This is a genomic window from Streptomyces sp. NPDC051561, from assembly GCF_044454195.1.
Lineage (GTDB): Bacteria > Actinomycetota > Actinomycetes > Streptomycetales > Streptomycetaceae > Streptomyces.
On sequence record NZ_JBITDM010000003.1, the window covers coordinates 1 to 114,796 of the forward strand.

Below are 114,796 nucleotides of genomic sequence, written 5' to 3' on the forward strand. Positions count from 1 at the left end.
ACGAAACGGCAGCCACTTCCTCGCCTTCCTCGGCCTCGCCGCCACCCTGACCTGCTACAAGAAACTCGCCAAACTCACCACGTGAGACATCCTCTTAGCTCGGCCACCGAATCCGCAATCTTGAGCAGATAGGAATCCCACCTGAAATCATCCTGAGATTCACCGGGATGATTTCTCTTTGAATAAAGGGCAGCCTTGTAGGACATGAAGGCTTGGGGGCTCACATCCAAAGCCGCTCCGAGCGCACTGAGCGCATTCTTCGAACCTTCACCTTCCCCGATCGAACTCATATCTTTGGATAGGTAATCTCCGTCAATAAACGTGGTCCCAATAAACTGAATATTATACTTTCCGGAGTTCAGATCGCCCTCAATCCTCTTTCCTATATTTTGCTCGAGGACCGCGCAAACAGGGCAGCGCGGATCTTCGTAAATCTTTAGCGTGTGTTTCGCATCCGGCCTTCCTATTGTGACAATGGTGCCATCTTCCCCCGAAGAATTCGACGGAGCTACCAGCGGCTTTTCTACAACACTTAGCCAGTAGCTTTCGAGTGCTTGAGTTCCACGCCCACCTCCATCTCTCATCAGATACCCAACACCCCCTATTACCATTAGAGATCCAGTAGCGATAACACCTACAATTATCCGACGCCTTCTTTTTTCGAACCTCATCCGCATGGCCCGCTCTGCTAGCCGGCGCGCACGTGCATCATCATGTTGGGGCTGCTCGTCGATGGTCTTCATTTCCGTATCCACCTCTCCTGGGCGGTTCCGCCGCCGCTCAATCCCGCGGGTTGGCATCACCATGCTGTCGTCAAGGGCCGGTACTGCACACCTCACGGGAGACGCCCCCCGTCAAGGCGATATTGAGCGCGTCTGCATCCGCATAGAGGTCTAACCCGACTCGGAGGAAACTGCGTCCCCCCGGGGCCCTCAAATATCCCATTAACGTGAATTGGCCGCCGCTTGCGCGACGGCCAATTCTGACTACCACAGGAAAGAATACAGCCAGTAGAAGCTAACCCCATTCTCGCCTCGTGCAACCCTGCGGCTAGGGGCTCGTGAGACAGTGAATTCCCTACACGCGTCGCTTGCAACCTGCGGTGTCAATTCCCTGGCCGACCACCTGTTCTCGCGCGAGGCCTAAGAGGCGGTCACCTTGGTGCTGTTAGCGTATTCCTGATTTCCGATGAAAATTCTGATAGTCAACTGCTCATTCTCCCAGACATTGCGACTACCCGTCTTGCAAACAGTTCCGCCAGTCGAATTGGCTTCAGTTGCGAGGCGCCAGCTGCCACCGGGATCGGACCACATTACTTCACCAACGGCCTTTTTGCCGTCGTTCCACAGGTCGCAAACTTTCCAGCTGTCACCGTTGGCGTACCAGTTCATGCTGGCAAAATGGAGGATGTTCCCCGTCCATTCGGTCTTCTGTGCGTAGATAAGAGCATTTCCGGCAGAGGCCGGACCGACCCCCATAACAGTAGCCATAGCAACTGTTCCTGCCCCAACGGCCACGCGAGAAAGAATCTTCTTCATTTCCCCCACCTGTTCAGTCAGTCGCGCCGTTGGGCACACCCTGTGCCCAACGGCGCTAAATTTATGCGACATTCGAACCTGCGTGGCACCTTTTCCGATAACCCATAGCGTGACCTACATCACATCTTCACACATTGCTCGAATCGGCCATTTCCCTTTCAATCAACCAAAAGAAATGCGAAGTATCTAAGCTAAGAGGGTTGCTGCGGCACAAGATCCCCAAGTCGCCCCACTCCCGGTTCCCTCTCCCGGGACGATTGCAAAGTCACGGTGTTGTCGTGAGTGGGCAGGTCACAACGGTGTGACGATGCCGAGAGTGTCCGCAACTGGACGCATCGAAGCTCCGTTGTGGAGGTGACCTTCCCAAGTCGCCGTCCCGCAACGGAGCTTCGGTGTGCCGTCTGTCTGGTCAAGTCGCCCACCCGTCAGCACCGTGCGATCGGCCCGTTGGCCGAGCGGCTACGGGCACTGGCTGATCCGCGGTGCCGGCGCGGGAAGCGTCACCCCTTCGTGGCAGTGCTGCTGATCTCCTGCTCCGTCGTGGTGGGTAGTGCGAGGAGTTTCGTGGCGATCGGCGAGTGGGCGGCCGAGGCCCCGCAGGATGTCCTGGCCCGGCTCGGTGCCCATACCGCGACCGCTCTGGCCGTACATGTCCCTCCCAGCGGTGCGACGATCCGCCGGGTCGTCAGGGACACCTGCCCCGGCGGGCTGGCCGACCTCCTCGGAACCGCCGCCGGACTCAACCTGATCCGCCTCGACAGCTGGTGGACCGACACCCCGTTCCCCCGGAACCCGCATCAGCTATTTTTTCCCGACTCAGCCTCGACCTGGCAGCCTGACCACCGAATCGGACAACAGAGTCCTTCAGCCGGGAGGTGAAACCGATCAATTGCCACGGAGGGGTCCGCAGACCAACCCGGCAAACGGGTCTCCGGTAGATCACACTGTGTCCCGCAACCGCTGCCTGATACAAGCAACGGCATTGGCCGGGAACGTCGAAGTGGAACAGAATCGAACACCGGCTGTTCTCGCACATCAGCATGAACTGGCGTGGGCGCCACCTGACCAGCTACGACGTCATCCTGCAGTGCATCGCGGCCACTACCACCCGCACGGGACTGCGCCTCGAGGCCCGGCGACGAACAGCTGGCCGCCCTGCCCCTTCGCTGGCATGACGTCCGCCCAGACGGGAACTACACCATGCTCCCTGTCTCGCCTTCAACAGCAGTCCAAACCATCCGTGACGACTCAAGTAATTAATTCGTTCTAGGCCCGAACCGGGACGCGAGACGAGTCAGGGTGGCAGAGGTTACGCGGTTTCACCGGATCGGATGATCCGGCGGGAAGATGTCTTCGGGTGGGGTGCGAGTGTCTACGCTCCGGTGTCATGCAGTTGCGGTACTCCTTCCGGCTCGAACCGACCCCGTTCCAGGAGCAGTTGCTGGCGCGGACCTTCGGCTGCGCGAGAGTGGTCTACAACGACGCCCTCGTCCTCCGCCGGGCCGCGTACGCGGCGAGACAGCCCTGGATCAAGGCAGGGGACCTGTCCAAGACGGTCCTGACCCAGGGCAAGAAGCGGGCGGAGCGGTCCTGGCTGGGAGAGGTATCCTCCGTCGTGCTCCAGCAGTCGCTGCGGGACCTGGAGTCCGCCTACCGTGCGTTCTTCGACTCTCACAGCGGCAAACGCAAGGGCCCGCCAGTCGGTCCCCCGTCGTTCAAATCACGGAAGGACCGCAGGCAGTCGGTGCGGTTCACCACCAACGCCCGCTGGAAGATCACCGAGGAGGGGCGGCTGCTCCTGCCGAAGATCGGCGAGATCCCGGTGCGCTGGTCCCGCCCGCTGCCCACCACCCCCTCCACGGTCACCGTGACCAAAGACCCGGCCGGACGGTACTTCGCGTCCTTCGTCGTGGAGACCGATCCGGACACCGACGCCCAGCGGTGGCCCATCGAGGACACCGCTGGCCGCGAGATCGGCCTGGACATGGGCCTGTCCCACTTCGTTGTGCTGTCCACCGGGGAGAAGATCGCCTCGCCGAGGTTCCTGCGCCGCGCGGAGAAGAAACTCAAGAAGCTCCAGCGCCGCCACTCCCGCAAGCAGAAAGGCTCGAAGAACAAGGAGAAGTCCCGCCGGATGCTGGCCCGCCAGCACGCCAAAGTCGCCGACGCCCGCCACCACTTCCACCACGAGCTGTCCTCAAAGCTGGTCCGCGAACACCAAGCGGTCTACGCCGAGACACTCAACGTGAAGGGCATGGCCCGCGGCAACCTCGCCAAATCCATCCACGACGCCGGCTGGTCGAGCTTCCTGGCCATGCTCGAATACAAAGCAAACCGTTACGGCAGAGTCTTCCAGCGAGTCGGGCGGACCTTTCCGTCCTCGCAGCGGTGCTCGGTCTGCCACCGCATCGACGGCCCCAAACCCCTCAAGGTCCGCACCTGGACCTGTGAAGGGTGCGGGACCGTCCACGACCGGGACACCAACGCGGCCGACAACACCCTCCAAGAGGGAAGACGCCTGCACACCCTGAACCCATAGCACCAGGTCGCCGAGGGATATCACAGGAGACCCAAAACGCCTGCGGAGCGACGATAAGACCAGGGACCCAGCGTCCCGGCACGACGTGATGAACCAGGAAGCCGAGGAATCCGGCCCCGACACCCGTGCCGCCTAGCGGCACAGCAACAGGACCGGAAGGCCAGAACCCCCTTCCTTCAAGAAGGGGTTGCATGTCAATTCTCCCCGTACCGCCATCTCGCGGCCCGCGCCGACCTGGACGCGATCCTGCACCTGGGCGACTACCTCTACGAGTACCGGACCGGCGGCTACCCGGAGCCGAAGTACGTCGTACGGCAGCACGAGCCGCAGCACGAGATCGTCACGCTCGCCGACTACCGCACCCGGCACGGCAAGTACAAGACCGACCCGGACCTCCAGGCGCTGCACCACAGACACCCGTTCGTCGCGATCTGGGACGACCACGAGTTCGCCGACAACGCGTGGTCGGGCGGCGCCACCAATCACACCCCGGACACCGAGGGCGACTGGACGGCCAGGATGGCCGCCGCCAAGCAGGCCTACTTCGAGTGGATGCCGGTCCGCACCTCCACCGAGGGCACCGTCTACCGCCGGCTGCGCTGGGGCAGGCTCGCCGACCTGCACCTCCTCGACCTGCGCTCGTTCCGCGACGAGCAGGCCCCGATCGGCAGCGGCAAGGCCGACGACCCCGACCGCACCCTGACCGGCCGCGCCCAACTGGACTGGCTGAAGGCGTCGCTCGCCTCCTCCGACGCCGCCTGGAAACTGGTCGGCACCTCGGTGATGATCTCGCCGGTCGCCTTCGGCTCGGTCCCCGCGCACCTCCTGGAGCCGATCGCCGAACTCGTCGGCCTCCCCAAGGAGGGCCTGGCGATCAACACCGACCAGTGGGACGGCTACACGGACGACCGCAAGGAACTCATCGGCCACCTCACCGGCAGGGGCATCTCCAACACCGTCTTCCTGACCGGTGACATCCACATGTCCTGGGCCAACGACGTGCCGGTGAAGGCCGCGACGTACCCCTCCTCGGGCTCCGCGGGCGTCGAGTTCGTGATCACCTCGGTGACCTCCGACAACCTGGACGACATGCTGCACGTCGCCCCCTACACCCTCTCGCTGGTCGCGGGTACGGCCGTGACGGCCGCCAACCGGCATGTGAAGTGGGTCGACATGGACGCTCACGGGTACGGCGTGCTGGACGTCACCGCCGAGCGCTCGCAGATGGACTACTACAAGGTGTCCGACAAGTCCCGCCGGGACGCGACGAGTTCGTGGTCGAGGTCCTACCGGACTCTTTCCGGAACTCAGCGGGTGGAGCGGGTGCACCAGCCCGTACGCTGACCCGCATGCACGGGGGCGACGGACAGGACGGGCAGGACAGCGGGCAGGGCGGCGGGCGGCGGGTCGTCGACGGGCGCTTCGAGCTCGTCGAGCGGCTCGGCAGCGGTGGCATGGGCACCGTCTGGCGGGCCCGTGACCTGGCACTGCACCGTGAGGTGGCCCTCAAGGAGGTGCGCCCGCCCGATCCCGCCCTGTCCGCCGCCGACCCGACGGCCTCGCGCACTCCGCGCGCCCGTGTGCTGCGCGAGGCACGGGCGCTGGCCCGGATCAGCCACCCGAATGTGGTGACGATCCACCACATCGTGGACGCCGAGGATCCGGCGGGCTCCGTCGGGGAGGCCGGCCCCTGGCTGGTGATGGAACTGCTGCCCGGCATCTCCCTCCAGCAGCGCCTGGACTCGGGCCCGCTGGACTTCCGGGAGGCCGCCCGCCTCGGCCGCCAGGTACTGGCCGGGCTGCGCGCCGCGCACGCCGCCGGGATCTGCCACCGGGACGTGAAACCGGCGAACATCATGCTCCGCCCCGACGGCACCGCCGTCCTCACCGACTTCGGCATCGCCGCACTCGCCGACGCCTCCCCGCTGACCCTGACGGGCGAGTTCATCGGCTCGCCCGAGTTCATCGCGCCGGAGCGCATCCGGGGCGCCACGGACGCGCCCGCCGCCGACCTCTGGTCGCTGGGCATGCTGCTGTACGTCGCCGTGGAGGGCCTCAGCCCGATGCGCCGGGGCAGCACGCTGGCCACCCTGGCGGCCGTACTCGACGATCCCGTGCCACCCCCGCGGCTGGCCGGGCCGCTGGGCCGCGCCCTTTCGGAACTCCTGGTCAGGGACCCGGCTGCGCGCCCGGACGAGACCCGTCTGGACGCACTGCTCGCGGAGGCGGAGGCGGGCCGCGAGCCGGCCCCCACCCGGCCGGCCGGGACGCTCCCGCCGTCGGCCCACCCCTCCGTACCCCCGCCCCCTCCCCCGCCCGCCGGGCAGTTCGGGCCCGCCGCGGCCACACCCGCGTACGCCCTGCCGACCGTCGGCCCGCAGTACGTCCCCGCACCCGGCCCGGGGCCCGCCGCCCGGCGTCGGCGCACCGCGCTGGTGGTGGCCGCCTCAGTGGTCGCCCTGGCCGTCCTGGGCACCGGGACATACCTACTGACCAGGGGTGATGCCGACAAACCCAGGGACCGGGCGACCGGTGTCACCACGTCCCCCGGCTCGCCGGGCACCCCCGGAAGCGGCGGCGCCCTTCCCTCCGGTTCCCCGCTGCCCACCGCCCCCGGCACCCGCCAGGTCCCTCCGCCGAGCGGCCCCACCACGGCTTCGCCGTCGGCCGACGCCCCGTCCCCGTCCCCCTCGCAGCCGGAGCCCCCGCCCCCGCCTGCCACCCCGTCCGGCCACTGGATCGCCCAGCTCCACTCCGAGCCGGGCACCTCCGGGAGAGCCACCGTGGACGCCAGGCTGGCGGCGGTCCGCCGCCAGGTTCCCCACGCGCGGGTGTTGCGCAGCGACGACTTCGCGGCGCTGCGCGCGGGATACTGGGTGATCTATGCACCGGGCCCGTTCGAGAGCGGGCGGGCGGCCCTCGCGTACTGCGCCCTGCACGGCCGTACGACCGCGAACCAGTGCGTCGGCCGCTGGCTCAGCGACACGGCCGCCGACCGCGTCTACCTGTGCGGCCCGCCCGCGAGCAAGCCGAAGGGCCGCTGCACCCGCCGGTGACCGGCGTCCCCGGCGCCGTCGGAGTCCTCCGGGTCCTCAGAGCGTGTCCAGCGGGTCCTCAGAGCGTGTCCAGGAACCCCAGCGCGACCCGCCACGTCTGCTCGGCCGCCTTCTCGTCGTAATCGGGCAGCTCGGCGTCGGTGTAGAGGTGCCCGGCACCCGGGTAGCGGTAGACCTCGACATCGGCGCCGGTGCGCTGCATCCGGAGGTACCAGACGTTCAGCCAGTCGTCCGACTCGAACGGGTCCGGGGAGGCGACGTGCAGCTGTACGGGCAGCTCGTCGACCGTCGCGCCCTCGGCGATGTCCGAGGTGCCGTGCAGCAGAAGCAGCCCGCGCGCCCTGTCGTCGCCGAGCGCGAGGGTCTGGGCGACGGAGCCGCCCAGTGAGAAGCCGGCGTAGACCAGCCCCTTGTCGGAGTGGGGTGCGGCGGCGAGCACGGCCCGCTTCAGGAGTTCGTCGCGGCCGATCTTTTCGAGGAGTTCCTGACCTTCCTCGGCGGTGTCGGCCGTTTGCCCCTCGTAGAGGTCGGGCACGTGCACCTGGTGCCCGGAAGCGCGCAGCCGATCCGCTGCGGCATTCACGGCCGGGCGCAGACCGTAGACGGAGTGGAAAAGAATGATGTCCATTCCGCAATCCTGCCAGTTAGCGTCGGAGTCATGGAGAACGTACTGCGCCCGTTGATCGTCCTGGGTGGCTCGGTCGTGCTCACGCTGTTCGTCGGCTGGGTAGTCGACGTCGTGCTGCGCCGGGCCGATGCCCGTCACCACGAGACCCCGCTGTGGGGGCTGCTGCGGCGTTGCCGGCCGCCCCTCATGGTGGTGCTGCTCGCCGCGCTCCTGCGAGGGGCTTACGACCAGACCAACCTGAAGATCGTCGAGGATCACGAGGCCGGTATCGGCCAGGTCCTCAGCCTCGTCCTGATCGCCGCGACCGCCTGGCTGATCGTGCGGGTCGTCGCGACCGTCCTGGAGGCCTCGTACGCGCGATACGCGTCCCAGCAGTCCAGGGACGCCGCCCGGGTCCGCCGGGTCCGTACCCAGGTCACGCTCATCATGCGGATCGTGACCGCCGTCGTCGGTGTGGTCGCGGTGGCCGCGATGCTGATGACCTTCCCCAATATGCAGGCCATCGGAAAGTCGATGCTGGCCTCGGCCGGAATCATCGGCATCGTCGCCGGTGTGGCCGCCCAGTCCACCCTCGGCAACCTCTTCGCGGGCTTCCAGATCGCGTTCGGCGACATGGTGCGGATAGGCGACACCGTGGTCGTGGACGGGGAGTGGGGTGTGGTCGAGGAGGTCACACTGACCTTCCTCGCGGTACGGACCTGGGACGAGCGCCGGATCACCATGCCGGTGTCGTACTTCACCAGCAAGCCGTTCGAGAACTGGTCGCGCGGCGGCGCCCAGATGACCGGCACCGTCTTCCTCCAGCTCGACCACCACGCCCCCGTCGCGGCGATGCGCGAGAAGCTCCGGGAGATCCTGGCGGCCACTCCTTCCTGGGACGGCCGCGACTGGAGCCTGGCGGTGACCGACACCACCCCCAACACCATCGAGGTGCGGGTGGTGGTCACCGCGAAGGACGCCGACGACATCTGGACCGTACGGTGCGCGGTGCGCGAGCAGCTCATCGGCTGGCTCTGCGAGAAGCACCCGTACGCCCTGCCCAAGGTCAGCACGGCCGAGGCGGTCCCGCTCCCGGGCGGCCAGTGGCCCACCCGTGCCTCCTCCAACGGCCGCGCCCCGCGCCCCGAGGAGCTGGGCACCAACAACGCGGACATCCGCACCGACGACGACGCCCCGCCCCCGGGCGCGGACCGTCAGCGGGCGGCCGCCGCTTCGCAGGACGGCTCCGTGCCGAACACGGGCCGCGGTTAGCCGCTCCGCCCCGGCACGCCCGGAGGCCGGACTCTCCCCCGTGGGAGTCCGGCCTCCGGTGTATGCGGGGCTGCTGCGGTTCGTGCGCCGGCTAGCGCCGCAACAGCTTCTTCTGTACGGATTCCAGCGGTCCCGTCCCGAAACGGCGCAGCCACAGGGTCGACGCCACCATCAGCAGCGCGCCCACGCCCGCCCAGACCCCCATCACCCACCAGGGGCCCAGGTGCGCCCAGCGGGCCGCGAGGCCGAGGCCGAATCCGTAGAAGAGGAACATGCACAGGACGTTCTGCAGGACGTAGCCGGAGAGCGCGCACCTGCCGACCGCGCCGAGCCCGGCGACCAGCCGTGAGCCGCCGCCGAACCGGTCGAGGAGGGCGCCGGCCAGGCCGATGAGGCCCAGCGCGACGACCGGGGCGGCGACGTACCGCTCGATCAGGAAGAAGTCGCCACCGCCGATTCCGGCGGCCACCGTGAGCGGCAGGCCGACGCCCAGGCCCCAGCGCAGCAGCCGGGACCGCAGTGCCCGGCCGCCCGGGTCGTCGGCGAAGGCACCCGCGCGGAAGAGGCGTACGCCGAGCAGGAAGAGGAACACCAGCAGGCCGAAGGTGAGCACCGGCTCGATGCGCAGCGGCAGAGCGTTCTGGAGGCGGAAGAGCACCTGGTCCGTCCAGCTGCCGTCCGCGTAGAGCGCGACCACGTCGGGGTCCACGCCCTTGCCGCCGCCTCCGTCGGCCCCGGCGAGCACCCAGGAGCCCACCAGCATGAGGGTGAGGTGCAGAGCCCCCTGGGTCCACATCAGGATCCGCTGGAAGCGCTCGCCGCGTGTCAGCGACCAGGCGACCAGGAGGGCGGTGACGGCGTACCCCATCAGCACGTCCCAGGCGAAGACCAGGGCGAAGTGCAGGGTGCCCTCGGCGAAGAGGAACAGTGCCCGCCACTTGTACGGCCCCGGCCACGGAGTGCCGCGCCGCTGCGCCGAGCCGAACTGGATGGCGAGCCCCACGCCGAACAGGATCGTCAGCAGCGACAGGAACTTGCCGTCCGCCAGCAGCCGGAAGACGCCCTCCGCCGCCCCGCCGACCGTCCCGTCGGTGAGCGTCTGCTCGAACCCGCCCAGGAGGATGCCCACCTCGGAGCCCGGCGCGGCGAAGATCCAGACGTTGGTCATCAGAGTGCCGAGGATGGCGGCCCCCCTCAGCACATCGAGCAACGGCAGCCGTCTGCCGCTGCTCGTGGGCTGCGGACGGGCACCTTCGACGGCAACGGTCGCTTCGGTCACGACGGGCTCAACTCCCCTGGCTGGACTGCCCTTTCATCGTCGCCGCCCGATCACCCCCACACCTCATGACCAAAAACGACCCCCACTCCACCCTTCGATGCAGCCATCCCCCACCCGGGTACACCTCACGTGCTACACCCCCGCCCCCGTACCCTCGCCCTACCTCATACTCCGCAGATCCAACTGATGCAGCACCCGATCCACCACCTCCGGATCCACCCCCACCTCATTGCGCGCCGCCAACACCTCATGCCTGGCCGCCGACATCATTTCCCGCTGGATCCGCATCACCGCCTTCACCCGCCCCACCCGCGACGCATACGCCTCCCGCCGCTCCTCGTCCACGATGTCCGGGCTGATCCGCGCCCCGATCTCGAACGCCCCCCGCTGCAACCTCTCGGACACCTCCTCCGGAAGCTCCTCGACCTCCTCGATCTCCCGCAGCCGCCGCCGCGCCGCCTTCGCCGCCCGCACCGCGAGCATGTGCTCCAGATCCCGCTCGACGTCGGTGTCCGCCCGTACGCCCAGCTTCCGCACCAGCCAGGGCAGGGTCAGCCCCTGGAACACCAGCGTCGCCATGATCACGCAGAAGGCGACGAAGAGGATCTCGTCGCGCGCCGGGAAGGCCTCCCCCGAATCCGTCTTCAGGGGGATGGCCAGCACCAGCGCGACCGAGGCCACGCCCCGCATCCCCGCCCACCACATGACGACGGTCTCCCGCCAGGTCATCGGAATGTCCTCGTCCACATCGCGCCGCTTGTGCAGTCGCTTGGCGAGCCAGGTCGCGGGCAACAACCACAGCAGCCGTACGCCGACCACCACGCCCACCACTACCGCACCCCAGCCCAGCATCTCGCCGAACCGCCCGTCCGCGAGCCCGAAGACGGAGTGCAGCTCAAGCCCGATCAGCCCGAAGGCGACCCCGGTGACCAGGGTGTCGACGATCTGCCAGAAGGTCTGCCCGGCCAGCCGGCCCATCACATCGTCGGCGTCGACGGCGTGCGAGGCGAGGTACAGCGCGGAGGTCAGCACCGCCAGCACGCCCGACCCGAGGAACTCCTCGGCCAGTACGTAGCTGATGAACGGGACCAGCAGCGTCAGCCCGATCTGGAGGGTGGCATCGCCGAGGTAGCCCATCAGCTTGTTGCTGAGCCAGCCGAGCCCGCCGCCGACCGCAACGGCGACCACCGCGGACAGCACCAGCTCACCCATCGCCCGCGGCCAGGAGAAGGTGCCGCTCACTGCGGCGCCGATCGCCACGTGGTAGAGCACGATCGCGGTCACGTCGTTGAAGAGCCCCTCGCCCTCCAGGATCGACACCAGCCGCCGGGGCAGCCCCAGTGAGCCCGCCACCGCGGTCGCCGCGACCGGGTCCGGCGGCGCGACCAGCGCCCCGAGCGCGACGGCGGCGGCGATCGGCAGTCCGGGCACCATGGCGTTGGCGACGGCGGCCACAGCAGCGGTGGTCACGAAGACGAGCGCCACCGCGAGCAGCAGGATCGGCCGGAAGTTGGCGGTGAACTGCCGCCAGGAGGTTCGCTGCACCGCCGCGTACAGCAGCGGCGGCAGCACCAGCGGAAGGATGTACTCCGGCGGGATGTCCGGATTCGGTACGAACGGGATGAGCGCCAGCACCACCCCGGCCAGCGTCATCAGCACCGGCGCGGGCAACCCCAGCCGCTCCCCGAGCGGCACCGAGACCACCGCACCGAGCAACAGCACGAACAACAGGGCCAATTGGTCCACGGGGTGCCCTCCGGGCCACTCGAAGCAAAGACGATCAAGGCTTCAAGCGTGCCACGAAGCGTGACAAAACGTCATGGAAGGGGTGCCGTACGAGCACGAAGGGGTGCCGTACGAGCACGAAGGCACCGCTCCACCCAACCGCCGTCAGAGAGTGCGGCGCATCGCCCGGTGGTCGATGTCCGCGTCCAGGAAGACGGGCCCGTACGCCTCGTACCCCAGCCGCTCGTAGAAACCCAGCGCATGGGTCTGCGCGTGCAGGTCGATCGCAGTCAGCCCGCGCGCCCGCGCCACGTCCTCGATACCACGCACCAGCGCCGCCCCGACGCCGAGACCGCGCGCTGCCCCGCTCACCGCGAGCCGCCCGAGCGAGCCGACCTCGGGGCCCGCCCCGGTCTTCCCGGCGGCGTCGGCCCCGTGCAGCAACCGCCCGGTGCCCAGCGCGGTGCCGTCCTCCGCGATCGCCAGGACATGCGCCGCCGTCGCGTCGTACTCGTCGTACTCAAGCTCCGCGGGCACCTCCTGCTCGACCACGAAGACCTCCTTGCGCACCGCGAAGCACGCCTCGCGGTCCCCGGGCCCTGCGGCCTCCCGCACCAGGTAGGCGGTGGTCACTCGCTCTCCGCCCGGATCACGTCCAGCGCGTGCTGGAGGTCGTCCGGGTACGGGCTCTCGAACTCGACCCAGTCGCCGGTGCCCGGGTGGGTGAACCCGAGCCGCATCGCGTGCAGCCACTGCCGGGTCAGGCCCAGACGCTTGGCCAGCGTCGGGTCAGCGCCGTAGGTCACGTCGCCGACGCAGGGGTGGCGGTGGGCGGACATGTGCACGCGGATCTGGTGGGTGCGCCCGGTCTCCAGCTTGATGTCGAGCAGGCTGGCCGCCCGGAACGCCTCGATGAGGTCGTAGTGGGTGACGGAGGGCTTGCCCTCGGCGACGACCGCCCACTTGTAGTCGTGGTTCGGGTGGCGGCCGACGGGGGCGTCGATGGTGCCGCTCATCGGGTCCGGGTGGCCCTGGACCAGTGCGTGGTAGCGCTTGTCCACGGTGCGCTCGCGGAACTGCGTCTTGAGCGAGGTGTAGGCGCGCTCCGACTTGGCGACGACCATCAGGCCCGACGTACCGACGTCGAGGCGGTGCACGATGCCCTGGCGCTCGGCGGCACCGGACGTCGAGATCCGGTAACCGGCGGCGGCGAGGCCACCGATCACGGTCGTCCCGGTCCAGCCGGGGCTCGGGTGCGCGGCGACGCCGACCGGCTTCACGATCACCAGGACGTCGTCGTCGTCATGGATGATCTCCATGCCCTCGACGTGCTCGGCGACGATCTGGATGGGTGCGGGGGGCGCCGGCATCTCGACCTCAAGCCAGGCCCCGCCGTGCACGCGTTCGGACTTCCCGACCACCGAGCCGTCGACCTGGACCTTTCCGGCAGCGGCGAGCTCGGCCGCCTTGGTCCGGGAAAACCCGAACATCCGGGAAATGGCGGCGTCGACGCGCTCGCCCTCAAGGCCATCGGGAACGGGCAGGGTGCGGATCTCGGGAATCGTACTCACCCGTCGAGTATGCAGGACCGCACCGACAAGCCCTTACCGAAAGCCCCTCCGCACCCTCCGCCGACCCTGTGACCTCAGTCCTTGTGGACGGTCCCGTCCGGGTCCAGACCCTTGAACGACAGGATCACGATCAGGATGCCGCCGCAGACGATCGCCGAGTCGGCGAGGTTGAAGACGGCGAAATTGGCCGGGGCGATGAAGTCGACGACCGCCCCCTCCAGGAATCCGGGGGTCCGGAAGATCCGGTCGGTGAGGTTGCCCAGCGCACCGCCGAGCAGCAGCCCGAGCGCGATCGCCCACGGCAGGCTGTACAGCTTGCGGGCCAGCCGGGCGATCACCACGATCACCGAGGCGGCGATACAGGTGAAGACGACCGTGAACGCCTCGCCCCAGCCGAAGGCGGCCCCCGCGTTGCGGATCGCCCGGAACTGCAGCAGTTCCCAGATCACGTTGATGGTCTCGCCGCTGGGCTCCAGCTTGGCGACCACGAGCAGCTTGGTGCCGAGGTCCAGGGCGTAGGCGAGCAGCGCGACCACGAAGAGGACCGCGAGCTTCCGCCCGCCCTTCGCGGCGGCAGGCGTCTCCTCGGCGCCTTCGACGTCCTCGGACGCACCCTCGCCGGTGCTCTCCCCCGAGGCCAGGCCCGCACTCTCCTCGGCAGCCGTACCCGCAGCGCCCTCGTCCTTCGAGGGCTGCTCCGGCCCGGCGCCCTCCACATCTGGCGTACCGATGATGCGCTCCGCCTCTGCCACGGTTAAGTCCCTCGCCCTCGTACCTGACTGCTGCGGCCTCCCGGGGAAGCCACAGTGAGCACGAGACTACGGCACACACGTACGGCCCCCGAGAGCTCCCACCCCCATCAACCCCCTTGGACGACGGGGCCGCGCCCCCTCCCCGCGCTACCCCAGCCCCCTTGGACGACGGGGCCGCGCCCCCTCCCCGCGCTACCCCAGCCCCCTTGGACGACGGGGCCGCGCCCCCTCACCGCGCTACCCCAGCCCCCTTGGACGACGGGGCCGCGCCCCCTCACCGCGCTACCCCAGCCCCCTTGGACGACGGGGCCGCGTCCCCTCCCCGCGCTACCCCAGCCCCCTTGGGCGGCGGGGCCGCCCCCGGGGGCGGAACGGGCGGGCAAGGGGGCGGCCCCCGACGGAGTCGCACCCCACCCACCCCGGCCCCGTACCCCCACCCCCTAGTACCGCCTCTCCTGCTTCTGCTTGCACTCCACACACAACGTCGCCCGCGGAAACGCCTGCACCCGCGCCTTCCCAATCGGGTTCCCGCAGTTCTCACAGATCCCGTACGTCCACGAGTCCAGCCGGTCCCGGGCCCGCTCCGTCTGCTCCAACATCTCCCGCGCGTTGGCCGCGAGCGACATCTCGTGCTCCCGCGTGATGTTCTTGCTGCCGGTGTCCGCGTCGTCGTCCCCCGCCCCGTTCCCGGAGTCCCGCATCAGCCCGGTCAGCGCCTCCTCCGAGGAGGCGATCTCGGCCCGCAGCCGCAGGATCTCGCTGTCCAGCTCGGCCCGCGCCTCGGCCACCTCCTCCGGGGTCCAGGGGTCCTCCCCCGGACGTACCGCGAGCTCACCGGGCACCACCGCCGTGGTCGCGCGGGCGGCCGGCACCGCCTTCTTCCTGGCCGTCGCGGCCCCGCCCGTACTCTTCTTCGCCACCACTGTCCCGACTCCCGTCTCCGCGGCCTCGGCCGTCCCCTCGGCCGCGGCTGCGGCCTGCTTCCCGGCCGCCTCGGCAGCAGCCCCGGAAGCCGTCTCACCGGCCACGGCCTTCTTGGCCGCCGCCTTCTTCGCAGATGCCTTCTTCACCGGCACCTCGCGCGCCGGCACCTCGCCCGGTGCCGTCTTCTTCCCCGCGGCCTTCCTCCCCACGGTCTTCTTGGCCGCGGTCTTCTTGGCCGCAGGCACCGCCTTCTTCGCCACCACCTTCTTCGCCACGGCCTTCTTGGCCGCGGGCACCGCCTTCTTCGCCACGGCCTTCTTCGCGGCCGTCTTCCCCGGCGCGGCCCGCTCGGCCGCGCCCACGCCCTGCTCCTCGTCGGCGGGCTGCGTTCCGGCCGCCGCTCCGGTGGTTCCCGTCGACGCCGATCTGTTCGTTCCGGCGGTCTTGTCAGCCACCATGGCCGCGGCCCCTTCACAATGTGTGATCTTGCACGCGAATCGTGCTGGGACGATAAGTCGACCCCAGGACCGCGGCAACGGGACGCACCGCCGGTTCAGCCCTCCCCACGTCGTCTCCAGACGAACCTGCATCCGTTGTGCCCAGCTCTCCGCCGGGTAACCGCCCCACGAGTGCGCGCCCGCACTCCGCCCGCCGCCGTATGGCCATTCGGGTCACCCCGGCCCGTGACCCGCCCCCGTACCGCCTCCGCCGCCGTACCCCCGGACCGCTCTCCGGGAAACCGGTCTGCCGTCCCGCACCCCGCCCCGTACACTGGGCCCAGCGAAAGGCATCGATGGGGCCGAGTAGCGCCGCACGCAGCGACGAGCGATCCGGGGACGGTGAGAGCCCGGAGGCGAGCACGGCGTGAAGCATCACCCCTGAGCCGCCGGAAGAAAGTCCTCCACCTCGTGGCGGGCGACTAGACCCGGCAGCGCGACCCCAATGAGGGGGCCACGGACGCGAGCCGTCCGGGGCCAAGGAGGGTGGTACCGCGGGAGCCGCAGGGTTCTCGTCCCTCCGACGGAAGCAGTTCAGTCCGCCGGAGGAAGAGCGCCCGATGTCATCGCCGATGCCGCAGTACAACCCGGTCCCCGCGCAGGTCGACCTGCCCGCGCTGGAACACGCCGTCCTCGACTTCTGGGCGGAGGCCAAGGTCTTCGCCAAGTCCCTCGAAGCGTCCGAGGGCCGCCCCGAGTGGGTCTTCTACGAGGGTCCGCCGACCGCCAACGGCATGCCCGGCGCCCACCACATCGAGGCCCGCGTCTTCAAGGACGTCTTCCCCCGCTTCCGCACGATGCAGGGCTACCACGTCGGCCGCCGTGCGGGCTGGGACTGCCACGGCCTCCCGGTGGAGCTCGCCGTCGAGAAGGAACTCGGCTTCAACGGCAAGAAGGACATCGAGAACTACGGCATCGCCGCGTTCAACGACAAGTGCCGCGCGTCCGTCACCCGTCACACCGACGCCTTCGCCGAGCTGACCGAGCGGATGGGTTACTGGCTCGACCTGGAGAACCCGTACCGCACGATGGACCCGGAGTACATCGAGTCCGTCTGGTGGTCCCTGAAGGAGATCTTCAACAAGGGCCTCCTCACCCAGGACTACCGGGTCGCCCCCTGGTGCCCCCGCTGCGGCACCGGCCTCTCCGACCACGAGCTGGCCCAGGGCTACGAGACGGTCGTCGACCCCTCGGTCTTCGTCCGCTTCCTCCTGACCGGCGGCCCCCTCGCGGGCAAGGCGGCCCTCCTGGTCTGGACGACGACCCCCTGGACCCTGGTGTCCAACACGGCCGTCGCCGCCCACCCCGAGGTCACCTATGTCGTCGCCACCGACGGCGAGGAGAAGCTCGTCGTCGCCGCGCCCCTCCTGGAGAAGGCCCTGGGCGAAGGCTGGGTGACCACCGGCGAGTCCTTCACCGGCGCCGAGATGGAGCGCTGGACCTACCAGCGCCCCTTCGAACTCGTCGAGTTCCCGGCCGAGGCGCACTACCTCGTCAACGCCGAGTACGTCACCACCGAGGACGGCACCGGCCTCGTCCACCAGTCCCCCGCCTTCGGCGCCGACGACCTCGTCGTCTGCAAGTCGTACGGTCTCCCGGTCGTGAACCCGGTCCGCCCCGACGGCACCTTCGAGGAGGAGGTCCCGCTCGTCGGCGGCGTCTTCTTCAAGAAGGCCGACGAGAAGCTCACCGAGGACCTGGCCGCCCGCGGCCTGCTCTTCCGCCACGTGCCGTACGAGCACAGCTACCCGCACTGCTGGCGCTGCCACACGGCGCTGCTCTACTACGCGCAGCCGTCCTGGTACGTCCGCACCACCGCCGTCAAGGACCGTCTCCTCGAAGAGAACGAGAAGACCAACTGGTACCCGGACACGGTCAAGCACGGCCGCTTCGGCGACTGGCTGAACAACAACATCGACTGGGCCCTGTCCCGCAACCGCTACTGGGGCACCCCGCTGCCCATCTGGCGCTGCGAGGACGACCACCTCACCTGCGTCGGCTCCCGCGCCGAGCTGACCGAGCTGACCGGCGAGGACCAGTCGTCCCTGGACCCGCACCGCCCGTTCATCGACGACGTCACCTTCGCCTGTACGCACGAGGGCTGCGCCCTTGACGCCACCCGCGTGCCCGAGGTCATCGACGCCTGGTACGACTCCGGCTCGATGCCCTTCGCGCAGTGGGGCTACCCGTACAAGAACAAGGACGTCTTCGAGAAGCGCTACCCGGCGCAGTTCATCTCGGAGGCCATCGACCAGACCCGCGGCTGGTTCTACACGCTGATGGCGATCGGCACCCTGGTCTTCGACAAGTCGAGTTACGAGAACGTCGTCTGCCTCGGCCACATCCTCGCCGAGGACGGCCGCAAGATGTCCAAGCACCTGGGCAACATCCTCCAGCCCATCCCGCTGATGGACCAGCACGGCGCGGACGCCGTGCGCTGGTTCATGGCGGCCGGTGGCTCCCCCTGGGCGGCCCGTCGCGTCGGCCACGGCACCATCCAGGAGGTCGTCCGCAAGACGCTCCTCACCTACTGGAACACGGTCGCCTTCCAGGCCCTGTACGCCCGTACGTCGAACTGGGCGCCCTCCGCCGCGGACCCGGCCCCCGCGGAGCGCACGGTCCTCGACCGCTGGCTGCTCTCCGAGCTGAACGCCCTCGTCGACCAGGTCACGCAGGCCCTGGAGTCGTACGACACCCAGCGTGCGGGCAAGCTCCTCTCGGCCTTCGTCGACGACCTCTCCAACTGGTACGTGCGCCGCTCGCGCCGCCGCTTCTGGCAGGGCGACAAGGCGGCCCTGCGCACCCTCCACGACGTCGTGGAGACCGTCACCCGCCTGATGGCCCCCCTGACCCCCTTCATCACGGAGCGGGTCTGGCAGGACATGGTCGTGCCGGTCACCCCCGACGCGCCCGAGTCCGTCCATCTCTCCAGCTGGCCGCAGCCCGACCTGGCGGCCATCGACCCGGCCCTCTCCACCCAGATGGCGCTGGTACGCCGCCTGGTCGAGCTGGGCCGTGCGACGCGCGCCGAATCGGGCGTCAAGACCCGCCAGCCCCTCTCGCGCGCCCTGGTCGCGGCCAACGGCTTCTCGGCACTCTCCCCCGAGCTCCAGGCCCAGATCACCGAGGAGTTGAACGTCTCCTCGCTGGCCTCCCTCTCCGAGGTCGGCGGTTCCCTCGTCGACACGACCGCCAAGGCCAACTTCCGGGCACTCGGCAAGCGTTTCGGCAAGGGCGTCCAGGACGTGGCGAAGGCCGTCGCCGCCACCGACGCAGCGGCTCTCTCCCTGGCCCTGCGCGAGGGCGAGGCCCCCCTCGTGGTGAACGGCGAGACGATCCTCCTCACTCCCGAGGAGGTCATCATCACCGAGACCCCCCGCGAAGGCTGGTCCGTCGCCTCGGACTCCGGCGCGACGGTCGCCCTGGACCTCGAAATCACCCCGGAACTCCGCAAGGCCGGCCTCGCTCGGGACGCGATCCGGCTGATCCAGGAGGCCCGCAAGAACTCCGGCCTCGACGTCGCCGACCGCATCGCCGTCCGCTGGACCTCCACCTCCCCGGAGACCACCGAGGCCCTCTCCGCCCACGCCCCCCTCATCTCCGACGAGGTCCTTGCCACGGACTACGCCGAGGGCACCCCGGACGCCACCTACGGCTCCCCCTTCACCGACGAGCCCCTCTCCCTCACCTTCCACCTCCGCAAGCTCTGACCCCCACACCCCCCAAGGGCCCGGAGGCACCCCCTCCGGGCCCTTCCCTTTCCCCACCCCCCACACAGAGCTCAACTCCCCCCGCCCCCGGCTCCCCCACCCCCAACGCAAAAAAGGGTGGGCCCCAGGACCGAAGTCCCGGGGCCCACCCCTCAGCCTGCCGACGGCTACACGCTAAACAAGCGTGCACGCCCCCGTCAGTTGTCGTCCTCGTCAATCAGGAACCCACGCATCGGCGAAGGCGCCTGCTGCATCGGCTGCGGCCCCTGCGGCCGCACCGGCGCCATCGGCTGGGTCATCGCCGGCGTCATCTGCTGCTGACCGCCGTACGACGGAGCACCGTTCTGCTGGCCACCCATGGACGGGCCGCCCATCGACGGGTTGCCACCCATCGAGTGCCCCATCGAGCCCGCACCGGCCGGTGCCATCGTGCTGCTCATCTGCGGGGCCGGCGGCAGGGATGCCGTCGCCGGGGTGCGCGGCGGAGCGAGCGAGTCGTCGGCCTGGGTCTCCAGCTGACGCAGCTGCGACTCCAGGTACGACTTCAGACGCGTCCGGTACTCGCGCTCGAAGCCGCGCAGGTCCTCGACCTTGCGCTCCAGCGTGGCGCGGGCGGACTCCAGCGAGCCCATCGCGACGCGGTGCTTCTCCTGCGCGTCCCGCTCCAGTGCGTCGGCCTTGGCACGGGCGTCCCGCTCCAGACCCTCGGCACGCGAACGGGCCTCGCCGACAATCTTGTTGGCCTCGGAACGGGCCTCCGCGATCGCCTGGTCAGCGGTCTGCTGCGCCAGCGAGAGCACACGGGCGGCGCTGTCGCCACCCGGCTGCGGCATCTGCTGCTGCGGCGGCTGCTGCATCGGCTGCTGCTGCATGGGGCCGCCCATCGGGCCCTGACCCATGCCGCCCTGCATCGGACCCTGACCCATGGGGCCGGGACCGTGCTGGCCCTGCATCGGACCCTGACCCATCGGGCCGGGACCGTGCTGGCCCTGCATCGGACCGGGGCCCTGCTGGCCGCCGGGGCCTGCCGGGAGCTGGAGCTGGCCGCCCTGCTGCTGCATCTGCTGCTGCTGCGGGGGCTGCTGCTGCTGGGGCGGTCCGGATATGGCCGCGGGGACGGGCGCGCCCGGGCCACCGGGCCGGTTGTCCTGCGGCTCGGGCTTGCGCATGCCCTGCTGCTGCTGGTTCTGCGCTGCTGCACGGGTCGCCGCGGCCAGCTTGGCGCGCAGGTCCTCGTTCTCTCGGAGCAGACGGGTCAGCTCGGACTCGACCTCGTCGAGGAACGCATCAACCTCGTCCTCGTCATAGCCTTCTCGAAGGCGGACGGTCGTGAACTGCTTGTTCCGCACGTCCTCGGGGGTCAGCGGCATCTCTTCTTCACCTCTACGTAGTCGTCGGCAGTCGGCAAGACCGTATCGCTCACATCCCGCGCCCAATGCTGCTCACAACACTGATCAGGATGTAGACGATGATCATCAGAACGAAGAAGGACAGGTCGAGTGCCACGCCCCCGAGACGCAGCGGCGGAATGAACCGCCGCAGAAGCTTGAGCGGTGGATCGGTGACAGTGTAGGTGGCCTCAAGAACGACCACCATCGCCTTGCCGGGTTGCCATGAACGCGCGAACTGAAAGACGTAATCCATGACGAGCCGGAAAATCAGCACGACCAGGAAGCACATCAGCGCGATGTAGATCACGTCCAGTGCGATGCCCATTCCTGCGCGTCCCTCTCCCCTGGCTCTCGCCTCAGTCCGGCCTCACGGCCGGTTGTTCCGGTGTCCTGCTCTCGGCTCCGTCAGCTCTGGTTGAAGAAGCCGCCCTCTGCGATACGGGCCTTGTCCTCCGCCGTGACATCGACGTTAGCAGGCGACAACAGGAACACCTTCTGCGTCACTCGCTCAATGCTGCCATGCAGACCGAAGACCAGTCCCGCGGCAAAGTCGACAAGTCGCTTCGCGTCCGTGTCGTCCATCTCCGTGAGGTTCATGATCACCGGAGTGCCCTCGCGGAAGTGTTCCCCGATGGTACGGGCCTCGTTGTACGTCCTGGGGTGCAATGTGGTGATGCGGTACGGCTCCCGCTCGGACACGACCTTGGGCATGATCACCGGTGCGTTCTTCTCCAGGCTCGGACGTTCAGGTGTGATGGACGCCACGGGGGCGATTCGTGCAGGTCGTCCGCTTTCCGCCGGAAGCTGAACGGGCTCACGGGGGGCCGGCGGCTGTGCCACTCGTACCGGTTCGTCCCGTTCCCGCTCGACCTGGTGCGGGGGCTGGTGCCGACGGTGGTCGCGCTCCGGCTCCGGCTCGGGCTCGAAGTCGTCGTCGGGGTCAAAGCCCCGGCCGTCGTACCCATCGTCCTCCACGAGGCCGAGGTAGACCGCCATCTTGCGCATAGCGCCGGCCATTTCCTGAGTCCTCCGCTCTGTGGTGGATCGGCCTCGTCACCAAGTACCCGCGATCCACTGGGCCTGCCCACTGAATAGTGGGGATGACCATATTTTCTGCATGTGGTCCGACTTGCTTCGCGACGTTACCCGAGGCGAGGACGGACGCCGAGTACCGCAGTGCCGACGCGTACATGTGTCGCACCCGCCGCCACCGCCTCTTCGAGGTCCGCGCTCATTCCCGCGGACACCATGGTGGCAGCCGGATGTGCGGCGCGCAGGCCGGACGAGATTTCCATCAGCCGCGCGAAGGCGGCCTGTTGGCGGCCGGCGTACTCCCCGGAGAGGGGGGCCACCGTCATCAGGCCGTCCAGCCGCAGCCCCGGGGCGTTGGCCACCGCGGCGGCCAACGCCTCGACGCCGTCCGGCGACACACCGCCCCTTTCGCCCCGTTCGCCGGATTCGGCGTCCAGGGCCACCTGGAGCAGGCAGCCCACCTCGCGCTCCGCCCGCACCGCCGCCGAGGACAGCGAGCCCACCAGCTTGAGCCGGTCGACCGACTGCACCTCATCGGCGTAAGAGACCACCGAGCGCACCTTATTGGTCTGCAACTGCCCCACGAAGTGCCAGGTCAGCGGCAGGTCGGCACAATCGGCGGCCTTGGGGGCCGCGTCCTGGTCGCGGTTCTCCGCGACATGACGCACCCCCAGCCCTGCGAGCAGCCGGACGTCACTCGCCGGGTAGGTCTTGGTGACCACGATCAGGGTCACCTCTTCACGCGCGCGCCCGACAGCTGCACAAGCGGAAGAGATACGTTCCTCCACCTGTGCCAGGTTCGAGGCGAGTTGGTCCTTGCGCGCGGGCAGCCCCGAAAGGTCCGCGCTCTGCGTACGGTCCGTCATGTCCTACCCGTCCAGCCAGACATATCCGGCGAGCCGCCCCGTGGTGCGGTCCCTCCGGTACGAGAAGTGGTCGCCCGACTCGCGGGTGCAGACCGGGGACTGCGCCCTGGCGGACACCCCGAGCGCCGCCAGCTGGGCGTGCACGGCGGCGGTCACGTCGACCGCCGGGGTCCCCCAGCTGGTCTCGGCCCAGGCCGCCGGTTCGGACGCGGCCACCTCGGCCCGCATCTCCCGGGGAACCTCGTAACAGCGCCCGCAGACCGCGGGCCCCGTCCGTGCCGTGATGCGGGAGGGATCCGCGCCGAGCCCGGTCATCGCCCCGACCGCGGCGGGCACCACCCCGGCCAGCATTCCCGGCCGTCCCGCGTGCACCGCCGCGACGACCCCGGCGACGGGGTCGGCGAGCAGTACCGGGGTGCAGTCGGCGGTGAGCACCGCGAGGGCGAGCCCGCGACGGGCGGTCACCAGCGCGTCGACCGCCGGGACTTCGGAGCCGGCGGGCCAGGGGCCTTCGACGACCGCGACCTCCCGGCCGTGCACCTGGTTCATCCAGACCACCTGCGCCGGATCGAGCCCCAGGGACTCGGCGGCCAGGCGGCGGTTCTCCCGTACGGCCGAGGGGTCGTCCCCCACCGCGCCGCCGAGATTGAGCTGCTCGTACGGAACGGCGCTCACCCCGCCCCACCTGTCGGTGAAGGCGAAGTGCGCGCCGCTCTCGTCGTCGTAACGCTGTATCACTTAAGGCGTCCGGGTCACTTCAGGAAGTCCGGTACGTCCAGCTCTTCGGCGCTGTCCGCGTAGGACGGACGGGCCGGCGGGACGTGCGGAGCCTGCGGGGCCGGGGCCTCGCTGACCGGGGCGGGCTGCTCGACCGGAGCCGGGGCTTCCTCGCGCACGGGTACGGAGCCGATGCCGGACTGGCGCACGGGCTCGGGCGCCGGGCGCGAAGCCGGGGCGCTCTCCTCGCGCTTGCCCGCACCGGCACCCAGGACGTTCTCGCGCCGGGCCGGCGGCTGTCCGCCGTCGAATCCGGCGGCGATGACGGTGACCCGTACCTCGTCGCCCAGGGCGTCGTCGATGACGGCGCCGAAGATGATGTTGGCCTCCGGGTGGGCGGCCTCGCTGACCAGCTGGGCGGCCTCGTTGATCTCGAAGAGACCGAGGTCGGAGCCACCGGAGATGGAGAGCAGCACGCCGCGGGCGCCGTCGATGGAGGCTTCCAGGAGCGGCGAGGAGATCGCCATTTCCGCTGCCGCCACCGCGCGGTCGTCGCCACGCGCCGAGCCGATGCCCATGAGCGCCGAACCGGCCTCGGACATGACCGACTTGACGTCGGCGAAGTCGAGGTTGATCAGACCGGGGGTGGTGATGAGGTCCGTGATGCCCTGGACACCGGACAGCAGGACCTGGTCGGCCGACTTGAAGGCGTCGAGGACAGAGACCTGACGGTCGCTGATCGACAGCAGTCGGTCGTTGGGAATGACGATGAGGGTGTCAACCTCTTCGCGGAGCTGGGCGATGCCGTCCTCCGCCTGGTTCGCGCGCCGCCGGCCCTCGAAGGTGAACGGGCGGGTGACCACACCGATCGTCAGGGCGCCCAGCGAGCGGGCGATGTTGGCGACGACGGGTGCGCCACCGGTTCCGGTGCCACCACCCTCGCCTGCCGTCACGAAGACCATGTCGGCCCCCTTGAGGACCTCCTCGATCTCTTCGCGGTGGTCCTCTGCCGCCTTCCGGCCGACGTCGGGGTTGGCGCCGGCGCCGAGGCCCCGGGTGAGTTCACGGCCGACGTCCAGCTTGACGTCGGCGTCGCTCATCAACAGCGCTTGCGCGTCGGTGTTGATGGCGATGAACTCGACGCCCTTGAGACCGACCTCGATCATCCGGTTGATGGCATTGACACCACCGCCGCCGACACCGATGACCTTGATGACTGCGAGGTAGTTCTGCGGTGCTGCCACGTCGAAGGCCTCTCGCCTCGATTTACGTGCCGCCACGGAGTTTGCAGCGCCGCGACGACTGATGCCGATTTGGGACGGTCCGATACGCCGACCCGAACCCTAACGCTGAAGTTTAGGGTTACCAGTGTGTCTGTTCCTTGGACTCTTCCGAACAGGACACTAAGTCGACAAGTGGTGCGCGTTCAACGAACACGCCGAACCTCCCGTTTTTCTTTTCACCCTATGTGATCACCCATATCGCTGACCAACCAGGGGCCCGACCTGCTGAACGTGCCGTCAACTCGCCCTGGCGGCAGGTGCGCCGGGCGCGCTGACATCGAAGTGTCCGGCGTCCGGCACGGCCTTCATCAGGGCGAGGAGCGCCCGGGACTTGGCCGCGTTGTCCTCACCACTGCCCCAGAAGACGCTCCGGTCACGGGTCAGTTCCAGCGTGATCGAGTCGAACGAAGTCACTTTCACCGCCGCCAGGTTACGGGCCAGGGCCGAGGGAAGTTCACCTGCGACGCGCACCGCCTCGTCGAGAAGACGCTGTTCGCCGAAGCGGCGCAGACTAGGTGAACGCTGTGCGGCCAATTCCAGTCGGGGTACCCCCGCAGGAGCCTTTGTCACCGTGGCGAACCGCACACCCTGGTGGTCCACTTCGATGAACTTTGCGCCCTTTTCGATGAGCAGTACGGGCTTTCGCTCCGTCACTTTCAGACCGATTCCGTTCGGCCACGAACGGACCACGTCGATCGTGTCGATCCGGGGCAATTCCTTGCGCAACCGGTCCTCCAGGGCACCGGTGTCGACGGAAATCATCGGCACTCCGGTCGGCACGTGCGCCGCGGCGAGCACCTCTTCGGCGGTCAGAACCCGGGTGCCGGTGGTACTCACATGCTCCACGCGCAGCCAGTTGGAGCCGTAGAGCGCCCAGACCCCGCCACCCGCGAGCAGGATCGCGAGGGCGAGCAGGAGAACGACCGGGCGGCCGACGGGAATTCGCGGGAAGCGTCCCGGGCGCCCCGTGCGGGGCGCCCGGTCGGTGGCCGGACCGCTCTGTTCTTTCGTGCCGCGTTCGCGGGTGGTCGGTCCGGCCACGTGCTTGTCGCCTCCTGCGTGAAGGGGGCCGGTCAGCCGGCCCGGCGTGCTGCGATCGCCTGGTGGACCATGCCGACGAGGAGCTCGTCGGCGTCCCGGCGGCCGAACTCCGCGGCCGCGCGCGACATCTCGTAGAGACGGTGCGGGTCGGAGAGGACGGGCAGGACGTTGGCCTGGACCCACTCGGGGGTCAGGACCGCGTCGTCCACCAGGAGTCCACCGCCGGCGTTGACCACCGGCTGGGCGTTCAACCGCTGTTCGCCGTTGCCGATGGGCAGCGGGACGTAGGCGGCGGGAAGCCCGACGGCGGAGAGTTCGGCGACGGTCATGGCACCCGCGCGGCAGAGCATCATGTCGGCCGCGGCGTATGCCAGGTCCATCCGGTCCACGTACGGTACCGGGATGTAGGGCGGCATACCGGGCATGTTGTCCACGCGCGGCATCTCGTTCTTGGGACCGACCGCGTGCAGGATCTGGATTCCGGCCCGCTGGAGGTACGGGGCGGCCTGCTGGACCACCTCGTTGAGGCGCCGGGCGCCCTGCGAGCCGCCGGAGACCAGCAGCGTCGGCAGGTTCGGGTCGAGCCCGAACGCGGCACGCGCCTCGGGGCGGACGGCCCCGCGGTCCAGGGTGGCGATGGTGCGGCGCAGCGGGATGCCGATGTAGCGGGCACCCCTCAGCTTGCTGTCGGGCGTGGAGACCGCGACGGCGGCCGCGTACCGCGAACCGATCTTGTTGGCCAGGCCCGGGCGGGCGTTGGCCTCGTGGACGATGATCGGCACCCCGAGGCGCTTGGCCGCGAGGTAGCCGGGCAGGGCGACGTAGCCGCCGAAGCCGACGACGCAGTCCGCCTTGGTGCGCTCCAGGATCTGCTCGGCGGCCTTGATGGTCCCGCGCAGCCGCCCGGGGACGGTGATCAGTTCAGGGGTGGGCTTGCGGGGCAGCGGCACCGCGGGGATCAGCCCGAGTTCGTAACCGCGTTCCGGAACCAGCCTGGTCTCCAGGCCCCGTTCCGTGCCGAGGGCCGTGATCCCCACGGTGGGGTCCTGCCTGCGCAGGGCGTCCGCGAGGGCGAGCGCGGGCTCGATGTGGCCGGCGGTCCCCCCACCGGCGAGTACGACATGCACCGAAATTCACCGCTCTCCGGACGGACGCTTCGTGACGCGCCGTCTCATCGTTTTCCATCTCGTCCCGGGCCGCCTCATGGCCAGTGCGCCCCGCGCCGCCGGGTCCTGTCTCGCGAAGGCGATCAGCAACCCCACGGCGAACATGGTCGGCAGCAGGGCCGAGCCCCCGTACGAGAACAGCGGGAGCGGGACACCGGCGATCGGCAACAGACCGAGCACCGCACCGATGTTGATCGTGGCCTGCGCCATGATCCAGGTGATCACACCTCCCGCGGCGTACCTCACGAAGGGGTCCTCCGTGCGTCCGGCCACGCGGATACCCGCATAGCCTAGGGCCGCGAACAGGGCGAGTACCGACAGCGTCCCCGCCAGACCCAGTTCCTCGCCGGTGATGGCGAAGATGAAGTCGTTGTGGGGCTCGGGAAGTTGGCCCCATTTTTCCACGCTCGCACCGAGTCCGGATCCGAACCAGCCACCGGACGCGAGGGCGTAGATTCCGTGCACCGCCTGCTGGCACTGGCCCTCGGGGCCCATCTCCGTACGCAGGATGCATTCCAGCCGGGCCATCCGGTTGTCACTTGTCTTGATCAGGGCGAAACCGAGGAGTCCCGCGAAGCCCAGGACTCCCGCGAACAGCCGGGTGGGGGCGCCGGCCAGCCACAACAGGCCGAAAAGGATCGCGGTGAGGATCATCGCGGTGCCCATGTCGCCGCCGAGCATGATCAGCCCGAGCAGCATGAAGGTCACCGGAACGAGCGGCACCAGCATGTGCTTCCACTGCGCCAGGAGGTGCTTGTCCTGTTTGCGGGCGAGCAGGTCGGCGCCCCACAGGATCAGCGCGAGCTTGCCGAACTCGCTGGGCTGGAGCTGGAAGGGGCCGCCGATGGAGATCCAGTTCTGGTTGCCCTTGACCGCGTGCCCTATCCCGGGGATCTGCACCAGCGCCATCAGGAAGACGGTGCCCGCGAGCAGCGGGTAGGAGAGTGCGCGGTGCAGCTTGACCGGCATCCGGGAGGCGATCAGCAGCAGTACGCCGCCGAGGGTCGCGGCCAGCAGCTGCTTGCGGAAGAAGTACGAGCCGGGCAGGTCGAAGCGGAGTGCCTGGATCATCGAGGCGGAGTAGACCATCACCAGGCCGAGGCCGGTGATCAGCAGGGCGCTGCCGAGGATGACGTAGTACGCCGTCAGGGGGCGGTCCCAGGCCCTGCGGAGCTGCTCGTGGAGCCGCTGGGGGGCGCTCGGCCCACGGGGGCGGCGTGGCGCCGCAGCGCCGCGCAGGGCGGCGGTACGGACCCGTGGCGTCTTTCTGGCCGTGGCCGGCATCTCGAAGGTCCCCTCCAACAACTCGTGCGCCGATGAGCAGGGCCGGGAGGCCGGGGGTGCGTGAGCCTACCGGCCGGTGTCGTCGGCCAGTTCGCGTACGGCATCGGCGAAGGCCTCGCCGCGCTCGTTGTAGTTGGCGAACATGTCCATCGAGGCGCAGGCCGGGGCCATCAGCACCGTGTCCCCCGGCTTCGCGAGTGCAGCCGCTTCGCGGACCGCCGCCGACATCGCCCCAGTGTCGGTCCGGTCGAGGTCGACCACCGGCACCTCGGGGGCGTGTCGCGCCAGGGCTTCGGCGATCAGCGCACGGTCGGCGCCGATCAGCACCACACCGCGCAGGTGCTTCGCCGACCTCGTCACGAGCGCGTCGAAGGTGGCGCCCTTGGCGAGGCCGCCTGCGATCCAGACGATGGACTCGTACGCCGCCAGGGAGGCCTCGGTGGCGTGGGTGTTGGTCGCCTTGGAGTCGTCGATGTACGTCACACCCGCGACGTCCGCGACGTGCTCGATGCGGTGCGCGTCCGGGCGGAAGGCGCGCAGGCCCTCCCGTACGGAAGCGGGCTTGACGCCGTACGCACGGGCCAGCGCGGCGGCCGCGAGGGCGTTGGCGAGGTTGTGCGGGGCGGCCGGGGTGACGTCGGAGACCTCGGCCAGCTCCTGGGCGTTCTTCTGACGGTTCGTGACGAAGGCGCGGTCGACGAGGATGCCGTCGACGATGCCGAGCTGGGAGGGGCCCGGGGCGCCCAGGGTGAAGCCGATGGCGCGGCAGCCCTCCTCGACGTCGGCCTCGCGGACCAGGTGCTCGGTGGCCTCGTCGGCGACGTTGTAGACGCAGGCGGTCTGGTTGCCCTCGTAGATACGGCCCTTGTCGGCGGCGTAGGCGTCCATCGAGCCGTGCCAGTCGAGGTGGTCCGGCGCCAGGTTGAGCACGGCGGCGGAGTGGGCGCGCAGCGAGGGGGCCCAGTGCAGCTGGTAGCTGGAGAGCTCGACGGCCAGCACGTCGTACGCCTCGCCCTGGAGCACCACGTCGATGATCGGCGTACCGATGTTGCCGACGGCCGCGGTGCGCAGGCCCTCGGCGGTGAGGATCGAGGCCAGCATCTGGGTGGTCGTGGTCTTGCCGTTGGTGCCGGTGATCGCCAGCCAGGGGGCGGCGCCGGGGCCGCGCAGCTGCCAGGCGATCTCGACGTCGCCGACCACGTCCACGCCCGCCTTCGCGGCCTGCGCGAAGAGTGGGCTGTCCGGCTTCCAGCCGGGGGAGGTGACCACGAGCTCGGTGCCCTCGGGGAGGGTGTCCGGGTCCGCCAGACGTACGGCGATGCCTTCGCTTTCGAGCTCCGCCGCGCGGGCCCGGTGCGTGGCGCTGTCGCCGCCGTCGACGACGGTGATGCGGGCGCCGAGGCCGGCCAGGGCGCGGGCGGCACTGATGCCGCTCACGCCGAGACCGGCGACGGTGATGCTGCGGTCCTGCCAGGTCGTCACTTTCCGGCTGCCCATCCCGCGTAGAAGAGTCCGAGGCCGACGATGACGCACATGCCCTGGATGATCCAGAAGCGGACCACCACAAGAACTTCGGACCACCCCTTGAGTTCGAAGTGGTGCTGGAGCGGCGCCATCCGGAAGACCCGCTTGCCGGTCATCTTGAAGGAGCCGACCTGGATGACCACCGACATGGTGATGAGGACGAAGAGTCCGCCGAGGATGGCCATCAGCAGCTCGGTGCGGGAGCAGATCGCCAGACCGGCGAGCGCGCCGCCGAGGGCGAGCGAACCGGTGTCACCCATGAAGATCTTGGCCGGCGAGGTGTTCCACCACAGGAAGCCGAAGCAGGAGCCCATCAGCGCCGAGGCGACGACCGCGAGGTCGAGCGGGTCGCGGACCTCGAAGCAGGCGTTGGGGTTGGTCAGGCCGGGAGCGTTGGCGCAGGACTCCTGGAACTGCCACAGACCGATGAAGGTGTACGCGCCGAAGACCATCACGGAGGCGCCGGTGGCCAGTCCGTCGAGGCCGTCGGTGAGGTTCACGCCGTTCGACATCGCCAGGATCATGAACAGCGCCCACACCACGAACAGCACCGGTGTGATCGACCAGCCGAAGTCGGTGACGAAGGAGAGCCGGTCGGAGGCCGGGGTCTGGCCGCGGCTGTCGGCGAAGTTGAGCGAGAGCACCGCGAAGGCGGTGCCGACGATCAGCTGGCCGAGCATCTTCGCCTTGGCCCGCAGACCCAGCGAACGCTGCTTGACGATCTTGATGTAGTCGTCGAGGAAGCCGACCAGGCCCATGCCGGCCATCAGGAAGAGCACCAGCACACCGGAGAGGGTGGGCTGGCTGGAGGTGAGCACCTTCGTCAGGGCGTACGCGATGAGCGTGGCCATGATGAAGGCGATGCCGCCCATGGTCGGCGTGCCGCGCTTGCCGTGGTGGCCGCGGGGGCCGTCGTCACGGATGAACTGCCCGTACCCCTTGCGGGCGAGCAGCTTGATCAGCAGCGGGGTGCCGATGAGCGTCAGGAAGAGGCCGATGGCCCCTGCGAAGAGGATCTGGCTCATGCGCCTTGGACCTCACCCTCGGTGGCGGGATCGAGCAGCGCCTGGGCGACGGCTTCGAGGCCGACCGACCTGGATGCCTTCACCAGCACGACGTCTCCCGGCCGCAGTTCCCCGCGCAACAGGTCGATCGCCGCCTGCGTGTCGGACACGTGCACCGACTCCTCACCCCACGAACCCTCGTTATAGGCGCCCAGTTGCAGCCAGGAAGCCTCCCGGCCCCCGACTGCAAGAAGCTTGCTGACGTTGAGTCGGACGGCGAGCCGTCCGATCGCGTCGTGCTCGACGAGCGAGGTGTCCCCCAGCTCGGCCATGTGACCGAGCACCGCCCAGGTCCGCCGCCCCTTGCCCATGGACGCGAGCGCGCGCAGGGCGGCTCGCATGGATTCGGGGTTCGCGTTGTAGGCGTCGTTGACAACCGTCACGCCGTCGGGACGCTCGGTGACCTCCATGCGCCAGCGGGAGAGGGTCCCCGCCTCGGAGAGCGCCACGGCGATCTCGTCGACGGACAGGCCCAGCTCATGGGCGACGGCGGCCGCGGCGAGCGCGTTCGACACGTGGTGCTCACCGTACAGCCGCATGGTCACGTCACTGCACCCGGAGGGTGTGCAGAGCGTGAAGGCAGGCTGCCCCTGGTCGGTCAGCCGGACGTTCTCGGCCCGTACGTCCGCGGTGTCCGACTCGCCGAAGTACAGCACCCGCGCCTTGGTGCGCGAGGCCATCTCCCGTACGAGGTGGTCGTCCGCGTTCAGTACGGCGACCCCGCCCGCCCGTCTCCCGCCCCCGCCCTTCTGAGGAAGCCCTTCGGGCCCTTCGTCTGCTGCCGGCAGCGACTCGACCAGCTCGCCCTTGGCCTGGGCGATCTTCTCGCGGCTGCCGAACTCGCCGACGTGCGCGGTCCCGACGTTGAGGACGAGGCCGATGCGCGGCGGGACGAGCCCGGTGAGGTAGCGGATGTCGCCGACGTAGCGGGCGCCCATTTCGAGGACCAGGTGCTGGGTGTCCTCGGCGACGCGCAGTGCCGTCAGCGGCAGGCCGATCTCGTTGTTGAGGTTGCCCGCCGGGTAGACGGTGGGGGCCTTGCGCTCCAGGAGCTGGGCGATCAGGTCCTTGGTGGAGGTCTTGCCCGCCGATCCGGTGAGGGCGACGACGTCGGTGCCCAGGCGCGCGACGACGCTGCGGGCCAGCGCGCCCAGTGCCTCGGTCACGTCGGGGACGACGATCGCGGGCACGCCGACGGGGCGGGTGGCGAGGACCGCCACCGCGCCCGCGCCGATGGCGCGCTCGGCGTAGTCGTGGCCGTCGACGTGCTCACCGGCGTACGCGGCGAAGAGCGAACCGGGCCGTACCTGGCGGGAGTCGATGACGACCGGACCCGTGACCTCAAGGCCGGTGTCCGGTATGTCGTGCGTCTGTCCGCTGACGAGGTCGGCGATCTCGGCGAGGGAGAGGGCGATCACTGCTTCATCCCATCTCGTGCCGGCGGCGCTCGATGGCGTCGCGCAGCACCGTGCGGTCGTCGAAGGGGCGGATCACTCCGGCGATGTCCTGGCCCTGTTCGTGGCCCTTGCCCGCCACGAGGACGGTGTCGCCGGTCTTCGCGCGGGCGACTGCCTCGGCGACGGCGGCGGCCCGGTCCTCGAACACGGCGACATCGCCGCGCTCGTGCGCGGGCACTTCGGCCGCGCCCGCGAGCATGGTCGCGAGGATCGCGAGAGGGTCCTCGGAGCGGGGGTTGTCGGAGGTCAGTACGGCGGTGTCGGCGAGCCTGGCGGCCGCCGCGCCCATCGGGCCGCGCTTCTGCTTGTCGCGGTCGCCGCCGCAGCCGAGCACGATGTGCAGCTGCCCCTCGGTGACCTTGCGCAGGGCGCGCAGCACCGATTCGACGGCATCCGTCTTGTGGGCGTAGTCGACGACGGCGAGGTAGTCCTGTCCGGCGTCGACGCGCTCCAGACGGCCCGGGACGCCGGGGACGGCGGCGACGCCGTCGGCGGCGGTCTGCGGGTCGTACCCGGCGGCGGCCAGGGTGACGATCGCGGCGAGGGTGTTGGCGACGTTGAAGGTGCCCGGCAGCGGGGCGGTCGCACTGATGTGCTCACCCTTGGGCCCGAGCACGGTGAAGGTGCTGGACTGCGGTCCGACCTCCACCTTGTCGGCGCGCCAGTCCGCGTCGGGGTGGCCCTCGGCGGAGAACGTGATCACCGGCACACCGGACTCGGTGACCAGACGGCGGCCGTACTCGTCGTCGAAGTTGAGGACTCCGAGGCGGGAGCGCTCCGGGGTGAAGAGCTGCGCCTTCGCCCGGAAGTAGTCCTCCATGTCGGAGTGGAACTCCATGTGCTCGGGGCTCAGGTTGTTGAAGACGGCGACGTCGAAGACGCAGGCGTCGACCCGGCCGAGCACCAGGGCGTGGCTGGATACCTCCATGGCGACCGACTTGACGCCGCGTTCGCGCATGACGGCGAAGAGCGCCTGGAGGTCGGTGGCCTCGGGGGTGGTCCGCTCGGACTTGATGCGCGTCTCGCCGATCCGCATCTCGACCGTGCCGATGAGGCCCGGGAGATCGCCGGCCGCCTTGAGACCGCCCTCGACGAGGTACGCCGTGGTGGTCTTGCCGGAGGTTCCGGTGATGCCGATCTGGAGCAGGTCGCGGCCGGGGTTGCCGTAGATGTCGGCGGCGAGCTGGCCCATCCTGGAGCGGGGGTTCTCGACGGCGAGCACCGGCAGCCCGGTGGCGGCGGCGCGCTCCGCCCCCGACGGGTCGGTGAGGACGGCCGCGGCGCCCAGTTCGGCGGCCTGCGAGGCGAAGTCGGCGCCGTGCAGGCGGGCGCCGGGCAGTGCGGCGTAGACGTCGCCGGGGCGCACGGCGCGGGAGTCGTGGGTGATGCCCGTGACTTCGACGCCCGCCGTGGCGGCGGTGACTGCGCCGTCGGTGACTGGGGTGGTTCCTGTGGTCTCTCCAGGTCCTGGGGACTCGATGCCCAGCCGTTCGGCCAGCTCCCCGAGGGTCGTCGGGCGGACCCGGTCCGGCCTGGGCGCTCCGGGGTAGTTCACCGGAGCGTCCTTCTGGGTGGTTTGGGACTGATCAGCGTGTGGCACGGCGGTGAGCGTACCCGGCGTGATGGGTTCCGGGCGAAAGCAGGGGGCCTGCGCAACCCGATTTCGGGGGTCGTTGGTGAGGGTTGTCACTGAGGGTTTCCGGTTCACAGCGAGGGGTTCGGGTGAGGGGGTCGGGTTCTGGCCAGCAGGCGGCCGGTTCGCGCCGGCCGGCCGGCCGGCGCGGGCCGGTCAGCTTCCCGGGGTGAAGGTGACCGGGAGGTGCGGGGGCTTGCCGCCGGTGGGGGCGACCTGGCGGGTCTTCAGGGCGAACTCCATGACCTGCTTGTAGATGGGGCCGCAGATCTGGCCGCCGAAGTAGCTGCCCCTGGTGGGGTTCTGGATGGCGCAGTAGACGGTGATGCGGGGTTCGTCGGCGGGCGCGAAGCCGGCGAAGGAGGCGGTGTAGCCCTTGTAGCGGCCCGTCATGGGGTCCACCCGGTTGGAGGTGCCGGTCTTGCCGCCGACCCGGTAGCCGGGGATACGGGCCTTGGTGCCGGTGCCCTCCTCGTCGTCGACGACGGACTCCAGCATCTGGGAGAGGGTCCCCGCGGTCCGCTCGCTGACCACCCGGGTCTTCTTCGGTGCGGGTGCGGGGGTGAAGCGCCCGTCCGGGCCCTTCGTGCCTCGTACCAGGGTCGGCTCGATCCGCACTCCTCCGTTGGCGATCGTGGAGTAGACGGAGGCCGCCTGCATCGCGTTCAGGGACAGGCCCTGGCCGAAGGGGATCGTGTACTGCTGCGAGGTGGACCACTTGTCCGGCGGGGCCAGGATGCCGGGCGTTTCGCCGGGGAAGCCGAGGCCGCTGCGGCGGCCGATGCCGAACTTGGTGAGATAGGAGTGGAGGACCTTGTTGGCCTCCGGCTGGGTGTCGCCGAGTTCGCCGGTGGCCAGGATGGTGCCGATGTTGGAGGACTTGGCGAGCACCCCGTTGAGGGTGAGGTACCAGGTGGGGTGGTCGATGTCGTCCTTGAAGTTGCGGTCGCCGCGCTTGAGCCGGTTGGGGACCACGACATGGGTGGCGGGGGTGGCCGCCTTCTCCTCCAGTACGGCCGCCATCGACATGATCTTCGAGGTGGAGCCGGGCTCGTAGGCGTCCTGGAGGGCGGCGTTGCCCATCGCCGCGGAGTTCGCCTGCGAAAGGTCATTGGGGTCAAAGCCCGGGGCGTTCGCCATCGCCAGCACCTCGCCGGTGCGGGTGTCCTGCACTATGACGTACCCGCGGTCCGCCTTGGACTTCTCGACCTGGTCCTCGATGGCGTTCTGGGCCGCCCACTGGATGTCGCGATCGATAGTCAGTTCGATGTCCGAGCCGGGCACGGCGGGGGTCTCGTTGGCGCCCGCGGTGGGCACCCGGCGGCCGCCCGCCTGGGCGAAGGTGATCTCACCGTCCTGGCCCGCGAGTTCCTTGTCGAGCTTGACCTCCAGACCGCCGGCGCCCCGGCCTGCGGCGTTCACGTAACCCAGTATTCCGGCGGCCAGGTCCCCGTTGGGGTAGACGCGGGTGCTGCTGGGCTCCTGGAGGATGCCGCCGAGCAGGTTGGTGGCGGAGTTGGGCTTCTTCCGGTTCGCGGCCTCGGCCCGGTCCGCGTACACGCTCTTCAGGTCCTTGAGCTGCTTCCAGACCTGCGGGGTCTGGCGGCGGGCGAGGACCACGTACCGCGTCTTGGGGGTGGCGAGCTTCTTGGCGAGCTCCGCCGGGGTCCTGCCGAGGATCGGGGCGAGCAGGGCGGCGGCCCGCTGGGGTGCGTCGCGCAGCTTGCTCTGCCCGGGGGTGAAGAGGAAGGGGTCGGCGGTGATGTCGTGCGCGTCCACGCTCGCGGCCAGCGCGATGCCGCTGCGGTCGGTGATCTCGCCGCGCTCGGCGGTCAGCGTGTGCCTGGTCTGCCGCTGGGCCTCGGCCTTGTCGGTGTACGTCGCCGCGTCCACCGCCTGGACCTGGAACAGCCGTACGACGAAGGCCACCATCACCAGCGTCAGGCCCAGACCGACCAGCCGCAGCCGGGGCTTGGGGCTGCCGAGCCGCAGCTGCTTGGCCTTGGCGGCGGGCTTGCGGGGTGCGGCCTTGCGGGGTGCGGTGCTGCGCGTGGGCGGCCGGCCTGGGGCCGGGACCCGTCGGCGCGGTTCGTCTCTCGGGGCCTTCGGGGGCACTGCGTCACCTGCCGGAGGTCGTCGGTGTCTGCTGTGTCGGTGTCTGTGGTGCCGGGGACGGCTGCGCGGGCGGCGGGCTCGCGGAAGCGGGAGGAGCGGAGGCCGGTGGAGCGGAGGCCGGGGCACTCGCGGTGGTGCTTGCGGAGGGAGTGGGTCCGGCCGGTGGGGCCAGGGGCGCCCGCTGTTGTCGTACGGGTTCGGGGGCGGGCTCCGGGGGCTCGGTGGCTTCCGTCGGCGTACCCCTGACCTTGCCGTCGGGGTCCAGGAAGGCGGGTGAGCCGCCGGGGACCATGCTCAGCTCGCGGGCCCGGCGCTCCAGGGCGCCGGGGGCCGAGCGGTCGTCGACGTCGCGCTGGAGCTGCTGTTCCTCGTCGGTCAGCTCGGTGGTCTGCTTCTTGAGGTCGTTCAGCCGGAACGAGCCCTCGTTGAGAGCCGAGTTGAGCATCAGCAGACAGATCAGGCCGCCGCCGAGGAGGACCACGACCAGCAGCACGAAGGGAGTGCGGGCCGCCTGGCTGGGGCCCGGCGGCAACAGCTGGGACAGCCGTGCGGCCCTCCCCCTCAACTGCTTGGCCGGCTTGGTCACTCGCTCTCGTCCTCCCGGATGCGCTGGGCGCCGCGCAGCCGGGCGGGTGCGGCCCGGCGGTTCTCGGCGACCTCTTCCTCGGTGGGCAGTTCGGCGCCCCGGGTGAGCAGCTTGAGCCGGGGCTGGTAGCGCTCGGGGACCACCGGCAGTCCCGGCGGTGCGGTGTTGGCCGCGCCCGCCGCGAAGACCTGCTTGACGATCCGGTCCTCCAGGGACTGGTACGACATCACGACGACCCGGCCGCCGACCGAGACGGACCGCACGGCGGCCGGAATGGCGGCCTGGACGCTGTCCAGTTCGCCGTTGACCTCGATACGGAGCGCCTGGAAGGTCCGCTTGGAGGGGTTGCCCCCGGTCCGCTTGGCGGCCTGCGGGAGCGAGTCGCGGATCAGCTCCACCAGCCGGGCGCTGTTGCTGAAGGGCTCCTTGGCGCGCTCGCGGACCACGGCGGAGACGATCCGCTTGGCCTGCTTCTCCTCGCCGTACTGGCGCAGGATGCGCACCAGTTCGCCGGGCGCGTAGGTGTTGAGAACCTCGGCGGCGCTGACCCCGGTGGACTGGTCCATGCGCATGTCGAGCGGGGCGTCCTGGGCGTACGCGAAGCCGCGGTCGGCCTCGTCGAGCTGCATGGAGGAGACGCCGAGGTCGAAGAGGACGCCCTGGACGCGCGGGATGCCGAGCCTCTCCGTGACGTCGGGAAGCTCGTCGTAGACCGCGTGCACCAGCGTCGCCCGGTCGCCGAAGGGCGCGAGCCGCTCGCCGGAGAGCCGCAGGGCCTCCTTGTCGCGGTCCAGGCCGATCAGCCGCACGCCGGGGAACTGGGTGAGCAGGGCCTCGCTGTGACCGCCGAGCCCCAGGGTGCAGTCGACGACGACCGCCCCGGGCTCGGAAATGGCCGGGGCCAACATGTCCAGGCATCGCTGGAGCATCACCGGGACGTGTCGGGACTGGCTCATGCGCCCTCTCGAAGCAGGGGCGCGCGGCTGGGGATCCGTACCGAATGACCGGGATCCCGCATACGTACGGCCCGGTCCCCACCCGCTCGGGAAGGGGAGCCGACCGCAGGGGCCGACCGACGAGCGGGCGGAGGCCGGGCCGTACGTAACTGCCGCGCGCGGGGGGAACAACTGGATTCGCGTCACTTTAGTCCACTCGTCCTCGCGGTCAATCAACGGGCAGCGCACCGCGTGCCGTGCCCCACGACAGACCCTTCGACCAGATATTCACTCGTACGAGGTAAGGGTCGAGCACCTCTTCCCACCCTTGTGGATTAGCTCACAACCCGCCTGGTTGACCTTCTTTTTCCCTCTCCCGCGCAGGAGGGGACCCAGCCTGACCAGTACCGTCATACTCATGTCGACTTCCGTATCCCTTCCCGAAGGCCCCGACGGGCGAGACGGCTCCGACGAGGCCACGGTCATCGACCGTCTCGTCACGGCCAATCAGCGGTACGCCGATGACTTCACCGACCCGGGGATGGACGCCCGGCCGGTGCTGCACGTCGCCGTCGTCGCCTGCATGGACGCCCGCCTCGACCTGCACGACGCGCTCGGCCTCGAACTCGGCGACTGCCACACCATCCGCAACGCCGGCGGCGTGGTGACCGACGACGTGATCCGCTCGCTCACCATCAGCCAGCGGGCGCTGGGCACCTCCAGCGTCATACTCATCCACCACACCAACTGCGGTCTGGAGTCCCTCACCGAGGACTTCCGGCACGAGCTGGAGGACGAGGTCGGCCAGCGCCCCTCCTGGGCCGTCGAGGCGTTCCGCGACGTGGACAAGGACGTGCGGCAGTCGATGCAGCGCGTGCGGACCTCGCCGTTCCTGCTGCACAAGGGGGACGTGCGCGGGTTCGTGTTCGACGTGACGTCGGGGCTGCTGCGGGAGATCGACCCGGCCTGACGATCTCGTCCGACCGGCCGATCCGCAGGCGAAGATCTGGCGCAAAAAAGCACCAACTCCGGCATTTCGCATTCACTTGTCCGCAGGCGAGTGACACGAAGCGGTAACGGCAACAAGAATGCGTACGAGACATCCGGCCGGGAACCTTCCGGCCGGGCTGTCCGTGTTTCGGGGTGGGCCGCTCGCGTCGTCGTGACGCCGGCCCGAAAGGGCCGAGGAGGGCCGGGGTGACGACCTATGACGATCGAGCGAGCCTCACAGATCTGACCACCACAGCGGAGCGGATCCGCAGGTCGGTGGAGGCTGTGATCGAGGGCAAGCCGGAGGTCGTACGGCTTTCGCTGACCGTGCTCCTCGCCGAGGGGCATCTGCTCATCGAGGACGTGCCGGGCGTCGGCAAGACGATGCTGGCGAAGGCCTTGGCGAGATCCATCGACTGTTCGGTGCGGCGTATCCAGTTCACACCGGACCTGCTGCCGTCCGACATCACCGGTGTGTCGATCTACGACCAGCAGCAGCGCGACTTCGAGTTCAAGCCGGGGGCGATCTTCGCGCAGATCGTGATCGGCGACGAGATCAACCGTGCGTCGCCCAAGACCCAGTCCGCACTCCTGGAGTCCATGGAGGAGCGGCAGGTCACCATCGACGGGCAGACCTACGAACTGCCCAACCCGTTCATGGTGGTGGCCACCCAGAACCCGGTCGAGATGGAGGGCACCTACCCGCTGCCCGAGGCACAGCGCGACCGCTTCATGGCGCGGGTGTCCATCGGATACCCGTCGCCGGACGCCGAGTTGCAGATGCTGGACGTGCACGGCGGGATCTCCCCGCTGGACGACCTCCAGCCGGTGGCGCACGCGCACGACATCGTGAAGCTGATCGACGCGGTGCGCAAGGTGCATGTCGCGGACGCAGTGCGCAGGTACGCCGTCGAGCTGGTCGGGGCCACCCGCAACCACCCCGACCTGCGCCTCGGCGCCTCCCCGCGCGCCACCCTGCACCTGCTGCGGGCGGCCAGGTCGTCGGCCGCCCTCAGCGGGCGGGACTACGCCCTGCCCGACGACGTACAGGCGCTGGCGGTCGCGGTGCTCGCGCACCGGCTGCTGCCGACCGCGCAGGCGCAGCTGAACCGGCGGACCGCCGAGCAGGTCGTGCTGGAGATCCTCCAGCGGATCCCGGTGCCGACCGGGAACACCCCGGCACCGCCGCCGTACGGCACGCCCGGCGTCCGGCCGCTGTGATGTCCGCCGGGGGGCCCGAGGCCGAGCCCGGGGAGAAGGGCGGCATCCGGGCGGCCCTGTCCGGGCTGACCACGCGCGGCCGGTCGTTCCTGGCGGCCGGGCTCGCGGCCGCGGTGTGCGCGTACGTGCTGGGACAGGGCGATCTGCTGCGGGTGGGGATGCTTCTGGCGGTGCTGCCGCTGATGTGTGTGCTGGTGCTGTACCGCACCCGCTACCGGGTCGCGGGCAGCCGCCGGCTGACCCCGGCGCGGGTGCCTGCCGGGTCCGAGGCGCGGGTGCACCTGCGGATGGACAACGTGTCCCGGCTGCCCACCGGGCTGCTGATGCTCCAGGACCGGGTGCCGTACGTGCTGGGGCCGCGCCCCCGCTTCGTCCTGGACAAGGTGGAGGCGGGCGGGCGGCGCGAGGTGTCCTACCGGGTGCGCTCGGATTTGCGCGGACGGTATCCGCTGGGGCCGTTGCAGCTGCGGCTGACCGACCCGTTCGGGATGTGCGAGCTGAGCCGTTCCTTCAGCGCGTACGACACCCTGACGGTCATCCCCCGGGTGGAGGCGCTGCCTCCGGTACGTCTGACGGGTGAGGCCAACGGGTACGGCGACGGGCGGCTGCGGTCGCTCGCGCTGGCCGGCGAGGACGACATCATTCCGCGCGGCTACCGGCACGGCGACGACCTGCGCCGGGTGCACTGGCGCTCCACCGCCCGGTACGGCGAGCTGATGGTGCGCCGCGAGGAGCAGCCGCAGCGGGCCCGCTGCACGGTGCTGCTCGACACCAGGCGGGACGCCTACGCCGGCGCCGGACCCGACTCGGCCTTCGAGTGGGCGGTGTCCGGGGCGGCCTCCGTGCTGGTGCACATGCTCGAACGGGGCTTCTCGGTAAGGCTGTTGACCGATACCGGCAATGCGGTGCCTGGTGACGGCGCGGGCGGATTCACCGGTTCCACCCAGGAGTCGGCGGACTCGGCGGGGCTGATGATGGACACCCTGGCCGTCGTCGGGCACTCCGAGGGCGGTGGGCTCTCGCCGTCGTACGACGTGCTGCGCGGCGGCAACGAAGGACTTCTGGTCGCCTTCTTCGGTGACCTCGACGCGACCCAGTCGGCGATCGCGGCGCAGATGCGCCAGCGGACCGGCGGGGCGGTCGCGTTCGTCACGGACAGTGCGGTGTGGACCTGTGAGCAGGATGCCGCGGTGGCGGTGCGCGAGCAGGCCGAGGAGCGGATGCGGGGGCTGCGCGAGGCGGGCTGGACGGTCGTCTGCGTACCTCCGGGCAGGCCGCTGCCCGAGCTGTGGCGGCAGGCCGAGGCGCAGCGGGGCGGCGGGGCGGGCAACAAGAGCATGAAGACGGGGACTTCGGGGATGTCGGGGATTTCTGGGGGCTGGTCATGAGCGGGCGCGGGCGGATGACGCTCTGCGCGCTGGCCGCCACCCTGCTGGCGGCGGCCGCGCTGATTCCGCTGGTGACGGATGCGGGCTGGTTCCTCCAGGCGGTGTTCCTGGTCGCCGTGCAGGCGGGGGTCGGGGCGCTGGCGCGGCGGGTGCCGCTGGCCAAGGCGCTGACCGTGGCGGTCCAACTGGTCGTCTCCCTGGTGCTGTTGACGCTGCTGTTCGCCAGGGGCCAGGCGGTGCTCGGGTTCCTGCCGGGGCCCGACGCGGTCGAGGAGTTCGGGCGGCTGCTGAGCACCGGTGCCGCGGACGTCAACCGGTACGCGATCCCGGCGCCGGCGTCCGAGGGGATCCGGCTGATGCTGATCTCCGGGGTGCTGCTGATCGGCCTCGCGGTGGACGCGCTCGCGGTGACGTTCCGCAGCGCGGCCCCGGCCGGACTGCCGCTGCTCGCCCTGTACTCGGTGGCCGCGGGCCTCTCCGGGGGCGGTGCGAGCTGGCTGTACTTCCTGCTCGCGGCCTCCGGTTTCCTGCTGCTGCTGCTCGCGGAGGGCCGGGACCGGCTCTCGCAGTGGGGGCGGGTGTTCGGCGGCGCGGCCCCGAACCGGTCCCGGCAGAGCGTCGGCGGGATGGAGCCCGGCAGCGGCTCGCCGCTCGCCCCGATCCGTACCGGACGGCGCATCGGCGCCCTCACTCTGGGCGTCGCCCTGCTGATCCCGGCCCTGCTGCCCACCCTGAACGGCGGGCTGCTCGGCGGCAGTGGTCCCGGGCGCGGCTCGGGCGGGGGCGGCACCATCTCCGCGGTGAACCCCCTGGTCTCGCTCCAGGAGAGCCTCAACCAGCCGATCGACCGCGAGGTGCTGCGCTACCGCACCACCTCCCAGCAGCCCCAGGACATGTATCTGCGGATCGTGGCGCTGGACCGGTTCGACGGTACGGCGTGGAAGTCCTCCGAGCGCGAGATCGGCGACGTACCCGCTCCGCTGCCCCGGCCCGCGGGCCTGAGCACCGAGGTCGGCACCGTCGAGATCAACACCAACATCTCGGCCGCCGACTCCTACGAGCAGAACTGGCTGCCGCTGCCGTTCCCCGCGACCAAGGTCGAGATCGGCGGACGCTGGCGGTTCGAGCCGGAGGGCCGCACCCTGGTCGGCGACCGGGGGCAGACCACCAAGGGCGTGCGGTACAGCGTGACCAGCCTGGCCGTCCAGCCGACGAAGGAACAGCTGGCCCAGGCCCCGGAGGCACCGGCCGCGCTCCGCAAGGAGTACACCCAGGTGCCCACCGGGCTGCCGCCGGTGGTCAAGCAGACGGCGCTCCAGGTCGTCAAGAACGCCACGAACGACTACGAGCGGGCGGTCGCGCTGCAGAACTGGTTCGCCTCCGAGGGCGGATTCACCTATGACACCCAGGTCCAGTCCGGCACCGGCTCCGCCGCCATCGCGCGCTTCCTGAAGCAGAAGGAGGGCTTCTGCGTCCACTTCTCCTTCTCGATGGCGGCGATGGCTCGCACGCTGGGCATCCCGGCGCGGGTCGCGGTGGGCTTCACCCCCGGTACGGCACGCTCCGACCAGAGCATGTCGGTCGGGCTGCGCGACGCCCACGCCTGGCCCGAGCTGTACTTCGAGGGCCTGGGCTGGACCCGCTTCGAGCCGACCCCGACCCGGGGCAGCGCGCCCGAGTACACCCGGCAGGACGCCCCTTCGCAGAACCCGACCGACCCGGCGCAGCCGACCGCCGGTGCGTCGAACGTGCCGGCCAACACCCCCAAGCCCTCCAACAGCTGCCCGGAGGCCGACCGCAAGCTCGGCGAGTGCGGGCAGAACCCGCAGGCCGGTCCGGTCGATCCGACCGACACGGGCACCCCTGCCGGGACGGTCGCCGCGATCGCCGCGGGTGTGCTGGTGGTCCTGGGGCTGCCGTTGCTGCCACTGCTGTGGCGGACCAGGGTGCGGGCACGACGGCTGGGCTCCGGCGGTCGTACGCCGGCGGATGCGGCGGCCAGGACACTGGCCGCCTGGCGGGAGATCACCGACTCGGCGTGGGACGTGGGGGTGACTCCCGACGAGTCGCAGACCCCGCGCAAGACGGCGGCCAGGATCGTCCGGCTGGGCTCGCTGGACGAGCCGTCGGCCCAGGCGGTGCACCGGGCGGCGGGCGCGGTGGAGCAGGTGCTGTACGCACCGGTGCCGCAGGCCGGGAGCGGCCTGGTGGACGACGTGCACCGGGTACGCGAGGGCCTGCGGGCGGCGGCGGGCCGCGGCACCCGGCTCCGTGCCCTCCTGCTGCCGCGATCGGCGGTGCGGGTGGTGTGGACGGTGTCCGCACGGGGTTCCGCGGTGCTGGGACGGGCCGGCGAGATGTGGGGGCGGTGGGCCGGGGGGTTGAGAAGGGTATCCCGCCAGCGGGGGTAACCGGCCTACGGGTGGGGGCCCGTGCCCCTGGAAGGCGCGCGGGCCCCCTCCCAGGGGCACGAGGCCCCGCGCCACAGGAGTGGCCGTCCGTGCGACGGGCGTGGTCGGGGAGCGTTGGAGGGTGGGGAGAGACGTGTGAGGGGCGGCCACCTTGCGGTGGTCGCCCCTCACACGTCGTTGTCAGGCGTGCTGTCGGCCCGGGTGCAGGCCGTCTCGGCGGTGTCAGCCGCCCTGTTGATCGTCGCGGCGGCGCTGCCAGCGCTGCTCTATGCGGTTCATGACCGAGCGGCGCTGCCTCGGCTGGCGGCGCCCTGCGGGCGCCATGCCGGGAACGGGCTGTTCGCCCGGTTTGGGAGCCTTGCGCCATCCGGTGACCGCGAGGACGGCACAACCGAGCATGACAAGGAATCCGACCACGCTCACCCAGATTTCCTGGGCGACCATGCCGGCCATGAGGAGCGCGATACCCACAAGAAAGCCTGCGACCGCTTGGTAGACCCGTCGCCGGGTGTACGTACGCAGCCCGCTTCCCTCAAGCGCTGTCGCGAATTTGGGATCTTCGGCGTACAGCGCTCGCTCCATTTGCTCGAGCATTCGCTGCTCGTGCTCCGAGAGCGGCACGGAGTCCTCCTACTCGTCGGTCGCGGGGGGCGACCGGATGCGGCCCTTTCAGAATAGGCAGGGAATCGCCCCCGTGAAACCCGCCCTCTACGCCAATTCGCCAATCCGGGCCGCCGTGCCGGCTTGGCTGTTGAAGCGTGCATTCCCCAACGGCCGACCCGTCATGCCGACGGTGTCCCCCGATCATACGGGGCCCGGAGGCTGATCGGGGGGCCTGTGGCGGACTCCGTACCCCACACCTACCCGCTCCCGCCCCTGATCAGCCGCCCCGGCGGGGCTGTTGGGGCAGTCCCGGGCCATTGCTCCGGACGGGCTGCGGGGGAAGTAAGGGAGGAGTTACGCCGGTGCGCGCTTCTCGCCCAGGACGTGCAGCTGGGTGGCGACCGCGTGGAAGGCGGGAAGTTCGGCGGCGGCTGCCTCCAGCTTGAGGAGGGCCTCCATGGCGCCGGGTTCGGTGTCCACCAGGACGCCGGGGACCAGGTCGGCGAAGACCCGCACGCCGTGTATGGCACCGACCTGGACGCCCGCCCCGTCGGCCAGCTCGGTGAGCTGCCCGGCGGTGAAGCGGCGGGGCACCGGGTCGCCCTCGCCCCAGCGGCCCGCCGGGTCGGTGAGGGCCTGGCGGGCCTCGGTGAAGTGCCCGGCCAGGGCGCGGGCCAGTACGGCGCCGCCGCTGCCGGCCGCGAGCAGGCTGAGGGTGCCGGCCGGGCGCAGCGCGGCCACCACGTTGGCCAGGCCCTCGGCCGGGTCGTCGACGTACTCCAGGACGCCGTGGCACAGCACCGCGTCGTACCCCTCGCGCTCGACCACGTCGAAGAGGCCCAGCGCGTCGCCCTGGACTCCCTTGACCCGGTCGGCGACGCCTGCCTCGGCGGCCCGGCGCTCCAGGGCGAAGAGGGCGTTGGGGCTGGGGTCGACCACGGTGACACGGTGGCCCAGCCTGGCCACCGGTACCGCGAAGTTTCCGGTGCCGCCCCCGGTGTCGAGGATGTCCAGGGTGTCCCGGCCGGTCTCCTTGGCGCGGTGGTCGAGAGCGTCCTTGAGGACCTCCCAGACGACGGCGGTACGGAGGGAGGCGCGGGGGCGCATCGGTTCCGACACGGCATTGACTCCTCGGTGAACGGTGCGGGCGAACCCGCTGACAAGGCACCCTCCGGCCGGGGCGGAGCGCCCACCGGCAAGGCTCCGCCCAGCCTAATGGCCCCGGCCACCACCCAGGTCCTGGCGCCCGGACCATGACGCCCGGGTCAGCCGCTCCCCCGCGACTCCGGTCCGCCCGGGTCAGCCGCTCCCCCGCGACTCCGGTCCGGCAGGCCGTGCGTCCTCCGCCCTGGCCCTGGGCAGCACGGGCTGGAGTACCAGCATCCGCTCGACCAGCCGGAGGAACATCGCCGCGTCGCGCACCAGGTCGTCGGCGTCCCGGGCGCTGGCGGCGCCGCGGATCCCCGCCTCGGCGCGGGCCCTGCGCTCGGCGCCCGACGCGAACAGGGCGCTCCACTCGGTCAGTTCGGGGGCAGTCTCCGGCAGCACCTCCCAGGCGCTGCGTATCCGCTGCCTGCGGCGCGGGGTGGATTCGGGGCGGCCCCGGGCGGCCAGGACGGCCGCGGCGGTGCGCAGGGCTGCCAGGTGGGCCGTGGCGTACCGCTCGTTGGCGGCCTCGGTGACGGCGGCCTCCTCCAGGCCGGAGCGGGCCTGGGCGAGCAGGTCGAGGGCGGCGGGCGGCGCCGTGGAGCGGCGCAGTACCGGGTGGACGTCTGCATGGACACCAGCGCGAGTCATGACGAACCTCCTGATCGTCCGGTTTGAGACACAGGCCCTGCACGGCTTTGAGGCCGTCTGAGCCCACTGTGAGGGACGCCACTGACAATCGGCCCTGAGCTGGGCCTTTGCGCCCCGCCCCCGAGGGCATACTTTTGGACTGACCGGTCAGTTCAAAAACGGGGAGGGTGCGTGGACAGCCCGCACACGGGGACAGCAACTGCCGCGGGGGCCGCGGTGAATGCCGTGGACTTCGGGCTCAAGGGCCCGCGCGGCTGGGCCTTCCGGGGGGTGGATCTCGCTGCCCCGGCCGGTTCGTTCGTGGCGATCGAGGGTCCCTCCGGTTCCGGCCGGACCTGTCTGCTGCTCGCCCTGACCGGACGGATGCGCGCCACCGAGGGGCATGCCGAGGTGGGCGGGCTGCGGCTGCCGAAGAAGCCGGCGGGGGTGCGCCGGATCAGCGCACTGGGCCCGGTGACCGGGGTCAACGAGCTGGACCCGGCCTTCACCGTGGCCGAGCACCTGCGCGAACGCGCCCTGCTGCAGCGCCGGTTCGACGGTGCGCTGCGCTCGCTGTTCCAGCGGCCCTCGGTACGCCGGGCGGCGGCCCGGGCCCGGATCGACGCCGCGCTGGCGGCCGCCGGGCTCGACCTGGCCACGCTCCCCAAGGGCGAGCGGACCTCCGTGCGGGACCTGGAACGCCTGGAGGGGCTGCGGCTGTCGGTGGGGCTGGCGTTGATGGGTTCGCCCCGGCTGCTGGCCGTGGACGACGCCGACCTCAAGCTGTCGGACGCCGAGCGCGAGCAGGCCTGGGAACTGCTGCGTTCGGTCGCGGCGGCCGGTACGACCGTGCTCGCCGTGTGCAGCGAGCCGCCCGAGGACGCACTGCGGGTCCGCGTACGGAACGAGAAGACGAAGGAATCGACCGAGGAGGGGGCGGCCGATGCGCTCGCCGAAACTGGCCGCGCTTGAGCTCAAGCGGTTCGGCAGGGGGAAGCTGCCGCGCGCAGCGCTGGTGGCACTGCTGTTGCTGCCGCTGCTCTACGGCGCCCTGTACCTGTGGTCCTTCTGGGATCCGTACGGGCGGCTGGACAAGATCCCCGTGGCGCTGGTCAACGAGGACCAGGGGGCGAACGCCGCCGGAAAGAAGATCACCGCCGGTGACGAGATCACCAGGAAGCTGACCGACAGCAAGGTCTTCGACTGGCAGGAGGTGAGCGCGAAGGACGCCAAGGACGGTGTCGAGAGCGGCGCGTACTACCTGTCGTTGACCATGCCGTCCGACTTCAGCCGGCGGATCGCCTCCAGTTCCGGCGACTCCCCGGAGACCGGCGCGCTCCAGGTCGCGACCAACGACTCCAACAACTACATCGTCGGGCAGATTTCCCGGACGGTGTTCTCCGAGGTGCGTACCGCGGCCTCCACCAACGCCTCGCGCGGGTTCCTCGACAAGATCTTCATCTCGTTCTCCGACATCCACGACGCGACCGAGAAGGCCGCGAAGGGCGCCAACGACCTCAAGGGCGGGATCGGGAAGGCGAAGAAGGGGTCCAAGGAGCTTTCCGACGGGCTGAAGGACGCCAAGAAGGGCAGTGGGGACCTCTCCGGCGGGATCAAGAAGCTGGACACCGGTGCGGCCGAGCTGGCGTCCGGGTCGAAGCAGGTCGCGGACGGTACGAAGCTGCTGGCCCAGAAGGTCAACGGGGTGGCGAACCGGGTCCAGCCGTATCTGAAGGACGACGGCAGGTCGATCGCCAAGGCCGCCCAGCTGGTCGCGGACTCCTCCAAGGTGACGCGCAACCACCTCAAGACCCTGGTGAAGCACGCCCCGGGGGCCGCGGCGGACGCCCGCAAGGGCGCCACCGATCTGGCCGCCGTGCACAAGGAACTCTGCGAGAACCCGGCCGGGAAGGACGCGCTCGACCCGACCGCCGTCACCTTCAGGGCCCGCGCCTGCCCCGTGCTGGAGAAGGGGGTGACGGCCGCCGGGGAAGCCGCGGTGATCGCCGGGGACGTCAACGCGATGGTCAAGGACAGCAAGGGCGACCTGGCCACCCTGGACGCCCGTCTCGCGGACGTCCAGACCAAGTCGCAGGCCCTGGCCAACGACGCCCCGCACCTGGACGACGACCTCAAGACCGCCGTCGCCAAGGTCAACGCCCTCAACTCCGGCGCCCAGAAGGTCTCCCGGGGTGCCACCAAGCTGCACACCGGCCTGACCTCCGCCCGCACCGGCGCCACCAGCCTCGACTCCGGCGTCGGCAAGCTCAAGACCGGCGCCCACGACCTGGACGGCGGCCTCTTCAAGCTCGCCGACGGCAGCGGCAAGCTGGCCGGCGGCCTCAACGACGGCGTCGGCAAGATCCCCGACTACGACAAGGACTCCCGCGACCAGCGCACCGAGGTGATGGCCGACCCGGTCAAGCTGGCCTCGCAGTCGATGCACAAGGCGCCCAATTACGGCACCGGTTTCGCCCCGTACTTCATCCCGCTCTCCCTCTGGGTCGGCTCGATGGTGGCGTACATGCTGATCCAGCCGCTCAACCGGCGGGCACTCGCCGCGGGCGCCTCCGCCTGGCGGATCGCCTTCGCGGGCTGGCTGCCGGTCGCCGCCCTCGGGCTCCTCCAGATCGCGGCACTGATGTCCGTACTGCACTTCGCGCTGGGCCTCCAGATGGACCGGGCCGTCGGCACGATCGCCTTCCTCGCCCTGGTGACCTGCTGCTTCTCGGCCATCGTGCAATGGCTCAACGCCCGCTTCGGGGCGGCGGGCAGGATCCTGGTGCTGGCGGTGCTGATGCTTCAGCTGACGTCGGCGGGCGGTACGTATCCGGTGCAGACCTCACCGCCGTTCTTCAACGCGATCCACCCGTTCCTGCCCATGACGTACGTCGTCGAGGGCCTGCGCAGGCTGATCTCGGGCGGCGGTCTGGAGCCGGTCTGGACGGGCAGCGCCGTACTGGCCGCCTTCACGGCGGGCGCGCTCGCGCTCACCGCGCTCTCGGCGCGCCGCAAGCAGGTCTGGACGCTGGACAGACTCCACCCGGAGCTCAGCCTGTGAGCCCGGCCGCCTCCGTGCGCCCGACCGGGCCCGGCACAACGGCCGGACCTGTGAGAATCGACGCCATGGACAGCAGCAGCACGCGTCGCCGCAACACCCGGCAGAAGCTCTACGAGGCGGCCGTGACCCTCATCGCGGAGCAGGGCTTCTCCTCCACCACGGTGGAGGAGATCGCCGAGCGGGCCGGTGTCGCCAAGGGCACCGTCTACTACAACTTCAAGAGCAAGAGCGAGCTCTTCGAGGAGCTGCTGCGGTACGGCGTCGGGCTGCTGACCGCCTCCCTCCAGGAGGCGGCCGACGCCACCAGGGCCTCCGGCGGCACCAAGGTGGAGTCGCTCGACGCGATGATCAGGGCGGGCCTGGAGTTCATCCACCGCTATCCGGCCTTCACCCAGCTGTACGTCGCCGAACTGTGGCGCACCAACCGGGCCTGGCAGTCGACGCTCCTGGTGGTGCGTCAGCAGGCGGTCGCGGTCGTCGAGACGGTCCTCGCGGAGGGCGTCGCCAACGGTGAGCTGAGCGAGGAGATCGACGTCCCGCTGACGGCGGCGGCGCTGGTGGGGATGGTGCTGGTGGCGGCACTGGACTGGCAGGCGTTCCAGAGCGAGCGCTCGCTGGACGACGTCCACGCGGCGCTGTCGCGGCTGCTGCACGGGCGGGTGCGGGGCAGCCTGGCCTGAGGTCACACGGCACGCTGGACGAAAAGCGACGCCGCACGAAAGCCCCGCCACACGAAAGCCACGCCGCACGAAAAACACCGGTCCGGTGAGGCTCGATCCCCCCGAGCCTCGCCGGACCGGTGCGTTTCCCCCGTGTCCCCGTTGTTCCCCGTTGCGTCCGGGGTGCCGCGCCGCTTCCGCCGCCCCGTGTCGGCGGTCTCGGCGCGGTGCCCCTTCCGTGTGCTCCACTCTGTCGTCTTCGCAGGTGGGAGCCCATCCGCACACCTACTCATCTCTGGTACTAGGTACGGATACTCAGGCCTGCGCGTTCAACCTCATCCGTCCGTTTCCAGGACTGGTTACGATCGCGTCCGTGTCCGTACTCCCCCTCGTATTCACCAGCGGCTGGGCCAGCGGGATCAATTCCTATGCGGTGGTCCTGCTCCTCGGCATCTTCGGCGCGACCGGGCTGAGCGACGAAGTGCCGGCCTCGTTGCAGCGCACCGACGTCATGGTGGTCGCCGGGATCCTTTTCCTGATCGAGGCGGTGAACGACAAGATCCCGTATCTGGACTCGCTCTGGGACAGCGTCCACACCGTCGTCCGGCCGCTCGCGGGCGCCGTGGTCGGGGCGCTGCTCGCCGGGCAGAGCGGGTCGCTGCCGGAGCTCGCGGCGGGGGCGGTGGGCGGTTCGACCGCGCTGGTCAGCCATCTGGTCAAGGCCGGGACGCGGATGGCGGTGAACACCTCGCCGGAGCCGTTCAGCAATATCGCGGTGAGCACGGCGGAGGACCTGGGGGTCGCCGGGATCATCACCTTCGCCATGTTCCATCCGGTGGCGGCGGCCGTGATCGCGGCGGTCCTGCTGGTGGCGGGGGTGGTGATACTGCTCTTCCTGGCCAACCGGATCCGCCGGTTCCGGCGGCGCAGGGCGGAACGGCGGGAGCGGAAGCGGCCGGCCGGACAGGGGATGCGGCCGCCGGACTGACGGGCGCGTTCCGCGGGGGCGGCCGGCGGGACGGATTGTCAGTGGTGGCCGATAAAGTCGCAGGCATGGCACGGATTGTGGTGATCGGCGCCGGGCTCGGCGCGATGGCGACCGCCGCCCGGCTGGCCGTTGCGGGCCACCGGGTGACGGTGTACGAGCGGGGGCGGACGTACGGCGGCTCGGCGGGCCGCTTCGAGCGGGACGGCTTCGCCTTCGATACGGGGCCGGGGCTGCTGCACCTCCCCGCCGTCTACCGCGACGTGTTCGTGAAGACCGGCAAGGAACCCCTCGAAGCCTGCGTCGGGATGACCCAGGTGGACCCGGCGGTCCGGCACTTCTTCGCCGACGGCAGCACGGTCTTGCTGCCCAATGCCTCGCGCGGCGGCGTGGTCTCCGCACTGGAGGAGGCGCTGGGGGCCGGACTGGGCGAGCGCTGGGGCGAGTTCATGAACCGGGCGCGGGACACCTGGGACCGCACCCGCCGCCCCCTCCTCGAAGAACCGCTGCGCGCCGACTGGCAGGTGCTCGGCCGCGACCCGTACCCCTCGGTGCGGATCAAGCGGCGGCTGCGCCGGGACCGGCAGGCGGACACGCTGGCCGAGGTGGCCGCCTGGGAGCTGGCCGATCCCCGGCTGGCCGCGCTGCTGGAGAGTCACGCGCTGTCGTACGGGCTGGACCCGCGCGACGCCCCGGCCTCGGCTGCCGTACTGCCCTACCTGGAGCAGACCTTCGGCAGCTGGTACGTCGCCGGGGGCACCCGTGAGCTCGCGCGGGCGCTGTACGAGCGGTGCCTGGCGCGGCGGGTGGAGTTCGTGTTCGGGAGCGAGGTGGCCGCTGTCGTGGAGAAGGACGGCCGGGCGGCAGGCGTGGAACTGGCCGACGGGACCCGCGTCGACGCCGACTCGGTGGTCGCGGCCCTGCCGCCGGAGCGGCTGGCCGCACTGCTGGGCGGGCGGGCGGTGCGCAGGGCCGAGGACGCGCCGGCACAGGGCCCCGAGCCGGTGGTGGTGGCGGGGCGGGTGCAGGTGTTCCTGGCGCTCGACGGGGCGCGGGAGGCGGGGGCCGTGCACCGGAGCGTGGTGCACTCGGCGTACCGCGAGGGTGAACTGCAGGAGGTCTTCGACGAGTTGGGGATGGTGGAGTCGCTCGGCGACGAGATCGCTCCGACGGTGTGGGTGTCGCGGCCGGACGATCCGGCGCTGCGTCCGCAGGGGGAGCACGAGGCGGTGGTGCTGACTGCGGTGGCTCCGGTGCACGAGGGGTACGACTGGGCGGCCATGGCGGGTACGTGGGCGGACCGGATGGCGGCCGCGGCGGCCACCGCGGTGCCGGGGCTCGCCGCGCGGGTGCGGTGGCGCGAGGTCCGTACGCCCTCGGACACCGCGAGGGTGACGGGGTCGGCGGGGGGCGCCGTGGCGGCGCCGGCGCTGGCCGGACGGGACGGACGCTTCCTCGCCCCGTCGAACGTGACGGCGCTGCGCGGGTTGTACGCCGCCGGGGGGTGGGCGCACCCGGGGGGCGGGCCGGCGCATGCGGGGATGTCAGGGGCGCTGGTCGCCGGACTGATCGTCGAAGGGGACGGCTTCCGGGGCTCCCGGTGAGAGGGGAGCGGAAGCCGTCCCCCTCGGGAGGCGGTGCGCGGACGGGGCGTCAGTAGCGGTACTGGCCGCTCGCGCCCGGATCGTACCCGTCCGGGTAACCCGCGGGCTGCTGCGGCGCTTCGCCCAGGGGCTGTTCGCCGTCGCGCTGGTGGGGGACCCAGACGCCGCCGGGCGGGGTTTCGGCCGGGTAGTTGTCGGCGTACTGGCCGGGGTACATCTGCTGCTGGCCACCGTACGAGTCGTACTCGCCGCCGTAGGACTGGGTGCCGATGTACGGGTCGGAGTAGGCGGCGTAACTCTGCTGACCGGTGTCGTACGTGCTGTACGCCCCGGTGTCCTGGAGCTGGTCGCCCTGGCCGTACGCCGGGTAGGCGCCGGAACCGAAGTCGTCGTAGCCGTGCCCCTGGGCCGGGACCGTGGCCGGGTTGTCGTAGATCCCGTACTGGCCGGTCTCGTCCGGCATCGGCTGCGGCGCATAGGACGGGGCGCCCTGCCCCTGCCCCTGCGGGTCGTAGCCCTGCATGCCGTCGAAGCCGGCGGCGGTCTGCTGCCCCTGCTCGCCGTACTCCAGGTCCGAGACCTGGAGCGACGGCTGCTGGACGGCGGCTGCCTCGCCACCACCCCTGCGGCGCTTGCTGGCGCCCGGGCTGCCGCCGATCGCCCAGCCGGTGGAGAAACCGCGGCGGAAGGAGAGCGTGACGTACGTCTGGCCGACGGCGAAGGCGATGGCGCCCGCCCCGATCACCACCACGGACGGCAGCAGCACCCCGACCACGACGACGGCGAAGCCCGCGAAGGCGAGCACCCGCCAGCGCAGCCGCGCCTTGTACTGCAACAGCACTTCACCGAGCAGCCACAGTGCGACCACTCCGAACGCGATGTAGAGGACCGTCCAGCCCATGTACGCCCCTCTCCTGCGGCCGCGGTTCCCCTGGTGGAACCCGACGGCGCGAGTACAGCTGTGTGATGCCAGCCGTGTGATGACAGCTGTGTGACAACCGCTGTGCGATGACTGATTCGGCTGTTACGACTGCGTCGGCAGTGACGTCTGGTCGTGCAGTCCGAGATTCTCGTAGATTTCGAGGGTCGCCGTCGAGTTGTTCAGCGTGATGAAGTGCATTCCCGGTACACCTTCGGCAAGCAGCGTCGCGCAGAACTCGGTGGCGAACTCGATGCCAATGGAGCGTACAGCGGCCGGATCGTCCTTGACCGCGAGGATCCGCTCTTTCACCGCGTCAGGAAAACGCGCGTTGCTGAGCTGCGGAAGGATGGCCAGCTGCTTGACCAGCGTGACAGGCATCACCTCGGGGATGATGGGGGTGTCGCAGCCGGCCGCCTGAACCTTGTCGCGCATCCGCAGATAGCTCTCCGGATCGAAGAACATCTGCGTGATGGCGTAATCGGCACCGGCCCGGCACTTCTCCACGAAGTGGCGGATGTCGGAATCCCAGTTCTCCGAGCGCGGGTGCATCTCGGGGAATGCGGCGACGCCGACACAGAAGTCGCCGGACTCCTTGATGAGCGAGACGAGTTCGGAGGCGTACGTCACACCCTTGGGATGCTTCACCCACTCCCCCATCGGGTCGCCCGGCGGGTCACCGCGCACCGCGAGGATGTTCCGGATTCCGGCATCCGCGTACTGGCCGACCATGTTGCGCAGTTCGGCGATCGAGTGGTCGACCGCGGTGAGGTGCGCGACGGGGGTGAGCGTGGAGTCGGAGGCGATCTTCTGGGTGGCCTTGACCGTGCCTTCGCGGGTCGAACCGCCCGCCCCGTAGGTCACGGAGACGAAGCTGGGAGCCACCGCCTCGACCCGGCGCAGGGCGTTCCAGAGGTTCTGCTCACCCTTCTCGGTCCGGCGGGCCGAGAATTCGAAGGAAATCGACGTCTTTCCGGTCTCCAGCAGCTCACGGACCGTAAGTGCGCGATCTGATCTGGTGGAAGCTGTGCCAAGGGCCATGCTGAGAGGTTAGCCAGCGGGGCGGCGGACCCCCAACCAAGTGAGCGACAAAGGTCCGTAATGCCGGATTCTTGTCCACCCTTCGGACAGTTTTCCAGCCTCGCGCGACCGGTCGCCCACCGGACCCTTCAGCGTCCGTACGACCTGATCCGCCCGGCCAGCGCGGCGGTGGCGGCGGCCGGGTCGGCCGCCTCGGTGATCGCCCGGACCACCACGACCCGGCGGGCGCCCGCCGCGAGCACCTCGTCGAGGTTGCCCGCGTCGATGCCGCCGATGGCGAACCAGGGGCGGTCCTGGCCGAGCGAGGCGGCGTAGCGCACCAGGTCCAGGCCGGGGGCGTACCGGCCGGGCTTGGTGGGGGTGGGCCAGCAGGGGCCGGTGCAGAAGTAGTCGACGCCGGGCTCGGCGACGGCGGCGTCCACCTCGGACTCACCGTGCGTGGAGCGGCCGATCAGGACGTCGTCGGGGGTGGCTCCGAGCAGGGCGCGGGCGGCGGGCACCGGGAGGTCGCCCTGGCCGAGGTGGAGCACGTCGCTGCCGATGGCGTGGGCCACGTCGGCGCGGTCGTTCACGGCCAGCAGCTTGCCGTGCCGTCGGCAGGCGTCGGCGAAGACGGAGAGGTGTTCCAGCTCCTCGCCCGCCTCCATGCCCTTGTCGCGGAGCTGGACGATGTCGACTCCGGAAGAGAGCACCGCGTCGAGGAAACCGGGGAGGTCCCCCTGCGCCTTGCGGGCGTCGGTGCAGAGGTAGAGCCGGGCGTCGGCGAGCTGCTCGCGAGCAGGCGTGGGCATGGTGCGGTGTCCCCCCGTGTCATGAACCGTCGTCGTCTTGCGTGGCGGCGACGTACGTGTCGACGACATGCGTGTCGTCATGGCGGCGGTGGGTACGGGCCCCGGTCGCCCCGGGCCCGTACCTCCGCCGTACTCGTGCTTCCGTGCTGGTGTCGCGTCAGAGGGCGAGCGCCTGGGCGCGTCGCTTCACCTCCGTGCCGCGATTCTCGCTCAGGGCCTGCGCGGGCGTGCCGGGCAGGGTCGGGTCGGCGGTGAAGAGCCACTCCAGCATCTCCGTGTCGGAGAAGCCGTCGTCCTTCAGGACCGTCAGCAGGCCGGGCAGGCCCTTGACGATCTGGTTGCCGTCGATGAAGGAGGCGGGCACCTGGAGCGCACGGTTCTCACCGCGTCGTACGGCGATGAGCTGGCCGTCCTTCACCAGCTGCCGCACCTTCGTCACCTCCAGGTCGAGCATCTCCGCGATGTCGGGGAGGTGGAGCCAGGCGGGGACGAGGGCTTCGATCTTTGCGTCAATCTCGGTCACAGGACAAGCGTGCCATCCAGGACTGACAGCCGGTAATCGGGAGCGGCGGAAAGTACCGCCGCCCAGGCTCTCACGGCCTGCGTACCGCCGACTTCAGCGGTACGCAGGGGTCGGCGGCCGGCCCCGGGTCCAGTACCGCCCCCGCCTCGACCAGCTTGCGCCCCTGCGCCAGGTCGCGCGGGCGACCCACCGCGAGCAGCGCCACCAGCACCCCGTCCCGCAGCCAGCACACCGACCAGGCGGGGCTCGCGGGGTCGCCGCGCCAGACCATGCGGTCGGCGTCCGCGTGATGACCGACGTACTGGACGAAGCGCCCGAACTGCTCGGACCAGAAGTACGGCACCGGGTCGTAGACCAGCGGGGTGCCGCCCAGGATGTTGGCGGCGACCGTGCGGGGGCCCTGGAGGGCGTTGTCCCAGTGGTGGACCAGCAGCCGCCGCCCGTAGCGGCGGGAGGGGAAGGAGGCGCAGTCCCCTACGGCGTACACCTCGGGGACGCTGGTGCGCAGGTACGCGTCCGCGGTGACCGAGCCGTCCGGGCCCAGCTCGATGCCGGAGCCCTCCAGCCAGGCGGTGGCGGGTCTGGCGCCGATGCCGACGACGACCGCGCCTGCCGGGATGCGGCGGCCGCCGGTGAGGACGACGGCGCCCGGTTCGACGGAGGCGACCCGGGCGTGGGTGAGGAGTTCGGCTCCGCCCTCGGCGTACCAGGCGGCCATCGGGGCGGCGATCTGCGCGGGCATCGTCCCGGCGAGCGGCCGGTCGGCGGCCTCCACCACGGTCACCTTGCAGCCGGCCTCGCGGGCGGCGGTGGTGAACTCGGCGCCGATCCAGCCCGCCCCGACCACCACCACCTCGCTCTGCGCGTCCAGCACCGGCCGCAGCCGCTGCGCGTCGTCCAGGGTGCGCAGCAGATGGACGCCGGGGACGCCGACGGTGCCGGGCAGGGTGAGGGGGTCCGCGCCGGTGGCCAGCACCAGGGTGTCGTACGGCAGCGGGCCGGTCAGGGTGTCGATCTCGCGGTCGGCGGGACGTACCCCCGTCACCTCGCAGCCGAGGCGCAGCTCCACGCCGAGCGCCGCGAAGTCGACCTCGAAGGCCGAGCCCTCGGCCTTGCCGAGCAGTACCGCCTTGGACAGCGGCGGCCGGTCGTACGGCTGGTGCGGTTCGGCCCCGATCAGTACCAGGGACCCCGCGAAGCCCTGCTCGCGCAGGGCGACAGCGGTCTGCACCCCGGCCATGCCCGCGCCGACGACGACGATTCGCTTCTGCTCGCTCACCCGACCACCTTACGTATCTGACAGACCGTCAGGGACAGGCCCCCTCGGCCGGGGCCTCACCCGGCGGGCACTTCCTCGACCGTGCTGGTGCCGCTGCCCTCCTGGGACTCCCATGCCCAGCGCTCCTCCAGCCGCACTCGACCGTCCGCGAGGAGCGTGACCGTGGACAGACAATGCCCAGAAGACGTCGTTCCATCCTGCTTCAGCTGTACGTAGCGGAAGTCGAGCCGGTCCCCCGCGCGCGTGCCCACCAGGTGCCCGCGTACGACGTCACCGCCCGTGTACTCGGCCCAGATCCGGCCGTCCTGCTCGTGATAGTGGAACCGGGTACGGGTACCGACCTGCCCCGGCGCCTGGTCGGCGACCGGTGCGAGGACGAGTCCGTCCAGTGAACGAGGCACAGCGACCGCTCCCTCAGAGCCTGTTGAGGCCAACCACTAGGGTGGCGACCGGAAACCATTCCCGGGGGACGCCCCCGAACTCCCAGAACAATAGAAGACCGCACTCACGGGAGCCCGGCCGACCGGGCTGAGAGGGAGGCTGACCAGGCCTCCGACCGTACGAACCTGATCCGGGTCATGCCGGCGAAGGGAGGGGCTGGACGCCCATGCACACATATCCGAGAAAGCCTTACGACGTCCTGGTCGTCGGGGGCGGAATCATCGGCCTCGTCACGGCCTGGCGGGCCGCCGGGCGCGGTCTGCGCACCGCGCTCATCGACCCCGAACCGGGTGGCGGCGCCGCCCGGGTGGCGGCCGGAATGCTCGCCGCCGTCACCGAACTCCACTACGGCGAGCAGACTCTGCTCGGCCTCAACCTGGCCTCCGCCCGCCGCTATCCGGACTTCGTCGCGGAGCTGGAGGAGGCGACCGGCCTGGGCACCGGCTACCGCGCGTGCGGCACGCTGGCCGTCGCCCTGGACGCCGACGACCGCGCCCACCTGCGCGACCTGCACGCCCTGCAACGGCAGTCCGGCCTGGAGTCGGAGTGGCTGAGCGGGCGCGAGTGCCGCCGGCTGGAGCCGATGCTGGCGCCGGGCGTGCGCGGCGGGCTGCGGGTGGACGGCGACCACCAGATCGACCCCCGCCGGCTGGCCGCCGCCCTGCTGACGGCCTGCGAGCGGGCCGGGGTGACCGTGCACCGTACGACCGTCACCGCACTTCGTGTCGTGCGGGACCGGGCGGCCGGCGCACTGCTCGCGGACGGCACCGAGCTGGTCGCCGACCAGGTGGTGCTCGCCGCCGGGAGCCTCAGCGGGCAGCTCGCCGGGGTGCCGGACGAGGTGCTCGTGCCGGTACGTCCGGTGAAGGGGCAGGTGCTGCGGCTGACGGTGCCGCCCGCGTACGCCCCGTTCCTGAGCCGGACGGTTCGGGCGGTGGTGCGCGGCAGCCACGTCTACCTGGTTCCGCGCGAGAACGGCGAACTCGTCGTCGGCGCCACCACCGAGGAGCTCGGCTGGGACACCACGGTCACCGCGGGCGGCGTCTACGAGCTGCTGCGCGACGCCCATGAACTGGTCCCCGGCATCACCGAACTCCCGCTCACCGAGACCCGCGCGGGCCTGCGCCCCGCCTCCCCCGACAACGCCCCGCTGCTGGGCCCCACCGCCCTGCCCGGCCTGCACCTGGCCACCGGGCACTACCGCAACGGGGTGCTGCTGACCCCGATCACCGGGGAGGTGATGGCGGAGGTGCTGACCACGGGTGAACTCATCCACGAGGCGCGGCCGTTCACGCCGCGACGGTTCACTTCCCTGCCTGCCGATGTACGTGAGGAGCAGCCCGCATGAGCCCCGAGACCGTACTGACCGTGTCCGTGAACGGCGAGCGGCGCGAGCTGCCCACCGGCACGACCCTCTCCGCTCTCGTCGCCTCCCTCACCCGCGCCCGGGCGGGCGTGGCGGCGGCACTCAACGAAACCGTGGTCCCGCGCGGGCGGTGGACGGACACCGCCCTGACCGACGGCGACCGCGTCGAAGTACTCACCGCAGTCCAGGGAGGCTGATCCTTGATGGCCGACGACCTTTTCGAACTGGGCGGGGTCCCCTTCTCCTCCCGGCTGATCATGGGAACGGGCGGGGCGCCCAGCCTGGACGTCCTGGAACGCTCCCTGATCGCCTCCGGCACCGAGCTGACAACGGTCGCGATGCGGCGGCTGGACCCTTCCGTGCAGGGGTCCGTCCTCTCCGTTCTTGAGCGGCTCGGGATCCGGGTGCTGCCCAATACGGCGGGCTGCTTCACGTCCGGCGAGGCGGTGCTGACCGCCCGGCTGGCCCGCGAGGCGCTCGGCACCCACTGGGTGAAGCTGGAGGTGATCGCCGACGAGCGGACCCTGCTGCCGGACCCCGTCGAGCTGCTGGACGCGGCGGAGGTGCTGGTCGACGACGGCTTCACGGTCCTGCCCTACACCAACGACGATCCGGTGCTGGCGCGGAAGCTGGAGGACGTGGGGTGTGCGGCGGTGATGCCGCTGGGCTCACCGATCGGGTCGGGTCTCGGCATCCGCAACCCCCACAACTTCGAACTGATCGTGGAGCGGGCGGGGGTGCCGGTGATCCTCGACGCGGGCGCGGGTACGGCGTCGGACGCGACGCTGGCGATGGAGCTGGGCTGCGCGGGTGTGATGCTCGCCTCGGCGGTGACCCGCGCCCAGGAGCCGGTGCTGATGGCGGAGGCCATGCGCCGCGGTGTCGAGGCGGGCCGCCTCGCGTACCGCGCCGGCCGCATCCCCCGCCGGCACTTCGCGCTGGCGTCGTCGCCGGGCGCGGGGGTCGCGGCCTTCGATCCGGAGCGGCCGGCGTTCTGAGCCGGGCGGCCGGGCGCGCAGGGGGGGGAGGGGCGGCGGGGACTGTGGCACCGCCGCCCCTCCCCTGTTACAGCTCGGCTTCAGTCCGGCACCTGGGACCGCACCCCGTCCGCCCCTCCCCCCACCCCTCGTAGACTCCCTTCGTGGATACGACCCTTCAGGACCCCCTCGTCGGGCAGCTGCTCGACAGCCGCTATCGCGTCGAGGCACGGATCGCCGTCGGCGGGATGGCCACGGTCTACCGGGCCGTCGACACCCGCCTCGACCGCGTGCTCGCCCTCAAGGTGATGCACCTGGCGCTCGCCGAGGACGCGTCCTTCGTCGACCGGTTCATCCGGGAGGCGAAGTCCATCGCGCACCTCGCGCACCCGAATGTGGTCGCGGTCTTCGACCAGGGCACCGACGGAAGCTACGTCTACCTCGCGATGGAGTACATCGCGGGCTGCACCCTGCGCGACGTCCTGCGCGAGCGCGGTGCCCTCCAGCCCCGAGCCGCCCTCGACATCCTGGAGCCCGTGCTCGCCGCCCTCGGCGCCGCGCACCGGGCCGGGTTCGTCCACCGCGACATGAAGCCGGAGAACGTCCTGATAGGGGACGACGGCCGGGTGAAGGTCGCCGACTTCGGTCTCGTACGTTCCGTGGACACGGTCACCAGCACCACCGGGTCCGTCCTGGGCACGGTCTCCTATCTGGCGCCCGAACAGATCGAGCACGGCACCACCGACACCCGCGCCGACGTCTACGCCTGCGGCGTGGTCCTCTACGAGATGCTGACCGGCGCCAAGCCGCACTCCGGCGGCACCCCCGCCCAGGTCCTCTACAAGCACCTCAACGAGGACGTCCCGCCGCCCTCAGCCGTGGTACCCGGGCTGGCCCTCGAACTCGACGAGCTGGTGGCCAGTGCCACCACCCGCAATCCGGCGGCCCGCCCGTTCGACGCGGTCGAGCTGCTCGGGCAGGCCAGGGAGGCGCGGGCCGCCCTGAGCGACGAGCAGCTGGACGTCGTACCTCCGCGGGCGAAGCCCGAGACTCCCGCCGGACCGACGGATCCGGAGGAGCGCACCAGCGTGATCCCGCGTGCGCTGCCCACCGCGCAGCACACCAGCAGGCTGCGGATGCCGCTGCCCGACGAGCCCGCGCCGCCCCGTCGGCGGACCGGTCGTCCGGCGCCGTCCCGCCGGCAGCTGCTCACCCTGGTCACCGCCGTACTGCTGCTCCTGGGGGTGGGCACCGGCGTCTGGTACATCAACTCGGGCCAGTTCACCCAGGTCCCGGCACTGCTCAGCCAGACCGAGAGCAACGCGCGCAAGAAGCTGGACGATGCCGGTCTCGACGTGAAGGACGTGGAGCGGAAGTTCAGCGACACCGTCACCCGCGGCACCGTCATGGACAGCGACCCGGCCCCTGGCGACCGCATCCGCAGCAACGGCTCGGTGACGCTGGTCCTCTCGCGCGGCCCGGAGATCGTGAAGGTTCCCGACCTCAAGCGGATGCCGCTGAACAGGGCGCGGAGCACCCTCAAGGACGCGGGTCTCGCGCCGGGGGTCGTCACCAGGGCGTTCAGCGAGGACATTCCGCTGGGCACGGTCATCAGTACGGAGCCGAGCGCCGGCACCGGCCGCGCCCCGGACACCGCGGTCGCGCTCCTGGTCAGCAAGGGGTCCCCGGTGGACGTCCCCGAGGTCACCGGAGAGTCCGTCGAGGACGCCACCCGCACCCTCGAAGACCTCGGCCTCAAGGTCGACGTCGCCCCCGGGCAGATCAACTCCCCTGCCGAGGCGGGCAAGGTGGGCCGCCAGTCGGTGCCCTCCGGCACGCGCCTCGGCGAGGGCGAGCGCGTCACGCTCACCGTCTCCAAGGGCCCCCGGATGGTTCCGGTGCCCGACGTCCTGGGCCGGCACGCCGACGAGGCGACCCGGCTGCTCAAGGCGGCGGGCTTCGAGGTGGAGGTGGAGCGTCCGATCTTCTCCTTCAGCAAGGTGATCGAGAAGCAGTCGGTCCAGGGCGGCGAGCAGGCCGCCGAGGGCAGCAAGATCGTCATCACCACGAAGATCCTCTAGCGGTACGGGGCCATGGCCGGGAGCCGTACCGCGCCGGGGCTGCGAGCCGTACGGGGCCGGGGCCCGGGGCTGCGTGCCGTACGGCATCCTGGACAGCGATGAGCAGCACAGAATTCGCCACCCGGTTCCCGGCCGATTTCCCGGCCTCCCGCAACCCCGTCGGCGGTCACGTCCCCGTCGCCGGAGGGCTCGATTCCGTCGGGCTGACGTACGCCCGCGAGATGGGCGCCGAGGCCGTCCAGGTCTTCGTCGCCAATCCGCGCGGATGGGCGAGCCCGGTCGGAAATCCGGCGCAGGACGAGGCGTTCCGCGCCGCCTGCGCCGCCGAACGCATCCCGGCGTACGTCCACGCCCCGTATCTGATCAACTTCGGTTCGCACACCGAGGCCACCGTCGAGAAGTCCGTGGAGTCCCTGCGCCACTCGCTGCGCCGGGCCCGCGCGATCGGCGCCCTCGGGGTCGTCGTACACACCGGCTCGGCGACCGGCGGACGGCCGCGCTCGGAGGCATACGCGCAGGTCAGGGAGCACATGCTCCCGCTGCTCGACGAGCTGACGCACGACGACGACCCGTACCTCCTGCTGGAGTCGACGGCCGGTCAGGGCTCCTCGCTCTGCTCGCGGACCTGGGACTTCGGCCCGTACTTCGAGGCGCTGGACGCCCATCCCAAGCTGGGCATCTGCCTGGACACCTGCCACATCTTCGCCGCCGGGCACGACCTGGCGGGCCCCGGCGGCATGAAGCAGACCCTCGACCTGCTGGTGGACACCGTCGGCGAGGGCCGCCTCAAGCTGATCCACGCCAACGACTCCAAGGACGTCACCGGCGCCCACAAGGACCGCCACGAGAACATCGGCGCGGGTCACATCGGCAGCGAGCCCTTCCGCGAACTGTTCTCGCACCCGGCGACGGACGGGGTCCCGCTGGTGATCGAGACACCCGGCGGCAAGGAGGGGCACGCGGCGGACGTGGCCCGGCTGAAGGAGCTGCGCGAGGGTCCCTGACCACTGCGGCCCCTCCGCGCCTCCCTTGAGGAATACCCCCAGGGGGTATACGGTTCCTGTCATCGACGGGAACCGCCATCCGAGTGGGGAGCACACCATGAAGCACCACGAGGCGCATGTGCACGAGGGACACGGCGAGCACCGGGGCCACGGGGAGCAGCACGCCGGCCACGCGCACCAGATGCACGGCACCACCGGCGGCAAGGTCTCGTGGCGCACGGCCTCCCAGGCGACCCTCCACTGCCTCACCGGGTGCGCCATCGGCGAGGTGCTCGGCATGGTGATCGGCACCGCGCTCGGCTGGGGCAACGTGCCGACGATGATCCTGGCGATCGTGCTCGCCTTCGTCTTCGGTTACGCGCTGACCCTGCGCGGCATCCTCAAGGCCGGCGTCGACTTCAGGACCGCGTTCAAGGTCGCGCTCGCCGCCGACACGCTGTCGATCGCCGTGATGGAGCTGATCGACAACGGGGTGATCGCCTTCTGGCCGGGCGCGATGGACGCCCACCTCTCGGACGGAATGTTCTGGGGCGTACTCGCGGCGGCCCTCGCCCTCGCGTTCGTGATCACCACACCGGTCAACAAGTGGATGATCGGCCGCGGCAAGGGCCACGCGGTGGTCCACCAGTACCACCACTGATCAGCCGGTACCGCCACTGATCAGCTGGTACCGCCACCGACCGGACGCCACCACCACCGACCGGACCCCCAGGGGGTATCGGGCCGGGCAGGACTCAGAGCTCGGGGCCGTCCCCGGGCTCCTCCTGGTACGAGTAGCGCTGCTCCCGCCAGGGGTCACCGAGGTTGTGGTAGCCGCGCTCCTCCCAGAAGCCGCGGCGGTCCGCCGTCATGTACTCGATGCCGCGGACCCACTTGGGGCCCTTCCAGGCGTACAGATGCGGGACCACCAGACGCAGCGGGAAGCCGTGTTCGGCGGTGAGCAGGTCGTCGCCCTTGTGCGTGGCGAGGATGGTCCGCTCGGAGGTGAAGTCCTCGATGCGGACGTTGGCGCTGTAGCCGTACTCGGCCCAGACCATGACGTGGGTGACGTTCGGGGCGGGCGGGGCCAGTTCGAGGATCGTCCGGGCGGCCACCCCACCCCATTCGGCCCCGACCATGCTGAATTTCGTCACGCAGTGCAGATCGGCGACCACCGTGTCGAAGGGCAGTGCGGAGAAGGCCTCGTGGTTCCAGCAGTGTTTGTCGCCGTCCGCGGTGGCGCCGAAGACCCGGAACTCCCAGCGGTCGGGCTTGAACTTGGGGACGGGCCCGTAGTGGGTGACCGGCCAGCCACGCTGCAGCCGCTGTCCCGGCGGAAGCTCGGAGTGCTCGATTTCGCGGTATTCCCGGCTTTCCGGCTGACCCATGCCTCCCATGGTGACAGACCGCGCGGGGTGGTCATGACCGGGTCTGGGCTGATTCGGGCAACTCCTACTAAGCATGCACTTACTGGACGGCCTCCGAGATGCGGTGCAAAGATGCGCGCAATCTGCCCGCCACACCCCTGGAAGGAACCCCGCGATGCAGGGCGACCCCGAGGTCATTGAATTTCTCAACGAGCAGCTGACCGCCGAACTGACGGCGATCAACCAGTACTTCCTCCACGCGAAGATGCAGGACAACTTCGGCTGGACCAAGCTCGCGAAGTACACGCGCGCCGAGTCCTTCGACGAGATGAAGCACGCGGAGATCCTTACCGACCGGATTCTGTTCCTGGAGGGCCTGCCCAACTACCAAAGGCTCTTCCACGTGCGGATCGGTCAGACGGTGACCGAGATGTTCCAGGCGGACCGGCAGATCGAGGTCGAGGCGATCGACCGCCTCAAGCGCGGCGCCGAGGTCATGCGCGGCAAGGGCGACATCACCTCGGCCAAGCTCTTCGAGGACATCCTGGCGGACGAGGAGCACCACATCGACTACCTCGACACCCAGCTGGAGCTGGTCGAGAAGCTCGGTGAGCCGCTCTACATCGCCCAGCTCATCGAGCAGCCGAGCGAGGCGTAGGCAGCCTCTTCCGGGAGGACTCCTCCTGGATGCTCCGGTGGGTTCAGGCGGCTTCGCCGAGGACCTGGTCCGCGCCGATTTCGGCGGCCACGATCTCGCGCTGCGCGATCTGCTCCCGTCGCGGGCAGGCGCCCCGGCCGAGCAGGCCCTGGATCGTGCGGACGCAGTTCCCGCAGTCCGTGCCGGCCTTGGTGACGGAGGCTATCTGGCGCGGAGTGCATGCTCCGTCGGCGGCGTGGGACTTGATCTGCTGGTCGGTCACGCCGAAGCAGGAGCAGACGAACACGCGGACACCTCGATCCCACAGCCACGACGCCACAACCGGGAAACCCCACGGTCAGGTAAACCTAACCTTACCCGTGGCGCCGTGCACGGGAAACCCCCGGAACGCCTGTGGGGCACGGATCACAAGGATCCGTGCCCCACAGTCATGCGTGAGCCACTCGTGCGTACGGCAGGTGCTTACTGGTCGCGGTACATCTCCGCCACCAGGAACGCCAGGTCCAGCGACTGGCTGCGGTTGAGACGCGGGTCGCAGGCCGTCTCGTAGCGCTGGTGCAGGTCGTCGACGAAGATCTCGTCGCCGCCGCCCACGCACTCGGTGACGTCGTCACCGGTGAGCTCGACGTGGATGCCGCCCGGGTGGGTGCCCAGGCCCTTGTGGACCTCGAAGAAGCCCTTGACCTCGTCGAGCACGTCGTCGAAGCGCCGGGTCTTGTGGCCGGAGGCCGCCTCGTAGGTGTTGCCGTGCATCGGGTCGGTGATCCAGGCGACGGTGGCACCGGACGCGGTGACCTTCTCGACCAGCTCGGGCAGCTTGTCGCGGACCTTGTCCGCGCCCATCCGCACGATGAAGGTCAGCCGGCCGGGCTCGCGCTCGGGGTCCAGCTTGTCGATGTAGCCGAGCGCCTCGTCGACCGTGGTCGTCGGGCCGAGCTTGATGCCGATCGGGTTGCGGATCCGGGAGGCGAACTCGATGTGCGCGCCGTCCATCTGGCGGGTGCGCTCACCGATCCAGACCATGTGGCCCGAGGTGTCGTAGAGGGTGCCGGTGCGGGAGTCCACGCGGGTCAGCGCGGCTTCGTAGTCCAGCAGCAGTGCCTCGTGGGAGGCGTAGAACTCCACCGTGCGGAACTCGGCCGGGTCGGTCCCGGCGGCCTTCATGAAGTTCAGCGCGTTGTCGATCTCGCGGGCGAGCTGCTCGTAACGCTGGCCGGACGGCGAGGACTTCACGAAGTCCTGGTTCCAGGCGTGCACCTGGCGCAGGTCGGCGTAGCCACCGGTGGTGAAGGCACGCACCAGGTTGAGCGTCGAGGCGGAGGCGTTGTACATCCGCTTCAGGCGCTCGGGGTCCGGGATGCGGGCCTCTTCGGTGAAGGCGAAACCATTCACCGAGTCGCCCCGGTACGTCGGCAGGGTCACGCCGTCGCGGGTCTCGGTGCCCTTGGAGCGGGGCTTGCTGTACTGCCCGGCAATGCGGCCCACCTTGACGACGGGCACCGATGCGGCGTACGTCAGCACCGCGCCCATCTGCAGGAGGGTCTTCAGCTTGTTGCGGATGTGGTCGGCAGAAACGGCGTCGAAGGCCTCGGCGCAGTCGCCGCCCTGGAGCAGGAACGCCTCGCCCTTGGCGACGGCTCCCAGTCGGGCGCGCAGCTGGTCGCACTCACCCGCAAAGACGAGCGGCGGATACGATTCGAGGTCCGCGACAACCTCGCGCAGCGCCTCGGCATCGGGGTACTCGGGCTGCTGCGCCGCAGGAAGGTCGCGCCAGGTGTTGCCACCCTCAGGGGTGGTCTTCGCGTTCACGGTCACTCGGCCAGCCTACGGGGTGACCAGGTGTGCTCCGTGCCGCGCTCACAAGATGAGACGCCGGATCCCCGGACGGGGCCGACCGCCGGTGTGCCTCCGCACGCCGCGTGTTTCGGGTAGGGTCCGCCTCATGTTCGCGCAGACCCGTACGACCCAGATCCAGAACTGGTGGTGGACCGCTCATCCGGCGGCCCACTGATCGCGCGTACATCCACTTCACGCCGAGGCCGCCCCAGGAGGGCGGCCTTTCTGTATCTCCCGGCCGTTCCTCCCCGGATGTCGCCCGACTCCCGGAAGGAACCACCCGATGCACCCCGCGACCCTGATCAGCAGGCTGCTCGACGCCGACTGCCCGCCCTTCGCCCTGCTCCGCCGCCGCACCCCGGGCCGGGACCACGACACCGTCGAGGTGCTGATCGGGGCGGTGCACGAGGCGGAGCGGCTGGCCGACCTCCCCGACGGCGGGGACGGGCGGCCGGTCCTCGCGCTCGTACCGTTCCGGCAGATCAGGGAGCGCGGCTTCCAGGTGCGCGACGACGGGACGCCGCTGAGCGTGCTGGTCGCGGACGAGACGTACGAGCTGGCTCTGGACGAGGTGCTGGCGGCGCTGCCGGCGCACCAGGTGCGGGTGGAGGGCGGCTCCTTCGACGTCGAGGACGAGGAGTACGCGGGGATCGTTCAACGTGTGATCGATTCTGAGATCGGACGGGGGGAAGGCGCGAACTTCGTCATCAGGCGTACGTACACGGGCGAGATCCCTGGCTTCGGCAGGGCCGACGCCCTCGCCCTGTTCCGGCGGCTGCTGGCCGGTGAGCGGGGTGCGTACTGGACGTACGTCGTGCACACCGGGGATCAGCGCGGGACCGAAGGGACCGCCCCGCAGGGGCGGGAGACGGGCGGCCGGGTGCTCGTCGGCGCCAGCCCCGAGGTGCACGTCCGGATGTCCGGCGGGACGGTCGTGATGAACCCCATCAGCGGCACCTACCGCTACCCGGCCGAGGGGCCGACCCCCGAGAGCCTGCTCGGCTTCCTCGACGACCCCAAGGAGACCGAGGAGCTCTCGATGGTGGTCGACGAGGAGCTCAAGATGATGTGCACGGTCGGCGACATGGGCGGGGTGGTGGTCGGGCCCCGGCTCAAGGAGATGGCCCATCTGGCGCACACCGAGTACGAGTTGCGGGGGCGCAGCTCGCTGGATGTGCGGGAGGTGCTGCGGGAGACCATGTTCGCGGCGACGGTCACCGGGTCGCCGGTGCAGAACGCCTGCCGGGTCATCGAGCGCCACGAGGCCGGCGGGCGGGGCTACTACGCGGGCGCGCTGGCCCTGATCGGCCGGGACGCGGCCGGCGGTCAGACCCTGGATTCGCCGATCCTGATCCGTACCGCCGACATCTCCCCCGCCGGCCGGCTCCGGGTGCCGGTCGGTGCCACCCTCGTACGGCACTCGGATCCCGCGTCCGAGGTGGCCGAGACGCATGCGAAGGCGGCGGGGGTGCTGGCCGCGCTGGGGGTACGTCCGGGGCGCCCCCGGCAGGAGTCGGCGCGGGCCCCGCTGGCCGACGACGCCCGGGTGCGGGCAGCGCTGGACGGGCGGCGGGCGGCGCTGGCGCCGTTCTGGCTGCGGATGCAGGAGCGGGTGGGGGTGCTGTCCGGGCATGCGCTGGTGGTGGACGCGGAGGACACGTTCACGGCGATGCTGGCGCATGTGCTGCGGGCGTCGGGGCTTGAGGTGACGGTGCGGCGGTACGACGCTCCCGGGACCGCTGAGGCGGCGCTGGCGCACGCAGGACCGGTGGTGCTGGGGCCGGGTCCTGGCAATCCGGCGGATGCGGACGATCCGAAGATGCGGGCGCTGCGCGCGCTGACCGAGGAGTTGCTGCGGGAGCACCGGCACGGGGTGCTGGGGGTGTGCCTGGGGCACGAGTTGATCGCGGCGGAACTGGGGCTGGGGATCGTGCGCAAGGCCGTGCCGTATCAGGGGGCGCAGGAGCGGATCGAGCTGTTCGGGGCGGAGCGGACGGTCGGGTTCTACAACAGTTTCACCGCCGTGTGCGGTCAGGCGGAGGCGGTGGAGCTGGCCGCGCACGGCATAGAGGTGGCGCGGGACGGTGTGACGGGTGAGGTGCACGGGCTGCGTGGCCCCGGTTTCGCCTCCGTGCAGTTCCATCCGGAGTCGGTGCTGAGCCTGGAGGGCGTGGAGGTGGTGCGGGAACTGCTGGCGGGGTTGCGCAGTGGGGTGCGGGGGTGACCGGCGGTTATCCCGCCGAGGGGACCAGCACGTTCGGTCCCTGCCGTCCCGCTCCGTAGTCCGCCACGTTCTGCACGGTGGTCGCCACGATCTGGCCCACGGCGTCCACCGTGTAGTACGCCTGGTGCGAGGTCACCAGCACATTGGGGAAGGTGACCAGCCGGGCCAGGGTGTCGTCCTCGACGACCTCCAGGGACTTGTCGAGGAAGAAGAGGCCCGCCTCCGCCTCGTACACATCCAGCCCCACACCCGCGAAGCGACCGGCCCGCAACTCGTCGACCAGGGCGTCGGTGTCGATCAGGCCGCCCCGGCTGGAGTTGACGAGGATCGCGTCGTCCTTCATCAGGCGCAGGGTTGCCGCGTCGATCAGGTGGTGGGTGGAGGGCAGCAGGGGGACGTGCAGGCTGATCACGTCGGAGGAGGCGAAGAGCTCGGGCTTGTCGACGTAGCGCATGCCCAGCGCGGTGCAGGCGGGGTTCTCGGCGACGTCCCAGCCGAGCAGGTTCATGCCGAAGCCGTGCGCGATCCGGGTGAACGCCTCGCCGATCTTCCCGGTGCCCAGGACGCCCACCGTGCGGCCCCGCATGTCGCGTCCCATCAGGCCGTCCAGGCGGAAGTCGAAGTCCCGGGTGCGCCAGGCGGCGCGGACGACCCTGCGGTTGACCGCCATGGCCAGGGTCCAGGCGAATTCGGCGACGGAGTACGGGGAGTAGGAGGAGACCCGGGCGACGGTCAGCCCCAGCTCCCTTGCCACCTCCAGGTCGATGTTGTTGAAGCCGGTGGAGCGCTGGGCGATCATGCGTGTCCCACCGGCGGCGAGCGCGCGCAGCACCCCTTCGCCCAGGTCCGCGTTGACGCTGGTGCTGATGATCTCGTGGCCGGCCGCGATGGGCACGGTGTCCTCGGAGAGGAAGACGCTCAGGCAGCGGACGCCGTACGAGCCCTCCTGGGCGAAGGCCTCCTCGATCAGCGGCTGCTCGTCCGCCTGCACGCCGAATGCCAGGACATCCACGGGGTTCACCTCGTACCGAAGGAGCGATTTGCCGGATTGTGCCCGAATATACGGGCGCCTCCGCGACCCCGCCCCTCCGCCTCGTCCCCTCCGCCTCGGCCCCTCCCCTCACCCCCTCGGCTTCGCCCCTTCCGCCCCGTCCCTCCGCCCGGGTCCTACCCGAAGAAGTTCTCCGCCTCCTCGTACAGCGCGTCCGGCACCGTTTTCAGCGTCGCCGTCGCCTCCCCGATCGGCACCCGCACGATGTCCGTGCCGCGCAGCGCGACCATGGTCCCGAAGTCCCGCTCGTGCACCGCGTCGATCGCGTGCAGCCCGAAGCGGGTGGCCAGCCAGCGGTCGAAGGCACTGGGCGTACCGCCACGCTGGATGTGTCCGAGGACGGTCGTCCTGGCCTCCTTGCCCGTCCGCTTCTCGATCTCCTTCGCCAGCCACTCCCCCACGCCCGACAGCCGTACGTGCCCGAAGGAATCCAGCGTTCCGTCCTTCAGCACCATGTCGCCGTCCCGGGGCATGGCCCCCTCAGCGACCACCACTATCGGCGCGTACGAGGACCGGAAGCGGGAGGTGATCCAGCCGCAGACCTGCTCGATGTCGATGCGCCGCTCGGGGATCAGGATGACGTTGGCGCCGCCCGCGAGCCCGGAGTGCAGGGCGATCCAGCCGGAGTGCCGTCCCATCACCTCCACCACCAGGACCCGCATGTGGGACTCGGCGGTGGTGTGCAGCCGGTCGATGGCCTCGGTGGCGATGGAGACGGCGGTGTCGAAGCCGAAGGTGTAGTCGGTGGCGGAGAGGTCGTTGTCGATGGTTTTCGGTACGCCGACGCAGTTGATCCCGTACTCGCCCGAGAGCCGGGCGGCGACGCCGAGGGTGTCCTCGCCGCCGATCACGATGAGCGCCCCGACGTCGTGGCGGGCCATGGTCGCCTCGATCAGGCGTACCCCGTCCTCGCCCTCGGTGAGGGGGTTGGTGCGGGACGAGCCGAGGACGGTGCCGCCCCGGGGCAGGATGCCGCGGACGGTCTCGATGTTCAGGTTGACGGTGCGGTGGTCGTCCATCGCCCCGCGCCAGCCGTCCCGGAATCCGACGAATTCGTACCCGTAGTTCCGCACCCCGCGGCGGACCACGGCGCGGATGACCGCGTTGAGTCCCGGGCAGTCGCCGCCCCCGGTCAGTACTCCGACTCGCATGGCAGTGGTGGAAGTCAACTGAACTGTCCCTTCGCCGCACCGAGCTACTGGGACCCACCAAGCTAGGGCGCGCGCGGACGCGTCGTCGAGACCGCGTCCGCGCCTCGGCCCGGACGGCGCGGAGAGGGTTCTCAGGCGTCGTCGAGCCCGCGCTCTATCGCGTAGCGCACCAGCTCGACCCGGTTGTGCAGCTGGAGCTTGCCCAGGGTGTTCTGCACGTGGTTCTGCACGGTGCGGTGCGAGATGACCAGCCGTTCGGCGATCTGCTTGTACGAGAGCCCCTTGGCGACCAGTCGCAGCACCTCGGTCTCCCGGTCGGTGAGCTGCGGCGCCTTCGGCTCGTCGGAGGCCGCGGGCGCCGGGTCGGAGGCCAGCCTGCGGTACTCGCCGAGCACCAGCCCCGCCAGTCCCGGCGTGAAGACCGGGTCGCCCACGGCGGTGCGCCGCACCGCGTCGCACAGCTCCTCGGTGGACGCCGACTTCAGCAGATAGCCCGTCGCCCCGGACTTCACCGCCTCCAGTACGTCCACGTGCTCACCACTCGCCGACAGCACCAGCACCCGCAGCCTGGGATCGGCCCCCACCAGCTCCTTGCAGACCTGCACCCCCGGCATGCCCGGCAGATTGAGGTCGAGGACCAGCACGTCGGGTACGACGGCCTGGGCGCGGCGCACCGCCTGCGGCCCGTCCCCCGCGGTGGCGACCACGTCGAACCCGGCGGCGGCCAGGTCGCGGGCGACCGCGTCGCGCCACATCGGGTGGTCGTCGACCACCATCACCCTCGTCGCCGAGTCCCGCTGCGCACCGGTCACTTCCGGGGCCGTTTCCGAGGTCACCGCTGTTGTCCCCGCCGTCGTCACTTCTGCCGCCGCTTCACTCATCGCTTCACTTTCCCCCGTGGAACCTTCAGTTCAACTTCCGTGCCCTGCCCCGGGACCGAGAGGAGTTCGGCGCTCCCGCCCAGTTCTCGCAGCCGCCCGCGGATCGAGAGGGCGACACCCATCCGGCCCTCCCCCTCGGCCTGCGCCAGCCTGCCCTCGGGGATGCCGGGGCCGTCGTCCCGGACCGTCACGATCACTTCGTTCGGCTCGTCCTCGACCAGGATCCAGGCCTGGGCGCCCTCTCCCGCGTGCTTGCGGACATTGTCCAACGCGGCACTGACAGCGGCCGCGAGCTCCAGGGCCGCCGCCGGTTCGAGGGGCACCGGAGCGCCCGGTTCCGCGAAGGAGACCCGGGCACCGGCATGCGGGGCGAGCAGCGAGCGCAGGTCGACCGGACCGGTGTGCTCCACGCGCTCGTCCACCTCCACGCTCCGTACCACCGCACCCAGCAGGGCGTCCTCGGACGCCCTGCTGGTGGGCACCAGACCGCTGGAGACCAGGGTGCGCAGCGCGACCTCCTGCTCCCCCGCCATCCGGCCCAGCTCCGCCGCCTCGCCGCCGATCGCGGTGCCCCGGCGCTGCACCATGGCGAGCACCTGAAGGACGCTGTCGTGGATGTCGCGGGCCAGGCGTTCGCGCTCCCGGGTGGCGGCCTCGATCTCCAGGGCGCGGGCGAGGGTCCGCTCGGAGGCGCGGGCGACCTCGACGACGTATCCGATGGCGATGGAGGCGATCCAGACCAGCAGCACGTTGTGCAGGGTGTCCCGGCTGGGGGTGCCGCGCTCGACCAGGTTGGCGGCGGCGACCAGCGAGGAGGCGAAGGCCGCCCAGCGCCAGCCGCCCTTGATGGCGTACGCGAGGACGGAGCCGGCGGCCCAGATGGTCGGCAGGGTCGGCCCGTCGATCAGCTGCGCCTGGAAGTTGGCGAGCGGGGTCAGCAGGATGCCGACCAGGGCGACGGTGAGATCGATGCCGAGGAAGCGCTTGGTGCAGTTGGCCGCGTTCGCCACCTTGGGCAGCGTGACCAGCGTCCAGAGCGCCATCACCGACAGATAGGAGACGGCCACCCAGGGACGTTCGAACTCGTCCCTGGTGACCACGAAGAGCCCCACGGCGTACAGCATCGTGAGCACCCGGTAGCCGGTCAGCGCACGCCACAGCGGCTGCTCCACCGACATCCGTACGACCCGCTCGCGCTGGGCCTTGGCCATGTTTCCCCACCCCTGGACGGACGACACCACATCACCTTCGGGCCGAACGACGCGGCCCGCCCCCGGATCCGTTCCGTCCGCCCCCGATTTACCGGCCCCTTCGGGCCCGGAACTACTCCGCCTTCTCGGCCTCCGCCCTGGCCGCCTCGGCCTTGGCGGACTTCTCCAGCTCGGCGTGCGCGGCCTTCTCGGCCTTCTCCAGTTCGGCCTTCTCCGCCTTGGCCGCCTTCTCCGCGTCCGCGATCTGCCGCTTGGCGGCGGTGGCGTAGACGTCGACGTACTCCTGACCGGAGAGTTTCATGATCTCGTACATGACCTCGTCGGTCACCGAGCGCAGGATGAAGCGGTCGCCGTCCATGCCGTGGTAACGGCTGAAGTCGAGCGGCTTGCCGATCCGGATGCCCGGGCGCATCAGCTTGGGGACGACCTTGCCGGGCGGCTGGATCTTCTCCGTGTCGATCATCGCGACCGGGATCACCGGGGCACCGGTGGCCAGCGCGACGCGCGCCAGCCCGCCGGGCTTGCCGCGGTAGAGGCGGCCGTCCGGGGAGCGGGTGCCCTCCGGGTAGATGCCGAACAGGCCGCCGTTCTCGACGACCTCGATGCCCGCCTTGATCGCCGCCTCTCCGGCGCCGCGGGCGCCCGAGCGGTCGACCGGGAGCTGGCCGACGCCCTTGAAGAAGGCGGCGGTGAGCTTGCCCTTCACACCCGGCGAGGTGAAGTACTCCGCCTTGGCGATGAAGGTGACCTTCCGGTCCAGCACGGCCGGCAGGAAGAAGGAGTCCGAGAAGGACAGATGGTTGCTCGCGAGGATCGCCGGCCCGTCCGCGGGGATGTTTTCGAGGCCCTCCACCCAGGGCCTGAAGGCGAGCTTCAGGGACCCTCCGATGGAGAACTTCATTGCGCCGTAGATCAACGTGTGCCTTCCCTTGTCCGTCGAAAAGACCTTAACCCGTGGGCGGCCTGCGCTCTCGCCCACGTATCGGGCCGTTGCGCCGCGGTCGCGGCCCTCTCGCGGGAGGCCCTGCGGACCTGGTCGGTGTCGGTCCGGTCGCGTACGGTGAAGGCATCCTTGAGGCCTGTCCCGAGGCCGCCTTTTCCGCGAGCACAGCGTGCCCTCATGGGCCCCCGCCCTTGAGTACCGCCCTTGAGCCCCGCCTTCACGAACAGGAGACCCAGGTGCCGGTCCTCCCCGGAGCCGAGCCGTTCCGCCACGAGGGCGGAGAGGTCGGCGTCCTTCTCTGTCACGGTTTCACCGGTTCCCCGCAGTCGCTGCGCCCCTGGGCCGACTATCTGGCCGAGCGGGGGCTGACGGTGTCGCTGCCGCTGCTGCCCGGCCACGGCACCCGGTGGCAGGACATGCAGCTCACCGGCTGGCAGGACTGGTACGCGGAGGTGGACCGCGAACTGCGCGCCCTGCTCGCGCGGTGCAGCCAGGTTTTCGTCTTCGGCCTCTCCATGGGCGGCGCGCTCACCCTGCGGCTGGCCGCCAAGCACGGTGACGCGGTCAGCGGCATCGTGCTGGTGAACCCGGGGAACAAGGTCCACGGCCTGGCCGCGCACGCGCTGCCGGTCCTGCGTCATCTCGTACCCACGACCAGGGGAGTGTCCGACGACATCGCCCTGGAGGGGTCCCACGAGGTGGGCTACACCCGGGTGCCGCTGCACGCGGCGCACTCCCTGCGCAACTTCTTCCGGCAGGTCGACGGCGAACTGCCACAGGTGACCCAGCCGGTGCTGCTGCTGCACAGCCCGCAGGACCATGTGGTCCCGCCGGCCGACTCGGCGCGGATCCTGGGCCGGGTCTCCTCGACGGACGTCACCGAGATCCTGCTGGAACAGAGCTACCACGTGGCGACGTTGGACCATGACGCGAAGCGGATTTTCGACGAGAGTTACGCGTTCATCGGCCGCCTCGCTCCGAGCGTCGGGAAGAAGGGGAGCACCACTGGTGGCTGAGCACAACGCGGAGCGCGCGGACCGCGAGGAGGAGCGGGAGCCGGAGACCACTCCCGCATCCCTCTCCCCCTCCTCGTCCTCCGGGGAGTCCCCGGAGGAGGGCGGCGGCACACCCCTGGACGAGAGCGCCGTCTGGGCGGCGATCGTGGCGGGGTACGGGGACGAGCCCCCGGACCCGCCCGGGGCGAAGCCGTTCAAGTCGGTGGAGGACCTGGCTCGGATGGAGGGCGAGGTCAACGGGGACGGACCGGCCAAGTCCGGTTCCCAGGAGCCCTCCTCGAAGGAGCCCTCGGACGAGCGGCCGCTGGGCAGTTCGGTGGTGTTCGCCCCGGGGGTCGGTACGGGCGGCGGCGCCTCCGGGCCCCGGGACTACCAGCCCACCGAGGCCAAGGACGACGACCTCGACGCCTCCGACGAGGGCCACTTCGTCCCCCCGGACCCCGACCTCCCGGAAGCCGACGTGACCTCCAAGTTCGCCTGGCTGGCGGTGGTCGGCGGCCCGCTGCTGATGCTGCTCGCGGTCGTCCTCGGCTGGGACATGACCTGGTGGATCCAGGTCCTGGGCATCGGCGGCTTCCTGGGCGGCTTCGGCACTCTGGTGGCCCGTATGGCCCACGGCGGGGACGAGGACGAGGAGGACCCGGGACGGGGGGCGGTGGTCTGAGGGTGCGGGGGCGCGGCGGGAACCTTCAGGGGCTTGGTGGTTGCTCGCTCAGTGCCCCGCGCCCCTGAAGGGGGCGCGGGGCACTGTCCCGGTTCCGGGAAGGGGAATCAGTCCGCCGCCGGCACCCGCACCGCCGCCAGCACCGGCAGATGATCCGTGGCCGCCCGCACATCCGCCTTCCCCAGCCCCTGCGGCACCCCGCACCCCAGCACCTCCACACCCCCCGTCGCGAACACCGCGTCGATCCGCTGGAACGGCCGCTCCGGCACGGACGTGAACTCACCGCCCCACGGCCGCACCGCCCAGCAGTCCTGAAGCTCCCCGGCCAGTAGCCGGAACGCCCGCCCGTCCGGACGGTCATTGAGGTCCCCGCCCGCGACGACGTGCCGCACCCCCGCCGCCCGCATCACCTCCACCTGCTCCAGCAACAGCTCCGCCTGCGCGTACCGTTCCTTGGCCTGCAGACTCAAGTGGCAGCTCAGCACCCCGAGTCGGGCACCCCCGATCCGCACCACCGCCGTCGCGAACCCCCGCTGATGCAGCCCCGGCGTGCGAGGCAGCAGCACGTCCTCGGTCCGCTCGACGGTCGCCCGCAGCGAGCACAGCAGCATCGGCCCCGCCGCCGTCGCACCCCCGCCGAGCACCACCAGATCACTGTGCGCGGCCAGCCAGGCGGCCTTCTTGCGCCAGCGGAAGAAGCGCGGCGCCTCCTGGATCAGCACCAGATCGGGCTCGCAGGCCCGGATCACCCGGGCCAGCGCCTCGCGGTCGTCGCGCAGGGAACGGATGTTGTACGAGAGGACGCGGACCACGGCCGAGCCGTCGGGTTCCGTGAGGGAAGAGGGCAGGGGATCGGTCGCCATGCGGCCCAACATAGACCGGTGCCCGCCGCCTCCCCAGTGGGACGCGACGGGCACCGTACGACCAGCGGGCCGAACTCGGCCCCGGCGGACCAGGTCTCGGCCACAGCTGACCAGGTCTCAGCCCCGGCGGACCAGCTCTCGGCCCCCGGCGGATGCGGCCTCAGCCCTGGCGGGCCAGGTCCGCCGCGCCGACCAGTCCGGCCTTGCCGCCCAGCTGGGCGGCCAGCACCTGCGCGTGCGGCCGCCACTGGCCGCCGATCAGCCAGCGGCGGAAGGACTTGCGGATCGGGTCGAGCACCAGCTCGCCCTCGTCCGAGACGCCGCCGCCGACGATGAAGGCGGACGGGTCGAAGAGCGAGGCGAGGTCGGCGAGACCGGCACCGGCCCAGCGGGCCAGCTCGCGGAAGGAGTCGACCGCGACCGGGTCGCCCTGCCGGGCGGCGGCGCTGACGTGCTTGCCCTCGATGCCTTCGACCGTGCCGTCGCCGAGGGCGAGCAGGATCTCGGCGTTCTCGGGGGTGGCGTTGGCGCGCTGGCGGGCGTACCGGACGAGCGCGCGCCCCGAGGCGTACTGCTCCCAGCAGCCCTGACTGCCGCAGCCGCACAGCAGACCGTCCGGGACGACCCGGATGTGGCCGAACTCGGCGGCCACGCCGAAGCGTCCGCGACGCAGCTTGTTGCCGATGATGATGCCGCCGCCGAGGCCGGTGCCGAGCGTGATGCAGATGACGTCCTCGTGGCCCTTGCCGGCCCCGAACTTGTACTCGCCCCAGGCTGCCGCGTTGGCGTCGTTCTCGACGACGACCGGCAGGCCGACGCGCTGCTCGACCTTGTCCTTGAGCGGCTCGTGACGCCAGTTGATGTTCGGGGCGAAGAGCACGGTGGCGCGCTTGTCGTCGACGTAACCCGCCGCGCCGATGCCGACAGCCTCGATGGTGTGGCCGGTGCTCACCTCGGAGACCGCCGCGGAGATCGCGTCGACCATCTCCTCGGGAGTCTGCGGTGTCTTCACCTTGTACGTCTCAAGGATCTGTCCGTCTTCGTCGACCACTCCGGCCGCGATCTTCGTGCCGCCGATGTCGACGCCGATGGTGAGTCCCATGAGTCCCTCAGTTTTAGGTCGAGCCCCGCTCGGAGCCGGAGACAGGCTCCGAGGGCCACCGTACCCGAGGAGGGCCCTCAGTCGAGGTCGATGTGTTCACCTTTTGAACGGTCATCGGGGTCATCCGGGCCGCCTTGCGATGACTTGGGCGCTTTGTCCGTACGATCTGCGCTCTGTGCAGGATCAGCGGAATCCCGCGTCCAGCGCTGTTCGTGTCCGGCGACCACCGACCGGTATGCCGCAAGAAGCTCATTTCCTGCGGCCGCGAGGTGGTCGAAGACCTGAGGGTTGCGTTCCACCACCGGCTCGACGACCGCCTTCGCCTGCTGAACGAACTGCTTGGCGACCCCCTGTGCCGCCATCCCGAGCAGCGGCGACTGGAGCGAGGACACCTTGTCGGCGACGGCGTCCATCAGCCGGCGCAGTTCCTCGGCGGCGGAGCCGGGCTGCGGTCCGTACTGGGAGCGACGCCGGGCCCGTTCGGCGGCGAGGTCCTCCTCGCAGGCGGCCGACCAGGCGTCGGGGTCGTGGTCGTGACCGGCGAAGTCACCGCCGGTGGAGTCACGGCCGGTCGAGTCACGGCCGGTCGAGTCGTCGACCCGGGAGTCGTTGGCCTCGGGGTCGTGGGCCTTGGAGTCGTGGGCCGCGGACTCGTCGGGGCGGTCGGTGGCTTCGCTCATGGCGCACTCCTGCGACGCGGGGTGAGGGTTCGGGGACGTACCCCCTCGACGTTACCCGAACAGTGGTACGTGGTTCATGGCCTCGCCACCTTGTCCCGCACGCCGCGAACCCCGTGCCCGGTGCGCCGCGAACCCGAGTCGCGCACACCGCGGACCCCGTGTCCCGCACCGCCCTCAGCACCCCTGCGGCCACAGCCCCGGGTCCGGTGCGAAGCGCACCCGCAGCACCCCGTCGTTGAGCGCCGCCCCGGAGACCGTGCAGCGGCGCAGCGCGGAGGGCAGCGGCAGAATCCGGCGGAACTCCCCCGCGGTCAGGACGAGTTCGTCCCCGCGCCGGACCAGGCCCAGCTCGCTCTTGACCGCGCCCGGCAGCGGCAGGTGCCACACCAGCACCCCGTCCTCGGCGAGCCGGTCCTCGACCGTCCGCTCCGGGAGGCCCACGCCCCCTCCCCCGTACGGCAGTTCCCGGGCGAGCAGCCCCAACTCCTCTACGCCACGCGGCTCGTGCCCCAGATGCGGCACCTCCCGGACCGTGCCGGAGCCCTCCCGGAGTTCCTTGAGGTGGGTCTGCTGGCGGCCGGAGAGGCCCGCGAGCCAGGGGTCCTGGGAGGCGGTCGGCAGCACCCGGTTGGCGACCACCGACTCCAGTGCGATGCCGTGCAGGGCCAGGCCGAGCCGGGCGGTGCGTACGGCGTCGGCGGCGGCCGGTCCCGGCTCGACGACCAGCCGCACCGAGAGCGCGGGGCTCTCCACCACGGCCTGGGTGGCGGCCAGTTCGGCCTCCCAGCGAGCGGTCGTCCCGTACAGCCACTGCGCGGGCATCGGCACCCCGGCCAGCTGCGCCAGCATCGGCCGCAGCGAACGGGCCGCCTGCCGCTCCGGCGGCAGCAGCCGCCGCAGATAGCGGCGCAGCTGCCCCGGCAGGGCGAGCGTGGAGAGCGCGGTGTGCGTGGGCGGCATGTCAACGACGACCAGGTCGTACGCCGTGGTGGCGGTCGGCACCCCGGCCGCGGTCCGCAGGGCCCGCAGCAGCGCCAGGGGCTCGCTGCCCGGCAGTTCGGTGAGTTCGTCGGCGTTCAGGGAACTGGCGCCGAGCAGGTCCAGGGCGGTGGCGGCACGCTCCTGGAGGGCGAGCAGTTCGGTGCGGAAGTCCGCGGCGGAGTCGATGCGCGCGACCAGGAGTCCGGGCGCCGCCTCCTGGGGTCCGGGGCCGACGGATATCCCGAGGGCCGCGCCGAGGGTGTCCCCCCGGTCGGTGCCGAGGAGCAGCACCCGCGCGCCCGCACGGGCGGCGGCCAGCGCGGTCGCCGCGGCGACCGTGCTGCGGCCCGCGCCTCCGGGGCCCGTGACGAGGATCGTCCGTACCGCACTCACCACGAGACCCCCGGCCCCTGACCCGTCCGCCCGTCCCCGGTCCTAGCCCTTGGGCCCGGACTCGACGCGCTTCTTGAGCCCGGCCAGCGCACGGTCGATGATGACCTTCTCGGCCTTGCGCTTGATCATGCCGAGCATCGGGATCTTGACGTCGACGGTGAGCTGGTAGGTGACCTCGGTCGCCCCGCCGGCCGCGTGCTCCAGGCGGTACGAACCGTCCAGGGAGCGCAGCATCTGGGACTTCACCAGGGTCCAGCTGACCTCGTTGTCGCCCTTCCAGGTGTAGGCGAGGGTGTGGTCGTCCTTGATCGCACCGGCGTCGAGCACCAGGCGGACCTTCTCGGCACGGCCCTGGGCGTCGGTGGCGAGCACCTCGGCCTCCTTCACCTCGCCGGTCCAGTCCGGGTAGCGGGCGAAGTCCGCGATGACGGCCATGACGTCGGCCGGTGCAGCCTCGATGGTGATGCTAGAGCTGGTGTGTTCCGCCATCGCGATGGCTCCTCACGTCCGGACTAAAGGCTGCTGACTCGGCTCGCGGGCCGGCATGCGGATCCGGCGGGGATCCGGTGGGCCTGGCAGGTGCGCGCCGCGTGAAGGCTATCGTGACCGCCCCGCTCACCACTCCAGGGCCCATGGTCGGCCGGTGGAGGCGAAGTGCCCGACATTCACGCACTCGGTGGCGCCGACGCGCATCCGGCGGGCCAGCGGCTGGTGGACGTGGCCGAAGAGGGAGTAGCGCGGGCGGGTGCGGTGGATGGCGTCCAGCAGGGCGCGGCTGCCGCGCTCGAAGCGGCGCGCCACCGTGTCGTACACCAGCTCGGGCACCTCCGGCGGGATGTGCGTGCAGAGCACGTCGACCTCACCGAGCGCCTCGACCTTGGCCGCGTACTCCTCGTCGCTGATCTCGAAGGGCGTGTTCATGGGGGTCCTGAGCCCGCCGCCGACGAAGCCGAAGACCAGCCCGCCGATCTCCACCCGCTCCCCGTCCAGGACCTGGGTGCCGGGGCTCACCGTGCCCGGACCCGCGAAGTCCGGCCAGAGTGTGGGCATGTCGACATTCCCGTACGTCGCGTACGTCGGTGTGGGGAAGGCCGCGAACATCTCCCCGTACTGCTTGCGCACCGCCGCGTCGGTGGCCGCCCTGCGGTCCAGTCCCGCCCAGAGGCTGCGGCTCAGGTCGCGGGCCTCCTCGAAGCGGCGCTGGGTGCGCAGCTCGACGATCAGGTCGGCGTTCTCGGTGCCGAAGAGGTCGGGGAAGATGCCGCGCGAGTGGTCGGCGTAGTCCAGGAAGAGCACCAGGTCACCGAGGCAGATCAGGGCGTCGGCACCGTCGCCCGCACGGGCGAGGTCCGCCGCGTTCCCGTGCACGTCACTCACCACATGAACTCGCATGGTGATCAGCCTAGGACGCCGCCGGATCCCCCGGTAGGGGCGGTCACGGGCCAGGGGGCGGCCGGACCTGCGGTTACTTCCGAGTCGCCCGAAGTGTCGACTACTGTGCGGCGTGCACCGCCCGAGCAGTGTGACGCAGCGTACATCTGACCGGGACCCCCTATCGGGAACCTGGTACTGGTGGGTAACGTCCGGGCAGTCCAGTCGTGCTCATCCCCCACTGAGCACCTGCCCGACTTGGAGCCTGGGTCTCCACCCCGGCCGGCACACGCTGACGTGGCGACCGGTGCCTGATGAGGAGCAGCAGTCTTGCGCGAGTTCAGCCTTCCGGCTCTGTACGAGGTCCCTTCGGACGGCAATCTGACGGATCTCATCCGCCGCAATGCCGCTCAGCACCCCCACACCGCGGTCATGGGCCGCAAGGTCGCCGGGGCATGGACCGATGTCACCGCAACCCAGTTCCTGGCCGAGGTGCGAGCCGCCGCCAAGGGCCTGATCGCCGCCGGTATCGAGCCGGGCGACCGGGTCGCCCTGATGTCGCGCACCCGCTACGAGTGGGTGCTGCTCGACTTCGCGATCTGGAGCGCGGGCGCGGTGACCGTGCCGGTGTACGAGACCAGCTCCGCCGAGCAGGTCCAGTGGATCCTCGGCGACTCCGGCGCCAGGCTCGTGCTGGTGGAGTCCGACGCCCACCACGCCGCGGTCGCCTCGGTGCGGGCGAACCTGCCGGAGCTCACCGGTATCCGGCAGATCGACGCGGACGCGGTCGCCCTGCTGACGGCCGAGGGCGCGTCGGTCACCGACGAGCTCCTCGACCAGCGGATGTCCTCGGCCAACGCCGACGACCCCGCCACCATCGTCTACACCTCGGGCACCACCGGGCGCCCCAAGGGCTGTGTGCTCAGCCACCGCAGCTTCTTCGCGGAGTGCGGCAATGTGGTGGAGCGGCTGAAGCCGCTGTTCCGCACCGGTGAGTGCTCGGTGCTGCTGTTCCTCCCGGCGGCGCACGTCTTCGGCCGTCTGGTCGAGGTCGCCTCGGTGATGGCGCCGATCAAACTCGGCTGCGTACCGGACATCAAGAACCTCACCGATGAGCTGGCGTCCTTCAAGCCGACGCTGATCCTCGGCGTCCCCCGCGTCTTCGAGAAGGTCTACAACTCGGCGCGGGCCAAGGCGCAGGCCGACGGCAAGGGCAAGATCTTCGACAAGGCCGCCGACACGGCGATCGCCTACTCCCGCGCGCTCGGCACCCCGGAGGGTCCGGCGCTGGGCCTCAAGCTCAAGCACAAGGTCTTCGACAAGCTGGTCTTCTCCAAGCTGCGCGCGGTGCTCGGCGGCCGCGGCGAGTTCGCGATCTCCGGCGGCGCCCCGCTCGGCGAGCGCCTGGGCCACTTCTTCCGCGGTATCGGCTTCACGGTCCTGGAGGGCTACGGCCTTACGGAGTCCTGTGCGGCGACGGCCTTCAACCCGTGGGACCGCCAGAAGATCGGCACCGTCGGCCAGCCGCTCCCCGGCTCGGTCGTGCGCATCGCCGACGACGGCGAGGTGCTGCTGCACGGCGAGCACATCTTCACCGGCTACTGGAACAACCCGGCCGCCACCGCCGAGGCGCTGACCGACGGCTGGTTCCACACCGGTGACATCGGCACCCTCGACGAGGACGGCTACCTCGCGATCACCGGCCGCAAGAAAGAGATCATCGTCACGGCCGGCGGCAAGAACGTCGCCCCCGCCGTCATCGAGGACCGCATCCGGGCGCACGCCCTGGTCGCCGAGTGCATGGTGGTCGGCGACGGCCGCCCCTTCGTCGGCGCGCTGATCACCATCGACGAGGAGTTCCTGGGCCGCTGGGCCGATGACCACGGCAAGCCGGCCGGCTCCACGGCGGTCTCGCTGCGCGACGACGCGGACCTGCTGGCCACCGTGCAGAGTGCGGTGGACGACGGCAACGCGGCGGTCTCCAAGGCCGAGTCGGTACGCAAGTTCCGCATCCTGCCCACCCAGTTCACCGAGGAGGCGGGCCACATCACCCCGTCGCTGAAGCTGAAGCGCACCGTGGTGGCGAAGGACTTCGCGGACGAGATCGAGGCGATCTACGGGGCCTGAGCGGCCTGCCTGCCGTACGGCGTGACACCTGCCGTACGGACGTGAATCCCACGGTACGGACGTGAATCCCGCGGTACGGACGCGAAGGGGCGGCCTCCACCAGGAGGCCGCCCCTTCACCCGTACCACCCGCTAGAGCAGCTCCTTGAGCTTCTCGGCCAGCAGGTCCCAGCGCCACTTCTCCTCGACCCACTCGCGGCCCCGCCTGCCCATCCGCGCCCGGAGTTCGGGATCGTTCAACAAGGCGACGATCCTCTCGGCGGATTGTCCGGCGTCCCCACCGCGCACCACCCACCCCGTCTCCCCGTCGAGCACGGCGTCCGGCGCGCCCCCGGAGTCCCCCGCCACCACCGGCAGCCCGGTCGCGGAGGCCTCCAGGTAGACGATCCCGAGCCCCTCCACGTCCAGCCCGCCCCGCCGCGTCCGGCACGGCATCGCGAAGACGTCCCCGGCCCCGTAGTGCGCGGGCAGTTCCTCCCAGGGCACCGCCCCGGTGAACCGCACCGACTCCGCGACGCCGGTCCGCCCCGCCAGCTCGCGCAGCTCCTTCTCGTACGGTCCGCCGCCGACGATCAGCAGCACCGCGTCCGGCACCTCGCGCAGGATGAGCGGCATCGACTCGATCAGGGTGTCCTGCCCCTTGCGCGGCACCAGCCGGGACACGCAGACCACCACCGGCCGCTCCGTCAGCCCCAGCCGGGCCCGCACCGCGTCGCCGCCCGAGCCGGGGTGGAAGGTCTTCTCGTCGACCCCCGGCGGCAGTTGGACCATCCGCCCGGCCGCCTGTGGCGTCAACGCCGGGGCGATCCGCGAGCGCGTGTACTCACCCAGATAGGTGATCGTGTCCGTACCCTCGCCGATCCGCCCCAACAGCTGCCTGGCGGCCGGGAGCTGGGCCCAGCCCGCCTCATGGCCGTGGGTGGTCGCCACCAGCCGCCGGGCGCCCGCCCTGCGCAGTGCCGGAGCCATCAGCCCGAGCGGCGCCGCCGCCCCGAACCACACCGACGTGCAGCCGTGCTCCTTCAGCAACCGGGCCGCCCGCCGGGTCACCCGCGGCGTCGGCAGCAGCATCGTCGTCCGGTCGCGCACCACCGGGAAGGGCTGCTCGGCGTCGAAGGCGGCGGTGGCCTCCGCGCCCTCCTGCCCGCGCTTCCAGGTGGAGGCGTAGACAACGATGCTCCCGGGGTCCAGCCGCAGCGCCATGTTGTGCAGGAACGCCTGGATGCCGCCGGGGCGGGGCGGGAAGTCGTTGGTCACGATCAAGGTCTTGTCCATCGTGCCCGACAGTACCGGGCGGCCCCGCGTCATCGCCCTGGCACACACCTGCCCTGCATCATGTCCCTTCAGCGCAAAACGAACGCACCGCCGTCGAACGCACGACGGCACCGCGCTGTCACGACTCGTCACCGGACTGTGGGGAACCGAACAAGGATGGTCATGACACGAGCGAGCGGCACCGGGCCCCCGGTCCGCCTCCCGGTACTGCCCGTCGCACCCGTCGCACTGTGGGTCGTCACCAGGACGCTCCTGCTGCTCTGCGTCTTCAAGGTGCTGGTCTTCCCGGGGCCGGACGTCACCAGCGACGTCTCGGTCATCTACCAGGGCTGGTACGAGGTCCTGAGCAGGGGCACCTTCCCGCTGGACGACATCACCTGGCAGTACCCGCCGGCCGCCGCGCTCGCCGTGCTGTCCCCCGGTCTGCTGCCGTTCCTGGACTACGCACCCGCCTTCTTCGTGCTGGCCTTCCTCGCCGACGCGGTGGTGACGGGCCTGCTGCTCTACGCCGGACGGCGTCCCGGCAAGCGACTCGCGGGTGCCTGGGTGTGGATCGCCGGTCTGGCGCTGCTCGGCCCGACGGCGTACGCCCGCTACGACGTGATGGTGACCGGCGTGGCGGTCGCCGCACTGCTCGCGGGGGCCCGCAGGCCGCGCCTGACGGGGGCGCTGGCCGCGCTGGGGGCGATGCTGAAGGTCTGGCCCGCCCTGCTGCTCGCGGGGACGGCACGGGGGCGTACGACCCGCTCCTCCTGGACCGCGTTCCTGCTCACGGCGCTGGGGCTGGCACTGCTGTTCGCCACCACCATGCCGGGGGCGTTCGCCTTCCTGACCTTCCAGCGCGACCGGGGCACCGAGGTGGAGTCGCTGGGGGCGCTGGTCTTCCATGTGGCCAGGCACTTCGGCTGGGAGGGCGAAGTGCTGCTGAACTACGGGTCGGTGGAGTTCCTGGGCCCGTACGTGCCGCTCGTCAGCACCCTCGCGATGGTGCTGACCGCGCTGGCCTTCGGGTGGCTGCTGCTGTGGCGGCTGAAGGCCCGGGTGTTCACGGCCTCCACGGCGTGCGACGCGGCGTTCACGGCGGTGCTGCTGTTCACCACCACCAGCCGGGTGATCAGCCCGCAGTACATGCTGTGGCTGGTCGGACTGGCCGCCGCCTGCCTGGCGTTCCGGGGCAGCCGGATGGACCGGGCGGCCCATCTGGTGCTGGCCGCGACCCTGTTCACCTGCCTGGAGTTCCCCATCTGGTTCTCGCACGTGGTCTCCAGCGACGCCCTGGGGCTGCCGCTGCTGTTCCTCCGCAACGGGCTGCTGATCGCGGCCACCGTGCTGGCCTGCCGCACCCTGTGGCGGCACACGGTCGGCGCCTCGGCGGGCTCGCTGAGCTCGCTGCCCGCCCAGCGGCACGTCCCCGCGACGGCGGATCCGGCCGGGGTGCGTCAGCCCAGTTCGTCCCGCAAGTAGCGGCGCCAGCGTGCGGTGAACTCCTCGGGGGTGGTGCCCAGCTCGCGGTTGAGCGCGTTCTCCACCGCCCCCTCCCGCTGGGGATGTTCACCGACGGAACGGTAGAACGTGAGGAGCGTCCCCTCGTCCCATCGTTCAACGATCATCCGGCAGGCCAGCCAGCCGCCCTCGTACGCCCCCGCCAGCCGGTCCGCGTCCCCGCTGAAGCGGAAGCTCCCGTCGTCCGGCAGCACGGCGGGAGGCCCCTCCCGCCGCACCGTGCGCCGCAGTTCGGGCGCGATCTCGGCCGGGGTGCGCGCGCTCTCCCGGTACGCCACCCAGTCGGCGAAGCCCTCGGACAGCCACATCGGGGTGGCCGCCGAGGTGTCCGTACGGGTGGCGACGTGGGTGGACTCATGAGTGAGGACGACCTCCCGGCCGGACGCGCCGAGCACGTCGTACGCCTCCGGGTTGACGATCACCCGGTCCGCCGAGGTCCGCCGCCCGCCCGCCGCCGACCCGGTGGTGACCGCCGCGATCCCCCGGTACCCGGCGGCGGGCTCCCCGAGCAACGCCCCCATCCCACGCAGCGACGGCGGCACCAGCAGCACCACCCGCAGCCCCCGTTCCCGCGTCCAGGCCCGCCCCACCGCGGCCACGGCACCGTCGGCGGCCCGGGCGATCTCCGTCAGCCGGGCCCGCGGCTGCCCCGCGCCGAGCACCATCGCCCGCTCGCCCTTCACCGCGGTGACCGGCCCCTGCTGCCAGATCTCCTGGGCGCCGCTCCTGGCCGGCCGGTCCCCGGCGACGTACCACCGCCCGTTCCGTCGGAGCAGGTCGATCCGGCGGGAGGTGACGGCGGGCACCGCGTCGTACCCGTCGATCCGCAGAGCCAGTTCCACCCGGGCGGTGGCGGCCCGGTCGCCGGTGCGGTCCAGCCCGGTCAGCCGGTACTCCCACGACTTCAGCGGTACGTCGGCGAGGTTGCCGAACTCCTGCTGCTGGGCGTCCCGCAGCCCCCGCACCCCGGGTTCGAGCACCCCCAGGAAGCCGTCCTCGTCCCGCCGCAGCAGCGCCCAGGACCGCCGCGCCAGCAGTTCCCGTACGTCACGGGCCGCGGTGTCGGACGGCTCGGACGGGACGCTGCACGCCGCCAGTCCCGGCCCGCCGAGTCCGAGGCCGAGCCCCAGCGCGAGCACCGCCCGCCGCCCGTAACGCCCCTGCTCGTCCATCCGGCGATCGTACGGCGGCGGAATGAGCCCCGTGGGCGCCACCAGAGAACCGGAGGGATCAGACCCGGATCACCTCGGACCCCGGTCAGCTCGGACCCGGATCAGCTCAGACCCTGGTCACCGAGGACACCGGCATCATCCCGACCGGGTCGTAGCGCACCGGCGCCCCCGGGTAGGGCGCGTGCACGACCTGACCGTTGCCCATGTACATCCCGATGTGGCTGGCGTCGTCGCGGTAGGCAACCAGGTCGCCCGGCTGTGCCTGGTCCAGGGAGACCTGCTGACCGGCGTACCGCTGGGCCTGCGAGGTACGCGGCAGGGAGACCCCGGCCTGGCCGTACGACCACTGCATCAGGCCCGAGCAGTCGAAGCCCGACGGGCCGTTGGCGCCCCAGATGTACGGCTTGCCGACCGCGTTCCTGGCGGCCAGCACGGCGGCGGCGGCGCGCGAGGAGGCGGGCATCGCCCCGGACATCTCCGGCATCGAGTCGCGTCCGGAGCGCGAGCTGCGGTCGAACTCGGCGCGGTCGCGGGCGTTGAGCGCGTTCACCATCCGGCGGGCCTCGGCGAGCTTGCCCTCCACGGTGCGCTTGTGGCGGGAGACCTGGGCCCTGCTCTGCTCCAGCTCGCCCAGCTTGCGGGCCGCCTCGTTGCGCTCCTGGCCCAGCTTGCGCTGCGCCTCGGTGAGTTCGAGCAGCCGGCCGGTGTGCAGGGCGCTGACCCGGTCCAGGGCGGCGGCCTTTTCGAGGTAGCTGTCCGGGTTCTCCGACAGCAGCAGCGACACCGAGGGGTCCATGCCGCCCGACCGGTACTGGGCGCCCGCCAACTGCCCGAGCACTCCGCGCATCCGGTTGATCCGCTGCTGGCCGCGGGCGGTGCGGTCGCGGGCCTGGCGGACCTCCTTGCGGAGGGTCTCGGCGCGCTCGCCCGCCTGGTTGAACCTCTCGGTGGCCTGCTCGGCCTGCTCGAAGAGCCGGTCGACGGTGGCCTGGGTGGCCGTGGCCGTGCCCACCGGGTCGGCGGCGGCCGGGGTGGCCCCGAGGGCCGCTGCCGCGGTGGCCGCGGCGGCGGACAGGACGGTGACCCGGGTGCTCTGTGTGAGCCCGGACTGCGAGGGACGACGGTGTGACGCCACAGGAAGCCGCACTCCTTCCACTGCTGGGTGGCAGCACCCTGCCGCCCGGGCGGGCGGACTGCCGGACGGGAGCTGCGCGAGCAGACAGTAGCGGGACGCTCACACACCGGCCAAAGAGCGCGGCACGCTCGAAAAGTCTCCGCACAGCACGACGCCCCACCGGTGACCAGGGTCACGGGCGGGGCGGGCGGTCAGCACGGGGTGACGCAATTCGCCCGAACGGGCGGTGTGTTCGGCGTCCACGCGCGGGTATCGCGGGCGTGTCGGGAACGATCAGCCTCCGACGCGCACACCGAACTGGAACGGGCCGAGGTAGTCCATGTCCTCGACGCGGACACTGGCGCCCGGCTTCGGGGCGTGCAGCGACTGGCCGTTGCCGGCGTAGAAGCCCACGTGCTGGAGGTTGTTGAAGAAGACCAGGTCGCCGGGGCGCAGGTCGCTCTTGTTGTAGATCTTCGTGCCGGCGCTCTCCTGGGAGTAGGTGCTGCCGCCTATCTGCACGTTGATCTGCTTGAACGCCCAGTAGACCAGCCCGGAGCAGTCGAACGAGCTGGGTCCCTTGGAACCCCAGGAGTACGGGGCGCCGATCTTGCTGTAGGCCACGTTCATGGCCTGGGCGCCGACGCCGGAGCCGGCGGAGACCTGGCCCCCGAGGTCGGGGCGCTCGGTGGAGGCGCGGCTGGCGCGGTCCTCCTTCTCCTGGAGAGCCTTCTTCTCGGCGGCGGTCAGCGTGTCGTACAGCTTCTGCGCCTCGTTGAGCTTGCTCTGGATGACCTGCTTCTTCGCGCCCAGTTCCTTGCGCACGGCGCCCAGGTCGGCGAGTTTGCCGGAGGCTTCCTCGCGCTGCTGGGCGAGGGTGCGCTGCTTGGCCTGGATCTTGCGGAGCGAGTCGGCCTGCTTGGCGGTCAGCTGGTTCATCGCCGCGGAGCGGTCCAGGAACTGGTCCGGCTCGGAGGAGAGGAAGAGCTGGAGCGTGGGGTCGACGGCGCCGGTGCGGTACTGGGCGGTGGCCATCGAACCGAGGCCCTTGCGCATCTGGTTGAGCTCGCCCTGGCCCCGAGCCGCCTTGTCCTGGAGGTTCTTGACCTGCTTCTCCAGGGTGTCCTGCTTCTCCTTCGCCGCGTTGTACTTCTCGGTGGCGCCTTCCGCCTCCTCGTGCAGCGCGTCGACCTTCGCCTTGACTTCCTTCTTGTCCGGCTTGGGTGCGGCGTTCGCCGACTGCGAGGTGAGGGCCACGGCTGCGGTGGCGGCGATGGAGAGCACGGTCACACGCGTGCGGCTCGGGTTCTTGGGACGACGGTGGGACGCCACGGAGGCGAGCTCCTTCTTCCTCGAACCACCTACCGGTCTGCGGTTGGCGGCGACCTCGCCGATACTCCGGATGAGTGATCAACCGTGCGAAGGTTCGAGCCCAGACCCTAGTGACCTTCTTGTGATCAGTTCAAATCCTCACAGGAAAAATCTTGCCCTTGAGACACATAATTTCCACGCGTCACACAGCGCGTCACAGGGAGTTGACAGAACGCCATACTCAATCAGCCCCAATTCGGGCATTAACCGAATGAGTTGGGCAGTGGCTGACAAGCAGCGTCAAGCGCGCGAAAGCCGCTTAAGCAACATCACCGAAGCGACCGGCCTGGCGCCGGACTTGGCGACCCCGTCCGCGACCTCCCGGTCGGTGGAGACCACCACCACCGGCCGCCCGCTCGGCTCGGCCCGTACCAGCTGACGGATCAGCTCGTCGGCCGTCACACCGGCCTTGCTGAACAGCACCCGCACCCCGCGCGGCGGCGCGAGCAGCACCGGAGCTGCCAGTTCCGCCCCGTCGAAGACGCAGGTCACCTCGGCTCCGGACGCGGCGGCCAGCATGGAGAGCCCGCCGAGCAGCCGCAGCCGCTGCTTCTCCAGCGGCATCGTGGGGTAGCCGGTCTTGGTCACGTTGTAGCCGTCGACCACCAGATGCGCCTGCGGCAGCGCGAGCAACTGGTCCAGAACGGCCGGGTCGGTGTCCGAGAGGGCGCGGGTCGCGATGTCCTTGGGCGACATCCGCCCCGGCTCGACCGCCTCCACGCTGTCCGCGGGACGCCCGGTGGACGGGGGCAGCGCCAGTTCCCTGCGCAGCCCCTGGGCGGCTTCGAGCACCGTGTCCAGGAGGAGCCGCAGGCGCATGTCCTCGACGCTGCGTCCCTCCCGTACCGCACGACGCCCCGCCTCGGCGGACGCCTCCGCCTCACCGAGCCTGGCCCGCAGCCGGCGCGACTCGGCCTCGGCGGAGGCCACCTGGGCGGCCGCCTCGGCCTTGATGCCGTCGATCTCGGCCTGGGTTTTGCGGAGCGCCGCCTCACCGCGCTTGACGTCGCTGAGGGCGCCGCGCAGCTTGCGCTGGGCGGCGTCCGACTCCTTGCGGGCGGTTTCGAGTTCGGCGCGCAGCCGCTCGGTCTCCGACTTCGTACGGTCCCTGGCCTCGGCCAGTTCGGCGCGCAGCAGGTCCAGTTCCCGCTGCGCGGCCTCGTCGGCGCGCTCGGCGTCGGCGCGCTGCGCCTCCTCGCCCGCCGCGGCCACCAGCTTCACCCAGCCGACCGGGCGCAGCACATAGGCCGCCGCCGCCACATCGACCGGGTCGGCGGCGGCAGGCGGCGACCCGGCCTCCAGCGCGCTCGTCAGCTCGGGCTGCGCCTCACGCAGCCGTTCGCCGATGCGCTGCCGGAAGACCGGGTCGCTCTCCAGCGCGGCCGCCATCGCGTTGCCCGCGAACTTGGCGCGTCTGGTGGGGGTGAACCGGGCGTACTGGCGCAGCTGCGCCGGGAGTTCGGCGACCGTCAGGCCGCCGAACGCGTCCGACACCAGCGTCACGACCCGCCGCCGCACCCCTTCGGGCAACGGGCGGTCGAGCACCTCTGCGGCGTCGTCGGCCGAGCCGGCCGGTTCCGAGCCGCTCGCAGGCTCCACAATCCGTCACCCCACTACTTCGTGCCCGCACGGGGCACTGCCCTGCCGGGCACCCACTCCCGAGGAAGCCCTCAGGAGCCGGAGTCCGGCCTGTCCACCAGTTCGATCTGATCCACCGCGTTGCACCAGCGGCAGCGCACGGACTCGATGGTCTCACTGACCACCTCGCGTTCCTCGACCTTCGATTCCCCGGCCAGGTCGAGGTGGACGTACTCGACGACCTTCGACGAGCGGGTCACATCGAACCGGGTGAGATTTCCGCAGAGGGTGCAGCGCCACCGGGTCCCGGCGGTCGGCAGGGGAACCGTCGTCGTCATACGTACCGTCCTCTTCGTTCGTTTCCGCGTTTTCACACGGGTGTCGTACGTCGTTGCCGCGGTGCGCCGTCGAACTGCGGATACCCTGCGCGCAACCCTACGGCCTTACGGCTACCCCGCGTGAAGGGCGGCCGACCCTTGAGACCGGGGCGGGCCCTTGCGCCGTACCGGCGAGCCGGGCTCCCGGGCCGCACCCGCTGCGTCATCCTCGAAGCCATGATCAAGGTCACCCCCTTCGGGAAGTACTGGGCAGCCACGGGCATGGCGGTCCGGTGGCAGTCCCTCGCGCACGCCCCCGTCGTGACGTACGGCCTGATCGGTGTCTGCTGTGTGGTCTTCCTGCTCGGACCGGCCTCCGGTTTCGTCCCCGCGTACGGCACCGGCGACGCCCTTCTCGCCGCACAGACCGCCTACTTCGAGCGCTGGGGCGTGGTCCCGGTGGAGCTGGTCCAGGGCACCGGACACTCGTACCTGACCCCGCTGACCGCCCTGTTCGTGCACGGCAACTGGCTGCATCTGCTGGGCAACATGCTCTTTCTGTACGTCTTCGGGGCGATGACCGAGGCCCGGATGGGGCGCCTGCACTTCCTCCTCTTCTACGTCGTCACCGGCTACCTCGCGCTGGTGGTGTACGCACTCGTGCACTCCTCCTCCGACGAGACGCTGGTCGGGGCGTCCGGGGCGATCTCCGCGGTGCTCGGCGCCTTCCTGCGGCTGTTCCCGCACGCCCGGGTCACCAGCCTCTTCCCCTTCCTGCTCTTCCTTCCGCTGCGCTTCCCGGCCTGGATCGTGCTGGTTTTCTGGTTCGTGCTCCAGTGGCTGGCAGCGCAGGGGCTCGGGACCGGGGCGGGGGTCGCGTACCTGGCGCATGTGGTGGGGTTCGCGGCCGGGTTCCTCTACGCGTGGGCGCGTTATCCCCCTGCGGCTAGAGTGAAGGCCGCAGCAGCGCCACCGGCCACCGAGGGAGAAAGCCAGCCGTGATCACCGCGATCGTGCTCATCAAGACCAGCGTGGACCGGATCCCCGAGATCGCCGAGTCGATCGCCGCGCTGGAAAGCGTCAGCGAGGTCTTCTCCGTCACCGGTACCTACGACCTGATCGCCATGGTGCGCGTCGGCCGGCACGACGACCTGGCGGACATCATCCCCGGCTCCATCAGCAAGATCCCCGGAGTCGAGGGCACGGACACGCACGTCGCGTTCCGCACCTACTCGCAGCACGACCTGGAGGCGGCCTTCGCGATCGGCCTGGACGGCTGACCGAGGGGCTCGTCCCGCCACGTACCTCCTCCACCTCACCTCCGCGCACATGAAGGGTTCTTCATCCGGCCCTCATGTGCGGGGCGTACGGCGACTGCCAGGCTGGCGGTATGGCTTTCACCCACCGCTTGGCGACCCTCGCGGCCGTCGTCGCGATACCGCTGGGCATCGCGGCGACGAGTTACGCGCTGACCGATGCTCCCCGGGCGCCCGAAGTGCCGCCCAAGGTCGAGCTGACGGGCGGGCCGCAGAAGCCGGGCGGCCCCTCCCCCTCGGCTCCCGCCGCCTCCCCCTCCGGTACGCCGACGGGCACGCCGTCCGGCGACTCGGTCGTACCGGGGCCGAGCGCACGGGGCGACGACGATGACGACGACCGCGACGAGCGGCCCGAGCGGGGCGGCGCCCCCGCGTCCGGTGACGACGCCAACTGACGCCTCCACGGCGGGAGTCGTGGAGGCGGAACCGCGCGGTCCGCGGATCTCCGCACGGGTGCGCATCCTGCTGTGGCTGCTCCTGGTGATGGCGGTGGCGCTGGCCGCCGTCGCGACGACCACCCGTTCGCTGCTGCTGCGCGACGTGGACAGCCGGATCGGGCAGCTGCTCACCCAGGAGACCCGGGAGTTCGCCAACTTCGTGGAACAGGGCGTCGACCCGGCCACCGGCGGAGGCTTCACCGACACCCACCGCCTCCTGGAGGTCTTCCTGCAACGCCAGTACTCCGACCCGGACGAGGAACTCCTCGGCCTCACCCGCACCGCGGGCGCCCGCCCGCGCGTCATCCTCCAGCCCCGCGACTACCCGCCGGGCACCGCGCTGTACCAGGACTCCAAGGCCCTGATCGCGATCTTCGCCTCCGGTGCGGCCACCGGGACCCTCGACCGATCCGGCGGCTCGGGCGGTTCCGGCGGCTCGGGCGGTTCCGGCAGCTCGGGCGGTTCCGGCAGTTCCGGCGGGCAGATCGCCTGGGCGAAGGTGCCGATCGCGGGCTCCACCGAGGGTGCCTTCGTGGTCGCCTTCCACACCGGGCGCGAACGGGCCGAGGCCGACAAGACCTTCCGCATCCTGCTCGCCATCTCCGGGGTGGCGCTGCTGATGACGACCGGCATCGGCTGGGCGGTCGCGGGCCGGATACTCGCCCCTGTCCGGGTGGTCCGGATGACGGCCGCCCAGCTCACCGAGCAGGACCTCACCCGGCGGATCCCGGTGCAGGGCAGGGACGACATCGCCGCGCTGGCAAAGACCTTCAACGCGATGCTGGACCGGCTGGAGCGGGCGTTCGCGGCCCAGCGCGAGTTCGTGGACGACGCGGGCCACGAGCTGCGCACCCCCATCACCATCGTGCGCGGGCACCTGGAACTGATGGGCGAGGACCCCGCGGAACGCGAGGAGACCGTCCGCCTGGTCACCGACGAACTCGACCGGATGAGCCGCATGGTCGAGGACCTGCTCCTGCTCGCCAAGTCGGAGCGGCCGGACTTCGTCTCCCCCGAGCCGGTCCAGCTCGCGGAGCTGACCGCCGACGTCTTCGTGAAGGCCCGCACGCTGGGCGACCGCGAGTGGGTGCTGGCCGAAGTGGCCGACCGGGAGGCCAGGCTGGACCCGCAGCGGATCACCCAGGCCATGGTCCAGCTCGCCCAGAACGCGGTGCAGCACACCACCCCCGGCAGCCGCGTCAGCATCGGCTCACGGGAGTGCGGGGCGGACGGGACGTCCGGGGCGAGGATCGAGTTGTACGTCGCCGACAGCGGGCCCGGCGTACCGGCCCACGACGCCGCCGTGATCTTCGAACGCTTCCGGCGCGGTACCGCCCGGCGCGGCGCCCGCAGTACCGGGGCGGGCCTGGGCCTGGCCATCGTGAAGGCGATCGCGGAGGGGCACCGGGGGCGGGTCGAACTGCGGCCCACCGGCGGCCCGGACTCCGCCGCACCGGGCCCGGGGGCCACCTTCACCCTCGTACTGGATCCCGGCCCCGCCCCCACCGCCGCACAGGAACCGGAACAGGAACAGGAACCGGAAGGGACACCTCCCACCCCATGAACCGCATACTCATCGTCGAGGACGAGGAACGCATCGCCTCCTTCGTCGAAAAGGGCCTGCGCGCCAACGGCTTCACCACCACCGTCGCCTGCGACGGCGACGCCGCGTACGACTACGCCTGCACCGGCGGGTTCGACCTGGTTCTGCTGGACATCGGCCTGCCGGGCCGGGACGGCTTCACCGTCCTGCGCGAGCTGCGCGAGGCCCGGATGACGGCCCCGGTCATCGTCCTGACCGCCCGTGACTCGGTACGGGACACGGTGGCCGGCCTGGAGGGCGGCGCCGACGACTGGATGACCAAACCGTTCCGCTTCGAGGAACTCCTGGCCCGGATCCGTCTGCGCCTGCGCACCGCCGCCCGCGTCCCCGAGGTCACGGTCCTGCGCAGCGGCTCCCTCTCCCTGGACCTGCGCACCCGCCGCGCCAGGTCCGACGCGCGCACGGTCGACCTGACCGCCCGGGAATTCGTCCTGCTGGAACTCTTCCTCCGCCACCCCGGCCAGGTCCTCTCCCGCGAGCAGATCCTGTCCCACGTCTGGGGCTACGACTTCGACCCCGGCTCGAACATCGTCGACGTCTACGTCCGCGCCCTCCGCAAGAAACTGGGCCCGGAGCGAGTGGAAACGGTGCGCGGCATGGGCTACCGGCTGCCGTAGCCCCCACACCTCCGTACCCGCGCCCCCCCACCTCCGTACCCGCGCGCCCCCACCCCTCCGTACCCGCGCGCCCCCGTACCCCGCCCCCATGAAGCCCCCTTCATCAACCCCTCACGGCCACCTCACCCCGCCTCACCAAGCTCGACCCCATGCCCCCGGCCACCCGAGCCCCCGCCCCGGCCTCCTCCCGCACCCCCCTCCGCCCCCACCACTACGCCACCCTCCTCCTCACCCTCGCCCTCTGCGCCCTCCTCCTCGCCACCCCCTCCCTCTCCCTCGACGCCCGCCTCACCCTCCTCACCTTCGTCCTCGCCACCGCCGCCTGGATCGCCACTCCGGTGGACGACACCTACATCGCCCTCGGCGCAGGCCTCGCCCTCACCGCCACCGGCGTGATCGGCAGCGACACCCTCTTCGGCACCCTCGGCGACGCGACCGTATGGCTACTGATCTGCGCCTTCGTCCTGGCCGCCGCCGTCGCCAGGACCGGCCTCGCGGGTCGCGCCGCCGCCTTCCTGGTCAGCGGCGCCCGTACCGTCCGTCAGCTCACCCACCTCACCACCGCCGCCCTGGTCGTCACCGCGTTCGCCGTCCCCGCGACCTCCGGCCGGGCCGCCCTCGCGCTCCCCGTGTTCCTGGCGCTGGCCAAGGCACTCGCGGGACGGCGCCGCCTCGTCGTGATGCTGGCCCTGCTCTTCCCCACGGTGATCCTGCTCTCCGCCGTGGCCACCCTGATCGGCGCGGGCGCCCACCTCATCACGGTCTCGGTCCTCTTCGAGGCGACGGGCAGGCGCGTCGGCTTCACCCAGTGGCTCCTGCTCGGCCTCCCGCTGGCGGTGGTCTCCAGCCACCTCGCCGCCGAAGCGGTCCTCCTCACCACCACCCGCCGCGAGGACCGCCGTACGCCCGTGAAGATCACCACCGCCCAGATCCAGCAGCACAGCGACCGCCCCGTCACCGGCCCGCTCGCCTCCTCGGAGGCCCGCTGCGCCGCGCTGCTCGGGACGGTCGTACTGCTGTGGTGCAGCGAGCCGCTGCACCAGGTCCCGCCCGCCGTGGTCGCGCTGATCGGCGCGGTCGTCGCCGCCTCGCCCGCGCTCGGCACCGTACGGCTGAAGGAGGCCCTCGGCACCGTTCCGTGGTCGCTGCTGCTCTTCATGGCCGCGACGATGGCGATGGGGGTGGCACTCGCGGACTCGAGTGCGGCCAGCTGGCTGATGTCGCTGCTGCCGCTGTCCGGGGTCCCGCCGTGGGCGTTCCTGACGGCCGTGGTCGTGGTCAGCACGGCGGCCCATCTGATCCTCCAGTCACGTTCCGCCCGCTCCAGCGTGCTCGTCCCGCTGGTCGTCGCCGCGGCGGTCGGCGTCGGCGTCAACCCGGTGGCCGCCGCCCTCGCCTCCACCGCCGCGGCCGGGTTCTGCCACACCCTCCCGGCGTCCGCGAAGCCCGTGACGCTCTACTCCGACCTCCCGGGCACCCCCACCTACACCTCGCGTGACCTGCTGAGACTCTCCGCCGTGCTGGCCCCGCTGACCGCCGCGACGGTGCTGCTCTTCGCCCTCGCCGTATGGCCGCTGCTCGGCGTTCCCGTGCTGCTCCCCCGCTGACCACCTTCCCTGGAGTCCTCGTGCCGGTACGTCATGTCGCCATCGCCCCCAGCGGCTTCAAGGAGTCGCTGTCCGCCGAAGCCGCCGCCGAAGCCATCGCCGCCGGGGTCCGCAGGGTCCTGCCCCGCGCCCACCTCGACCTGATCCCCCTGGTCGACGGCGGCGAGGGCACCGCCCGCACTCTCACCGCCGCCACCCCCGGCGCCCGCCTCCTCACCCGCACCGCCACCGGCCCGACCGGCGTCCCCGTCGCCACCCACTTCGCCCTCCTCGACCCGCACACCGCCGTGGTCGAAATGGCCGCCGTGGCCGGACTGTCCCTGGTCCCGCGCACCCTCCGCGACCCGGGCGCCACCACGACGTACGGCGTGGGCGAACTGATCCGCGCCGCCCTCGACCAGGGCGTGCGCCGCATCCTCGTCGGCTGCGGGGATTCCGGTACGTCGGACGGAGGCGCCGGCGCCCTCCAGGCCCTGGGAGCACGCCTCCTCGACGCAAAGGGCTCCGAACTCCCCTACGGCGGGAGGCACTTGACCCGACTCACCCGCGTGGACACCACCCGCCTCGACCCCCGGCTCGCCCGGACCGAGCTGCTGGTCGCCTGCAATCCGCACAACATCCTGTGCGGCCCCCAGGGCGTAGCCCGTGTCTTCGGCCCGCAGAAAGGGGCGACCGAACCGCAGGTCGCCGAACTCTCCGGCGCCCTCGACCACTGGGCGTACACCCTCGAACGCGACCTGGCCCGCACCACACCGCCCGGCACCGACCTCCGCCACGGCCCCGGCACCGGCGCGTCCGGCGGCCTCGGCGCGGGACTCGCCGCACTCGGCGCCCGGCTGCTCCCCCGCTTCGACGTCCTCCTCGGCCACCTCGATCTGGACGCCCGCCTCGCCCGCGCCGATCTGGTCGTCACCGCCGAAGGAGCCCTGGACCGGCAGACCCCGCGGGGCAAGATTCCGGCCGAAGTGGCCCGCCGGGCACGGCAGTTCAACCGCCCGGTGCTCGTCCTCGCGGGCACCCTGGGCGAAGGCGCCCACGAGATCCACGCGGCCGGGGCCGACGCCTACAGCGCGATCCTGCCCGCCCCGGTGTCACTGGCCGAGGCCCTCGGCCGGGGCGGCGAGTTCCTCACCGACGCGACCGAACGGGCCCTGCGCATGGTCCAGCTGGGCGCACGGACGGCGCAGCGGCCCTCGCCCCACCGGCCCCGCATCCCTCAGACCGCCGGGACGCAACGCCCTTCCTCGGTCCGGTAGTTCCACTGCGCACCGTTCGCGACGAGTTCCTGCACGGCGGCCACGAAACGCTCGACGTGCTCGTCGGGCGTACCCGCACCGAAGCTCACCCGGATCGCGTTGAGAGAGCGCTCGCCCGGTTCGGCCTCGGGGGCGCCGCACTCGCCCGGGTCCTGCGGGTCGCTGCCGAGCAGCGTACGGACCAGCGGGTGAGCGCAGAAGAGACCGTCGCGGACGCCGATCCCGTACTCGGCGGACAGCGCTGCGGCGAAGTGCGAGCTGTTCCAGCCCTCCACCACGAAGGAGATGACGCCGACCCGGGGCGCGTCGTCACCGAACAGCGAGAGCACCTTGACGGCCGGCACCTCTGCCAGCCCCTCCCGCACCTTGCGCACCAGGGACTGCTCCCGCTCCACCAGCGAGTCGAAGCCCGCCTCGGTGAGCGCCTTGCAGGCGGAGGCGATGGAGTAGACGCCGATCACGTTGGGCGAACCGGCCTCGTGGCGGGCGGCGGTGGTGTGCCACTCGACATCCACCCCGCCGTCGGTTCGCCGCGCGACCTTCTTCGACGCACCGCCACCGGCCAGGTACGGGTCTGCCTCCTGGAGCCAGTCGGCCCGGCCCGCCAGCACACCCGACCCGAACGGCGCGTACAGCTTGTGCCCGGAGAAGGCGACCCAGTCGACGTCCAGGTCCTTGACGGAGACCGGGTGGTGGGGCGCCAGCTGCGCCGCGTCGAGCACGATCCGCGCACCGTGCGCATGGGCCGCCGCCGCCAGCTCCTTCACCGGCCAGATCTCACCGGTGACGTTCGAGGCGCCCGTGACGCAGACCAGCGCGGGACCGTAGGGATCACGGTCGGTGAGCGCCCGCTCCAGCGATTCCACGGCCTGGGCCGGGGTGCGCGGCGCGTTGAGGTACGTCACCCTGGCGTTCTGCCAGGGCAGAAGCGAGGCGTGGTGCTCGGTCTCGAAGACGAACACCTGGCAGTCGGCGGGCAGTACGGCCGAGAGCAGGTTCAGCGAGTCGGTGGTGGAGCGGGTGAAGACGACCTGGTCTCCGTCCCGGCAGTCCAGGAACTCGTGCACCGTCTGCCGGCTGTTCTCGAAGAGGTCCGTCGACAGCTGCGAGAGGTACCCGGCCCCCCGGTGCACGCTGCCGTAGTACGGGGCGTACGCCGCCACGTCGTCCCACACCCGCTGCAACGCCGGGGCGCTGGCCGCGTAGTCGAGGGCCGCGTACGTGACTTCGCCACCGGTCACCAGCGGCACCGCCACGTCCCGCCCGAGGACGGGGAGCGGCGCTCCACAGCAGGGGTCGGCGGACTCGGAGGCAGCGGAGGAGGTGGCGGTGGCGGTGGACGATGCAGACATGGCGAAACTCCTGGCAGGACAAGGCGGAATGGCTTCAGATGCACCCGTACCGCCGACCAAGGCTCAACTGCCTTGTGGAGTACGGGAGTTGCCTCGACGCGCGGCCACAAAAGGACCGCACGGAGGTGAAGGTGGAACGGGGCCGAAGGGCCCTATCGCATTCGCTTGCTCACGAGACTGCTCCCTTGAGGACCAGGACCCCAGGGGCGCGCCACTCCAAAAAGAGTGCGCAGGGGTCCGCGCTTGCCGTAGACCTCGCTGCCTACGACCTGGTCTTCACCCGGGGCACCCCGCCACGGACGGAGGGTTGCCGGACAGCGGGCCGGGGCCGTAGTCGCTGTCACTCATGACCTGTGCAGCATCCTGCCACACGATCAACGACGTGCAAGAGCGCAGTCCGCCTTCTGAGACATCCGGACTGCGCTCTGCGTCACACACCCACCGCGTTTCAGGCGTTACTCGCCTTCACCCAGCGCTCCAGCGCCCGCTGCGCGCTGCCGGAGTCGAGGGACTCACGCGCCTGCTCGATCCCGGCGGCGATCTCCTCGTTCAACGATCCTCCATGAGGATTGAGGGCTACGAGGGCTGCCGCCGTGTTGAGCAGCACCGCGTCCCGCACCGGGCCCTGCTCGCCCGCGAGCAGCCTCCGTGCGACCTCCGCGTTGTACGAGGCGTCCGCGCCCCGCAGAGCCTCCACGGGCACGATCTCCAGCCCCACGTCCCGCGGGTCGAACGCCTCCTGGCGGACCGCGCCGTCGCGGACCACCCACACCTGGGAGGTCGCCGTGGTGGTCAGCTCGTCCAGGCCGTCGTCGCCCCGGAAGACCAGCGCGGAATTCCCCCGCCCGGCCAGCACGCCGGCCACGATCGGCGCCATCCGCGCGTCGGCGACACCGACCGCCTGGGCCCGCACCTGGGCCGGGTTGGTGAGCGGGCCCAGGATGTTGAAGGTGGTCTGCGCGCCGAGCTCCTTGCGGGCCTTGGCGGCGTACCGCAGCGCGGGGTGGAACTTCACCGCGAAGCAGAAGGTGATGCCCGCCTCCTCGGCGACCTCCACCACCCGGCTCGGCGTCAGGTCCAGGTTGACGCCCAGCTTCTCCAGCACGTCCGAGGAACCGCTGGCGGAGGACGCGGCCCGGTTGCCGTGCTTGACGACCTTGGCACCCGTACCGGCGATCACGATGGCCGACATGGTGGAGACGTTGACCGTCTTGGCGAGGTCGCCGCCGGTGCCGACGATGTCGACGCTGGGGCCGGGCACCTCGATGATGCGGGCGTGCGCGTACATCGCCCGCACCAGACCCGTGACTTCCTCGACCGTCTCGCCCTTGGCCCGCAGCGCCACCGCGAAGCCCGCGATCTGGGCGTCGGTGGCCTCGCCGCTCATGATGCGGTCCATCGCCCAGGCGGTGTCGTCCGCACCGAGGTGCTCGCCGCGCAGCAGGGGGTTGAGGATGCCCGGCCAGCTACGGGCCGCCACGCTGTCGCCGCCAACCGGGGTCACAACGTTCATGGTCCGCTCCACAGGGTCCACAGCCGAATAGGAATCGCCACCCACCCTATCCAGGCCCGAGTACACCGAAGAGCCCCGTCCAGCGAATGGACGGGGCTCTTCGTGTGGCGGACAGTGCGGCCGGTTCAGCGGAACCGGACCGGCTTCAGGGATCAGTGGTGGCCGTGGCCGCTGGTGATCTCCTTGTACTCCTCGGCGGTGGGCTTGGCGATCTGGTTGCCCTCGCCGTACATGCCCTTGCTGAGCTTGGCGCGCAGCTTCTGGGTCGGGCCCACCTTGCGCTCGACACCGTTCTCGTCCACGGACGGGCCGATCTCGGCCGGCGCGTACTGCTCGTGCGCCGTGAGCGAGTGCAGCTGGTCCTGGTTGAGCGGCTCGTGCACCTCGACGAACTCACCGTGCGGCAGCCGCTTGATGATGCCGGACTCGCGTCCGTGCAGCACCTTCTCGGCGTCCCGGCGCTGAAGGCCCAGGCAGATCCGCTTGGTGATGATGAACGCCAGGACCGGACCCGCGAAGAATCCGATGCGGACGAACCAGGTGATCGAGTTGATCGACAGGTGGAAGTGCGTGGCCCACAGGTCGTTTCCACCGCCGACGAGGCCGATGAAGTAGACCGTGATCCAGGCGACACCGAAGCCGGTACGGGTCGGGCTGTTGCGCGGACGCTGCGCGATGTGGTGCTCGCGCTTGTCCCCGGTGACCCAGGACTCCAGGAACGGCCACACCGCGATGACGGCGAGGATCACACCGAACAGCGTCAGCGGGATGAGTACGCCCAGGGCCAGCGTGTGACCCCAGAGGTTGATCTCCCAGCCCGGCATGACACGCACCAGGCCTTCGGCGAAGCCCATGTACCAGTCCGGCTGGGCGCCCGTGGACACCTGGTCGGGACGGTACGGGCCGAGTGCCCAGACCGGGTTGATGGTGAACGCCGCCGCGATGACCGCGATGACACCGAAGACCAGGAAGAAGAAGCCTCCGGCCTTGGCCATGTAGACCGGCAGCAGCGGCATGCCGACGACGTTCTTGTTCGTCCGGCCGGGGCCCGCGAACTGGGTGTGCTTGTGGTAGAAGACCAGGATCAGGTGAGCCACCATCAGGCCGAGCATGATGCCCGGCAGCAGAAGGATGTGGATCGAGTAGAACCTGGCGACCATGTCGTGGCCGGGGAACTCTCCGCCGAACAGGAACATCGAGATGTACGTGCCGACGACCGGGATCGACAGAATCGCACCCTGGGTGAAGCGGACACCGGTACCCGACAGCAGGTCGTCCGGCAGCGAGTAACCGGTGAAACCGGTGAACATGCCGAGGACGAACAGCAGGAAGCCGAACAGCCAGTTGACCTCACGCGGCTTGCGGAAGGCACCCGTGAAGAACACGCGCATCATGTGCACGAACATCGCCGCGAGGAAGATCAGCGCGGCCCAGTGGTGGATCTGCCGGATCAGCAGACCACCGCGGACGTCGAAGCTGATGTCCAGCGTCGACGCGTAGGCCTCCGTCATGCGGATGCCGTGCAGCGGCGTGTACGAGCCGTGGTAGACGATCTCGTTCATCGACGGGTGGAAGAACAGCGTCAGATACACACCCGTGAGGATGATGATGATGAAGCTGTACATGCAGATCTCGCCGAGCATGAAGGACCAGTGGTCCGGGAAGATCTTGCGCATGTTGGACTTGGCCAGGGAGTAGATCCCCAGCCGTCCGTCCGCCCAGTCCGCCACCCGCTCACCGGCGGGCGCCTTCTGCTGCGGCTTGGTCTCGGTTGCAGTACTCATCCGCGCTCCCAGAAGGACGGACCGACGGGCTCCGCGAAGTCGCCGAGCGCTTCGAGGTAACCCTCGTCATTCACACCGATCCGCAGCTGCGGGAGCGCGTGACCGGCCGGGCCGAAGATGACACGGGCGCCGTCGGAGAGGTCGAAGGTGGACTGGTGGCACGGGCAGAGCACGTGGTGCGTCTGCTGCTCGTACAGGCTGATCGGGCAGCCGACGTGGGTGCAGATCTTCGAGTACGCCACGATGCCCTCGTGCGCCCACTCGCGCTGCTGCTTGTCCTTGATCTCGTCCGGCTGGATACGGACGATCATCAGGGCGGCCTTGGCGATCTCGTTGTTGAACTCGTGGTCGTCCTCCTTCAGGCCTTCCGGCATGGCGAAGGTGAGCGACCCGACGACAACGTCCTCGGCGCGCAGCGGCTCCATCGTGTTCTGGTTGATGAGCAGCTTGCCCTTGGCCCAGAGCGTCTCGCGGAGCTTCTTCTCCGGCAGCGGACCGAGGTCGCGCAGCAGGACGACGCCGGACAGCGGCACCAGGGCCAGTGCGCCGAACATCGTGGTGCGGATCAGCTTGCGACGGCCGATCGCGGACTCCTGGGCGCCGGCCTTGAAGTCGGCCATGACCTTGGCCTTGACCTCGGGCGACGCCGCGATCGGGTGACGCTCGTCGGCGACCTCGACATCGGACATCAGGGTGCGGGCCCAGTGGACCGCGCCCGCGCCGATGCAGAAGAGGGCGATGCCGAGCGTCAGGCCGAGCGAGAGGTTCAGCGCGCTCACATGGCCGAGCGGCCAGACGTACACGATCTTGTCGATCGGGAACGCCACGAAGGAGGCGATGAAGCCGACCGTGGCCAGCATGGACAGCGTGAACAGGAAGGCGACCACGCGCTCGGAGCGCTTGGCGGCCCGCTCGTCGATGTCCTGGATACGCGGCTTGTGCGGCGGCAGGCCCGGGTCCGCGAACGGATCGTCCTGGCGCGCCACCTCGCCGTGCGCGTCGCCCTGCTCAGCCGGCAGGGCCTCTTCTGGATTCTCGTTGCTACTCATGACTTCTTGGCCTTAGCGGTGTGGGCCGCGACCCAGACGGCAACTGCGATGAGCGCACCCAGACCGAAGATCCAGGCGAACAGACCCTCACTGACCGGGCCGAGATTGCCCAGTCCGAAGCCGCCGGGGCTCGGGGTCTCTTCGCCGTTCACGGCCTTGACGTACGCGATGATGTCCTTCTTCTCCTTCTCCGGCATGGTGCTGTCCGGGAAGGAGGGCATGTTCTGCGGGCCGGTCTGCATGGCCTCGTAGATGTGCTTCGGCGAGACGTCCGTCAGGGACGGGGCGTACTTGCCGTTCGTCAGGGCGCCGCCCTCACCGGTGAAGTTGTGGCACTGCGCACAGTTGGTGCGGAACAGTTCGCCACCCTTGCCGATGTCGGCACCCTCGGGGTTGGTCTGGCTGTCGGTCGGCGTGATGGGACCGGCGCCAAGGGAGGACACGTACGCCGCAAGCTGGTCGATCTGCGCCTGCGTGTAGATGACCTTCTTCTTGGGCACCTGCGCGCCGGGCTGCTGCGCCGGCATGCGGCCGGTGCCGACCTGGAAGTCAACTGCGGCGGAGCCCACGCCCACGAGGGACGGGCCGTCAGTGGTGCCCTGACCGCCGGTTCCGTGGCAGCTTGCGCAGCCAACGGCATAGAGCTTCTTGCCCTCCTCGATGGCGAGGGACTGGGAGGTCTCGTCGGCCTGCGCCTTGCCCGCAGGCGCAAGCGCGGCGTACAGCCCCCCAGTGGCCGCCAGCGCGAAGAGTAGGACGACGAGCGCCGCCAGCGGATGGCGTCGTCGTGCGGAGAGCTTTTTCACGGATTACCCCGGTGTCAGGATCTTCTGCGTCGATGCGGGAAGTGTTGCGGGCTCGGGCCCGATATCTGATGAGCCCGGATTACTTGATCATGTAGATCGTGGCGAACAGGCCGATCCAGACGACATCGACGAAGTGCCAGTAATAGGACACGACGATGGCGGCTGTCGCCTGCTCGTGGGTGAACCTCTTGGCCGCGTACGTCCGCCCCAGGACCAGCAGGAAGGCGATGAGACCGCCTGTCACGTGCAGTCCGTGGAAGCCGGTCGTCAGGTAGAACACCGAGCCGTACGGGTCCGACGAGAGCGAGAGGCCCTCGTGCTTGACCAGCTCGGTGTACTCGTACACCTGGCCGCCAATGAAGATCGCACCCATCACGAACGTGATGATGAACCACGTCCTGAGCTTCTTCACGTCGCCCCGCTCGGCGGCAAATACGCCGAGCTGACAGGTGAGCGAGGAGAGCACCAGGATCGAGGTATTGGTCAGCGAGAAGGGGAAGTTCAAGGCCGAGGCCTTTTCCGCCCAGAACTCGGGACCCGTCACCGATCGCAGGGTGAAGTACATCGCGAAGAGGGCCGCGAAGAACATCAGCTCGGAACTCAACCAGATGATGGTTCCGACGCTGGTGAGGTTCGGTCGATTGACCGACGGGTGCGCGTGCCCGGTATCTACTGTCGTTGCTGTCGCCACGACCGACATTATGTCGGTCGCTTATCCCGCCCTCACCCCGGGGGGTGCCGTTCGGAGTGTCAAGAGGGTGTGTCCTGCCCGAACGGCCCATCGAAGGACCGTACGAACCGGTGTGGACGAGGGGTGCGACGGAGTAGCATCCGCGCATCGGAGCGAGCCCTTCGATCCGCCTGCGGAGCCCTGAAAACCCCGAGAACACCGCGCAGTTCACCGCGTAACCGGACGTCACGGAGGAACAATGCAGCAGCCGACCGCCACGGTGCTGGTCTACAGCGACGACGCCAACACCCGCGAGCAGGTGCGTCTCGCGGCCGGTCGCAGGCCGGCCGCCGACGTACCGCCGGTCGAGTTCCTGGAGTGCGCCACCCTGCCCGCCGTGCTGAAGGCGCTGGACGCCGGCGGCATCGACGTGTGCGTACTGGACGGCGAGAGCGTCCCGGCGGGCGGCATGGGCGTCTGCCGTCAGATCAAGGACGAGGTCTTCGACTGCCCGCCCGTACTGCTCCTGATGGGCCGTCCGCAGGACGCCTGGCTGGCCACCTGGAGCCGTGCGGAGGCGGCGGTGACGCTGCCCGTCGAGCCGGTGGGCTTCGCCGCCTCGCTGGCCGCGCTGCTGCGCGCCCGGCTGGACGACAAGGCTCCTGCCGTACGGGCCTGACCTCACGCGCCGCCTCCTGACTCCCCCGGGACCTGGACGGATACCTCGGCCTTCGCGGCCGGTTCAGACCTGGGGGCGCAGGCGGGGGGCGTAGACCCGGTCGATCTGCTTCTCGGTGTCGGCCAGCAGGGCGCTGCCCCTGCGCCACTTCCGCCAGGAGACGTTCCAGTCCCCGAAGCCGTTGCCGAACGGGTCCATGGTGTCGCCCCAACTGCCGACGACCTGCACCAGGTCGCCCTCTCGGACGGTGTCGAAGAACCACTCGGCGTCACCGGTGGACATGCCCGTGCAGCCGTGGCTGACGTTCGCGTACCCCTGCGACCCGGTGGACCAGGGCGCCGCGTGCACGTACTCGCCGCTCCAGGTGACCCGGGTGGCGTAGTACACCGGCAGGTCGTAGGAGTCGCTGGTGCCGGTCGGGATTCCGATGCTGGTGCCGCGCATGCGTACGAAGTACTCCTTGCCCAGTACGACCTTGACGCCGTTGCGGGTGGAGTAGCCGGGCTTGCCGGTGGTCACCGGAATGGTGTTGATCACCTTTCCGTTGCGCTTGACCGTCATGTAGTGCGACGAGGCGTCGGTGATGGCCTCGATGCGGTCGCCGGTCTTCAGCTTGAGGGGCGTCGAGGCGGCCCCGTAGACGCCCTTGCCGACCTTGACGCCCTCCAGGGTGCTGTGCGCCCTGATGGTGGCGCGGGCAGGCCAGTAGCTGCGCGGGCGGTAGTGCAGGAGGTTGTCGTCGACCCAGTACCAGTTGCCCTCCACGGCGGGCTTGGAGTCGACCTTCAGGGCGCGTTCCACGACGGCCCTGGCCTTCGGGTCGGTGATCCGCTGGCTGAGTTCGGCGGTGAGGGGCTGCCCGACGCCGTAGGTGCCCGCTTCGGGGCCGAAGGTGACCTTCAGTTTCTTCTGGCCGGGTGCGGTACGGAAGCCCAGTCTGCGCACCCCGGGGGCGCCGCTCGCGTCCTCGGTGGCCACCCGGACCGCGTAGTCGGCCCCTGCGGCCAGTGGGGCGGTGGAGTGCCAGCGGGACCCGTCGGCGGAGAGTTCGCCCGCCACCTGGCGTCCTGCGGCGTCCGCGGCGATGACGTCGGTGATCCGGGCCTCCTGGCCGGTGGTCCGGACCTCCAGGGGCTTCTCCGGGTCCGTGTCGGTGCTGCCGGGGCGACCGTTGAAGGTGATCTGCTGGGCGGCGTCGTACGGCGTGGAGGAGAGCGGGTTGCCCTGGGGCTCGCCGCATCCGGTCAGGCCCGCCCCGAGAGAGGCGATCAGCAGGGAGCAGCTCAGGACCGTCCAACTTCGGGGTGCGTGGCTCATGATCACACGATATGAAGCATCGTCAGTTCGAGCGCGCTGGACCACCGCAAGTGACTGCAAACGAATGAGGGGCCCGTACACCTGAACGTCGTCAGGTGTACGGGCCCCTCGTCGAGGTACCGCCGTACGGCTGGTTCCCCGGGGTGGTGCGGTGCTACTGGGTGCGGTTCTCACCGCGGTAGAACTCGAAGACCCAGCCGAACAGGCCGACCAGGATCAGCGGCAGCGAGAAGAACAGCAGCCACCAGCCCATCGCGACCGCCAGGAAGGCGAACGCGCCGCCGATACCCAGCGAGAGCGGCTGCCAGCTGTGCGGGGCGAAGAAGCCCAGCTCGCCGGCCTCGTCCGCGACGTCGGCCTGCTTGTTGTCCTGGGCCATGGCGTCGGCCCGCTTGGCCGTGAAGGCCAGGTAGAAGCCGATCATCAGGCTCAGCCCGAAGGCCAGGACGAGCGCCGTGGTGCCCGCGGGCTCCTTCGACCACACGCCGTACACGACGGCCATGATCGCGATGAACACGCTCAGCCAGATGAAAAGCCAGCCTTGGATCTTCACTTGCCCGTCTCCTTCGTGCTGAGGGCGAGCTGCTCGATGCCGTTGTCACGGTGGTTCTCAAGCTGGTCGATGGCCGAGATCTCCGGGTGGTGCAGGTCGAACGCCGGGGATTCGGACCGGATGCGCGGCAGCGTGAGGAAGTTGTGCCGCGGCGGCGGGCAGGACGTCGCCCATTCGAGCGAACGGCCGTAGCCCCACGGGTCGTCGACCTCGACCTTCTTGCCGTACTTCGCGGTCTTCCACACGTTGTAGAAGAACGGCAGCATCGACAGGCCGAGCAGGAACGAGCTGATCGTCGAGATCGTGTTCAGCGCGGTGAAGCCGTCGGCGGCGAGGTAGTCCGCGTAACGACGCGGCATGCCCTCCGCACCGAGCCAGTGCTGGACCAGGAACGTGCCGTGGAAGCCCACGAACAGCGTCCAGAAGGTGATCTTGCCGAGCCGCTCGTCCAGCATCTTGCCGGTGAACTTCGGCCACCAGAAGTGGAAGCCGGAGAACATCGCGAAGACCACGGTGCCGAAGATGACGTAGTGGAAGTGCGCGACGACGAAGTACGAGTCGGAGACGTGGAAGTCCATCGGGGGCGAGGCCAGGATGACGCCGGTCAGACCACCGAAGGTGAAGGTGATCAGGAAGCCGACGGCCCAGAGCATCGGTGTCTCGAAGGACAGTGAGCCCTTCCACATCGTGCCGATCCAGTTGAAGAACTTCACACCGGTTGGCACTGCGATGAGGAACGTCATGAAGGAGAAGAACGGCAACAGCACGCCGCCCGTCACATACATGTGGTGGGCCCAGACCGTCACCGAGAGGCCGGCGATCGCGATCGTCGCGGCGATCAGACCGATGTAGCCGAACATCGGCTTGCGGCTGAAGACCGGGATGACCTCGGAAATGATTCCGAAGAATGGCAACGCGATGATGTACACCTCTGGATGGCCGAAGAACCAGAAGAGGTGTTGCCAGAGGATCGCGCCGCCATTGGCCGCGTCGAACACATGGGCACCGAATTTACGGTCCGCCTCCAGGGCGAACAGCGCGGCCGCCAGCACCGGGAAGGCGAGCAGGACCAGAACACCGGTCAGCAGCACGTTCCAGGTGAAGATCGGCATCCGGAACATCGTCATGCCGGGCGCGCGCATGCAGATGATCGTGGTGATGAAGTTGACCGAACCGAGGATCGTGCCGAAGCCGGAGAAGGCCAGACCCATGATCCACATGTCGGCGCCGACACCCGGCGAACGGACCGCGTCCGACAGCGGGGAGTAGGCGAACCAGCCGAAGTCGGCCGCACCCTGCGGGGTGAGGAAGCCGGCCACCGCGATGATCGAGCCGAAGAGGTACAGCCAGTACGCGAACATGTTCAGCCGCGGGAACGCCACGTCGGGCGCACCGATCTGCAGCGGCATGATCCAGTTGGCGAATCCGGCGAACAGCGGCGTCGCGAACATCAGCAGCATGATCGTGCCGTGCATCGTGAAGGCCTGGTTGAACTGCTCGTTCGACATGATCTGCGTGCCGGGACGAGCGAGCTCGGCGCGCATGAAGAGCGCCATCAGTCCGCCGATGATGAAGAACACGAACGACGTGATGAGGTACATCGAGCCGATGGTCTTGTGGTCAGTGGTGGTGAGCCACTTGATCACAATGTTGCCCGGCTCCTTGCGCCGCACCGGCAGCTCGTTCTCGTACGAGTCGACTGCTGCCGCGGCACCCTTGGGTTCGTTGAGGATGCTCACAGTTTGTTCGTCTCCGCATTCCGGGCCGGGTTCGTCAGCTCAATACCGGACGGGATGTATCCGGTCTGACCCTTCTTCGCCAGGTCCTTGAGGTGCTGCTGGTATTCCTCGGGGGAGACGACCTTCACGTTGAAGAGCATCCGGGAGTGGTCCACGCCGCAGAGCTCGGCACACTTGCCCATGAAGGTGCCCTCCTTGGTGGGGGTCACCTCGAAGGCGTTGGTGTGTCCCGGGATGACGTCCTGCTTCATCAGGAACGGCACCACCCAGAAGGAGTGGATGACGTCACGCGACGTCAGCACGAACCGGACCTTCTCGCCCTTGGGCAGCCACAGCGTCGGGCCGGGGTTCCCCGTGTCGGGGTTCCGCGTACCGGGGATGCCGTAGTCGTAGACGCCCTCGGCGCCGTCCTTGAACTGCTTGGTGTACTTGTCCGGGATCGCGCCGAGTTCCTTGGGAACTCCGGCCTTCAGACCGGTCTTGGGGTCCGTCTTCGGACCGGTGGCGGCATTGCCGTCCACGTCCTCGACGTAGTTGAAACCCCAGCTCCACTGGTAGCCGACCACGTTGACCGTGTGCGTCGGCTTGTCGTCGAGATGCAGGAGCTTCGATTCGTCACGGGCCGTGAAGTAGAACAGCACCGAGACGATGATGAGCGGGGCGACCGTGTACAGAGCCTCGATGGGCATGTTGTACCGGGTCTGCGGAGGTACCTCCACCTTGGTGCGGCTGCGCCTGTGGAAGATGACACTCCACAGGATCAGACCCCACACCAGCACGCCCGTGACGAGCGCTGCCGCCCACGAGCCCTGCCAGAGGGAGAGGATTCGCGGCGCCTCTTCCGTCACCGGGGTCGGCATTCCCAGTCGCGGGAAGTCCTCCCATGTGTACGAGCAACCAGAGGCGGTCGCCAGGACCACGCCCGCGGTCAGCACCTGGAGCAGCTTCCGCCGCATCGGGCGCCGCGACGAGCGGTCGGAGCCGTTGGGACTCACGTAGCGCCTTCCCGAGAGTCTCGCCCGCGCGTTTGTAGTGGCTGCGGCCGTCTCACAGTCGGTCGGTCGCCGGCCCTGACGCGGGCAGGGGTTTGGATGTTTATGCGGACCAAACCCTACTGGACGCTATTTGGGGTCGCGCGGGGAGGGTGCCCAACGCGCCGCACCGCTCCCCGAAGGGGTGGCGCCGTGGCCGGTGGCGTGCGGAACCCCCAGCTCCGCCCGGCATCTGACGCCCCCTCCCCCATTGGCGGCACGAGGCCCGGCCCGGCCGGCGGCTAGCGTGGCCCGGTGCCCTACTTCGATGCCGCGTCCGCCGCCCCCCTGCACCCCGTCGCCCACCAGGCCCTGCTTGCCTCACTGGACGAGGGGTGGGCGGATCCGGCCAGGCTCTACCGGGAGGGGCGCCGGGCCAGGCTGCTCCTCGACGCCGCGCGCGAGGCCGCGGCGGACGCGGTGGGGTGCCGCCCCGACGAGCTGGTTTTCACCCCTTCGGGAACGCACGCGGTGCACACGGGAATTGCCGGGGTGCTTGCCGCGCGTCGGCGTGTCGGCCGTCACCTGGTGACCTCAGCGGTCGAACACTCCTCGGTACTCCATTCGGCCGCCGCCCACGAGAGGGACGGCGGGTCGGTGTCCGAGGTGCCGGTGGGGCGGGAGGGGGCGGTGCGGGTCTCCGCGTACGTACGGGCGCTGCGTGAGGACACCGCGCTCGCCTGCCTCCAGTCCGCCAACCACGAGGTGGGAACGGCCCAGCCGGTGGCCGAAGTCGCACAGGAGTGCCGGGAGGTGGGTGTGCCGCTGCTGGTGGACGCGGCGCAGTCGCTGGGGTGGGGGCGCGTCGGGGGCGACTGGTCGCTGCTGACGGCGAGTGCGCACAAATGGGGCGGTCCCGCGGGGGTCGGGCTGCTGGTGGTGCGCAAGGGGGTCCGTTACGCGCCCCAGGGGCCGGCGGACGAGCGGGAGTCGGGGCGCTCCCCCGGTTTTGTGAACCTGCCCGCGATCGTGGCGGCGGCGGCCTCGCTGCGGGCGGTGCGGGCGGAGGCGGACGCGGAGGCGGTGCGGCTGCGGGAGTTGGTGGAGCGGATCCGGGGGCGGGTCGCCTCGGAGGTACCGGACGTGGAGGTGGTGGGGGATCCGGTGCGGCGGCTGCCGCACGTGGTGACGTTCTCGTGTCTGTACGTCGACGGGGAGAGCCTGCTGCACGCGCTGGACGCGGCGGGGTTCTCGGTGTCGTCGGGATCCTCGTGCACGAGCAGCACGCTGACGCCGAGCCATGTCCTGGGGGCGATGGGGGTGCTGTCGGAGGGGAACGTCCGGGTTTCGCTGCCGCGGGGGGTGGCGGAGGCGGATGTGGAGCGGTTCCTGGAGGTGCTGCCGGGGGCGGTCGCCGGGGTGCGGGAGCGGCTGGGGGCGCCTCGGGGGGCGGAGCCGGCTCCGGAGGAGGTGCGGTCGGCTCCGGGGGAGGTCTCGTCGGTCACGGTGGACGCGCTGGGGAAGCGCTGCCCGATTCCGGTGATCGAGCTTGCCAAGGTGATCGGGGGTGTTCCGGTGGGGGGGACGGTGACGGTGCTGGCTGATGATGTGGCTGCTCGGCTGGATATCCCTGCCTGGTGTGAGATGCGGGGGCAGGAGTACCTGGGGGAGGAGGCGCGGGAGAGGGGGGCGGCGTATGTGGTGCGGCGGGTGGAGTAGGCGGGGGTACGGGGGTGTGGGTGGGCCGGGGCGGGGGGCGACTCCGTGGGGGCCGCCCCCTTGCCCGCCCGTTCCGCCGCCCCCTCGGGGGGAGCGGCGGCGCCCAAGTCGGCCGGGGTGACGCCGGGCGGGCCGGTGAGGGGTCAGCTCAGGTGGGTCTGGACTTCGGTGGCTGCTTCGTCGCCGTAGGCCTTGGTGAAGCGTTCCATGAAGTTGGCGCGGCTCAGGGTGTACTCCTGGGTGCCGAGGGTCTCGATGACCAGGGTGGCGAGCATGCAGCCGATCTGGGCCGCGCGCTCGTGGTTGACGCCCCAGGCGAGGCCCGAGAGGAAGCCCGCGCGGAAGGCGTCGCCGACGCCCGTCGGGTCGACCTTGGCGTTCTCCTCGCAGACGCCGACCTCGATGGTGTCCAGGCCGAGCTTCTCGATGCGGACGCCGCGCGAGCCCAGCGTGGTGACGCGGTGGCCGACCTTGGCCAGGATCTCGTCGTCGCTCCAGCCGGTCTTGGACTCGATCAGGCCCTTCTCGTACTCGTTGGAGAAGAGGTAGGTGGCGCCTTCGAGGAGCGTGCGGATGTCGTCGCCGGACATGCGGGCGATCTGCTGCGAGAAGTCCGCGGCGAAGGGGATCGAGCGGGAGCGGCACTCCTCGGTGTGACGGAGCATCGCCTCGGGGTCGTCGGCGCCGATCAGCACCAGGTCCAGGCCGCCCACGCGGTCGGCGACGGACTTCAGCTCGATCTGGCGGGCCTCGCTCATCGCGCCCGTGTAGAAGGAGCCGATCTGGTTGTGATCGGCGTCGGTGGTGCACACGAAGCGGGCGGTGTGCAGGACCTCGGAGATCCGGACCGAGGCGGTGTCGACCCCGTGCCGTTCCAGCCAGGCGCGGTACTCGTCGAAGTCGGAGCCTGCCGCGCCGACCAGGATCGGCTTGGTGCCGAGCTGTCCCATGCCGAAGCAGATGTTCGCGCCGACGCCTCCCCTTCGTACGTCGAGGTTGTCGACCAGGAAGGAGAGGGAGACCGTGTGCAGCTGGTCCGCGACCAGCTGGTCGGCGAACTTGCCGGGGAAGGTCATGAGGTGGTCGGTGGCGATGGAGCCGGTGACTGCGATTCGCACGGCGGGGTTGCTCCCTGTAGGGACGGCGGGAAACGGGACGAACTAGTGCGCGTCCAAGCTACCGGGTGACGCCCGAACAGCCGAAGGGGCAAAACTACCCGATAGTAGGGCTTTTGCCGTGTGCCGGGAGGTGCATACGGTGCGAGGAGTCCGGGGTTTCGCGTGGTCCGCGGCCCCTTGAGCACAGGAGCCTTTCGAATGTCGCAGCCTCACATGCCGGAGCTCAGCGTCATGACCGGGTCGCCCGCCGAAGGCGAGTGGGCGCAGTTGCAGGGGGACTGTGCGCGGATGGTGCCGCACTGGGCGGTGCCCGCGGTGGTCTCCGAGCGGGCGGACGCCTCGCTGATCCACGGTGTGGTGGTGCCGCGGACTTCGGCGCGGCTGGTGGGCGCGATGCCCGAGTACGGGGGCTGAACAAGGCACCGTACGAACGGATGTGGGAACCGGAAGCTCCGCCGCCCCGTCCCACCGGTGTCTCCTGTCAGCCGCATCACGCGGTGGACGACCGGCAGGGGCGCCCCGAGGCGCAGGCGAAGGAGCGATCCGGTGAGCAGCGAGCTACAGACGCAACACACCCCCCGCCGGCGGCGTTCGCCGCTGGCCGCCGCCTCGGTGGCGGCCGCGGTGCTGCTGGTCGGCGGTGGCGGCGCGTACTGGGCGGCCTCGGCGGGTGACGGCGGGGCGGCCGCCCCCGGTGCCCCGGGCGGCACTCCCCCGTTGCTGGCCCTGGACAGTGCCACGGACGGCGGTTCCGGCGGTGCGGACCTCAGGGGTACGCAGCCCCCGCCGGACGGCAGTGATCCGCCGGGCATCGCCCCGGGTGAGCCGGACCCGAACGGCGGCGGGACGGGCAAGGTGGTCTACCGGGCGGCCGGCGAGCTGCCGAAGGGGCCGGGCTCCGCCCCCGTGTACCGGGCGCGGGGTGCGGTGACCGCGGACGAGGTGAGCCGGCTGGCGCGGGCCCTCAAGGTGAGCGGCACCCCGAAGCTCCAAGGTGGTTCGTGGCTGGTCGGGGCGCTGCCGGACGGTTCGGGCGCGCAGCTGCGGGTGGGTGAACGGGCGCCGGGGACCTGGACGTTCGCCCGCGACCCGGGGCCGGGGAGCAGCGTGGACTGCGTGCGGGGCAAGGCGTGCACCCGGGGCGAGCCGGTGAGCCCGGAGGCCGCGAAGAAGGCCGCG

General features: G+C 70.6%; 103 protein-coding genes, 2 pseudogenes and 2 riboswitches (1 of these 107 cut by a window edge). Of the genes and pseudogenes, 40 read left to right on the forward strand and 65 right to left on the reverse strand.

Annotation, left to right across the window (positions count from 1 at the left end; genetic code table 11):
• Window positions 1–74: 74 nt before the first annotated feature.
• The gene (locus tag ACIA73_RS08020; protein ID WP_399437488.1) at window positions 75–743 is read right to left on the reverse strand and encodes a thioredoxin domain-containing protein; all 669 of its coding nucleotides are present in this window, start codon (window positions 741–743) and stop codon (window positions 75–77) included.
• Window positions 744–1,142: 399 nt separating this feature from the next.
• A complete protein-coding gene (locus ACIA73_RS08025; RefSeq protein WP_399437489.1) occupies window positions 1,143–1,538 on the reverse strand; it encodes a hypothetical protein in 396 nt (131 codons plus the stop codon).
• Between the two features lie 354 nt (window positions 1,539–1,892).
• On the opposite strand from ACIA73_RS08025, the gene ACIA73_RS08030 reads away from it, so the two are divergent.
• The 5 genes and pseudogenes from ACIA73_RS08030 (at window position 1,893) to ACIA73_RS08050 (ending at window position 7,133) form a co-directional block, all read left to right on the forward strand.
• Complete coding sequence (locus tag ACIA73_RS08030; RefSeq protein ID WP_399437490.1) at window positions 1,893–2,417, forward strand: transposase family protein; 525 nt, start codon at window positions 1,893–1,895, stop codon at window positions 2,415–2,417.
• Window positions 2,418–2,524: 107 nt separating this feature from the next.
• Window positions 2,525–2,798 (forward strand): annotated as a pseudogene (locus ACIA73_RS08035) (ISAzo13 family transposase); the annotation flags it as partial.
• Between the two features lie 127 nt (window positions 2,799–2,925).
• Window positions 2,926–4,077 (forward strand): RNA-guided endonuclease InsQ/TnpB family protein, encoded by a 1,152-nt coding sequence (locus ACIA73_RS08040; protein WP_399437491.1) that lies wholly within the window; start codon window positions 2,926–2,928, stop codon window positions 4,075–4,077.
• Between the two features lie 198 nt (window positions 4,078–4,275).
• Window positions 4,276–5,421, forward strand: a pseudogene (locus ACIA73_RS08045) (alkaline phosphatase D family protein); the annotation flags it as partial.
• Window positions 5,422–5,426: 5 nt separating this feature from the next.
• Window positions 5,427–7,133, forward strand: coding sequence for a serine/threonine-protein kinase (locus tag ACIA73_RS08050; protein ID WP_399437492.1), 1,707 nt, complete (start codon window positions 5,427–5,429; stop codon window positions 7,131–7,133).
• A gap of 58 nt (window positions 7,134–7,191) precedes the next feature.
• Here ACIA73_RS08050 and ACIA73_RS08055 read toward each other — a convergent pair whose 3' ends face one another.
• The gene (locus ACIA73_RS08055) at window positions 7,192–7,761 is read right to left on the reverse strand and encodes a dienelactone hydrolase family protein (RefSeq protein ID WP_399437493.1); all 570 of its coding nucleotides are present in this window, start codon (window positions 7,759–7,761) and stop codon (window positions 7,192–7,194) included.
• Between the two features lie 30 nt (window positions 7,762–7,791).
• On the opposite strand from ACIA73_RS08055, the gene ACIA73_RS08060 reads away from it, so the two are divergent.
• Entirely contained in the window at window positions 7,792–9,012 is a 1,221-nt protein-coding gene (locus ACIA73_RS08060; RefSeq protein WP_399437495.1) for a mechanosensitive ion channel family protein, read from the forward strand.
• 91 nt (window positions 9,013–9,103) lie between these two features.
• On the opposite strand, the gene ACIA73_RS08065 is transcribed toward ACIA73_RS08060, so the two are convergent.
• The 6 genes from ACIA73_RS08065 to ACIA73_RS08090 all read right to left on the reverse strand — a co-directional run bounded on the left by ACIA73_RS08065 (window position 9,104) and on the right by ACIA73_RS08090 (window position 15,721).
• Complete coding sequence (locus ACIA73_RS08065) at window positions 9,104–10,291, reverse strand: DUF418 domain-containing protein (protein ID WP_399437496.1); 1,188 nt, start codon at window positions 10,289–10,291, stop codon at window positions 9,104–9,106.
• A 159-nt stretch (window positions 10,292–10,450) separates the two neighbouring features.
• Complete coding sequence (locus ACIA73_RS08070; protein WP_399437498.1) at window positions 10,451–12,037, reverse strand: Na+/H+ antiporter; 1,587 nt, start codon at window positions 12,035–12,037, stop codon at window positions 10,451–10,453.
• 144 nt (window positions 12,038–12,181) lie between these two features.
• Window positions 12,182–12,649 (reverse strand): GNAT family N-acetyltransferase, encoded by a 468-nt coding sequence (locus tag ACIA73_RS08075; RefSeq protein WP_399437499.1) that lies wholly within the window; start codon window positions 12,647–12,649, stop codon window positions 12,182–12,184.
• Window positions 12,646–13,587: an RluA family pseudouridine synthase gene (locus ACIA73_RS08080; protein WP_399437500.1), complete on the reverse strand. Its 942-nt coding sequence runs from the start codon at window positions 13,585–13,587 to the stop codon at window positions 12,646–12,648. The genes ACIA73_RS08075 and ACIA73_RS08080 overlap by 4 nt, the downstream gene beginning before the upstream one ends.
• Before the next feature lie 74 nt (window positions 13,588–13,661).
• On the reverse strand, window positions 13,662–14,339 hold the full coding sequence (gene lspA / locus ACIA73_RS08085; protein WP_399437501.1) for a signal peptidase II: 678 nt from the start codon (window positions 14,337–14,339) through the stop codon (window positions 13,662–13,664).
• Between the two features lie 440 nt (window positions 14,340–14,779).
• On the reverse strand, window positions 14,780–15,721 hold the full coding sequence (locus tag ACIA73_RS08090; protein ID WP_399437502.1) for a TraR/DksA family transcriptional regulator: 942 nt from the start codon (window positions 15,719–15,721) through the stop codon (window positions 14,780–14,782).
• A gap of 599 nt (window positions 15,722–16,320) precedes the next feature.
• Between ACIA73_RS08090 and ileS the strand changes: the two genes are divergently transcribed.
• Window positions 16,321–19,470 (forward strand): isoleucine--tRNA ligase, encoded by a 3,150-nt coding sequence (ileS, locus tag ACIA73_RS08095; protein ID WP_399437503.1) that lies wholly within the window; start codon window positions 16,321–16,323, stop codon window positions 19,468–19,470.
• A gap of 197 nt (window positions 19,471–19,667) precedes the next feature.
• Here the strand turns inward: ileS and ACIA73_RS08100 are convergent, their stop codons facing one another.
• The 16 genes from ACIA73_RS08100 to rsmH all read right to left on the reverse strand — a co-directional run bounded on the left by ACIA73_RS08100 (window position 19,668) and on the right by rsmH (window position 37,585).
• Window positions 19,668–20,840 (reverse strand): DivIVA domain-containing protein, encoded by a 1,173-nt coding sequence (locus tag ACIA73_RS08100; RefSeq protein ID WP_399437504.1) that lies wholly within the window; start codon window positions 20,838–20,840, stop codon window positions 19,668–19,670.
• A gap of 49 nt (window positions 20,841–20,889) precedes the next feature.
• A complete protein-coding gene (locus tag ACIA73_RS08105) occupies window positions 20,890–21,186 on the reverse strand; it encodes a YggT family protein (protein WP_399437505.1) in 297 nt (98 codons plus the stop codon).
• An 80-nt stretch (window positions 21,187–21,266) separates the two neighbouring features.
• Entirely contained in the window at window positions 21,267–21,878 is a 612-nt protein-coding gene (locus ACIA73_RS08110; RefSeq protein WP_399437506.1) for a cell division protein SepF, read from the reverse strand.
• Between the two features lie 125 nt (window positions 21,879–22,003).
• Window positions 22,004–22,759 carry a YggS family pyridoxal phosphate-dependent enzyme gene (locus ACIA73_RS08115; protein ID WP_399437507.1) on the reverse strand — a complete coding sequence of 252 codons (756 nt, stop codon included), beginning with the start codon at window positions 22,757–22,759 and terminating at the stop codon, window positions 22,004–22,006.
• 3 nt (window positions 22,760–22,762) lie between these two features.
• Complete coding sequence (pgeF, locus tag ACIA73_RS08120) at window positions 22,763–23,497, reverse strand: peptidoglycan editing factor PgeF (RefSeq protein WP_399437508.1); 735 nt, start codon at window positions 23,495–23,497, stop codon at window positions 22,763–22,765.
• 14 nt (window positions 23,498–23,511) lie between these two features.
• Window positions 23,512–24,720, reverse strand: a complete 1,209-nt coding sequence (ftsZ, locus tag ACIA73_RS08125; protein WP_399437509.1) for a cell division protein FtsZ — start codon at window positions 24,718–24,720, stop codon at window positions 23,512–23,514.
• 276 nt (window positions 24,721–24,996) lie between these two features.
• Window positions 24,997–25,800: a cell division protein FtsQ/DivIB gene (locus tag ACIA73_RS08130; protein ID WP_399437510.1), complete on the reverse strand. Its 804-nt coding sequence runs from the start codon at window positions 25,798–25,800 to the stop codon at window positions 24,997–24,999.
• Between the two features lie 32 nt (window positions 25,801–25,832).
• The gene (murG, locus tag ACIA73_RS08135; RefSeq protein ID WP_399437511.1) at window positions 25,833–26,927 is read right to left on the reverse strand and encodes an undecaprenyldiphospho-muramoylpentapeptide beta-N-acetylglucosaminyltransferase; all 1,095 of its coding nucleotides are present in this window, start codon (window positions 26,925–26,927) and stop codon (window positions 25,833–25,835) included.
• A gap of 6 nt (window positions 26,928–26,933) precedes the next feature.
• Complete coding sequence (gene ftsW / locus ACIA73_RS08140) at window positions 26,934–28,250, reverse strand: putative lipid II flippase FtsW (RefSeq protein WP_399437512.1); 1,317 nt, start codon at window positions 28,248–28,250, stop codon at window positions 26,934–26,936.
• A 66-nt stretch (window positions 28,251–28,316) separates the two neighbouring features.
• Window positions 28,317–29,747, reverse strand: a complete 1,431-nt coding sequence (gene murD, locus ACIA73_RS08145) for a UDP-N-acetylmuramoyl-L-alanine--D-glutamate ligase (RefSeq protein ID WP_399437513.1) — start codon at window positions 29,745–29,747, stop codon at window positions 28,317–28,319.
• On the reverse strand, window positions 29,729–30,799 hold the full coding sequence (gene mraY / locus ACIA73_RS08150; RefSeq protein WP_399437514.1) for a phospho-N-acetylmuramoyl-pentapeptide-transferase: 1,071 nt from the start codon (window positions 30,797–30,799) through the stop codon (window positions 29,729–29,731). The genes murD and mraY overlap by 19 nt, the downstream gene beginning before the upstream one ends.
• Window positions 30,796–32,256: a UDP-N-acetylmuramoyl-tripeptide--D-alanyl-D-alanine ligase gene (gene murF / locus ACIA73_RS08155; RefSeq protein ID WP_399437515.1), complete on the reverse strand. Its 1,461-nt coding sequence runs from the start codon at window positions 32,254–32,256 to the stop codon at window positions 30,796–30,798. Before murF ends, mraY begins: the two co-directional genes overlap by 4 nt.
• Window positions 32,257–32,260: 4 nt before the next feature.
• The gene (locus ACIA73_RS08160; protein ID WP_399437516.1) at window positions 32,261–33,985 is read right to left on the reverse strand and encodes a UDP-N-acetylmuramoyl-L-alanyl-D-glutamate--2,6-diaminopimelate ligase; all 1,725 of its coding nucleotides are present in this window, start codon (window positions 33,983–33,985) and stop codon (window positions 32,261–32,263) included.
• A 99-nt stretch (window positions 33,986–34,084) separates the two neighbouring features.
• On the reverse strand, window positions 34,085–36,043 hold the full coding sequence (locus tag ACIA73_RS08165) for a peptidoglycan D,D-transpeptidase FtsI family protein (RefSeq protein ID WP_399437517.1): 1,959 nt from the start codon (window positions 36,041–36,043) through the stop codon (window positions 34,085–34,087).
• 4 nt (window positions 36,044–36,047) lie between these two features.
• Window positions 36,048–36,629 (reverse strand): septum formation initiator, encoded by a 582-nt coding sequence (locus tag ACIA73_RS08170; RefSeq protein ID WP_399437518.1) that lies wholly within the window; start codon window positions 36,627–36,629, stop codon window positions 36,048–36,050.
• A complete protein-coding gene (gene rsmH, locus ACIA73_RS08175) occupies window positions 36,626–37,585 on the reverse strand; it encodes a 16S rRNA (cytosine(1402)-N(4))-methyltransferase RsmH (protein ID WP_399437519.1) in 960 nt (319 codons plus the stop codon). Before rsmH ends, ACIA73_RS08170 begins: the two co-directional genes overlap by 4 nt.
• 397 nt (window positions 37,586–37,982) lie before the next feature.
• On the opposite strand from rsmH, the gene ACIA73_RS08180 reads away from it, so the two are divergent.
• The 4 genes from ACIA73_RS08180 (at window position 37,983) to ACIA73_RS08195 (ending at window position 43,574) form a co-directional block, all read left to right on the forward strand.
• Window positions 37,983–38,534: a beta-class carbonic anhydrase gene (locus tag ACIA73_RS08180; RefSeq protein ID WP_399437520.1), complete on the forward strand. Its 552-nt coding sequence runs from the start codon at window positions 37,983–37,985 to the stop codon at window positions 38,532–38,534.
• Window positions 38,535–38,761: 227 nt separating this feature from the next.
• Window positions 38,762–39,775 carry an AAA family ATPase gene (locus ACIA73_RS08185; RefSeq protein ID WP_399437521.1) on the forward strand — a complete coding sequence of 338 codons (1,014 nt, stop codon included), beginning with the start codon at window positions 38,762–38,764 and terminating at the stop codon, window positions 39,773–39,775.
• Window positions 39,775–41,163, forward strand: coding sequence for a DUF58 domain-containing protein (locus tag ACIA73_RS08190; RefSeq protein WP_399437522.1), 1,389 nt, complete (start codon window positions 39,775–39,777; stop codon window positions 41,161–41,163). Before ACIA73_RS08185 ends, ACIA73_RS08190 begins: the two co-directional genes overlap by 1 nt.
• Window positions 41,160–43,574: a DUF3488 and DUF4129 domain-containing transglutaminase family protein gene (locus ACIA73_RS08195; RefSeq protein ID WP_399437523.1), complete on the forward strand. Its 2,415-nt coding sequence runs from the start codon at window positions 41,160–41,162 to the stop codon at window positions 43,572–43,574. The genes ACIA73_RS08190 and ACIA73_RS08195 overlap by 4 nt, the downstream gene beginning before the upstream one ends.
• A gap of 222 nt (window positions 43,575–43,796) precedes the next feature.
• Here ACIA73_RS08195 and ACIA73_RS08200 read toward each other — a convergent pair whose 3' ends face one another.
• The 3 genes from ACIA73_RS08200 to ACIA73_RS08210 all read right to left on the reverse strand — a co-directional run bounded on the left by ACIA73_RS08200 (window position 43,797) and on the right by ACIA73_RS08210 (window position 45,974).
• Window positions 43,797–44,195, reverse strand: coding sequence for a DUF3040 domain-containing protein (locus ACIA73_RS08200; RefSeq protein WP_399437524.1), 399 nt, complete (start codon window positions 44,193–44,195; stop codon window positions 43,797–43,799).
• 336 nt (window positions 44,196–44,531) lie between these two features.
• Window positions 44,532–45,296, reverse strand: a complete 765-nt coding sequence (locus tag ACIA73_RS08205) for a class I SAM-dependent methyltransferase (RefSeq protein ID WP_399437525.1) — start codon at window positions 45,294–45,296, stop codon at window positions 44,532–44,534.
• Window positions 45,297–45,476: 180 nt separating this feature from the next.
• Window positions 45,477–45,974, reverse strand: coding sequence for an SAV_6107 family HEPN domain-containing protein (locus ACIA73_RS08210; RefSeq protein WP_399437526.1), 498 nt, complete (start codon window positions 45,972–45,974; stop codon window positions 45,477–45,479).
• Between the two features lie 171 nt (window positions 45,975–46,145).
• Between ACIA73_RS08210 and ACIA73_RS08215 the strand changes: the two genes are divergently transcribed.
• From ACIA73_RS08215 to ACIA73_RS08235, 5 genes are all read left to right on the forward strand, one after another.
• The gene (locus tag ACIA73_RS08215) at window positions 46,146–46,925 is read left to right on the forward strand and encodes an ATP-binding cassette domain-containing protein (RefSeq protein WP_399437527.1); all 780 of its coding nucleotides are present in this window, start codon (window positions 46,146–46,148) and stop codon (window positions 46,923–46,925) included.
• On the forward strand, window positions 46,897–49,014 hold the full coding sequence (locus ACIA73_RS08220) for a YhgE/Pip family protein (RefSeq protein ID WP_399437528.1): 2,118 nt from the start codon (window positions 46,897–46,899) through the stop codon (window positions 49,012–49,014). Before ACIA73_RS08215 ends, ACIA73_RS08220 begins: the two co-directional genes overlap by 29 nt.
• Before the next feature lie 65 nt (window positions 49,015–49,079).
• Complete coding sequence (locus tag ACIA73_RS08225) at window positions 49,080–49,694, forward strand: TetR/AcrR family transcriptional regulator (protein ID WP_399437529.1); 615 nt, start codon at window positions 49,080–49,082, stop codon at window positions 49,692–49,694.
• A gap of 352 nt (window positions 49,695–50,046) precedes the next feature.
• On the forward strand, window positions 50,047–50,661 hold the full coding sequence (locus ACIA73_RS08230) for a DUF4126 domain-containing protein (protein ID WP_399437530.1): 615 nt from the start codon (window positions 50,047–50,049) through the stop codon (window positions 50,659–50,661).
• A 65-nt stretch (window positions 50,662–50,726) separates the two neighbouring features.
• Complete coding sequence (locus ACIA73_RS08235; RefSeq protein WP_399437531.1) at window positions 50,727–52,262, forward strand: phytoene desaturase family protein; 1,536 nt, start codon at window positions 50,727–50,729, stop codon at window positions 52,260–52,262.
• 49 nt (window positions 52,263–52,311) lie between these two features.
• Here the strand turns inward: ACIA73_RS08235 and ACIA73_RS08240 are convergent, their stop codons facing one another.
• From ACIA73_RS08240 to ACIA73_RS08265, 6 genes are all read right to left on the reverse strand, one after another.
• The gene (locus tag ACIA73_RS08240; protein ID WP_399437532.1) at window positions 52,312–53,163 is read right to left on the reverse strand and encodes a hypothetical protein; all 852 of its coding nucleotides are present in this window, start codon (window positions 53,161–53,163) and stop codon (window positions 52,312–52,314) included.
• A gap of 123 nt (window positions 53,164–53,286) precedes the next feature.
• The gene (gene metF, locus ACIA73_RS08245) at window positions 53,287–54,222 is read right to left on the reverse strand and encodes a methylenetetrahydrofolate reductase [NAD(P)H] (RefSeq protein ID WP_399437533.1); all 936 of its coding nucleotides are present in this window, start codon (window positions 54,220–54,222) and stop codon (window positions 53,287–53,289) included.
• A gap of 128 nt (window positions 54,223–54,350) precedes the next feature.
• Window positions 54,351–55,013: a thiamine phosphate synthase gene (thiE, locus tag ACIA73_RS08250; protein WP_399437534.1), complete on the reverse strand. Its 663-nt coding sequence runs from the start codon at window positions 55,011–55,013 to the stop codon at window positions 54,351–54,353.
• Between the two features lie 157 nt (window positions 55,014–55,170).
• Complete coding sequence (locus ACIA73_RS08255) at window positions 55,171–55,536, reverse strand: Rv2175c family DNA-binding protein (protein WP_399437535.1); 366 nt, start codon at window positions 55,534–55,536, stop codon at window positions 55,171–55,173.
• Window positions 55,537–55,606: 70 nt separating this feature from the next.
• Window positions 55,607–56,776 (reverse strand): NAD(P)/FAD-dependent oxidoreductase, encoded by a 1,170-nt coding sequence (locus ACIA73_RS08260; RefSeq protein ID WP_399438018.1) that lies wholly within the window; start codon window positions 56,774–56,776, stop codon window positions 55,607–55,609.
• A 95-nt stretch (window positions 56,777–56,871) separates the two neighbouring features.
• The gene (locus ACIA73_RS08265; RefSeq protein WP_399437536.1) at window positions 56,872–57,216 is read right to left on the reverse strand and encodes a hypothetical protein; all 345 of its coding nucleotides are present in this window, start codon (window positions 57,214–57,216) and stop codon (window positions 56,872–56,874) included.
• Between the two features lie 96 nt (window positions 57,217–57,312).
• Window positions 57,313–57,425, forward strand: a riboswitch (TPP riboswitch).
• Between ACIA73_RS08265 and thiO the strand changes: the two genes are divergently transcribed.
• The 6 genes from thiO to ACIA73_RS08295 all read left to right on the forward strand — a co-directional run bounded on the left by thiO (window position 57,423) and on the right by ACIA73_RS08295 (window position 63,324).
• On the forward strand, window positions 57,423–58,604 hold the full coding sequence (thiO, locus tag ACIA73_RS08270; protein WP_399437537.1) for a glycine oxidase ThiO: 1,182 nt from the start codon (window positions 57,423–57,425) through the stop codon (window positions 58,602–58,604). Its footprint overlaps the riboswitch before it by 3 nt.
• A complete protein-coding gene (gene thiS / locus ACIA73_RS08275) occupies window positions 58,601–58,819 on the forward strand; it encodes a sulfur carrier protein ThiS (protein ID WP_399437538.1) in 219 nt (72 codons plus the stop codon). The genes thiO and thiS overlap by 4 nt, the downstream gene beginning before the upstream one ends.
• 6 nt (window positions 58,820–58,825) lie before the next feature.
• Window positions 58,826–59,620 carry a thiazole synthase gene (locus tag ACIA73_RS08280; protein ID WP_399437539.1) on the forward strand — a complete coding sequence of 265 codons (795 nt, stop codon included), beginning with the start codon at window positions 58,826–58,828 and terminating at the stop codon, window positions 59,618–59,620.
• A 143-nt stretch (window positions 59,621–59,763) separates the two neighbouring features.
• Entirely contained in the window at window positions 59,764–61,680 is a 1,917-nt protein-coding gene (pknB, locus tag ACIA73_RS08285; RefSeq protein WP_399437540.1) for a Stk1 family PASTA domain-containing Ser/Thr kinase, read from the forward strand.
• 98 nt (window positions 61,681–61,778) lie between these two features.
• On the forward strand, window positions 61,779–62,684 hold the full coding sequence (locus tag ACIA73_RS08290) for a deoxyribonuclease IV (protein WP_399437541.1): 906 nt from the start codon (window positions 61,779–61,781) through the stop codon (window positions 62,682–62,684).
• Window positions 62,685–62,781: 97 nt separating this feature from the next.
• Window positions 62,782–63,324, forward strand: coding sequence for a DUF4396 domain-containing protein (locus ACIA73_RS08295; RefSeq protein ID WP_399437542.1), 543 nt, complete (start codon window positions 62,782–62,784; stop codon window positions 63,322–63,324).
• A gap of 94 nt (window positions 63,325–63,418) precedes the next feature.
• On the opposite strand, the gene ACIA73_RS08300 is transcribed toward ACIA73_RS08295, so the two are convergent.
• Entirely contained in the window at window positions 63,419–64,051 is a 633-nt protein-coding gene (locus ACIA73_RS08300) for a sulfite oxidase-like oxidoreductase (RefSeq protein ID WP_399437543.1), read from the reverse strand.
• Window positions 64,052–64,205: 154 nt separating this feature from the next.
• Here ACIA73_RS08300 and bfr point away from each other — a divergent pair, with 154 nt between their 5' ends.
• Entirely contained in the window at window positions 64,206–64,688 is a 483-nt protein-coding gene (bfr, locus tag ACIA73_RS08305) for a bacterioferritin (RefSeq protein WP_399437544.1), read from the forward strand.
• A 43-nt stretch (window positions 64,689–64,731) separates the two neighbouring features.
• Here the strand turns inward: bfr and ACIA73_RS08310 are convergent, their stop codons facing one another.
• Together ACIA73_RS08310 and ACIA73_RS08315 are read right to left on the reverse strand one after the other, a co-directional pair.
• The gene (locus ACIA73_RS08310; protein WP_399437545.1) at window positions 64,732–64,974 is read right to left on the reverse strand and encodes a bacterioferritin-associated ferredoxin; all 243 of its coding nucleotides are present in this window, start codon (window positions 64,972–64,974) and stop codon (window positions 64,732–64,734) included.
• Between the two features lie 176 nt (window positions 64,975–65,150).
• Entirely contained in the window at window positions 65,151–66,503 is a 1,353-nt protein-coding gene (locus ACIA73_RS08315) for a class II 3-deoxy-7-phosphoheptulonate synthase (RefSeq protein ID WP_399437546.1), read from the reverse strand.
• Window positions 66,504–66,630: 127 nt separating this feature from the next.
• On the opposite strand from ACIA73_RS08315, the gene ACIA73_RS08320 reads away from it, so the two are divergent.
• Window positions 66,631–66,699, forward strand: coding sequence for a trp operon leader peptide (locus tag ACIA73_RS08320; RefSeq protein WP_399438019.1), 69 nt, complete (start codon window positions 66,631–66,633; stop codon window positions 66,697–66,699).
• A gap of 108 nt (window positions 66,700–66,807) precedes the next feature.
• Window positions 66,808–68,748: an anthranilate synthase family protein gene (locus ACIA73_RS08325; protein WP_399437547.1), complete on the forward strand. Its 1,941-nt coding sequence runs from the start codon at window positions 66,808–66,810 to the stop codon at window positions 68,746–68,748.
• Between the two features lie 7 nt (window positions 68,749–68,755).
• Here the strand turns inward: ACIA73_RS08325 and ACIA73_RS08330 are convergent, their stop codons facing one another.
• From ACIA73_RS08330 to ACIA73_RS08350, 5 genes are all read right to left on the reverse strand, one after another.
• On the reverse strand, window positions 68,756–69,760 hold the full coding sequence (locus tag ACIA73_RS08330) for a 2-hydroxyacid dehydrogenase (protein WP_399437548.1): 1,005 nt from the start codon (window positions 69,758–69,760) through the stop codon (window positions 68,756–68,758).
• A gap of 155 nt (window positions 69,761–69,915) precedes the next feature.
• Window positions 69,916–70,950 (reverse strand): 6-phosphofructokinase, encoded by a 1,035-nt coding sequence (locus ACIA73_RS08335; protein WP_399438020.1) that lies wholly within the window; start codon window positions 70,948–70,950, stop codon window positions 69,916–69,918.
• 131 nt (window positions 70,951–71,081) lie between these two features.
• Window positions 71,082–71,726, reverse strand: coding sequence for a response regulator (locus ACIA73_RS08340; RefSeq protein ID WP_399438021.1), 645 nt, complete (start codon window positions 71,724–71,726; stop codon window positions 71,082–71,084).
• 101 nt (window positions 71,727–71,827) lie between these two features.
• A complete protein-coding gene (gene macS / locus ACIA73_RS08345; RefSeq protein WP_399437549.1) occupies window positions 71,828–73,042 on the reverse strand; it encodes a MacS family sensor histidine kinase in 1,215 nt (404 codons plus the stop codon).
• 112 nt (window positions 73,043–73,154) lie between these two features.
• The gene (locus tag ACIA73_RS08350) at window positions 73,155–73,943 is read right to left on the reverse strand and encodes a lysophospholipid acyltransferase family protein (RefSeq protein WP_399438022.1); all 789 of its coding nucleotides are present in this window, start codon (window positions 73,941–73,943) and stop codon (window positions 73,155–73,157) included.
• 278 nt (window positions 73,944–74,221) lie between these two features.
• Here ACIA73_RS08350 and ACIA73_RS08355 point away from each other — a divergent pair, with 278 nt between their 5' ends.
• The gene (locus tag ACIA73_RS08355) at window positions 74,222–75,001 is read left to right on the forward strand and encodes an alpha/beta hydrolase (RefSeq protein ID WP_399438023.1); all 780 of its coding nucleotides are present in this window, start codon (window positions 74,222–74,224) and stop codon (window positions 74,999–75,001) included.
• A complete protein-coding gene (locus ACIA73_RS08360; protein ID WP_399437550.1) occupies window positions 74,994–75,665 on the forward strand; it encodes a hypothetical protein in 672 nt (223 codons plus the stop codon). The genes ACIA73_RS08355 and ACIA73_RS08360 overlap by 8 nt, the downstream gene beginning before the upstream one ends.
• Window positions 75,666–75,772: 107 nt before the next feature.
• Here the strand turns inward: ACIA73_RS08360 and ACIA73_RS08365 are convergent, their stop codons facing one another.
• The 6 genes from ACIA73_RS08365 to ACIA73_RS08390 form a co-directional block, all read right to left on the reverse strand.
• Complete coding sequence (locus ACIA73_RS08365) at window positions 75,773–76,528, reverse strand: endonuclease/exonuclease/phosphatase family protein (protein WP_399437551.1); 756 nt, start codon at window positions 76,526–76,528, stop codon at window positions 75,773–75,775.
• Window positions 76,529–76,688: 160 nt separating this feature from the next.
• Window positions 76,689–77,630 carry an ROK family glucokinase gene (locus ACIA73_RS08370; protein ID WP_399437552.1) on the reverse strand — a complete coding sequence of 314 codons (942 nt, stop codon included), beginning with the start codon at window positions 77,628–77,630 and terminating at the stop codon, window positions 76,689–76,691.
• Window positions 77,631–77,707: 77 nt separating this feature from the next.
• The gene (locus tag ACIA73_RS08375) at window positions 77,708–78,310 is read right to left on the reverse strand and encodes a DUF5304 domain-containing protein (protein WP_399437553.1); all 603 of its coding nucleotides are present in this window, start codon (window positions 78,308–78,310) and stop codon (window positions 77,708–77,710) included.
• 174 nt (window positions 78,311–78,484) lie between these two features.
• Window positions 78,485–79,684 (reverse strand): ArsA family ATPase, encoded by a 1,200-nt coding sequence (locus tag ACIA73_RS08380; protein WP_399437554.1) that lies wholly within the window; start codon window positions 79,682–79,684, stop codon window positions 78,485–78,487.
• A gap of 42 nt (window positions 79,685–79,726) precedes the next feature.
• Window positions 79,727–80,173: an SRPBCC family protein gene (locus ACIA73_RS08385; RefSeq protein WP_399437555.1), complete on the reverse strand. Its 447-nt coding sequence runs from the start codon at window positions 80,171–80,173 to the stop codon at window positions 79,727–79,729.
• Window positions 80,174–80,299: 126 nt separating this feature from the next.
• Window positions 80,300–81,064 (reverse strand): metallophosphoesterase, encoded by a 765-nt coding sequence (locus ACIA73_RS08390; RefSeq protein ID WP_399438024.1) that lies wholly within the window; start codon window positions 81,062–81,064, stop codon window positions 80,300–80,302.
• A gap of 321 nt (window positions 81,065–81,385) precedes the next feature.
• On the opposite strand from ACIA73_RS08390, the gene ACIA73_RS08395 reads away from it, so the two are divergent.
• Window positions 81,386–83,182, forward strand: coding sequence for an AMP-dependent synthetase/ligase (locus tag ACIA73_RS08395; protein ID WP_399437556.1), 1,797 nt, complete (start codon window positions 81,386–81,388; stop codon window positions 83,180–83,182).
• 131 nt (window positions 83,183–83,313) lie between these two features.
• On the opposite strand, the gene ACIA73_RS08400 is transcribed toward ACIA73_RS08395, so the two are convergent.
• The gene (locus ACIA73_RS08400; RefSeq protein ID WP_399437557.1) at window positions 83,314–84,456 is read right to left on the reverse strand and encodes a glycosyltransferase family 4 protein; all 1,143 of its coding nucleotides are present in this window, start codon (window positions 84,454–84,456) and stop codon (window positions 83,314–83,316) included.
• Window positions 84,457–84,618: 162 nt separating this feature from the next.
• Here ACIA73_RS08400 and ACIA73_RS08405 point away from each other — a divergent pair, with 162 nt between their 5' ends.
• The gene (locus ACIA73_RS08405) at window positions 84,619–85,920 is read left to right on the forward strand and encodes a glycosyltransferase 87 family protein (protein WP_399437558.1); all 1,302 of its coding nucleotides are present in this window, start codon (window positions 84,619–84,621) and stop codon (window positions 85,918–85,920) included.
• On the opposite strand, the gene ACIA73_RS08410 is transcribed toward ACIA73_RS08405, so the two are convergent.
• The 5 genes from ACIA73_RS08410 to ACIA73_RS08430 all read right to left on the reverse strand — a co-directional run bounded on the left by ACIA73_RS08410 (window position 85,896) and on the right by ACIA73_RS08430 (window position 91,532).
• Window positions 85,896–87,131 (reverse strand): hypothetical protein, encoded by a 1,236-nt coding sequence (locus ACIA73_RS08410; protein ID WP_399437559.1) that lies wholly within the window; start codon window positions 87,129–87,131, stop codon window positions 85,896–85,898. The two genes, ACIA73_RS08405 and ACIA73_RS08410, sit on opposite strands and share 25 nt — an antisense overlap.
• Before the next feature lie 106 nt (window positions 87,132–87,237).
• A complete protein-coding gene (locus tag ACIA73_RS08415; protein ID WP_399437560.1) occupies window positions 87,238–88,266 on the reverse strand; it encodes an NlpC/P60 family protein in 1,029 nt (342 codons plus the stop codon).
• 273 nt (window positions 88,267–88,539) lie between these two features.
• Window positions 88,540–89,577, reverse strand: a complete 1,038-nt coding sequence (locus ACIA73_RS08420; protein WP_399437561.1) for an NlpC/P60 family protein — start codon at window positions 89,575–89,577, stop codon at window positions 88,540–88,542.
• A 279-nt stretch (window positions 89,578–89,856) separates the two neighbouring features.
• Window positions 89,857–91,218, reverse strand: a complete 1,362-nt coding sequence (locus ACIA73_RS08425) for an NYN domain-containing protein (RefSeq protein ID WP_399438025.1) — start codon at window positions 91,216–91,218, stop codon at window positions 89,857–89,859.
• Between the two features lie 68 nt (window positions 91,219–91,286).
• Complete coding sequence (locus ACIA73_RS08430; RefSeq protein WP_399437562.1) at window positions 91,287–91,532, reverse strand: hypothetical protein; 246 nt, start codon at window positions 91,530–91,532, stop codon at window positions 91,287–91,289.
• A 261-nt stretch (window positions 91,533–91,793) separates the two neighbouring features.
• Between ACIA73_RS08430 and ACIA73_RS08435 the strand changes: the two genes are divergently transcribed.
• The 7 genes from ACIA73_RS08435 to ACIA73_RS08465 all read left to right on the forward strand — a co-directional run bounded on the left by ACIA73_RS08435 (window position 91,794) and on the right by ACIA73_RS08465 (window position 98,347).
• The gene (locus ACIA73_RS08435; RefSeq protein ID WP_399438026.1) at window positions 91,794–92,513 is read left to right on the forward strand and encodes a rhomboid family intramembrane serine protease; all 720 of its coding nucleotides are present in this window, start codon (window positions 91,794–91,796) and stop codon (window positions 92,511–92,513) included.
• Window positions 92,510–92,791, forward strand: a complete 282-nt coding sequence (locus tag ACIA73_RS08440; RefSeq protein ID WP_266654824.1) for an Lrp/AsnC family transcriptional regulator — start codon at window positions 92,510–92,512, stop codon at window positions 92,789–92,791. The genes ACIA73_RS08435 and ACIA73_RS08440 overlap by 4 nt, the downstream gene beginning before the upstream one ends.
• Window positions 92,792–92,901: 110 nt before the next feature.
• A complete protein-coding gene (locus ACIA73_RS08445; RefSeq protein WP_399437564.1) occupies window positions 92,902–93,222 on the forward strand; it encodes a small hydrophilic protein in 321 nt (106 codons plus the stop codon).
• Window positions 93,155–94,828 carry a sensor histidine kinase gene (locus ACIA73_RS08450; RefSeq protein WP_399437565.1) on the forward strand — a complete coding sequence of 558 codons (1,674 nt, stop codon included), beginning with the start codon at window positions 93,155–93,157 and terminating at the stop codon, window positions 94,826–94,828. Before ACIA73_RS08445 ends, ACIA73_RS08450 begins: the two co-directional genes overlap by 68 nt.
• Complete coding sequence (locus tag ACIA73_RS08455; RefSeq protein ID WP_399437566.1) at window positions 94,825–95,484, forward strand: response regulator transcription factor; 660 nt, start codon at window positions 94,825–94,827, stop codon at window positions 95,482–95,484. The genes ACIA73_RS08450 and ACIA73_RS08455 overlap by 4 nt, the downstream gene beginning before the upstream one ends.
• Window positions 95,485–95,633: 149 nt before the next feature.
• The gene (locus tag ACIA73_RS08460; RefSeq protein WP_399437567.1) at window positions 95,634–97,091 is read left to right on the forward strand and encodes an SLC13 family permease; all 1,458 of its coding nucleotides are present in this window, start codon (window positions 95,634–95,636) and stop codon (window positions 97,089–97,091) included.
• 20 nt (window positions 97,092–97,111) lie between these two features.
• Window positions 97,112–98,347 carry a glycerate kinase gene (locus ACIA73_RS08465; RefSeq protein ID WP_399437568.1) on the forward strand — a complete coding sequence of 412 codons (1,236 nt, stop codon included), beginning with the start codon at window positions 97,112–97,114 and terminating at the stop codon, window positions 98,345–98,347.
• Here the strand turns inward: ACIA73_RS08465 and ACIA73_RS08470 are convergent.
• The 6 genes from ACIA73_RS08470 to ACIA73_RS08495 all read right to left on the reverse strand — a co-directional run bounded on the left by ACIA73_RS08470 (window position 98,308) and on the right by ACIA73_RS08495 (window position 105,551).
• Window positions 98,308–99,699, reverse strand: a complete 1,392-nt coding sequence (locus tag ACIA73_RS08470; protein WP_399437569.1) for an aminotransferase class V-fold PLP-dependent enzyme — start codon at window positions 99,697–99,699, stop codon at window positions 98,308–98,310. The genes ACIA73_RS08465 and ACIA73_RS08470 overlap by 40 nt on opposite strands.
• A gap of 234 nt (window positions 99,700–99,933) precedes the next feature.
• Window positions 99,934–100,051: riboswitch (SAM riboswitch) on the reverse strand.
• A gap of 96 nt (window positions 100,052–100,147) precedes the next feature.
• Window positions 100,148–101,212, reverse strand: coding sequence for an anthranilate phosphoribosyltransferase (trpD, locus tag ACIA73_RS08475; RefSeq protein WP_399437570.1), 1,065 nt, complete (start codon window positions 101,210–101,212; stop codon window positions 100,148–100,150).
• Window positions 101,213–101,364: 152 nt separating this feature from the next.
• Complete coding sequence (locus ACIA73_RS08480; RefSeq protein WP_399437571.1) at window positions 101,365–102,996, reverse strand: cytochrome bc complex cytochrome b subunit; 1,632 nt, start codon at window positions 102,994–102,996, stop codon at window positions 101,365–101,367.
• On the reverse strand, window positions 102,993–104,045 hold the full coding sequence (locus ACIA73_RS08485; protein ID WP_399437572.1) for a Rieske 2Fe-2S domain-containing protein: 1,053 nt from the start codon (window positions 104,043–104,045) through the stop codon (window positions 102,993–102,995). The genes ACIA73_RS08480 and ACIA73_RS08485 overlap by 4 nt, the downstream gene beginning before the upstream one ends.
• On the reverse strand, window positions 104,042–104,851 hold the full coding sequence (locus ACIA73_RS08490; RefSeq protein ID WP_399437573.1) for a c-type cytochrome: 810 nt from the start codon (window positions 104,849–104,851) through the stop codon (window positions 104,042–104,044). Before ACIA73_RS08490 ends, ACIA73_RS08485 begins: the two co-directional genes overlap by 4 nt.
• Window positions 104,852–104,930: 79 nt before the next feature.
• Complete coding sequence (locus ACIA73_RS08495; protein ID WP_189821776.1) at window positions 104,931–105,551, reverse strand: heme-copper oxidase subunit III; 621 nt, start codon at window positions 105,549–105,551, stop codon at window positions 104,931–104,933.
• Between the two features lie 229 nt (window positions 105,552–105,780).
• On the opposite strand from ACIA73_RS08495, the gene ACIA73_RS08500 reads away from it, so the two are divergent.
• Complete coding sequence (locus ACIA73_RS08500; RefSeq protein WP_399437574.1) at window positions 105,781–106,200, forward strand: hypothetical protein; 420 nt, start codon at window positions 105,781–105,783, stop codon at window positions 106,198–106,200.
• Window positions 106,201–106,263: 63 nt separating this feature from the next.
• Here ACIA73_RS08500 and ACIA73_RS08505 read toward each other — a convergent pair whose 3' ends face one another.
• The 4 genes from ACIA73_RS08505 to coxB form a co-directional block, all read right to left on the reverse strand.
• Window positions 106,264–107,517 (reverse strand): Ig-like domain-containing protein, encoded by a 1,254-nt coding sequence (locus ACIA73_RS08505; RefSeq protein WP_399437575.1) that lies wholly within the window; start codon window positions 107,515–107,517, stop codon window positions 106,264–106,266.
• 154 nt (window positions 107,518–107,671) lie between these two features.
• Window positions 107,672–108,070 carry a cytochrome c oxidase subunit 4 gene (locus ACIA73_RS08510; RefSeq protein ID WP_399437576.1) on the reverse strand — a complete coding sequence of 133 codons (399 nt, stop codon included), beginning with the start codon at window positions 108,068–108,070 and terminating at the stop codon, window positions 107,672–107,674.
• Window positions 108,067–109,809: a cytochrome c oxidase subunit I gene (gene ctaD, locus ACIA73_RS08515; protein ID WP_399437577.1), complete on the reverse strand. Its 1,743-nt coding sequence runs from the start codon at window positions 109,807–109,809 to the stop codon at window positions 108,067–108,069. Before ctaD ends, ACIA73_RS08510 begins: the two co-directional genes overlap by 4 nt.
• Entirely contained in the window at window positions 109,806–110,804 is a 999-nt protein-coding gene (coxB, locus tag ACIA73_RS08520) for a cytochrome c oxidase subunit II (protein WP_399437578.1), read from the reverse strand. The genes ctaD and coxB overlap by 4 nt, the downstream gene beginning before the upstream one ends.
• Window positions 110,805–111,095: 291 nt before the next feature.
• Here coxB and ACIA73_RS08525 point away from each other — a divergent pair, with 291 nt between their 5' ends.
• Complete coding sequence (locus ACIA73_RS08525; RefSeq protein WP_399437579.1) at window positions 111,096–112,499, forward strand: cysteine desulfurase/sulfurtransferase TusA family protein; 1,404 nt, start codon at window positions 111,096–111,098, stop codon at window positions 112,497–112,499.
• A gap of 143 nt (window positions 112,500–112,642) precedes the next feature.
• Here the strand turns inward: ACIA73_RS08525 and ACIA73_RS08530 are convergent, their stop codons facing one another.
• Window positions 112,643–113,617, reverse strand: coding sequence for a carbohydrate kinase family protein (locus tag ACIA73_RS08530; protein WP_399437580.1), 975 nt, complete (start codon window positions 113,615–113,617; stop codon window positions 112,643–112,645).
• A gap of 198 nt (window positions 113,618–113,815) precedes the next feature.
• On the opposite strand from ACIA73_RS08530, the gene ACIA73_RS08535 reads away from it, so the two are divergent.
• Together ACIA73_RS08535 and ACIA73_RS08540 are read left to right on the forward strand one after the other, a co-directional pair.
• On the forward strand, window positions 113,816–114,031 hold the full coding sequence (locus ACIA73_RS08535) for a hypothetical protein (RefSeq protein ID WP_399437581.1): 216 nt from the start codon (window positions 113,816–113,818) through the stop codon (window positions 114,029–114,031).
• A 132-nt stretch (window positions 114,032–114,163) separates the two neighbouring features.
• Window positions 114,164–114,796, forward strand: the 5' end (the start) of a protein-coding gene (locus ACIA73_RS08540) for a hypothetical protein (RefSeq protein ID WP_399437582.1). Its footprint extends 882 nt past the window's final position; only the first 633 of its 1,515 coding nucleotides appear in the window; it begins with the start codon at window positions 114,164–114,166; the stop codon falls past the right edge of the window.

Coding starts and splice junctions, on each gene's coding strand:
- ACIA73_RS08020 (WP_399437488.1), bottom strand. CDS start 743: ATGAAGACCATCGACGAGCAGCCCCAACATGATGATGCACGTGCGCGC.
- ACIA73_RS08025 (WP_399437489.1), bottom strand. CDS start 1,538: ATGAAGAAGATTCTTTCTCGCGTGGCCGTTGGGGCAGGAACAGTTGCT.
- ACIA73_RS08040 (WP_399437491.1), top strand. CDS start 2,926: ATGCAGTTGCGGTACTCCTTCCGGCTCGAACCGACCCCGTTCCAGGAG.
- ACIA73_RS08050 (WP_399437492.1), top strand. CDS start 5,427: ATGCACGGGGGCGACGGACAGGACGGGCAGGACAGCGGGCAGGGCGGC.
- ACIA73_RS08055 (WP_399437493.1), bottom strand. CDS start 7,761: ATGGACATCATTCTTTTCCACTCCGTCTACGGTCTGCGCCCGGCCGTG.
- ACIA73_RS08060 (WP_399437495.1), top strand. CDS start 7,792: ATGGAGAACGTACTGCGCCCGTTGATCGTCCTGGGTGGCTCGGTCGTG.
- ACIA73_RS08090 (WP_399437502.1), bottom strand. CDS start 15,721: ATGGTGGCTGACAAGACCGCCGGAACGAACAGATCGGCGTCGACGGGA.
- ileS (WP_399437503.1), top strand. CDS start 16,321: ATGTCATCGCCGATGCCGCAGTACAACCCGGTCCCCGCGCAGGTCGAC.
- ACIA73_RS08100 (WP_399437504.1), bottom strand. CDS start 20,840: ATGCCGCTGACCCCCGAGGACGTGCGGAACAAGCAGTTCACGACCGTC.
- ACIA73_RS08105 (WP_399437505.1), bottom strand. CDS start 21,186: ATGGGCATCGCACTGGACGTGATCTACATCGCGCTGATGTGCTTCCTG.
- ACIA73_RS08110 (WP_399437506.1), bottom strand. CDS start 21,878: ATGGCCGGCGCTATGCGCAAGATGGCGGTCTACCTCGGCCTCGTGGAG.
- ACIA73_RS08115 (WP_399437507.1), bottom strand. CDS start 22,759: ATGACGGACCGTACGCAGAGCGCGGACCTTTCGGGGCTGCCCGCGCGC.
- ftsW (WP_399437512.1), bottom strand. CDS start 28,250: ATGCCGGCCACGGCCAGAAAGACGCCACGGGTCCGTACCGCCGCCCTG.
- murD (WP_399437513.1), bottom strand. CDS start 29,747: ATGGGCAGCCGGAAAGTGACGACCTGGCAGGACCGCAGCATCACCGTC.
- mraY (WP_399437514.1), bottom strand. CDS start 30,799: ATGAGCCAGATCCTCTTCGCAGGGGCCATCGGCCTCTTCCTGACGCTC.
- rsmH (WP_399437519.1), bottom strand. CDS start 37,585: ATGAGCCAGTCCCGACACGTCCCGGTGATGCTCCAGCGATGCCTGGAC.
- ACIA73_RS08180 (WP_399437520.1), top strand. CDS start 37,983: ATGTCGACTTCCGTATCCCTTCCCGAAGGCCCCGACGGGCGAGACGGC.
- ACIA73_RS08190 (WP_399437522.1), top strand. CDS start 39,775: ATGTCCGCCGGGGGGCCCGAGGCCGAGCCCGGGGAGAAGGGCGGCATC.
- ACIA73_RS08195 (WP_399437523.1), top strand. CDS start 41,160: ATGAGCGGGCGCGGGCGGATGACGCTCTGCGCGCTGGCCGCCACCCTG.
- ACIA73_RS08210 (WP_399437526.1), bottom strand. CDS start 45,974: ATGACTCGCGCTGGTGTCCATGCAGACGTCCACCCGGTACTGCGCCGC.
- ACIA73_RS08220 (WP_399437528.1), top strand. CDS start 46,897: ATGCGCTCGCCGAAACTGGCCGCGCTTGAGCTCAAGCGGTTCGGCAGG.
- ACIA73_RS08225 (WP_399437529.1), top strand. CDS start 49,080: ATGGACAGCAGCAGCACGCGTCGCCGCAACACCCGGCAGAAGCTCTAC.
- ACIA73_RS08235 (WP_399437531.1), top strand. CDS start 50,727: ATGGCACGGATTGTGGTGATCGGCGCCGGGCTCGGCGCGATGGCGACC.
- ACIA73_RS08240 (WP_399437532.1), bottom strand. CDS start 53,163: ATGGGCTGGACGGTCCTCTACATCGCGTTCGGAGTGGTCGCACTGTGG.
- metF (WP_399437533.1), bottom strand. CDS start 54,222: ATGGCCCTTGGCACAGCTTCCACCAGATCAGATCGCGCACTTACGGTC.
- thiE (WP_399437534.1), bottom strand. CDS start 55,013: ATGCCCACGCCTGCTCGCGAGCAGCTCGCCGACGCCCGGCTCTACCTC.
- ACIA73_RS08260 (WP_399438018.1), bottom strand. CDS start 56,776: ATGGCCGGGGTGCAGACCGCTGTCGCCCTGCGCGAGCAGGGCTTCGCG.
- thiO (WP_399437537.1), top strand. CDS start 57,423: ATGCACACATATCCGAGAAAGCCTTACGACGTCCTGGTCGTCGGGGGC.
- thiS (WP_399437538.1), top strand. CDS start 58,601: ATGAGCCCCGAGACCGTACTGACCGTGTCCGTGAACGGCGAGCGGCGC.
- ACIA73_RS08280 (WP_399437539.1), top strand. CDS start 58,826: ATGGCCGACGACCTTTTCGAACTGGGCGGGGTCCCCTTCTCCTCCCGG.
- ACIA73_RS08290 (WP_399437541.1), top strand. CDS start 61,779: ATGAGCAGCACAGAATTCGCCACCCGGTTCCCGGCCGATTTCCCGGCC.
- ACIA73_RS08295 (WP_399437542.1), top strand. CDS start 62,782: ATGAAGCACCACGAGGCGCATGTGCACGAGGGACACGGCGAGCACCGG.
- ACIA73_RS08300 (WP_399437543.1), bottom strand. CDS start 64,051: ATGGGTCAGCCGGAAAGCCGGGAATACCGCGAAATCGAGCACTCCGAG.
- bfr (WP_399437544.1), top strand. CDS start 64,206: ATGCAGGGCGACCCCGAGGTCATTGAATTTCTCAACGAGCAGCTGACC.
- ACIA73_RS08325 (WP_399437547.1), top strand. CDS start 66,808: ATGCACCCCGCGACCCTGATCAGCAGGCTGCTCGACGCCGACTGCCCG.
- ACIA73_RS08335 (WP_399438020.1), bottom strand. CDS start 70,950: ATGCGAGTCGGAGTACTGACCGGGGGCGGCGACTGCCCGGGACTCAAC.
- ACIA73_RS08340 (WP_399438021.1), bottom strand. CDS start 71,726: ATGGTGGTCGACGACCACCCGATGTGGCGCGACGCGGTCGCCCGCGAC.
- macS (WP_399437549.1), bottom strand. CDS start 73,042: ATGGCCAAGGCCCAGCGCGAGCGGGTCGTACGGATGTCGGTGGAGCAG.
- ACIA73_RS08350 (WP_399438022.1), bottom strand. CDS start 73,943: ATGAAGTTCTCCATCGGAGGGTCCCTGAAGCTCGCCTTCAGGCCCTGG.
- ACIA73_RS08365 (WP_399437551.1), bottom strand. CDS start 76,528: ATGGCGACCGATCCCCTGCCCTCTTCCCTCACGGAACCCGACGGCTCG.
- ACIA73_RS08370 (WP_399437552.1), bottom strand. CDS start 77,630: ATGGGACTCACCATCGGCGTCGACATCGGCGGCACGAAGATCGCGGCC.
- ACIA73_RS08375 (WP_399437553.1), bottom strand. CDS start 78,310: ATGAGCGAAGCCACCGACCGCCCCGACGAGTCCGCGGCCCACGACTCC.
- ACIA73_RS08385 (WP_399437555.1), bottom strand. CDS start 80,173: ATGGCGGAACACACCAGCTCTAGCATCACCATCGAGGCTGCACCGGCC.
- ACIA73_RS08400 (WP_399437557.1), bottom strand. CDS start 84,456: ATGGACAAGACCTTGATCGTGACCAACGACTTCCCGCCCCGCCCCGGC.
- ACIA73_RS08405 (WP_399437558.1), top strand. CDS start 84,619: ATGACACGAGCGAGCGGCACCGGGCCCCCGGTCCGCCTCCCGGTACTG.
- ACIA73_RS08410 (WP_399437559.1), bottom strand. CDS start 87,131: ATGGACGAGCAGGGGCGTTACGGGCGGCGGGCGGTGCTCGCGCTGGGG.
- ACIA73_RS08430 (WP_399437562.1), bottom strand. CDS start 91,532: ATGACGACGACGGTTCCCCTGCCGACCGCCGGGACCCGGTGGCGCTGC.
- ACIA73_RS08435 (WP_399438026.1), top strand. CDS start 91,794: ATGGCGGTCCGGTGGCAGTCCCTCGCGCACGCCCCCGTCGTGACGTAC.
- ACIA73_RS08445 (WP_399437564.1), top strand. CDS start 92,902: ATGGCTTTCACCCACCGCTTGGCGACCCTCGCGGCCGTCGTCGCGATA.
- ACIA73_RS08450 (WP_399437565.1), top strand. CDS start 93,155: ATGACGACGACCGCGACGAGCGGCCCGAGCGGGGCGGCGCCCCCGCGT.
- ACIA73_RS08455 (WP_399437566.1), top strand. CDS start 94,825: ATGAACCGCATACTCATCGTCGAGGACGAGGAACGCATCGCCTCCTTC.
- ACIA73_RS08460 (WP_399437567.1), top strand. CDS start 95,634: ATGCCCCCGGCCACCCGAGCCCCCGCCCCGGCCTCCTCCCGCACCCCC.
- ACIA73_RS08470 (WP_399437569.1), bottom strand. CDS start 99,699: ATGTCTGCATCGTCCACCGCCACCGCCACCTCCTCCGCTGCCTCCGAG.
- trpD (WP_399437570.1), bottom strand. CDS start 101,212: ATGAACGTTGTGACCCCGGTTGGCGGCGACAGCGTGGCGGCCCGTAGC.
- ACIA73_RS08480 (WP_399437571.1), bottom strand. CDS start 102,996: ATGAGTACTGCAACCGAGACCAAGCCGCAGCAGAAGGCGCCCGCCGGT.
- ACIA73_RS08485 (WP_399437572.1), bottom strand. CDS start 104,045: ATGAGTAGCAACGAGAATCCAGAAGAGGCCCTGCCGGCTGAGCAGGGC.
- ACIA73_RS08495 (WP_189821776.1), bottom strand. CDS start 105,551: ATGTCGGTCGTGGCGACAGCAACGACAGTAGATACCGGGCACGCGCAC.
- ACIA73_RS08500 (WP_399437574.1), top strand. CDS start 105,781: ATGCAGCAGCCGACCGCCACGGTGCTGGTCTACAGCGACGACGCCAAC.
- ACIA73_RS08505 (WP_399437575.1), bottom strand. CDS start 107,517: ATGAGCCACGCACCCCGAAGTTGGACGGTCCTGAGCTGCTCCCTGCTG.
- ACIA73_RS08535 (WP_399437581.1), top strand. CDS start 113,816: ATGTCGCAGCCTCACATGCCGGAGCTCAGCGTCATGACCGGGTCGCCC.